At 69.9% G+C, this 115,343-nt stretch carries 96 protein-coding genes, 2 tRNA genes and 2 pseudogenes (1 of these 100 running past the window's edge); 64 read left to right on the top strand and 36 right to left on the bottom strand.

Annotated elements, in window-relative coordinates:
- From rodA to Mth01_RS12230, 10 genes are all read left to right on the top strand, one after another.
- A protein-coding gene (rodA, locus tag Mth01_RS12275) for a rod shape-determining protein RodA (RefSeq protein WP_204015929.1) crosses the window boundary here: on the top strand, positions 1-729 show its 3' portion. The gene continues 441 nt to the left of window position 1, outside the view; only the last 729 of its 1,170 coding nucleotides appear in the window; its start codon lies off the left edge, out of view; it ends in the stop codon at positions 727-729.
- Positions 730-766: 37 nt separating this feature from the next.
- Positions 767-2,689 (top strand): TIGR03960 family B12-binding radical SAM protein, encoded by a 1,923-nt coding sequence (locus Mth01_RS12270; RefSeq protein WP_204015928.1) that lies wholly within the window; start codon positions 767-769, stop codon positions 2,687-2,689.
- Positions 2,690-2,831: 142 nt separating this feature from the next.
- The gene (locus tag Mth01_RS12265) at positions 2,832-3,548 is read left to right on the top strand and encodes a TIGR03936 family radical SAM-associated protein (RefSeq protein ID WP_204015927.1); all 717 of its coding nucleotides are present in this window, start codon (positions 2,832-2,834) and stop codon (positions 3,546-3,548) included.
- 314 nt (positions 3,549-3,862) lie between these two features.
- A complete protein-coding gene (locus tag Mth01_RS12260) occupies positions 3,863-6,631 on the top strand; it encodes an Rne/Rng family ribonuclease (RefSeq protein ID WP_456154371.1) in 2,769 nt (922 codons plus the stop codon).
- Positions 6,632-6,827: 196 nt separating this feature from the next.
- Positions 6,828-7,142: a 50S ribosomal protein L21 gene (rplU, locus tag Mth01_RS12255; protein ID WP_204015925.1), complete on the top strand. Its 315-nt coding sequence runs from the start codon at positions 6,828-6,830 to the stop codon at positions 7,140-7,142.
- 90 nt (positions 7,143-7,232) lie between these two features.
- Positions 7,233-7,490 (top strand): 50S ribosomal protein L27, encoded by a 258-nt coding sequence (gene rpmA / locus Mth01_RS12250; protein ID WP_055481469.1) that lies wholly within the window; start codon positions 7,233-7,235, stop codon positions 7,488-7,490.
- A 97-nt stretch (positions 7,491-7,587) separates the two neighbouring features.
- Complete coding sequence (obgE, locus tag Mth01_RS12245; RefSeq protein WP_204015924.1) at positions 7,588-8,937, top strand: GTPase ObgE; 1,350 nt, start codon at positions 7,588-7,590, stop codon at positions 8,935-8,937.
- A 49-nt stretch (positions 8,938-8,986) separates the two neighbouring features.
- Positions 8,987-10,123: a glutamate 5-kinase gene (gene proB / locus Mth01_RS12240; protein WP_204015944.1), complete on the top strand. Its 1,137-nt coding sequence runs from the start codon at positions 8,987-8,989 to the stop codon at positions 10,121-10,123.
- A 41-nt stretch (positions 10,124-10,164) separates the two neighbouring features.
- Entirely contained in the window at positions 10,165-11,454 is a 1,290-nt protein-coding gene (locus tag Mth01_RS12235; protein WP_204015923.1) for a glutamate-5-semialdehyde dehydrogenase, read from the top strand.
- A 63-nt stretch (positions 11,455-11,517) separates the two neighbouring features.
- Complete coding sequence (locus Mth01_RS12230; RefSeq protein ID WP_204015922.1) at positions 11,518-13,263, top strand: serine/threonine-protein kinase; 1,746 nt, start codon at positions 11,518-11,520, stop codon at positions 13,261-13,263.
- Positions 13,264-13,494: 231 nt separating this feature from the next.
- On the opposite strand, the gene Mth01_RS12225 is transcribed toward Mth01_RS12230, so the two are convergent.
- Entirely contained in the window at positions 13,495-14,505 is a 1,011-nt protein-coding gene (locus Mth01_RS12225) for a M48 family metallopeptidase (protein WP_407695934.1), read from the bottom strand.
- Between the two features lie 164 nt (positions 14,506-14,669).
- On the opposite strand from Mth01_RS12225, the gene nadD reads away from it, so the two are divergent.
- Positions 14,670-15,245, top strand: a complete 576-nt coding sequence (nadD, locus tag Mth01_RS12220) for a nicotinate-nucleotide adenylyltransferase (protein WP_407695937.1) — start codon at positions 14,670-14,672, stop codon at positions 15,243-15,245.
- Between the two features lie 223 nt (positions 15,246-15,468).
- Here nadD and Mth01_RS12215 read toward each other — a convergent pair whose 3' ends face one another.
- On the bottom strand, positions 15,469-16,002 hold the full coding sequence (locus tag Mth01_RS12215; RefSeq protein ID WP_204015919.1) for a hypothetical protein: 534 nt from the start codon (positions 16,000-16,002) through the stop codon (positions 15,469-15,471).
- Positions 16,003-16,633: 631 nt separating this feature from the next.
- Between Mth01_RS12215 and Mth01_RS12210 the strand changes: the two genes are divergently transcribed.
- The 19 genes and pseudogenes from Mth01_RS12210 to Mth01_RS12125 all read left to right on the top strand — a co-directional run bounded on the left by Mth01_RS12210 (position 16,634) and on the right by Mth01_RS12125 (position 35,093).
- Entirely contained in the window at positions 16,634-17,494 is an 861-nt protein-coding gene (locus Mth01_RS12210; RefSeq protein ID WP_308440792.1) for a CDP-diacylglycerol diphosphatase, read from the top strand.
- A 92-nt stretch (positions 17,495-17,586) separates the two neighbouring features.
- Entirely contained in the window at positions 17,587-18,609 is a 1,023-nt protein-coding gene (locus tag Mth01_RS12205) for a hypothetical protein (RefSeq protein ID WP_204015917.1), read from the top strand.
- A 221-nt stretch (positions 18,610-18,830) separates the two neighbouring features.
- Positions 18,831-19,343: an ArsR/SmtB family transcription factor gene (locus tag Mth01_RS12200; RefSeq protein WP_204015916.1), complete on the top strand. Its 513-nt coding sequence runs from the start codon at positions 18,831-18,833 to the stop codon at positions 19,341-19,343.
- Between the two features lie 131 nt (positions 19,344-19,474).
- Positions 19,475-19,873, top strand: coding sequence for a ribosome silencing factor (gene rsfS, locus Mth01_RS12195; protein WP_204015915.1), 399 nt, complete (start codon positions 19,475-19,477; stop codon positions 19,871-19,873).
- Between the two features lie 40 nt (positions 19,874-19,913).
- Positions 19,914-20,552 carry a histidine phosphatase family protein gene (locus tag Mth01_RS12190; protein WP_204015914.1) on the top strand — a complete coding sequence of 213 codons (639 nt, stop codon included), beginning with the start codon at positions 19,914-19,916 and terminating at the stop codon, positions 20,550-20,552.
- A 257-nt stretch (positions 20,553-20,809) separates the two neighbouring features.
- A complete protein-coding gene (locus Mth01_RS12185) occupies positions 20,810-21,163 on the top strand; it encodes a hypothetical protein (RefSeq protein WP_204015913.1) in 354 nt (117 codons plus the stop codon).
- Complete coding sequence (locus tag Mth01_RS12180; RefSeq protein WP_204015912.1) at positions 21,160-21,567, top strand: hypothetical protein; 408 nt, start codon at positions 21,160-21,162, stop codon at positions 21,565-21,567. The genes Mth01_RS12185 and Mth01_RS12180 overlap by 4 nt, the downstream gene beginning before the upstream one ends.
- 181 nt (positions 21,568-21,748) lie before the next feature.
- Positions 21,749-22,825: pseudogene (locus tag Mth01_RS12175) on the top strand (MFS transporter); the annotation flags it as partial.
- A gap of 223 nt (positions 22,826-23,048) precedes the next feature.
- Positions 23,049-23,384: pseudogene (locus Mth01_RS29675) on the top strand (SRPBCC family protein); the annotation flags it as partial.
- 63 nt (positions 23,385-23,447) lie between these two features.
- Positions 23,448-23,711: a hypothetical protein gene (locus Mth01_RS29670; protein WP_239089605.1), complete on the top strand. Its 264-nt coding sequence runs from the start codon at positions 23,448-23,450 to the stop codon at positions 23,709-23,711.
- Between the two features lie 443 nt (positions 23,712-24,154).
- Positions 24,155-25,363, top strand: a complete 1,209-nt coding sequence (locus Mth01_RS12165; RefSeq protein WP_204015910.1) for an MFS transporter — start codon at positions 24,155-24,157, stop codon at positions 25,361-25,363.
- Positions 25,364-25,423: 60 nt separating this feature from the next.
- Positions 25,424-29,089, top strand: a complete 3,666-nt coding sequence (locus Mth01_RS12160) for a nitrate reductase subunit alpha (RefSeq protein ID WP_204015909.1) — start codon at positions 25,424-25,426, stop codon at positions 29,087-29,089.
- On the top strand, positions 29,089-30,744 hold the full coding sequence (narH, locus tag Mth01_RS12155; protein WP_204015908.1) for a nitrate reductase subunit beta: 1,656 nt from the start codon (positions 29,089-29,091) through the stop codon (positions 30,742-30,744). The genes Mth01_RS12160 and narH overlap by 1 nt, the downstream gene beginning before the upstream one ends.
- Complete coding sequence (narJ, locus tag Mth01_RS12150; RefSeq protein ID WP_239089601.1) at positions 30,741-31,406, top strand: nitrate reductase molybdenum cofactor assembly chaperone; 666 nt, start codon at positions 30,741-30,743, stop codon at positions 31,404-31,406. The genes narH and narJ overlap by 4 nt, the downstream gene beginning before the upstream one ends.
- Complete coding sequence (narI, locus tag Mth01_RS12145) at positions 31,403-32,137, top strand: respiratory nitrate reductase subunit gamma (protein ID WP_204015907.1); 735 nt, start codon at positions 31,403-31,405, stop codon at positions 32,135-32,137. Before narJ ends, narI begins: the two co-directional genes overlap by 4 nt.
- Before the next feature lie 182 nt (positions 32,138-32,319).
- Positions 32,320-32,392: transfer RNA gene (locus Mth01_RS12140), tRNA-Ala, on the top strand.
- Between the two features lie 369 nt (positions 32,393-32,761).
- A complete protein-coding gene (locus Mth01_RS12135; protein WP_204015906.1) occupies positions 32,762-33,427 on the top strand; it encodes a class I SAM-dependent methyltransferase in 666 nt (221 codons plus the stop codon).
- A 15-nt stretch (positions 33,428-33,442) separates the two neighbouring features.
- Positions 33,443-34,933: an ATP-binding SpoIIE family protein phosphatase gene (locus Mth01_RS12130; protein ID WP_204015905.1), complete on the top strand. Its 1,491-nt coding sequence runs from the start codon at positions 33,443-33,445 to the stop codon at positions 34,931-34,933.
- An 84-nt stretch (positions 34,934-35,017) separates the two neighbouring features.
- Positions 35,018-35,093 (top strand) — tRNA-Ala (locus tag Mth01_RS12125).
- A gap of 3 nt (positions 35,094-35,096) precedes the next feature.
- Here Mth01_RS12125 and Mth01_RS12120 read toward each other — a convergent pair.
- Positions 35,097-36,113, bottom strand: a complete 1,017-nt coding sequence (locus Mth01_RS12120) for a GlxA family transcriptional regulator (RefSeq protein ID WP_204015904.1) — start codon at positions 36,111-36,113, stop codon at positions 35,097-35,099.
- A 72-nt stretch (positions 36,114-36,185) separates the two neighbouring features.
- Between Mth01_RS12120 and Mth01_RS12115 the strand changes: the two genes are divergently transcribed.
- The 8 genes from Mth01_RS12115 (at position 36,186) to Mth01_RS12080 (ending at position 42,368) form a co-directional block, all read left to right on the top strand.
- The gene (locus Mth01_RS12115; RefSeq protein WP_204015903.1) at positions 36,186-37,478 is read left to right on the top strand and encodes an MFS transporter; all 1,293 of its coding nucleotides are present in this window, start codon (positions 36,186-36,188) and stop codon (positions 37,476-37,478) included.
- Between the two features lie 85 nt (positions 37,479-37,563).
- Positions 37,564-38,613, top strand: a complete 1,050-nt coding sequence (locus Mth01_RS12110) for a hypothetical protein (protein WP_204015902.1) — start codon at positions 37,564-37,566, stop codon at positions 38,611-38,613.
- A gap of 30 nt (positions 38,614-38,643) precedes the next feature.
- The gene (locus Mth01_RS12105; protein ID WP_204015901.1) at positions 38,644-39,231 is read left to right on the top strand and encodes a Maf family protein; all 588 of its coding nucleotides are present in this window, start codon (positions 38,644-38,646) and stop codon (positions 39,229-39,231) included.
- A 10-nt stretch (positions 39,232-39,241) separates the two neighbouring features.
- A complete protein-coding gene (locus tag Mth01_RS12100) occupies positions 39,242-40,069 on the top strand; it encodes an EI24 domain-containing protein (protein WP_239089599.1) in 828 nt (275 codons plus the stop codon).
- A gap of 258 nt (positions 40,070-40,327) precedes the next feature.
- Positions 40,328-40,708 (top strand): hypothetical protein, encoded by a 381-nt coding sequence (locus Mth01_RS12095; protein ID WP_204015900.1) that lies wholly within the window; start codon positions 40,328-40,330, stop codon positions 40,706-40,708.
- Positions 40,705-41,067, top strand: a complete 363-nt coding sequence (locus tag Mth01_RS12090) for a hypothetical protein (RefSeq protein WP_204015899.1) — start codon at positions 40,705-40,707, stop codon at positions 41,065-41,067. The genes Mth01_RS12095 and Mth01_RS12090 overlap by 4 nt, the downstream gene beginning before the upstream one ends.
- Entirely contained in the window at positions 41,064-41,231 is a 168-nt protein-coding gene (locus Mth01_RS12085) for a hypothetical protein (protein WP_204015898.1), read from the top strand. Before Mth01_RS12090 ends, Mth01_RS12085 begins: the two co-directional genes overlap by 4 nt.
- 72 nt (positions 41,232-41,303) lie before the next feature.
- Complete coding sequence (locus tag Mth01_RS12080) at positions 41,304-42,368, top strand: DUF4192 domain-containing protein (RefSeq protein WP_204015897.1); 1,065 nt, start codon at positions 41,304-41,306, stop codon at positions 42,366-42,368.
- A 26-nt stretch (positions 42,369-42,394) separates the two neighbouring features.
- On the opposite strand, the gene Mth01_RS12075 is transcribed toward Mth01_RS12080, so the two are convergent.
- Complete coding sequence (locus Mth01_RS12075) at positions 42,395-42,745, bottom strand: hypothetical protein (RefSeq protein WP_204015896.1); 351 nt, start codon at positions 42,743-42,745, stop codon at positions 42,395-42,397.
- 169 nt (positions 42,746-42,914) lie between these two features.
- Here Mth01_RS12075 and Mth01_RS12070 point away from each other — a divergent pair, with 169 nt between their 5' ends.
- Positions 42,915-43,496 (top strand): DUF1707 and DUF4870 domain-containing protein, encoded by a 582-nt coding sequence (locus tag Mth01_RS12070; protein ID WP_204015895.1) that lies wholly within the window; start codon positions 42,915-42,917, stop codon positions 43,494-43,496.
- Between the two features lie 20 nt (positions 43,497-43,516).
- Here the strand turns inward: Mth01_RS12070 and Mth01_RS12065 are convergent, their stop codons facing one another.
- The 6 genes from Mth01_RS12065 to Mth01_RS12040 all read right to left on the bottom strand — a co-directional run bounded on the left by Mth01_RS12065 (position 43,517) and on the right by Mth01_RS12040 (position 49,423).
- Entirely contained in the window at positions 43,517-45,043 is a 1,527-nt protein-coding gene (locus tag Mth01_RS12065; protein WP_204015894.1) for an ATP-dependent DNA ligase, read from the bottom strand.
- Positions 45,044-45,092: 49 nt separating this feature from the next.
- On the bottom strand, positions 45,093-46,559 hold the full coding sequence (locus Mth01_RS12060) for a glycosyltransferase family 39 protein (protein ID WP_204015893.1): 1,467 nt from the start codon (positions 46,557-46,559) through the stop codon (positions 45,093-45,095).
- Between the two features lie 156 nt (positions 46,560-46,715).
- Positions 46,716-47,090 (bottom strand): FKBP-type peptidyl-prolyl cis-trans isomerase, encoded by a 375-nt coding sequence (locus tag Mth01_RS12055; RefSeq protein ID WP_204015892.1) that lies wholly within the window; start codon positions 47,088-47,090, stop codon positions 46,716-46,718.
- 89 nt (positions 47,091-47,179) lie between these two features.
- Positions 47,180-47,599, bottom strand: coding sequence for a type II toxin-antitoxin system VapC family toxin (locus Mth01_RS12050; RefSeq protein ID WP_204015891.1), 420 nt, complete (start codon positions 47,597-47,599; stop codon positions 47,180-47,182).
- Entirely contained in the window at positions 47,596-47,841 is a 246-nt protein-coding gene (locus tag Mth01_RS12045; protein ID WP_204015890.1) for a FitA-like ribbon-helix-helix domain-containing protein, read from the bottom strand. The genes Mth01_RS12050 and Mth01_RS12045 overlap by 4 nt, the downstream gene beginning before the upstream one ends.
- Before the next feature lie 142 nt (positions 47,842-47,983).
- The gene (locus Mth01_RS12040; protein ID WP_204015889.1) at positions 47,984-49,423 is read right to left on the bottom strand and encodes a GuaB1 family IMP dehydrogenase-related protein; all 1,440 of its coding nucleotides are present in this window, start codon (positions 49,421-49,423) and stop codon (positions 47,984-47,986) included.
- 105 nt (positions 49,424-49,528) lie between these two features.
- Between Mth01_RS12040 and Mth01_RS12035 the strand changes: the two genes are divergently transcribed.
- Complete coding sequence (locus tag Mth01_RS12035; RefSeq protein ID WP_204015888.1) at positions 49,529-49,993, top strand: GyrI-like domain-containing protein; 465 nt, start codon at positions 49,529-49,531, stop codon at positions 49,991-49,993.
- Between the two features lie 48 nt (positions 49,994-50,041).
- Here Mth01_RS12035 and Mth01_RS12030 read toward each other — a convergent pair whose 3' ends face one another.
- Positions 50,042-51,190 (bottom strand): CaiB/BaiF CoA transferase family protein, encoded by a 1,149-nt coding sequence (locus Mth01_RS12030; RefSeq protein ID WP_204015887.1) that lies wholly within the window; start codon positions 51,188-51,190, stop codon positions 50,042-50,044.
- A 273-nt stretch (positions 51,191-51,463) separates the two neighbouring features.
- Between Mth01_RS12030 and Mth01_RS12025 the strand changes: the two genes are divergently transcribed.
- Positions 51,464-52,834, top strand: a complete 1,371-nt coding sequence (locus Mth01_RS12025) for an FAD-binding oxidoreductase (RefSeq protein WP_239089596.1) — start codon at positions 51,464-51,466, stop codon at positions 52,832-52,834.
- Positions 52,835-52,880: 46 nt separating this feature from the next.
- Positions 52,881-54,140, top strand: a complete 1,260-nt coding sequence (locus Mth01_RS12020; protein ID WP_204015886.1) for a class I SAM-dependent methyltransferase — start codon at positions 52,881-52,883, stop codon at positions 54,138-54,140.
- 8 nt (positions 54,141-54,148) lie between these two features.
- On the opposite strand, the gene Mth01_RS12015 is transcribed toward Mth01_RS12020, so the two are convergent.
- The 3 genes from Mth01_RS12015 to Mth01_RS12005 all read right to left on the bottom strand — a co-directional run bounded on the left by Mth01_RS12015 (position 54,149) and on the right by Mth01_RS12005 (position 57,695).
- On the bottom strand, positions 54,149-55,675 hold the full coding sequence (locus tag Mth01_RS12015; protein ID WP_204015885.1) for a long-chain-fatty-acid--CoA ligase: 1,527 nt from the start codon (positions 55,673-55,675) through the stop codon (positions 54,149-54,151).
- Positions 55,676-55,786: 111 nt separating this feature from the next.
- Positions 55,787-56,725, bottom strand: a complete 939-nt coding sequence (locus tag Mth01_RS12010) for a hypothetical protein (RefSeq protein ID WP_204015884.1) — start codon at positions 56,723-56,725, stop codon at positions 55,787-55,789.
- A gap of 85 nt (positions 56,726-56,810) precedes the next feature.
- A complete protein-coding gene (locus Mth01_RS12005; protein ID WP_204015883.1) occupies positions 56,811-57,695 on the bottom strand; it encodes a hypothetical protein in 885 nt (294 codons plus the stop codon).
- 153 nt (positions 57,696-57,848) lie between these two features.
- Between Mth01_RS12005 and Mth01_RS12000 the strand changes: the two genes are divergently transcribed.
- The 3 genes from Mth01_RS12000 (at position 57,849) to Mth01_RS11990 (ending at position 64,419) form a co-directional block, all read left to right on the top strand.
- Positions 57,849-58,007 (top strand): hypothetical protein, encoded by a 159-nt coding sequence (locus Mth01_RS12000; protein ID WP_204015882.1) that lies wholly within the window; start codon positions 57,849-57,851, stop codon positions 58,005-58,007.
- Positions 58,008-58,559: 552 nt separating this feature from the next.
- Positions 58,560-61,022 (top strand): leucine--tRNA ligase, encoded by a 2,463-nt coding sequence (gene leuS / locus Mth01_RS11995; RefSeq protein ID WP_204015881.1) that lies wholly within the window; start codon positions 58,560-58,562, stop codon positions 61,020-61,022.
- A gap of 235 nt (positions 61,023-61,257) precedes the next feature.
- Positions 61,258-64,419 (top strand): S41 family peptidase, encoded by a 3,162-nt coding sequence (locus Mth01_RS11990; protein WP_239089595.1) that lies wholly within the window; start codon positions 61,258-61,260, stop codon positions 64,417-64,419.
- Between the two features lie 4 nt (positions 64,420-64,423).
- On the opposite strand, the gene Mth01_RS11985 is transcribed toward Mth01_RS11990, so the two are convergent.
- Together Mth01_RS11985 and lexA are read right to left on the bottom strand one after the other, a co-directional pair.
- Positions 64,424-65,593 (bottom strand): MalY/PatB family protein, encoded by a 1,170-nt coding sequence (locus tag Mth01_RS11985; RefSeq protein WP_239089594.1) that lies wholly within the window; start codon positions 65,591-65,593, stop codon positions 64,424-64,426.
- Between the two features lie 72 nt (positions 65,594-65,665).
- Complete coding sequence (gene lexA, locus Mth01_RS11980) at positions 65,666-66,379, bottom strand: transcriptional repressor LexA (RefSeq protein WP_239089604.1); 714 nt, start codon at positions 66,377-66,379, stop codon at positions 65,666-65,668.
- Between the two features lie 591 nt (positions 66,380-66,970).
- Here lexA and nrdR point away from each other — a divergent pair.
- Both nrdR and Mth01_RS11970 read left to right on the top strand, forming a co-directional pair.
- Positions 66,971-67,435: a transcriptional regulator NrdR gene (nrdR, locus tag Mth01_RS11975; protein ID WP_204015878.1), complete on the top strand. Its 465-nt coding sequence runs from the start codon at positions 66,971-66,973 to the stop codon at positions 67,433-67,435.
- Between the two features lie 150 nt (positions 67,436-67,585).
- Positions 67,586-71,716: a vitamin B12-dependent ribonucleotide reductase gene (locus Mth01_RS11970; protein WP_204015877.1), complete on the top strand. Its 4,131-nt coding sequence runs from the start codon at positions 67,586-67,588 to the stop codon at positions 71,714-71,716.
- A 70-nt stretch (positions 71,717-71,786) separates the two neighbouring features.
- On the opposite strand, the gene Mth01_RS11965 is transcribed toward Mth01_RS11970, so the two are convergent.
- The 6 genes from Mth01_RS11965 to Mth01_RS11940 form a co-directional block, all read right to left on the bottom strand.
- Positions 71,787-72,602, bottom strand: coding sequence for an Fpg/Nei family DNA glycosylase (locus Mth01_RS11965; protein ID WP_204015876.1), 816 nt, complete (start codon positions 72,600-72,602; stop codon positions 71,787-71,789).
- Positions 72,603-72,712: 110 nt separating this feature from the next.
- Entirely contained in the window at positions 72,713-73,147 is a 435-nt protein-coding gene (locus Mth01_RS11960) for a YbjN domain-containing protein (RefSeq protein ID WP_204015875.1), read from the bottom strand.
- Positions 73,148-73,334: 187 nt separating this feature from the next.
- A complete protein-coding gene (locus tag Mth01_RS11955) occupies positions 73,335-74,012 on the bottom strand; it encodes a pyridoxamine 5'-phosphate oxidase family protein (protein WP_239089593.1) in 678 nt (225 codons plus the stop codon).
- A 661-nt stretch (positions 74,013-74,673) separates the two neighbouring features.
- Complete coding sequence (locus Mth01_RS11950) at positions 74,674-75,123, bottom strand: carboxymuconolactone decarboxylase family protein (RefSeq protein ID WP_275408931.1); 450 nt, start codon at positions 75,121-75,123, stop codon at positions 74,674-74,676.
- 97 nt (positions 75,124-75,220) lie between these two features.
- Positions 75,221-75,388, bottom strand: coding sequence for a hypothetical protein (locus Mth01_RS11945; protein ID WP_204015874.1), 168 nt, complete (start codon positions 75,386-75,388; stop codon positions 75,221-75,223).
- Positions 75,389-75,422: 34 nt separating this feature from the next.
- Positions 75,423-75,641 carry a hypothetical protein gene (locus Mth01_RS11940; protein ID WP_204015873.1) on the bottom strand — a complete coding sequence of 73 codons (219 nt, stop codon included), beginning with the start codon at positions 75,639-75,641 and terminating at the stop codon, positions 75,423-75,425.
- Between the two features lie 150 nt (positions 75,642-75,791).
- On the opposite strand from Mth01_RS11940, the gene Mth01_RS11935 reads away from it, so the two are divergent.
- The 5 genes from Mth01_RS11935 to Mth01_RS11915 all read left to right on the top strand — a co-directional run bounded on the left by Mth01_RS11935 (position 75,792) and on the right by Mth01_RS11915 (position 81,166).
- The gene (locus Mth01_RS11935; RefSeq protein ID WP_204015872.1) at positions 75,792-75,953 is read left to right on the top strand and encodes a hypothetical protein; all 162 of its coding nucleotides are present in this window, start codon (positions 75,792-75,794) and stop codon (positions 75,951-75,953) included.
- Between the two features lie 102 nt (positions 75,954-76,055).
- Complete coding sequence (locus tag Mth01_RS11930) at positions 76,056-77,609, top strand: serine/threonine-protein kinase (protein ID WP_204015871.1); 1,554 nt, start codon at positions 76,056-76,058, stop codon at positions 77,607-77,609.
- Positions 77,610-79,037: a serine/threonine-protein kinase gene (locus Mth01_RS11925; protein ID WP_204015870.1), complete on the top strand. Its 1,428-nt coding sequence runs from the start codon at positions 77,610-77,612 to the stop codon at positions 79,035-79,037.
- A 23-nt stretch (positions 79,038-79,060) separates the two neighbouring features.
- Positions 79,061-80,848 carry a hypothetical protein gene (locus tag Mth01_RS11920; protein WP_204015869.1) on the top strand — a complete coding sequence of 596 codons (1,788 nt, stop codon included), beginning with the start codon at positions 79,061-79,063 and terminating at the stop codon, positions 80,846-80,848.
- Positions 80,849-80,911: 63 nt separating this feature from the next.
- Positions 80,912-81,166: a hypothetical protein gene (locus Mth01_RS11915; RefSeq protein WP_204015868.1), complete on the top strand. Its 255-nt coding sequence runs from the start codon at positions 80,912-80,914 to the stop codon at positions 81,164-81,166.
- 165 nt (positions 81,167-81,331) lie between these two features.
- Here the strand turns inward: Mth01_RS11915 and Mth01_RS11910 are convergent, their stop codons facing one another.
- Positions 81,332-82,060 carry a DoxX family protein gene (locus Mth01_RS11910; RefSeq protein WP_204015867.1) on the bottom strand — a complete coding sequence of 243 codons (729 nt, stop codon included), beginning with the start codon at positions 82,058-82,060 and terminating at the stop codon, positions 81,332-81,334.
- 33 nt (positions 82,061-82,093) lie between these two features.
- Positions 82,094-83,680: an MFS transporter gene (locus tag Mth01_RS11905; RefSeq protein ID WP_204015866.1), complete on the bottom strand. Its 1,587-nt coding sequence runs from the start codon at positions 83,678-83,680 to the stop codon at positions 82,094-82,096.
- A gap of 231 nt (positions 83,681-83,911) precedes the next feature.
- Between Mth01_RS11905 and Mth01_RS11900 the strand changes: the two genes are divergently transcribed.
- Positions 83,912-86,287: an AAA family ATPase gene (locus tag Mth01_RS11900; protein WP_204015865.1), complete on the top strand. Its 2,376-nt coding sequence runs from the start codon at positions 83,912-83,914 to the stop codon at positions 86,285-86,287.
- Positions 86,288-86,405: 118 nt separating this feature from the next.
- Positions 86,406-88,124 carry an ABC transporter family substrate-binding protein gene (locus tag Mth01_RS11895; RefSeq protein ID WP_204015864.1) on the top strand — a complete coding sequence of 573 codons (1,719 nt, stop codon included), beginning with the start codon at positions 86,406-86,408 and terminating at the stop codon, positions 88,122-88,124.
- Positions 88,125-88,158: 34 nt separating this feature from the next.
- On the opposite strand, the gene Mth01_RS11890 is transcribed toward Mth01_RS11895, so the two are convergent.
- Positions 88,159-89,658 (bottom strand): hypothetical protein, encoded by a 1,500-nt coding sequence (locus Mth01_RS11890; protein WP_239089603.1) that lies wholly within the window; start codon positions 89,656-89,658, stop codon positions 88,159-88,161.
- 168 nt (positions 89,659-89,826) lie between these two features.
- Positions 89,827-90,078, bottom strand: coding sequence for a hypothetical protein (locus Mth01_RS11885; RefSeq protein WP_204015863.1), 252 nt, complete (start codon positions 90,076-90,078; stop codon positions 89,827-89,829).
- 439 nt (positions 90,079-90,517) lie between these two features.
- Here Mth01_RS11885 and Mth01_RS11880 point away from each other — a divergent pair, with 439 nt between their 5' ends.
- Positions 90,518-92,602, top strand: coding sequence for a SpoIIE family protein phosphatase (locus Mth01_RS11880; protein ID WP_204015862.1), 2,085 nt, complete (start codon positions 90,518-90,520; stop codon positions 92,600-92,602).
- Between the two features lie 219 nt (positions 92,603-92,821).
- Entirely contained in the window at positions 92,822-94,555 is a 1,734-nt protein-coding gene (locus Mth01_RS11875) for an RNA polymerase sigma factor (RefSeq protein ID WP_239089592.1), read from the top strand.
- Between the two features lie 98 nt (positions 94,556-94,653).
- Here Mth01_RS11875 and Mth01_RS11870 read toward each other — a convergent pair whose 3' ends face one another.
- Complete coding sequence (locus Mth01_RS11870; protein ID WP_204015860.1) at positions 94,654-95,400, bottom strand: YaaA family protein; 747 nt, start codon at positions 95,398-95,400, stop codon at positions 94,654-94,656.
- Between the two features lie 81 nt (positions 95,401-95,481).
- On the opposite strand from Mth01_RS11870, the gene Mth01_RS11865 reads away from it, so the two are divergent.
- Positions 95,482-96,291, top strand: coding sequence for a GNAT family N-acetyltransferase (locus Mth01_RS11865; protein ID WP_204015859.1), 810 nt, complete (start codon positions 95,482-95,484; stop codon positions 96,289-96,291).
- A gap of 73 nt (positions 96,292-96,364) precedes the next feature.
- Here Mth01_RS11865 and Mth01_RS11860 read toward each other — a convergent pair whose 3' ends face one another.
- Complete coding sequence (locus Mth01_RS11860) at positions 96,365-96,592, bottom strand: DUF7455 domain-containing protein (RefSeq protein ID WP_204015936.1); 228 nt, start codon at positions 96,590-96,592, stop codon at positions 96,365-96,367.
- Between the two features lie 282 nt (positions 96,593-96,874).
- Here Mth01_RS11860 and Mth01_RS11855 point away from each other — a divergent pair, with 282 nt between their 5' ends.
- Entirely contained in the window at positions 96,875-98,947 is a 2,073-nt protein-coding gene (locus Mth01_RS11855; protein ID WP_204015858.1) for a DNA gyrase/topoisomerase IV subunit B, read from the top strand.
- A 21-nt stretch (positions 98,948-98,968) separates the two neighbouring features.
- On the opposite strand, the gene Mth01_RS11850 is transcribed toward Mth01_RS11855, so the two are convergent.
- The 4 genes from Mth01_RS11850 to Mth01_RS11835 form a co-directional block, all read right to left on the bottom strand.
- Positions 98,969-99,298, bottom strand: a complete 330-nt coding sequence (locus Mth01_RS11850) for a hypothetical protein (RefSeq protein ID WP_204015857.1) — start codon at positions 99,296-99,298, stop codon at positions 98,969-98,971.
- 14 nt (positions 99,299-99,312) lie between these two features.
- Positions 99,313-100,302: an SPFH domain-containing protein gene (locus tag Mth01_RS11845; protein WP_204015856.1), complete on the bottom strand. Its 990-nt coding sequence runs from the start codon at positions 100,300-100,302 to the stop codon at positions 99,313-99,315.
- 133 nt (positions 100,303-100,435) lie between these two features.
- Positions 100,436-100,936: a beta-class carbonic anhydrase gene (locus Mth01_RS11840; protein WP_204015855.1), complete on the bottom strand. Its 501-nt coding sequence runs from the start codon at positions 100,934-100,936 to the stop codon at positions 100,436-100,438.
- 68 nt (positions 100,937-101,004) lie between these two features.
- Positions 101,005-103,506: a DNA gyrase/topoisomerase IV subunit A gene (locus Mth01_RS11835; RefSeq protein WP_204015854.1), complete on the bottom strand. Its 2,502-nt coding sequence runs from the start codon at positions 103,504-103,506 to the stop codon at positions 101,005-101,007.
- A gap of 184 nt (positions 103,507-103,690) precedes the next feature.
- Between Mth01_RS11835 and Mth01_RS11830 the strand changes: the two genes are divergently transcribed.
- Both Mth01_RS11830 and Mth01_RS11825 read left to right on the top strand, forming a co-directional pair.
- Positions 103,691-104,122 carry an ester cyclase gene (locus Mth01_RS11830; RefSeq protein ID WP_204015853.1) on the top strand — a complete coding sequence of 144 codons (432 nt, stop codon included), beginning with the start codon at positions 103,691-103,693 and terminating at the stop codon, positions 104,120-104,122.
- A 133-nt stretch (positions 104,123-104,255) separates the two neighbouring features.
- Positions 104,256-106,625, top strand: coding sequence for an Hsp70 family protein (locus Mth01_RS11825; RefSeq protein WP_204015851.1), 2,370 nt, complete (start codon positions 104,256-104,258; stop codon positions 106,623-106,625).
- Here the strand turns inward: Mth01_RS11825 and Mth01_RS11820 are convergent.
- Entirely contained in the window at positions 106,609-108,477 is a 1,869-nt protein-coding gene (locus Mth01_RS11820) for a dynamin family protein (RefSeq protein WP_204015849.1), read from the bottom strand. The two genes, Mth01_RS11825 and Mth01_RS11820, sit on opposite strands and share 17 nt — an antisense overlap.
- On the bottom strand, positions 108,461-110,335 hold the full coding sequence (locus Mth01_RS11815; protein WP_204015847.1) for a dynamin family protein: 1,875 nt from the start codon (positions 110,333-110,335) through the stop codon (positions 108,461-108,463). The genes Mth01_RS11820 and Mth01_RS11815 overlap by 17 nt, the downstream gene beginning before the upstream one ends.
- A 131-nt stretch (positions 110,336-110,466) precedes the next feature.
- On the opposite strand from Mth01_RS11815, the gene Mth01_RS11810 reads away from it, so the two are divergent.
- Entirely contained in the window at positions 110,467-111,081 is a 615-nt protein-coding gene (locus tag Mth01_RS11810) for an RNA polymerase sigma factor (RefSeq protein ID WP_204015845.1), read from the top strand.
- On the opposite strand, the gene grpE is transcribed toward Mth01_RS11810, so the two are convergent.
- Positions 111,009-111,824, bottom strand: coding sequence for a nucleotide exchange factor GrpE (gene grpE, locus Mth01_RS11805; RefSeq protein ID WP_204015843.1), 816 nt, complete (start codon positions 111,822-111,824; stop codon positions 111,009-111,011). The two genes, Mth01_RS11810 and grpE, sit on opposite strands and share 73 nt — an antisense overlap.
- Before the next feature lie 158 nt (positions 111,825-111,982).
- Positions 111,983-112,300 (bottom strand): hypothetical protein, encoded by a 318-nt coding sequence (locus Mth01_RS11800; protein WP_204015841.1) that lies wholly within the window; start codon positions 112,298-112,300, stop codon positions 111,983-111,985.
- A gap of 115 nt (positions 112,301-112,415) precedes the next feature.
- Between Mth01_RS11800 and Mth01_RS11795 the strand changes: the two genes are divergently transcribed.
- From Mth01_RS11795 to Mth01_RS11785, 3 genes are all read left to right on the top strand, one after another.
- Positions 112,416-114,551 (top strand): RecQ family ATP-dependent DNA helicase, encoded by a 2,136-nt coding sequence (locus Mth01_RS11795; protein ID WP_204015839.1) that lies wholly within the window; start codon positions 112,416-112,418, stop codon positions 114,549-114,551.
- A gap of 238 nt (positions 114,552-114,789) precedes the next feature.
- Positions 114,790-115,086, top strand: coding sequence for a hypothetical protein (locus Mth01_RS11790; RefSeq protein ID WP_204015837.1), 297 nt, complete (start codon positions 114,790-114,792; stop codon positions 115,084-115,086).
- The gene (locus Mth01_RS11785) at positions 115,083-115,328 is read left to right on the top strand and encodes an RNA polymerase sigma factor (RefSeq protein WP_204015835.1); all 246 of its coding nucleotides are present in this window, start codon (positions 115,083-115,085) and stop codon (positions 115,326-115,328) included. Before Mth01_RS11790 ends, Mth01_RS11785 begins: the two co-directional genes overlap by 4 nt.
- Positions 115,329-115,343 lie beyond the last annotated feature (15 nt).

Here is a 115,343-nt window from a genome sequence, read left to right as displayed (position 1 = left end):
GCCGGAGACAAGAAGAAGGACCGGCCGCGCTATCTGTATGTGGCGCTGTGCCTCGCCGTCTGGGGGGGAACGGCGGTCCTGGTCATGATGGAGCCCGACCTCGGCACCACGACGGTGTTGACGGCGATCACGGGCGGCATGATCGTGTACGCGGGTGTTCACAAGCGCCTGATCGCGGCCGGGGTGGTGCTGGCGGCCGCGGGCGCGGCGGCCGTGTGGTTCCTCGGGCTGCTCAAGCCGTACCAGGTGGCGCGGTTCACCGCGCTGATGGATCCGTCGACCGATCCGCGCGGGATCGGCTACAACAGCAGACAGGCGCTGATCGCGATCGGCTCGGGGGAGCTGTTCGGCAAGGGCCTGTTCCACGGGGGGCAGACGACCGGCCGTTTCGTGCCGGAACAGCACACCGACTTCATCTTCACCGTGGCCGGCGAGGAACTGGGCTTCGTCGGGGCGGCAGTGGTGGTGCTGCTGCTCGGGGTGGTGCTGCTGCGATGCCTGCGGATCGCACGGCTGTGCGAGGACCGGTTCGCCGCGCTCGTGGCCGGAGGCATCGTCACCTGGATGGGGTTCCAGACGCTGGTCAACGTCGGCATGACCATCGGGATCATGCCGATCACCGGGGTGCCGCTGCCGTTCGTCTCGTACGGCGGCACCGCGACGTTCTCCAACATGATGGCGGTGGGCGTTCTGCAGGCGATCCACATCAAGGACCGGGTGTTCGGATGACGGCTGGGACCCCCGCTGGAGCCGATACCCTGAACGTATGTCTGTCGAGTCGTTGTTTCCTCGCCTGGAACCGCTGTTGCACAAGGTGCAGAAGCCGATCCAGTACGTCGGGGGTGAGTTGAACTCGACGGTCAAGGACTGGGACGAGGCGACGGTCCGGTGGGCGCTGATGTACCCGGACGCCTACGAGGTCGGCCTGCCCAACCAGGGGGTGCAGATCCTCTACGAGATCCTCAACGAGTTGCCCGGGACGCTGGCCGAGCGGACGTACGCGGTCTGGCCGGACCTCGAGGCGCTCATGCGGGCCGAGGGGGTCCCCCAGTTCACCGTCGACGGCCACCGGCCGGTGCGGGCGTTCGACGTCCTCGGGGTGTCGTTCGCCACGGAGCTCGGATACACCAACATGCTCACCGCGCTGGACCTGGCGGGCATCCCGCTCCGCGCGGCGGAGCGCACCGACGAGGATCCGATCGTGCTGGCCGGAGGCCACGCCGCGTTCAACCCCGAGCCCATCGCGGACTTCCTCGACGCCGCCGTGCTCGGTGACGGAGAGCAGATCGTCATCGCGATCAGCGAGGTGCTGCGCGAGTGGAAGGAAGAGGGCTCACCCGGGGGCCGTGACGAGGTGCTCATGCGCCTCGCCTCCAGCGGAGGGGTGTACGTCCCGAAGTTCTACGACGTCGAGTATCACCCGGACGGCCGCGTCAAGCGGGTCGTGCCGAACCGTCCCGGCGTTCCTTCACGGGTGTTCAAGCACACGGTCATGGACCTGGACGAGTGGCCGTACCCGAAGAAACCGCTGGTTCCGCTCGCCGAGACCGTCCATGAGCGATTCAGCGTGGAGATCTTCCGCGGTTGCACCCGCGGCTGCCGGTTCTGCCAGGCCGGGATGATCACCCGCCCGGTGCGGGAGCGTTCGATCACCACGATCGGCGACATGGTCGAGGTGGGCATCAAGGAGTCCGGCTTCAGTGAGGTCGGACTGCTCTCGCTGTCCAGCGCCGACCACTCGGAGATCACCGACGTCACCAAGGGCCTCGCCGACCGCTACGAGGGCAGCCAGATCGGCCTGTCCCTGCCGTCCACGCGGGTGGACGCCTTCAACATCGACCTCGCCAACGAACTGTCCAGGAACGGGCGTCGTTCGGGGCTCACCTTCGCCCCGGAGGGCGGCTCCGAGCGGATGCGCAAGGTGATCAACAAGATGGTCACCGAGGAGGATCTGATCCGGACCGTCACCACGGCCTACAGCCAGGGCTGGCGGCAGGTGAAGCTCTACTTCATGTGCGGGCTGCCCACCGAGGAGGATGTCGACGTCCTCGCCATCGCCGACCTGGCCAAGAGGGTCATCAAGGCGGGGCGGGAGGCGACCGGGTCCAAGGACATCCGCTGCACGGTTTCCATCGGCGGGTTCGTGCCCAAGCCGCACACGCCGTTCCAGTGGGCCGCCCAGTGCGACCACGAGACGGTCGACCGACGCCTGCGCGAGCTCCGCGACGCCATGCGCGCCGACAAGGAGTACGGCAGGGCGATCGGCTACCGCTACCACGACGGGAAACCGTCGATCGTGGAAGGCCTGCTGTCGCGCGGCGACCGCCGGGTCGGCGCGGTCATCCGCACCGTGTGGGAGGACGGCGGCCGGTTCGACGGCTGGAGCGAGCACTTCTCCTACGACCGTTGGATGGCGGCGGCCGAGCGGGCGCTGGCCGGCGAGCCGGTGGACGTCGCCTGGTACACCACCCGGGAGCGGGACGAGCATGAGGTTCTCCCATGGGACCATCTCGACGCCGGACTCGACCGCGAGTGGCTCTGGCAGGACTGGCAGGACGCCCTGGGCGACGTCGAGGTCGAGGACTGCCGCTGGACGCCCTGCTACGACTGCGGCGTCTGCCCCACGATGGGGACGGAGATCCAGATCGGCCCGACCGGGAAGAAGTTGCTGCCCCTCACCGTCCTGTGATCCTGGGGCGTGATCGTGATGGGCGGGCACTGCTGGGGCGCGGCTATTCTGGAAGACGATTGACCGAAACCGGAAGGATGGCGGAACCCTGAAACCCGTACCCGATGGGCCACCGCCCGAGCCCGTGGTGCAGCGCCTCAGGGTGCGTTACGCCAAACGGGGGCGACTGCGCTTCACCAGCCATCGTGACATCTCCCGCGCCGTCGAAAGGGCGGTGCGGCGGGCCGGTGTGCCGGTGGCCTACAGCGCGGGATTCAGCCCCCATCCGAAGATCTCCTATGCCGGCGCCGCTCCGACGGGGGTGGCGAGTGAGGCCGAGTACCTTGAGATCGGCGTGAGCCGGCCGTGCGACCCGCGGCGGCTCCGCGCCGAACTCGACGCGTCGCTGCCTCCGGGCCTCGATGTCCTGGACGTGGTCGAGGCGCAGACCGGGAACCTCGCGGACCGACTGGAGGGTTCGGTGTGGGAGCTGCGGCTTCCCGGTGCCGATCCCGCCGCTGTGGAGCATGCGGTACGGGAGTTCTCGGCGGCCGACCGGGTGGAGGTCGAGCGCCTGACCAAGAAGGGGATGCGGCGGTTCGACACCCGCCAGGCGGTGTGCGCGCTGGCCGTCGTGAACGGAACGGGAACAATTGCAGGTCAGGAGACCGTTCAGCCGTGTGTCATACTTCGTATGGTTGTTCGGCACGAAACACCTGCCGTCCGGCCCGACGACGTGCTCATGGGTTTGCGCCTCGTGGCAGGCTTCGCGCCGCCGTCACCTCCTGAGGTGACCAGGCTGGCGCAGGGGCCGCTCGACGCCGCGACCGGTGAGCCCGCCGACCCGTTCGACCTCGACCGGGCAGGCGGAGACCGATAAGACTTGCCGCTGCGGCACCCCTGCGGGAGCGCGGCGGACCACGAGAGACGAGAGCCTCCGTGCGGCGCGGCGACGTGCCCGGAGGCTGACGGGAGAGCGCCCGCATGCTCGACAACGAGCCCACTGACGGGGCTGTGAGCCTTGACGGTGATACAACGACAGGTGATACGACAACTGAAGAAAGGGAGCACGGTCCCGGCGTGAGCGATGCTCCGCCGACGGATGCTGCCGAGCAACCGCGGCGCCGTGCGGCGAGCCGCCCGGCCGGGCCCCCGCCGGAGCCGGAAGACCTGCCAACGGTGGCTCCCGCCGTGATGACGGTGGCCGCCGGTGCCGCCCACGTGGTGGCGGATCCGGTCGAAACACACCGTCCGCGGCGGGTTGTCCGCCGCCGTGTCACCCCGGAATCGGAACCGGCCGAAGCGTCCGGCGAGGCCCCGCAGCCCCCGGCCGAGGGCGTGACGGCGGAGCCGGACGACGTGGAAGCCGCACCGGAAGTCACAGCGGGAGCGACAGCGGAACCCGCACGGCCCGTACGGCGCAGCCGTACCCGCAAGCGGACCGATGTCCCCGAGGTCGCCGACGCCGCCCAGACCGACGATTCCGAGGCCACCACGGAGGCCACCGAGGAGGTCGCGGAGAAGGCGACCGCAAGGAGCAGACGTCGTACCGGCCGGAAGAAGCCCGACGAGGAGACGGCGGGGCGAACCGCCACGGAACGAGCCAGGGCGATGAGCGCCGCCGAGGCCGAGGTCGCGGCCGTGCTGAGGCTCGGTATGCCGTCGGCCGAAATCCCGCCGGAGCAGACTGACTCCGGCGAGGAGCCGCTCGCCGAGACGGTGTCCGGCCAGGAAGCGCCCGATCAGGCGGTGCTCGATGAGGAGTCGCTCGACGAGACGGCTGCCGAGGGGGAGCCCGCCGAGAGCGGGCCGTCGGCTGTGCTGACCGACCCGTTCGGGCTGCATGTGCAGCGGCCGGTCGTCCCGTCGGTGTCGTTCCAGGCGACGTCGTCGCTGTTCCAGCCGCTCTTCCAGGCACCGGATCCGTTCGCTGTGCCGGCCCAGCGCCCCGCCGTGTCCGAGGAGCAGGCCGAGGAGCAGGCCGAGGCGGATGAGACCGACGAGGCGACCGGGACCGCCGAGGAGGAGACCGAGGACGAGGGCACGCCGCGCCGGCGCCGCCGACGCCGCGGCGGTCGCGGACGCGGCGTGCGCGGCCGAGACGGCGAGGAAAGCGAGGACGCCGAGGAGGAGTCCGAGTCCGTCGCCGATTCGGATGCCGAGGCCGAGGACACGCAGGAGGAGCCGGCCGAGGACGGCACGGAAGCGGAGGCCGAGGATGCCCAGGGCACCTCGCGCCGCCGTCGGCGCCGCCGGCGGCGGGGAAGCGAGGAGGCCGAGCCCACCGCCGACGACCCGCCGAACACGGTGGTCCGCATCCGAGCGCCCCGCGCCACCCGCTCCACGTCCCTCGACGAGGTCCAGGGCGTGCGCGGCTCCACCCGCCTGGAGGCGAAGAAGCAGCGTCGCCGCGAGGGTCGCGAGCTGGGTCGCCGCCGACCGCCGATCATCACGGAGTCGGAGTTCCTGGCCCGCCGCGAGTCGGTCGAGCGTGTCATGATCGTACGTCGTCACGGCGGCCGCACCCAGATCGCGGTTCTGGAGGACGGCGTGCTCGTCGAGCACTACGTCGACCGCGAGTCGAGCCAGTCCTACGTCGGCAACGTGTACCTGGGCAAGGTGCAGAACGTGCTGCCCTCGATGGAGGCGGCGTTCGTCGACATCGGCAAGGGCCGCAACGCGGTGCTGTACGCCGGCGAGGTGAATTTCGACACCGTCGGGCTGGAGGGCCAGCCGAAGCGGATCGAGGCGGCGCTGAAGTCGGGCCAGTCCGTGCTCGTGCAGGTCACCAAGGATCCGATCGGGCACAAGGGCGCCCGGCTGACCTCCCAGATCAGCCTGCCCGGCCGCTACCTGGTCTACGTGCCGGACGGCTCCATGACCGGGATCTCGCGCAAGCTGCCCGACAAGGAGCGGGCCCGGCTCAAGCAGATCCTCAAGAAGGTGATGCCGGAGAACGCCGGTGTGATCGTCCGCACCGCGGCGGAGGGCGCCTCGGAGGAGGAGCTCAGCCGCGATGTGGCCCGGCTGTCGGCACAGTGGGAGAGCATCCAGCGTAAGGCCAAGTCGGCCAGTCCGCCCGAGTTGCTGTCCGGCGAACCCGACCTGACGATCCGGGTGGTCCGCGACATCTTCAACGAGGACTTCAGCTCGCTGGTGGTCGATGGCGACGACGCGTGGGTGACGGTGGATGAGTATGTCCGCTACGTTGCGCCGCATCTCGCCGATCGCCTGTCGAGATGGGAGGAGACGACCGACGTTTTCGCCGTCTACCGGGTGGACGAGCAGATCGCCAAGGCGATGGAGCGCAAGGTGTGGCTGCCCTCCGGCGGCTCGCTCGTGATCGACCGCACGGAGGCGATGACGGTCGTCGACGTCAACACGGGCAAGTTCACTGGTCAGGGCGGCAACCTTGAGGAGACGGTCACCCGCAACAACCTGGAGGCGGCCGAGGAGATCGTTCGCCAGCTCCGGCTGCGGGACATCGGCGGCATCATCGTGATCGATTTCATCGACATGGTGCTGGAGAGCAACCGCGACCTCGTGCTCCGCCGGCTGCTGGAGTGCCTGGCGCGGGACCGGACCAAGCACCAGGTGGCGGAGGTCACCTCGCTCGGCCTGGTCCAGATGACCCGCAAGCGGGTCGGTCAGGGGCTGCTGGAGGCGTTCTCGACGCCGTGCGAGTGCTGCCACGGACGTGGCATCATCGTCTCGACCGAGCCGGTCGAGGGGAAGCCCGAACCACGTGGCACACAGGGCAAGATGGCGATCGAGAAGGCGGTGGCGGAGAAGCTCAACGGCTCCGCCGGCGAGGGCACGGCGGTGGCCGCGTCCGCCACGGTGCGGGACGGCGTCACCGACTCCCTTCCCGAGGTCTCCTCGGCCGCTGTCTCCTCGGATGGGGGCGACGCCTCGGCGCAGCCGCGCACGCGGCGCCGTTCCCGCAGGAAGACCGCAGACTGACGCCCGAGCAGTGCTCGGGCTCCCGGCTCTCCACCCGGTTCGACCTCGGTGCCGATAATCCGGTACTCTAGTCAACCGGCGCGTCTGGTGAGCGCGCCTGGCTTCGCGCGCCTGCCCGGATAGCCGGTCGTGTAATCGACAGCAGCTGGATGCGGGGCGCGGCATCTCAGCACTTAGCCAGAAGAAGGGTTCCGCGGTGTACGCGATCGTTCGTTGCGGCGGCAGGCAGCAGAAGGTCTCCGTCGGGGACGTCCTCGAGGTGGACAGGCTCGCCGGCGAGGTCGGTTCCTCGGTGTCGCTGCCGGCGGTGCTCGTCGTCAACGACGGCGATGTCACCACCGACGCTGCCACGCTTGCTCGGTTCCAGGTGACCGCCGAGATCCTCGGCGAGACCAAGGGCCCCAAGATCCGCATTCTGAAGTACAAGAACAAGACCGGTTACAAGAAGCGCCAGGGGCACCGCCAGCGGTACACCCAGGTCAAGGTCACCGGTATCAACCCCGGACAGTGATTTCCGGGGGGAGGGGACGTCCCCCGCTACCCCCGAAAGACAGTGATTTCCCGGGGGACGACCCCCGATACCCCCGAAAGGGAGGGAACCATGGCACACAAGAAGGGCGCCTCGTCCACCCGGAACGGCCGTGACTCGAACGCGCAGCGCCTCGGCGTCAAGCGCTTCGGCGGGCAACTGGTGAACGCAGGCGAGATCATCGTCCGCCAGCGCGGCACCCACTTCCACCCCGGCGACAACGTCGGCCGTGGCGGTGACGACACGCTGTTCGCGCTGGCCGCCGGTCACGTTCAGTTCGGCATGAAGCGTGGTCGTCGCGCCGTGAGCATCGTCCCGGTCGCGGAGTAGATCCGCCAGGACAGCAGCACGACCTAGTGAGGCGGATCGATGATTCGGTCCGCCTCATTTGTTTGTTCACTGAGTGTTTCGAAGGGGGGTGCGGCTGATGGCCGAGTTCGTGGACACCGTCATCCTGCACATCAAGGCGGGTGACGGCGGCAACGGCTGCGCCTCCATCCACCGAGAGAAGTTCAAGCCGCTCGGCGGGCCGGACGGTGGCAACGGCGGCCGCGGCGGAGAGGTGATCCTGGAAGTGGATCCCAACACGGCCACCCTGTTGGAGTACCACCACCGTCCGCACCGCCGGGCAGGCAACGGCAAGCAGGGCATGGGCTCGAACCGGGACGGCGCCAACGGTGAGGACATCGTCCTGGCCGTCCCCAACGGCACCGTGGTGAAGGACGCCAGGACGGGTGAGGTGCTGGTCGACCTGATCGGCGTGGGCACCCGCTACGTCGCGGCCAAGGGCGGCTTCGGCGGCCTCGGCAACGCGGCGCTCGCCAGTACCAAGCGCAAGGCCCCGGGTTTCGCGCTGCTCGGGGAGCCGGGCGACGATGCCGAGATCATGCTGGAGTTGAAGACCGTCGCGGACGTCGCGCTGGTCGGGTTCCCCAACGCCGGAAAGTCGTCCCTGATCGCCGCGCTGTCCGCGGCCCGCCCCAAGATCGCGGACTATCCGTTCACCACACTGATCCCCAACCTCGGCGTGGTCACGGCGGGGGAGACCGTGTTCACGGTCGCCGACGTGCCGGGCCTCATCCCCGGCGCGTCCCAGGGCAGGGGTCTCGGCCACGAGTTCCTGCGCCATGTCGAACGCTGCTCGACGATCGTGCACGTCCTGGACTGCGCCACGCTCGAGCCGGGCCGCGACCCGGTCACCGACTTCGACGTGATCGAGGCGGAGCTCGCGGCGTACGGCTCGCTGACCGACCGGCCCCGGCTGGTCGTGCTGAACAAGGTCGACGTCCCCGACGGCCGCGATCTCGCCGACATCGTCCGGCCCATCCTCGAGGAGCGCGGCCTGCGGGTCTTCGAGATCTCCGCCGCCACCCACGAAGGACTGCGACCCCTGTCGTACGCCATGGGCGAGATGGTGGCGCAGGCCCGCGCACAGGCCCCGGTCGAGGAGCCGACGCGCCTGGTCATCCGGCCGAAGCAGCTCGGCGAGACCGGGTTCTCGGTGCGGCGCGTCGACGGCAACACCTTCCAGGTGACCGGGGAGAAGCCCGAGCGGTGGATCCGGCAGACCGACTTCGCCAACGACGAGGCCGTGGGCTATCTGGCCGACCGGCTGAACCGGCTCGGCGTCGAGGACGCACTGATCGGGGCGGGGGCCGAGCCGGGAGCCGAGGTGATCATCGGGCCGATGGAGGGCGGCTACCTCTTCGACTGGCAGCCGTCCCAGGGCGCGGAGGCCCACATGGGGCCGCGCGGCACCGACAGTAGGCTCGGCTGAGATACCGAGCCGGTCAACCTGTCGACATGGGGACGAGTGAGATGGCGTGATGGGCGGAAATCAGGAGGGTCGCAGCCGGATCGGCTCCGGTCGGAGGTTGGTCGTCAAGGTGGGCTCGTCCTCCCTGACGACGCCGAACGGCATGATCGACGTGGACCGTGTGGACGCGCTCGTCGACGTGCTCGCCGCGCGAACGCGGGCCGGCACTCAGCTCGTGCTCGTCTCGTCGGGCGCGATCGCGGCCGGGCTCGGCCCGCTCGGGCTCAGGGCGCGACCCAAGGACCTGGCCACCCAGCAGGCGGCGGCCTCGGTCGGCCAGGGCGTGCTCGTCGCCCGCTACACCTCCTCGTTCGCCAGGTACGGCCTGCGCGTCGGCCAGGTGCTGCTCACCGCCGACGACATGATGCGCAGGTCGCATCACCGCAACGCCCAGCGCACGCTGACCAAGCTGCTCGAGCTCGGCATCGTCCCGGTGGTCAACGAGAACGACACGGTGGCAACCGACGAGATCCGCTTCGGTGACAACGACCGGCTCGCCGCGCTGGTGGCCCACCTGACCCACGCCGACGGGATGGTGCTGCTGTCGGATGTGGACGCCCTCTACGACGGCGATCCGCGCCGGGCAGGCGCCACCCGGATCGCCGAGGTACGCGGGCCGGAGGACCTGGAGGGCGTCGAGCTGGGCACCTCCGGCCGGGTCGGCACCGGCGGAATGATCACCAAGGTGCAGGCGGCCCGCATCGCCACGGGCGCCGGCGTGCCGGTCGTGCTGACCGCGGCCGCGCATGCGGCGCAGGCCCTCGCCGGCGCCGACGTCGGCACCTACTTCCACCCCGGCGGCCGCCACCCCGGCACCCGGCTGCTCTGGCTCGCCCACGCCACCACCGGGCGGGGCCGGCTGCACCTGGACGAGGGCGCCGTCGAGGCCGTCGTGGCGCGGCGCATGTCGCTGCTGCCGGCCGGTGTGGTGAAGGTCGAGGGCGACTTCGCCGAGGGCGACCCGGTCGACCTGTGCGGTCCGGAGGGGGTCCCCGTCGCGCGGGGTCTCGTCAACTACGATGCCGCCGAGATCCCGGAACTGCTCGGCAGGTCGACGCGGGAGCTGGCCAGCACGCTCGGTCCAGAATATGAGCGTGAGCTGATCCACCGAGACGACATCGTCATACTGGAACCGGCCCGCGCCTGACGGGCGGGCGGCCGATCACGATCACATGGAGCGCGAGGCGAATGTCTGAGGCAGAGGACTTCCTGAAGGTGGCGCACGCGGCCCGGGAGGCCGCGACGGTGCTGGCGCCGATGCCCCGCGCACCGAAGGACACGGCGCTGCGCGTCGTCGCCGACGCCCTCGTCGCGGCTACGGACGAGATCGTCGCAGCCAACGCCGTCGACGTGGACAGGGCCAGGGAGGGCGGCACCGCCGAGGCCATGATCGACCGCCTCCGCCTCGACGCCGACCGGATCGCGAAGATCGCCGAGGCCGTACGACAGGTGGCCGACCTGCCCGATCCCGTCGGCGAGGTCGTACGGGGGAGCACGCTGCCGAACGGCCTGGAGTTGCGTCAGGTCCGGGTGCCGCTGGGCGTCATCGGGATCATCTACGAGGGCCGCCCGAACGTGACCGTCGACGCCGCCGCCCTGTGCCTCAAGAGCGGCAACGCCGTACTGCTGCGCGGGTCGTCCAGCGCGTACTCGTCCAATATCGCGCTCGTGAAGATCATGCAGGAGGCGCTGGCCCGGACCGATGTGCCGGCCGGAGCCGTACAGCTCGTGCCGGGCCTGACCCGCGAGTCGGTCAAGCACCTCATGCGCGCCCGCGGGCTGGTCGACGTGCTGATCCCGCGCGGCGGCGCCTCACTGATCAACAGCGTGGTGGAGGAGTCGACGGTCCCGGTGATCGAGACCGGGACCGGCAACTGCCATGTGTACGTCGACGCCGACGCCGACATCGAGACCGCGCTGGAGATCCTGGTGAACGCCAAGGCGCAGCGGCCCTCGGTATGCAACGCGGCGGAGACGTTCCTCGTGCACGCCGCCATCGCCGGTGAGTTCCTCCCGAGGGCGCTCGCCGCGCTCAAGGACGCGGGTGTGACCGTGCACGGCGACGAACGGGTGTGCGGCCACGGCGCCGACGTGGTGCCCGCCACCGAGGAGGACTTCGCCACGGAGTATCTCTCGCTCGACATCGCGGCGGCCGTCGTCGACTCGCTGGACGACGCGGTCGCGCACATCAGGCGGTACGGCTCGGCCCACACCGACGCGATCGTGACCCGTTCGCAGGGGGCGGCCAGGAGGTTCACGGCGACCGTGGACTCGGCGGCCGTCGCCGTGAACGCCTCGACGCGGTTCACCGACGGCGGGGAGTTCGGGTTCGGCGCGGAGATCGGCATCTCCACGCAGAAGTTGCACGCACGTGGTCCCATGGGCCTGCCCGAACTCACCTCCACCAAGTGGATCTACACCGGTGAGGGGCACGTCCGTGACAGTCCCCGCACGGTGACGGACTGCGCGGGCAGATAGCGAACAGGTTCTCGGCGCGCCTCCGGGAATTCGCCGCCGGAGGCCGCTATGGTTGGCGCTCCTATGGCTGGACGTCTTGGGCGGGTCGGCCCGTACGCGCTCCTGGAGCGCCTGGGCCGGGGCGGTATGGGTGAGGTGTATCTCGCCGCCAACCGCCGGGGGGAACACGTCGCCCTGAAGATGCTCCGCGACCCCATCGAGAACGATCCCGACGCCCGATTACGCCTCGAACGCGAGGTCCGGGCGCTGCGGCGGGTGGAGAGCCCCTACGTCGCCCGGGTGCTCGACGCCGACCTGTCCGGCGACCGGCCGTACCTGGTGATGGAGTACATCGAGGGAGACACTCTGCTCGATGCCGTACGGCGCGGGCCGCTGCCCGAGGCCGAGCTCATCCCGGTGGCCCAGGGGCTCGCCACGGCCCTGGCGATCATTCATGCGGGCGGCGTGGTGCACCGCGACGTCAAACCGGCCAACGTGCTGATCGGCGAGGACGGGCCGGTGCTGATCGACTTCGGCATCGCCCAGGTGCTCGACGCGACCAGGGTGACCATGACCGGGACCTTCCTGGGCACCCCCGGCTACAGCGCGCCCGAGCTCTTCGCTGACGAGACGGTGGGTGAGCCCGCCGACATCCACGCCTGGGCGGCCACCGTCGCCTTCGCCGCCACCGGACGCCCCACGTTCGGGCGGGGCACGGTCGAGTCCCAGATGTACGCCATCCTCAACGGCAAGGCCGACCTCGCGGGGGTGCCGGCCGCCCTGCTGCCGCTCGTCCGCGCGGCGCTCCACCGTGATCCCGCCCGCCGTCCCACGGCCGCGCTGCTCGCCGACCGGCTCACCCGCCTCGCCCGGGCCACCACAGAAGCGCCGAGCCGTACGGCGACGCCGACATCGGCTCGGCGTTCCAGGCCGGAGACGAGCGGCAAGCCCGTGCCGAAGGCCGACAAGCCCATGCCGAAGGCCGCGGCCAAGTCGGGGGCGAGCACGGTGAAGGGCACCGTCACCGAGGATGGGCAGCGGCCTGCGGAGGCGCCGGCGGCTGAGCGGCCAGAAAAGCCCGGGAAGGCGGACAAGCCCGGGAAGCCGGAGAAGGCCGACCAGCAGGCGGTGAAGGCCGGCAAAGCCGACGGGGGCCCGGCGACGGCGCCCGTCACCAAGCCGGTCCGGAGGAGAGGCGGACCGGCGGCCGGTCGGGGCCGCCGGGCCGACCGCCGGTCGGGCGAGGGGCGTACTCGATCGGCCCTGGCGGTCGAGACACCGCCGGAACCGGCCGATCCGGAGCCGTCGCTCGGCATCCCCACCGGCAACGTCGCGCTGGCCGCGCTGGCGGTGCTCGCCGTGCCATGCGTGGTGGCCGCGGTGATCTACCCGCTCGCCACGTTCGCGATCACGGCGACGTTCGTCGTCGTGACGAGAGCGGGCTGGATGAGCCACTGGGTCGTACGCAACCGTAAGTCGCCGCGGACGCGGAGGATGCTGCGCGTGCTGAGTTTCCCGCTGACGCTGCTCTGCGCACTCATCACGGCGGCGGCCTGGCCGGGGCTGCCGGCCGCCACCGCCGGCTTCGTCGCCCTGTGGCTCACGACCGGGACGCACCTCGAGCCCCAGTGGTGGACCCAGACGATGCCCGTCACGATCGCCGGCGTGGTCTTCGGCGTGATCAGTGGCGGGATCATCGGGCGTGAGATCGAGCGCGCCACTGCCAAGATGCCGGGCCTGCGCAGCCAGGGCCTGCGGGCGCTGGCCGTGCTGGGCGGCTTCGTCGCCCTGTGCGCGGCCGCCGTCCACGCGGTCGCCCTGTTCTTCTGACGGGTTCTTCTGACGGCGGCCGACATGAGGGCCCGGGGGATCCCCTCCGGACCCCCAGCGCTGGGTTGTGTTTCACAAGTCATGTCCTGCTGCGCGTGGCCCAGATGGCGCCTCGCTGCACTCCACCCCGGGATGGAGTCGTCTCGCCCGTAGCCTCCGGCTACGAACTCCTCCTCCACCTTGCGGTGAATCCATCTGGATCCACGCTCGCGACGGACAGCACTTTTCTCCCTAGTTTTCCCTGCGGGCGAACCTGTTGAAGATGCGCTCGCCGGCGTTGACGGCGCCCTCGGCGACGTCGCGCAGGACGCCGATGAAGGGGTCCTGCGACTGGGCCCACGACTCGCGGTATGAGTTGGCCGCCGCCTTGACCTCCTCGGAGATCTTGGCGTTGGCGTCGTCCTCCCTGCGGGGGTAGTCGCCTCCGACGATGCGGTCGTAGTCGCCGCCGCGGCGCCAGCGGTCCAGCTCGGCGACCCGGGTCACCGCGAAGGGGTGGGTGGTGCCGAGCATGTTGAGGACCTTCAGCAGGCCGTCGCGGACGTCGCCCGCCGTGTCGTACTCCCTGGCCTGGTCGAGGAAGGCCTCGATGTTCATCTCGTGGAGGCGCGAGCCGCCCGCCAGCTTCATGAGCGCGCGCAGCGCGGCGTCGGGGTCCTGACCGGCCAGCAGGCCGCCCCGGTCGGCCGACATCTCCGCCTTGCGCTGCCACTCCTCGAGGGCGGCGACGATGACCCGCAGGCCGATGTAGCCCAGCGGGATCCACGCCACGCGGGTGGCGAGCCGGGTGAGGATGGCCAGCATCGTGCCGTACACGGCGTGGCCGGACAGGATGTGGGCGGTCTCGTGGCCGACCACGAAGCGCAGTTCCTCCTCGTCCATCAGGTCGAGCAGACCTGTCGAGACGACGATGAACGGCTCGTCGAAGCCGATCGCCATGGCGTACGCCTGCGGATCCTGCTGGACGTACACCTCGGGGATGCGGGGCATGTCCAGGATGTAGGCGCTGTCGCGGCCCATGTCGTGCAGCGCGCGGAACTGGGTGTCGGTGCAACGCACGGCCGACGCCAGGAACATCAGACGCAGGCGGCGCTCGCTGAACAGCCCCGACATCCGCTTCAGGACCGAGTCGAAGCCAGTGAGGGAACGCATCGCCACCAGCGCGGAGCGATCAGCGGGGTGTTCGTAGGCTCGGGAGCTGATGCCCGGGAGTTGCACGCGGTTGCGGTCGGGAGTGGTCATGTTCCGCATGCTATGTCTCCCGGGAGGGGCGCGCGCAGGCGAAGACGGCGAGGTCGAGACGAGGCGAAACGTTGACCGATAAGACCCGGTTTTCACCGGAACCTGGCATGCGGGTTATGGTCCGTTCCATGAAAAACGGGGTCCCGACCAGGCGACTGGGCATCATGGGCGGCACCTTCGACCCGATCCACCACGGTCACCTGGTGGCGGCGAGCGAGGTCGCCCACCACTTCGACCTGGATGAGGTGGTGTTCGTCCCGACCGGGCAGCCCTGGCAGAAGGCCGACAAGACGGTGTCCTCGAGCGAGGACCGTTACCTGATGACGGTGATCGCGACGGCGTCGAATCCCCGCTTCTCGGTCAGCCGGGTGGACATCGATCGTCCGGGTCCCACCTACACGATCGACACGCTGCGCGACATCTCCGCTGTCTACGGCCCCGAGGCCGACCTGTACTTCATCACCGGAGCCGACGCGCTGGCGCAGATCCTGAGCTGGCGCGATGTGGACGAGTTGTTCGCCATCGCCCATTTCGTCGGCTGCACCCGGCCCGGCCACACCCTGCAGGACCCCGGTTTACCGCCGGGCAAGGTCAGTCTGATCGAGATCCCGGCACTCGCCATCTCCTCGTCCGAATGCCGCCACCGCGTCGCCGCCGGCGAGCCGATCTGGTACCTGGTTCCCGACGGCATTGTCCAGTACATCAACAAGCGCGGCCTCTATCACGATCTCTCGGACTGACCTGGGCCTGCGTCATTCCTCGATCACAGCAGGGCACACCGAGGGCACACCCGTAGTGATCCATCAACTTCGCCTCAGAGGGTAGCTTGTCACCCGGACCCAGACGGTCCCGCTCGATGGCACCCGGCGGAGTCCTCGAACTCGGAGAGACCATCAGCGACGGCCCGGTGAGTGGGACGACGGCAGATGGGCAGGCCAGATGTGTGGATGGGCCGGCGCATGCTCACAAGCCTCGGGCGCGCTTGAAATTCTCTCGATCTAGAAAGTACTCAGACATGTCACTCGTGGCCTTGACGACAACGGGGTCCTCAAGAGGGGCGGGCCATATCTGAAGGTAGTGGTTGTCGACGCCGCCATCCCTCGCGCCTTCCCAGTCCATGTCCTTGACGTGATACCGAATGCGGTAGGTTCCAGGCCCGGCCGGAAGAGGAGGAAGGGGATGCATCACAGCCTCGTCGAAGGTGAACCCGCTCATCTCCACTTCGCCTGACATGGACACGTAGCCAATTTCCACGATGTCCTCATAGGTAGCGAGATCTGCCCCGGGATCCCGGTCGGCGATCGTCACAGCGAAGTCGGCCGGCCCCCACTGATGGGTGATGTGAAGGGTGACACAGCCCTTCTCGACCTCGATGAACCCAACGGACTGGGCTGGTGTATCGGCATACCCGTCGAGTTCCTTGTCCTGCAGACCGGCGATGCCACAGTCAGCGACTTCGACTGTCAGTCGTACAGTACGGGTCTCATCGTTGCTCATGAACGGGAAGCGTAAACGCCGCCACCGACAAGAACGCTCGGATTCACTGCGAGTCAGCCCTGCGCCAAGGCGATCATCGACGGCTCCGCGGCTCTGACGACCAGAGCAGCTTCACGCGGTTGGGAAGAGCCCGGCCGAGGTGTAGGGCGATTCCGGGGCAGTCCCAGTCAGCAGGGTCCACGGCAAGGGCGCCTCTATCACGATCTGGAGCAGTGTCCTTCCTGCCAGACGACGACATATCTGCTTTTTTCGGACCTCGCTGCCGGATAATCGGTCATATTGGCGGAACGGCCTTGATGTCGCATGCCATCGAAGTGGCGGCAAATAAATTATTGACCTCCTGCCGGCGAAGGCGGTGTAAGTCGCAGGGGTGGAACGCCGCTGTTCTTCCAACGTGCCACGAGAAGTGTTTCCGTCCTACCCGCGGAAATTCAAATCAGGTGCCGGAATGGTTCAATGACCGATCGGATGGGGGCATCCTGATTCGAGCGCGCCGGCTTCTGGTCGACGGGGAGCGGCGTCGTGAAAGCGTTATTCTCGATCCGCGAACGCTTCCGACGGTTTCTGTGCACGGAAGTGTGGTCCCTGCAAAGGGCGCGACATCTTCGCGCGGAAATCATCGGGGGTATCAATGTTTGAGAACGACGAGATGAGCAGGCTGACGCGACGCCGATTTGTCCGGTTCTCCGGTCTCGCCGGCGTCGGCGCCGTCCTCGCGGGCGCCCGGTCGGCCGCGGCTCACCCACTGCCCCCCGTCTGCGGGCCCGACCCCGCGCAATGTGGTAGCCCCACGAGCACGGACGCTCTCTGGGTCGCGAGCCAGCGGTGCCACATGAACAACACGTGCCTGCAGAACGCCAACGACTATGTCGTGATGCCCGGCAACAAGAACGCATCGGGTTTCACAAATTATATTCTGGTCCCGACCCTGCGGATCAATGGGATCGAGTGCCCCTGGATCTGCGAGAGCGTCGCACCGAACTATTGGAGTGCCGCGGAGTTCTTCGCCGGCAGGAAGCCCACGGTGGTGCCTACCCCGGTGGGGCTGGGGATCAATTCAGTTCATGCTCGGATGTTCAATCAGCTGCATATTCATATGGCTACGGCGCGGCCGGTGTCGCTGAGGGACCTCGCTGCCAATGAAAGCGATGCGGCCAGGACTGTGGCAGGCTGGGTCGACTCGCGTGTGTCGATCCGGGGCTTCAGTGAAACGTTGGGGATTATTCCGCACACCTATCGAGTGCTCATCTGGCCGGGAATCAATCACGATAATCTATTCGAAATGCTCCGGACCATGCTGCGCATTTCTCTGGGGCCCGGAGCGACGACCGCCGATGCGCAGGCGCTGATGCGGCTCCAAACACTGATCGTGATACCTCGTCCGGCCGGCGATTATTACATCGTGAACAGCGAGAACGGCCTGAGGGATCCGAAGAACCCACGGCTGACGGGTTCCAACACCTGCGACCCGTTGCTGCTCCTGCATCCCTGACCGCTTCATGAGCTGCTTTCGGCAGCGTTCCAGCCCCGGACGTCGGTCGCGGCAGGCGTGATCTGCCGCGACCGGAGCCTCAAGGAGCACCTGTGGACCTCAAGCATCGAAGGCCGTCCCTCGCCCTCGCCGGGGGTGCCCTCACGGCGTGCGCCCTCGCGCTCGCCGCGCCCTGCGTGGCGCTCCCGGATCCCGGCCGCGCGGCGACCGGGACCGATACCCATACCCGCTGCATCTCCACTCCGGCGGAATACCTGATGGCCTGGGAGAAGCGCCAGGTCCGTTGCGTCTCGCCCGCGCTGTTCGGCACCACGCACACTCGCGGCAGCACGTCGTTGTATCCAAGCGGCTTCTGGTACGCGTGGGCGGGCTCCAACACCAACCTCGAACGCTACCTGGCGCTGCGCAGGGCCTACGGCCATCAGCCCGCGAAGGTCGGCATCGGCATCCTGTCGTACGTCGGATTTCCGGGCCTCGACACCTTCGACACTCCCACGGACCTGGCCGTCTACACCCTCCCGGAGGGCGTACAGGCCCGGGTGCCGAGCTTCGAGACGTGGTTCCGCCTGCTCGACGAGGAGTTCGGTGACACGGGGGCGTACCCTTTGCGGGCCCAGACCGACCTCGTGGTCGCGTACTCCCGGCTCGGCCCGCACCGGGATGTCGTCGACGCGTTCCAGTCCGTGACCGGCTGCAAACGGACCGCGCTGCTCCAAGGGCGGGAGCCGTCGGCGGCCATCGGCTGCAACGCCTCCTTCCTCGGCGCGCTGCGGGCCGCCGGCCCCTCCCCGTACACCACGGGCGAGTCGAAGAAGTGTTTCGCGAACTTCGCCTCCCGCTACCGGGGGCCGAGGAACGCCGCCGCCCTGCGCGCTGTGCTGTTCCAGTGCCAGGACGCGGGATTCCTCAACACCGGCGTCGGCCTCGGCTACAACACGTATGCCAACCCGTTCGTGTGCGAGCCCGCCTATCGGCAGTCGGTACGGCAGAAGTACACGGGCAGGGAGTTCATCGTGCCGAACTCGACCCTCGACCGGCTGCCCAGCCATGTCGACATCGGGTTGGACCTCGGCAGACCGTCCGAACGCCGCTTCCTGCGGACCGGCTACTGCTGAATCGCAACTGGAGCTGATCGGCAGGTCCCGTGCCGAAGTAGAAACGGTACGGCGGAGGCCGCCACCGCGAGGCGATCAGGAGGGACGACGCCGCGTCGCTGTGCTCCGGCGACGTGCGCGCTTTCTGCGGGTGACGACGCCAATCGCCGTTTTCCAACCCCCAAGTCAATGCTTGGGGGTTGGGCGTGGCCGGATGGTGTTTACTTGCCGCCATGGGGGAGGTGGATCCGAAACTCAGGGCGCTGGCGCACCCGGTACGGCTGCGCATGCTGTCGCTCATCTGGGGTGCGCCCATGTCCGCCGCCGAACTCGCCCGCGAACTGGGCGTCTCCCACGCCCTGGCCAGCCACCACCTTCGCTGTCTCGATGACGCGGGCCTGGTCGAGTTGGTCGACGTGCGTGCCCGCCGTGGTGGCAGGGAACGCCGATACCGGGCGGTGCGAGGAACGCCGCTCACCGAGCAGCGGGCCGACTTCCCCCTGATCGCCGAGACCCTGGCCCAGACCCTGCGGGAGCGCGCCGGACGGTGGAAGGCCGAGGGGGACGGGGCGATCGCCGACGCCGAGCTGTGGGTCGACCCCGGGCTCTGGGAGGACGCCCGTCGCCGGATCCTCGCCGCGCTGGTGGACCTGCACCAGGGTGCGCTCGCTCCGCACACGCCGGGGGCGGTCCGCATCGGGACGACCGTCGCCGCCTTTCCCCTGATGGAATCTCCCGCTGGAAATGAACGTTGAAATCCTGGTCCAGGTGATAACTCCGGATTGCCGACGCGTCCCGGTAGGGTCAACTCCGGGAAAGTCGGTTGTCCGGCTCACCCGGACTGGGCACTGTTGAAAGAGCAGTCAAGGGAGGACAGAACCGCATCGTGACAGCAACCGAGAGATCAGTCCAGCTCGTACGGATAGCGGCCGAAGCCGCCGCCGAGAAGCTGGCTGACGACATCATCGCGTACGACGTAAGCGACCAGCTCGTGATCACCGACGCGTTCCTGCTCTGCTCGGCGTCGAACGACCGCCAGGTGCGTGCCGTGGTCGACGAGATCGAGGAGCGACTGCGTGTCGAGGCCGACGCGAAGCCGGTCCGCCGCGAGGGTGAGCGGGAGGGCCGCTGGGTGCTCCTCGACTACCTCGACATCGTCATTCACGTACAGCACGAAGAGGACCGGAACTTCTACGCGCTGGAGCGCCTCTGGAAGGACTGCCCCGCCATCGGACTGCCCGAGAGCGTGAAGCGGGTGGCGGCGCAGCGCGGGGCGGCCCGATGAGGCGATCTCACGAGGCGGCGCGGCGGTCCGGGGAGGCCCGGTGAGCCGCCGGGTCGTCTGCCTGCGACACGGCCAGACGCTGTGGAACGTCGAGAAGCGCTTCCAGGGACACACCGACATTCCGCTCGACGAGACCGGAGTGGCGCAGGCCGCGCGGGCGGCGTCCCTGCTCGCGGCACTGCGGCCCACGATGATCGTCTCGTCCGATCTGCGCCGTGCGTTCGACACGGCATCCGCCGTCGCCCGGCTCACCGGCCTCGGCGTCACCGTCGACAAGGACCTCAGGGAGCGCGGCGGCGGCGAGTGGGAGGGCCTCACCCGTGACGAGATCAAGACGGGGTGGCCGGTCGAGTTCGAGGCATGGGAGGCGCCCGGCGGCGAGGACGTCGCCGACGTCGCGGCGCGGGTCTGCGACGCGATCCTGCGCTGGTCCGCACGGGTCGACGACGACGGACTGCTGGTCGTGGTCTCGCACGGCGCGGCCATCCGGCTGGGCATCGCCCGGCTGATGGGCCTGCCACAGGAACTGTGGTCGGCGCTCGGCAGCATCGGCAACTGCTCCTGGTCGGTGCTGGAGGAAGGCCGCACGGGTTGGCGCCTGCTGGAGCACAACGCCGGCACCCTGCCGGAACCGGTCAGCAGCGACGACAGTCCCGAGGCCGCCACAGGCGGGCACTAGGTTCTCAACACTCCCAGCCTCGCCGGCGCGGAGCCTATGCGATCAACTGCCGCGCCGAGGACGCCGTCGACCTGCCCCTCGCCGAGACTCGTACGGCTTGACGCCTGAGGGGCGGGCGGACCGGGCGGACTGGATCAGGGGGTGGACCGTCGGGCCGATAACCTACTGGCCATGTCCCCGGCGTTCCCGACGGCTCCCGCCTTCCCCGTGTTCCCTACCTTCGTCGCCATCATGTCCCCGGCCTCGGGCGAGGTCCGATGATCGGCGCGTTCTCCGGCGGGCTGATCGGCGCCGCGCTGCTGCTCGCCCTGCTCGCCCTGATCACGGCGATCCGCGACCGGCCGATGGGCGTGGCGCTGCTGGCCGGGCTGGCCGTGGTCGAACTGGCGCTGCTCGTCCAGGCGGGCCTGGCCGTCGCCGAGGTCGGCCAGGTGCGGGAGAGGGCCACCTTCATCGGTTATCTCGCGGGGACGGTCGTCATTCCGCCGGCGGCGGTGTGGTGGGGGCGGGCGGAGCGCACGCGCTGGGGTCCCGGCGTCATCGCGGTCGCCGCGTTCACCGTGGCCGTCATGACCGGGCGGCTCCTGCAGCTTTGGAACGCGACGGCATGAACCCGGGTGAGTCCGCGGATCGAGCGGTCAGGTCGGGGCCGGGCCGTATGCTGGTGGCCGTGTACGGCGTGTTCGCCCTCGCCGCCTCCGCTCGTGCCGCAGTGCAGATCGCGACGAAGTTCGACGAGGCGCCCCTGGCGTACCTGCTGTCGGCCTTCGCCGCCGCCGTCTACATCGTGCTCACCGTGGCGCTGGCCCGCGGGGCGCGTCGGCCGGCGGTGGCCGCCTGCGTGGTCGAGCTCGCCGGGGTGCTGATCGTCGGCACGCTGAGCCTGGTCGACGCCCGGGCGTTCCCGCACGCGACGGTGTGGTCCGGTTACGGCGGTGGGTACGGCTTCGTGCCGCTCGTGCTCCCGGTGATCGGCCTGGTCTGGCTGCTCCGGCGACGTCGGCCCGGGAGCTGATCAGGAGTCGATCCGCACGAATCAGTACGTCGTCGCGTACTGCTGGACGGCCGCCGATCGGTGCATTGAGATACATTTGAGACCTATGTGAAACCCGATCGCGAATGTTCTGACGCGCCTGCTATGATTGCCCGGTCATAGGATGATTACATGATCGGCTAAACAGGGGAGTGTCGCCGGCATGAGTGCCGTTGCTGAATTACCGGGGGAGCGTCGCCGGAGCCTGGTGCCCTGGCTCATCGCCGGAGGGATCGCCCTGGCGGCGCTGAACCTGCGGACCGCCGTGACCAGCCTGGGACCGGTCCTCGACCAGGTCGCCGCCGGTCTCCGGATGTCCGCGGCGATGGCCGGGCTGCTCACGACGTTGCCGGTGCTCTGCTTCGCCGTGTTCGGCGCCATGACGCCCGCACTGGCCCGTCGCATGGGCGAGCAGCGGCTGATCCTGGTCGCGCTCGTCCTCCTCGGCGCTGGCATGGCGGCGCGTTCGCTGGTCGACAGCGCGGGGGTGTTCCTGGCGGCCAGCGTGGTGGCGCTGGCCGGTGGCGCGATCGGCAATGTGGTGATCCCGGCGCTGATCAAGCGGCACTTCCCCCGGCGCGGCAGCGCCATGACGACCGTCTACACGACGGGCCTGGCCGCCGGAACGATGATCGCGGCCGCCGCGACGGTGCCCATCCAGCAGGCCGCCGGCGGTAGCTGGCACGTGGCCCTCGGTGCATGGGCGGTCCTGGCCGTCGTCGCCGCCATTCCGTGGCTTGCGCTGTGGCGTGGTGAGCCGCAGCGGCGAAACACCGCCGCGGTGCGCACCGCCCCCGCCGAACTCGGCGGTCGGGGCAGGATGCTGCGTAGCAGGCTCGCCTGGGCCGTCGCCGGATATTTCGGCTCCCAGTCGATGATCGCTTACATCATGTTCGGCTGGCTCCCCCTGCTGCTGCGGGCCGGCGGATACAGCTCCGGACAGGCGGGGCTGGTCCTGGCGGTGTTCACCGGTCTCGGGATCCCCGTCTCGATCGTGGTGCCGGTGCTGGCGACCCGTTTCCGCGACCAGCGGCCGGTGATGGCCGGTTTCGTGGTGTGCTACCTGGTCGGGTTCGCCGGACTGCTCACCGGTCACGCGATGTGGCTCTGGTCGATCTTCGTGGCCGTCGGCATGGGCTCCTTCCCGCTGGCGTTGTCCATGCTGGCTCTGCGCACCAGGACGGCGGCGGCCACCGCGGGCCTGTCCGCGTTCGGGCAGAGCGCCGGATACCTGATCGCGGGTGTCGGCCCGATCGCCTTCGGCGTACTCCACGAGGTGGGCGGCGGCTGGGCGCTGCCGTTCGGCCTGCTGTTCGCCGCGGTGGGCGTTCAGGCGGTCACCGGCTGGTACGCGGGGGCGAACCGGGTGCTCGAAGACGAGCAGCGCGTTTCCCGTCGGCGTGGACGGTTGCGCGGCCGATTCCGGGGCAGTGGCGTCCGAGGCGACCACGGAAGGGGGAGGAATGAGCTCGATCGAGCACTCCGTCGAGGTGAACGTCCCGGTCAGGACCGTGTACGACCAGTGGACGCGGTTCGAGAGCTTCCCGGCGTTCATGGAAGGCGTGGAGTCGGTCAAACAGATCGACGACACGCGAACGCACTGGATTGTCGAGATCGCCGGCGTCCGCCGGGAGTTCGAGGCGGAGATCACCGAACAGCACCCGGACGAGAGGGTGGCCTGGCGGTCTCTCGACCGGCCGAGGCATGCGGGGGTGGTGACGTTCCACCGCCTGAGCGGCGAAACCGCCCGGGTGACGCTGCAGATGGAGCACGATCCCGAGGGCCTGGCCGAGAAGGCGGGCGATCTGCTGCAGATCGTTCGCTTGCGCGTAAGGGGTGACCTGGAGCGTTTCAAGGAATTCATGGAGAAGCACGGCGGCGAGGCCGGACGCCGGCGGGGTGAGGTCCCCGGTCCGCATCAGCGGGGCGGGGACGAGGGGGACAGACGGCCCACGGGCTCGGGCACCGGATACGACATCGACGAGCCGATGCCGCCGCAGCCGGTGCAGCCTGAATATCCGCCGACGCCCCCGCTGCCCCCGCCCGGTGCCGGTCCGGTCCCGCCGATTCCGCCGCGTGACAGGGGCTCCGTCCCGCCGCCCGGCGCGCCGGGACCCGTCATTTAGAGGGAACGTCAGTGGATCTGCCCGGCTCCGCGGTGGTACGGCGGAGCCGACGCGCTTGGCCGCGCTTGGTAAGGCAGCCCGAGGCGACCTGACCTCGCCTCGGGCTGCCGTGAGGCAAGCCTAAGCCCTCCTCCTTCGTTCCCACGCCCGGGGGGTATCCCCCGGCGGGCCGCCGCTCAGATTCACTGGGAAAGAAGACGCAGTTCGCGCCGCTGGGCCAGGCCGAACGCGAGCAGCTCATCGAGTCGCTCATCCGTCTCCTCGACCACCAGGCGAGGTCTCGCGTCCGGGGTTGAATATCGAAATCATGGAGATTCGCTGACGGTCGCGTGAACGGCGGCCCTTCGGGCAGGGAGCAAGGGACCAAGGACCCTGATGTCCCTTTCGCGTTGTCCGGCAGGCTGGAAAGCGTGAAAGCCATGCTTGCCTCCCCGGAGGGTGGAATGACAGCCGTTGCGGCCGTGCCGGAGACGAGGAAGGGCGGCCGGGCGGCCGCCCTCGCGCTCGCCACCGCGGGTTTCGCGGTGAACTTCTGGGCCTGGGCCCTGATCAGCCCGCTCGGGCCGACGTACAAGGAACTGCTCGGCCTGACCCCCTTCGAGGTGTCGGTCCTGGTCGCGATCCCGGTCATCGTCGGGTCGCTGGGCCGGATCGTGCTGGGTGCGCTGACCGACCGGTACGGCGGCCGCCTGATGTTCGGCCTGGCAAGCCTGGTCGGCGTGATCCCAGTGATCTTCCTGGCCTTCGCCGGCAGCTATTCGGCACTGCTGACCGGCGGGCTCGTGCTCGGTCTCACCGGGGCGACCTTCGCCATCGGCGTGCCGTACGTCAACGCGTGGTTCCCGCCGGAGCGCCGGGGCCTGGCCCTGGGGATCTTCGGAATGGGCAACATCGGCACCGCGATCTCCGGTTTCGCCACCCCGTGGCTGGCCGACGAGTTCGGCCGCCAGGTCCCGTTCTTCGTGGTCGCCGCCGCCCTGGTGGTCGTCGGGCTCGCCTTCCTGGCGGTCGGCCGTGACGCGCCGGGAATGCAGCGGGCGTCCGAGCCGTTCCTCACCCGGTTCATGGCGGCCGCTGGGCTGCGGATCACCCGCGAGCTCGCCGCGATGTACGCGCTGACCTTCGGCGGCTTCGTGGCGTTCGGCGTCTACCTCCCGCTCTACCTCAAGGAGGTCTACGGCCTGAGCACGGCGGACGCAGCCGCCCGCGCCGCCGGTTTCGTGGTGCTGGCCACGCTGACCCGCCCGGTCGGCGGCTGGCTGGCCGACCGTGTGGGAGGCGCCCCGGTGCTCGCCTACTCGCTCGCCGTCGCGTTCACCTGCGCGATCATCGTCTCCTTCGCCCCGGCCATGCCGCTGGCGACGGTAGGCTTCCTGGTTCTGGCCGCGGCGCTCGGCCTGGGCAACGGGGCGGTGTTCGCGCTGCTCGGGCGGAAGGTGCCCGCCGCGATGGTGGGCAGCGCCACGGGTGTGGTCGGCGCGGCGGGCGGCCTGGGCGGGTTCCTGCCCCCGATCGTGATGGGGCTGATCTACCAGGCCACCGGGTCGTACTCCATCGGGCTGATGCTGCTCGCCGCAGTCACGTCCGCCGCGTTCGTCTACTGCTGGTTCATTCTCAGGCAGCGCATCGGACACGCCGGTACGGCGGCATGATCCGGCAAAATCCAGCCTTATTGGGCATAGTGAATGATCCGGCAGAGAAAGAGGACATAGATGTCGAGGATTGACGGGCCGGTCGACGACGCCCTGTTGAAGCTGGGCCGGCACCTGCGGCGCGGCCAGGTGGGCGAGGACCTGCGGACTCTGCACCAGATCGGGGGACGCCGGGGTGACGTGTTCTACCGTGACCGGTGGAGCCACGACAAGGTCGTGCGCTCCACCCACGGGGTGAACTGCACCGGCTCGTGCTCCTGGAAGGTGTACGTCAAGGACGGGATCATCACCTGGGAGGCCCAGCAGACCGACTATCCCAGCGTGGGCGGCGACCGGCCGGAGTACGAGCCGCGCGGCTGCCCGCGCGGTGCGGCGTTCTCCTGGTACACCTACTCCCCGACCAGGGTGCGCTTCCCGTACGCCAGGGGCGTGCTGGTGGAGATGTACCGCGAGGCCAAGGCCCGGCTGGGCGACCCCGTGGCGGCCTGGGCGGAGATCACCTCAGATCCGGACAAGCGCCGCCGCTACCAGTCCATCCGCGGTAAGGGCGGGCTGGTCCGGGTCACCTGGGAGGAGGCCGCGGAGATCGTCGCCGCGGCGCACGTGCACACGATCAAGACCTACGGTCCCGACCGGGTCGCCGGGTTCTCCCCGATCCCGGCCATGTCGATGGCCTCACACGCCGTCGGCGCCCGGTTCATCTCGATGATCGGCGGCACGATGCTGTCGTTCTACGACTGGTACGCCGACCTGCCGGTGGCCTCTCCGCAGGTGTTCGGCGACCAGACCGACGTGCCGGAGTCGGCCGACTGGTGGGACGCGGCCTACCTGATGCTGTGGGGTTCCAACGTCCCGGTCACCCGTACCCCGGACGCGCACTACATGGCCGAGGCGCGCTACCGCGGCCAGAAGGTCGTCGTGATGGCCCCCGACTACAACGACGCGGCCAAGTTCGCCGACGAGTGGCTCGCCCCGCATCCGGGCACCGACGGCGCCCTGGCCATGGCCATGGGACACGTGATCCTCAAGGAGTTCTTCGTCGAGCGGGAGACGCCGCACTTCGTCGACTACGTCAAGCGGTTCACCGATCTCCCCTTCCTCGTACGGCTCCGCGAGCATGACGGGGGCGGCTACGTCCCCGGCAAGTTCCTCACCGCGGCCGACCTCGGCGAGGAGGGCGAGGAGGCGGCGTTCAAGACCGTGCTGCTCGACCGGCGGACCGGCGAGCCCGTCGTCCCGGGCGGCTCGCTCGGCTTCCGCTATTCGGAGGAGGGGCAGGGCCGGTGGAACCTCGACCTCGGCGACGTCGACCCCACACTCACCCTGATCGATGAAGAGGAGGCCGTACCGGTCTCGCTGCCCCGCTTCGACCCCGCTGCGGAGGCGGAGGACGGCGGGGGAGTGCTGCACCGCGGCGTGCCGGTCCGGCGCGTGGGCGGCCACCTCGTCACCACGGTCTTCGACCTGCTGCTCGCGCAGTACGGCGTGGGCCGCGACGGGATGCCGGGCCAGTGGCCGGCCGGATACGACGACCCGGCCGTGCCGTACACGCCGGCCTGGCAGGAGAAGATCACCTCGGTGCCGGCCGCGGCCGCCGCCCGGATCGCCCGGGAGTTCGCGCGCAACGCCGAGGAGTCCAAGGGCCGCTCGATGATCATCTTGGGGGCCGGCACCAACCACTGGTTCCACTCCGACACGATGTACCGCGCGTTCCTCGCACTGGTGACGCTCACCGGCTGCCAGGGCGTCAACGGCGGCGGGTGGGCGCACTACGTGGGGCAGGAGAAGTGCCGCCCGATCACCGGCTGGGCACAGCTGGCGTTCGGCCTCGACTGGAAGCGCCCGCCCCGGCAGATGATCGGCACGGCGTACTTCTACCTGCACACCGACCAGTGGCGCTACGACGCCCACACCGCCGATGTGGTCGCCTCGCCGCTCGGCTCCGGCGTCTTCAACGGGAAGACGAGCGTCGACCTGCTGTCGCAGTCGGCCCGGATGGGCTGGATGCCGTCCTACCCCACGTTCAACCGCAACTCGCTGGATCTCGCCGACGAGGCCGAGGCCTCCGGCCGGGAGGCCGGGCCGTACATCGCGGAGCAGGTGCAGGCGGGCGAGCTCGGCTTCGCCTGCGAGGACCCGGACGCGCCGGAGAACTGGCCGCGCGTGCTCACGGTCTGGCGGGCCAACCTGCTCGGATCGTCGGCCAAGGGCAACGAGTACTTCCTGCGTCACCTGCTCGGCACCGACTCCTCCGTACGAGCCGAGGAGCTCGGGCCCGACCAGCGGCCCAAGGACGTCACCTGGCGGGAGGAGGGGCCGCGCGGCAAGCTCGACCTGCTGCTGTCGCTGGACTTCCGCATGACGTCGACGACGCTGTTCTCCGACATCGTGCTCCCGGCGGCCACCTGGTACGAGAAGCACGACCTGTCGTCGACCGACATGCACCCGTTCGTCCACGCGTTCACCCCGGCGATCGACCCGCCGTGGCAGACCCGGACCGACTTCGCCGCGTTCCACGCGATCGCCAAGGCGTTCAGCACGCTCGCCCGCACCCACCTGGGCGTGCGCAAGGACCTCGTGGCCGCCCCGCTGCTGCACGACACGCCCGACGAGCTGGCCAACCCGCACGGGCTGGTACGCGACTGGCGGGAGACCGGCCAGACGCCGGTGCCGGGCCGCACGTTCCCCAAGGTCGTGGTGGTGGAGCGGGACTACGGCGCGATCGCCGAGCAGATGGCCGCGCTCGGGCCGCTGGCCGACCGGCTGGGCGCCACGACCAAGGGCATCACGTTCGACGTCGAGGCCGAGGTCGAACGGCTGCGCCGGATCAACGGCACCGTGCACGGGGGCGTCGCCGAGGGGCGGCCGTCCCTGGCGACCGACGTCCAGATGTGCGAGACGATCCTCGCCCTGTCCGGCACCACCAACGGTCACCTGGCCGCCCAGGGCTTCGCCACGCTCGCCCGGCGCACCGGGACCGACATGTCCGGCCTGGCCGACGAGCACCGGCAGATCACCTTCGCCGACACCCAGGCCCGCCCGGTGCCGGTGATCACCTCGCCGGAGTGGTCGGGCAGCGAGACCGACGGGCGGCGCTACTCCGCCTTCACGATCAACCTGGAGCACCGCAAGCCCTGGCACACGCTGACCGGACGGCAGCACTTCTACCTCGACCACGACTGGATGCAGGAGGCCGGCGAGACGATGCCCGTCTACCGGCCGCCGCTGAACACGGCCGCGCTGGTCGACGCCGCGGCGGGCGCCGGCGACGGCGTCGCCGTGCGGTATCTGACCCCGCACTCCAAGTGGTCGATCCACTCCGAATATCAGGACAACCTGCTGATGCTGACGCTGTCGCGCGGCGGCCCGACCATCTGGATGAGCCCGGCCGACGCGGCGCGGGCCGGGATCTCCGACAACGACTGGGTCGAGGCGGTCAACCGCAACGGCGTCGTCGTCGCCCGGGCCGTGGTCTCCCACCGGATGCCCGACGGCACGGTGTACATGTACCACGCCCAGGAGCGCGTCGTGGACGTGCCGAAGAGCGAGACCTCGGGCCGTCGCGGGGGCATCCACAACAGCCTCACCCGGCTGTTGCTCAAGCCCACCCACCTCATCGGCGGTTACGCCCAGCTCTCCTTCGCCTTCAACTACCTCGGCCCGACGGGCCACCAGCGCGACGAGATCACGGTGATCCGCCGCCGTTCCCAGGAGGTCGACTACTGATGACCAGGGTTATGGCGCAGCTCGCCATGGTGATGAACCTGGACAAGTGCATCGGCTGCCACACCTGCTCGGTCACCTGCAAGCAGGCCTGGACCAACCGGGCCGGCATGGAGTACGTCTGGTTCAACAACGTCGAGACCCGGCCGGGCCAGGGCTACCCCCGCACCTACCAGGACCAGGAGAAGTGGAAGGGCGGCTGGGAGCTCGGCAGGAACGGCCGGCTGCGGCTGAAGGCCGGCGGGCGGCTGCGCAAGCTGCTGACGATCTTCGCCAACCCGCTCATGCCGTCCATAAACGACTACTACGAGCCCTGGACCTACGACTACGACCGGCTGTTCTCGGCTCCGGTGAGCGAGGACACCCCGGTGGCCCGGCCCAGGTCGCTCATCACGGGCGAGCCGACGAAGATCAGGTGGAGTGCCAACTGGGACGACAACCTGGCCGGGGCTCCCGAGCTGGCTCCGGCCGACCCCGTGCTGCGCAAGGTGTCCGGCGAGGTCAAGCTGGAGTTCGAGCGGGCCTTCATGTTCTACCTGCCGCGCATCTGCGAGCACTGCCTCAACCCCTCGTGCGTGGCCTCCTGCCCGTCGGGGGCGATGTACAAGCGCTCGGAGGACGGCATCGTCCTGGTGGACCAGGACCGCTGCCGCGGCTGGCGGATGTGCGTCACGGGCTGCCCGTACAAGAAGGTGTACTTCAACCATCGGACCGGCAAGGCCGAGAAGTGCACGTTCTGCTACCCGAGGGTGGAGGTCGGCATTCCGACCGTGTGCGCGGAGACCTGCGTCGGCCGGCTGCGCTACATCGGGCTGATCCTCTACGACGCCGACCGCGTCGCCGAGGCCGCCTCGGTCAAGGACGAGAAGGCGCTGCTGGAGGCGCAGAAGAGCGTCATGCTCGACCCGCACGACCCCGAGGTGATCGCCGCGGCCCGGGAGTCCGGCATCCCGGAGGACTGGCTGGAGGCGGCGAAACGCTCGCCGATCCACAAGCTGATCTTCGAGTACGGCGTGGCCCTGCCGCTGCACCCCGAGTACCGCACGATGCCGATGGTCTGGTACATCCCGCCGCTGTCGCCGGTGGTCGACGTGCTGACCAACACCGGACATGACGGAGAGAAGGCGGGCAACCTGTTCGGCGCGATCGACGCGCTGCGCATCCCCATCGGCTACCTGGCCGAGATCTTCAGCGCGGGCGACCCCGAACCGGTCCGCGCCGTGCTGCGCCGCCTGGCCGCGATGCGGTCCTACATGCGGGACGTGAACCTCGGCCGGGACCGCGACGAGTCGATCGCGGCCGAGGTCGGCATGACCGGCGAGACGATCGAGGAGATGTATCGCCTGCTGGCCATCGCCGCCTACAACGAGCGGTACGTCATCCCCAAGGCGCACGCCGAGCAGGGCGCCAAGCTGGAGGAGCTCGCCACCGGATGCAGCCTCGACTACGAGGGCGGCCCCGGCATGGGCGGCCCGTTCGGCGAGGCGTCCGGCGAGCCCGCCCCGGTGGCCGTGGAGAACTTCCACGCGCTGAAGGAACGCCAGGACACCGATGTGCTGGGCCGGGCCGACGAACTGCGCGGCCGGGTCAACCTGCTCAACTGGGACGGCAAGGGCATGCCCGACGGGCTGTTCCCGAACCGGAAGGAGGAGTCGTGACCGACCAGCGTGCCGTGCGGAACGTGCACATGGCGGCGTCGGTGCTGCTGGGCTACCCCGACGAGCGGCTCGTCGAGGCACTGCCGGTGCTCTCCCAGACCGTGGCCGGGCTGCCGTCCGGCGGCAGGCTGGGGGAGGCCGCGGCGCACCTGGCGGCCTTCGCCGACCACGTGGCCGCCACCCCGCTGCCCGAACTGACCGCGCACTACGTCGCGGTCTTCGATCTCAAGCGCCGCTGCTGCCCGTACCTCACGTATTACACCTACGGCGACACGCGAAAGCGCGGCATGGCGCTGCTGCGGTTCAAGCACGCCTACCGCGAGGCGGGCTTCGAGGTGACCGACGAACTGCCCGACCACCTCGCCGTGGTGTGCGAGCTGTCCGGTCGGGGCGCCACCGAGGCGGCCGGACGGCTGCTGCGGGAGCACCGCGCCGGGGTCGAGACCCTGCTGCACGCGCTGCGGTCCGAGGCCTCGCCGTACGCCGGAGTGGTCGCGGCGGTGCTGGCCACCCTGCCCGAGCCCACCGCGCGTGAGCGCGCCGCCGCCCTGCGGCTGGCCGCAGAGGGACCGCCGGCCGAGGAGGTCGGCCTGGAACCCTTCAGCCTGGACGCAAGCCTGGAATCCGCTGGTATGGCCCCGACGCGGGGAGGATCTCGATGAACGCGCTCGATGTGACGCTGTGGGTCATCGTCCCGTACGTGTCCCTCACGGTGTTCGTGCTCGGCCACGTCTGGCGCTACCGGTACGACAAGTTCGGCTGGACCACCCGCTCATCCCAGATGTACGAGTCGCGGCTGCTGCGGATCGGCAGCCCGCTGTTCCACTTCGGCATCCTCGTGGTGGCGCTCGGTCACATCGGCGGCCTGGTGATCCCCAAGAGCTGGACCGAGGCACTGGGGGTGAGCGAGGAGGCCTATCATCTGTCGGCCATCGTGCTCGGCACGATCGCGGGCGTCTGCACGGTCGCGGGCATGGCGATCCTGATCTACCGCCGCCGCACCGTCGGCCCGGTGTTCACCGCCACCACCCGCAACGACAAGCTGATGTACGCCCTGCTCGCGCTGACGATCCTGCTCGGGCTGGCCGCGACCGTCATGGCCAACATCGTCGGCGGCGGTTACGACTACAGAACCACGATCTCCCCGTGGTTCCGGTCGATCTTCTACCTCCAGCCGGAGGGGAGCCTGATGGCGGGCGCGCCGCTGCTGTTCAAGCTGCACGCGCTCAGCGCGCTGGTGCTGTTCGCCGTGTGGCCGTTCACCCGGCTGGTGCACATGCTGACCGCTCCGGTCGGCTATCTGACCCGTCCGTACATCGTGTACCGCAGCCGGGAGGACCGGGCGGGCTCCCAGCCGCCGCGCCGAGGCTGGGAGCCGATCGGCCGCCCCTGACTCCCGCCGTGGACTCCCGCCGTGCCGTACCGGCATCCTGTCGCCACTGAAGCGCGGTACGGCACGGCGGACGAGACCGGGCCCCTCCCCGAGCCGCACGGGGAGGGGCCCGCATCGGGGCGGCGACTCGCGCCGATTACCGTCCATGCGCGGACTCCTATACACTGGGCTCGCGATCGCAAGGGGCTATAGCGCAGCTGGTAGCGCACCTCCATGGCATGGAGGGGGTCTGGGGTTCGAGTCCCCATAGCTCCACCGAAGTCGAAGGGCCGTCTCCTGTCAGGAGGCGGCCTTTTTCCACGAGTGGACCGGCGGCGACGTCCCGCCGAGCCCCGCGCCCGACGTCTCGATCCCGGGCCAGGCCAAGGCCAGTCGGAGACCATCCAGATCCCCGAGTTGTCGGGCCGGGTGTACTTCTCGTTCGGCCAGGAGATCGCACAGGTCAAGGAGACGCCCGGGGAGGGATGTGGCGGAGGGTGACATCTTGATCACGAGATTTGACAGTGATCTCTGACATATCGAACTGGTTAAATATCAAACTAGCTGTGGAATGGCTTGACTTTGCCGGGTCATGGCCCTTATTTAAGAGAAGGTAAAGACAGCTGATCACGGTTGGCGGCGAGGATGACAATCGAATCAGGGCCGGGCGGTCTCGGTGACGAGTACCGTGCGCGCCAGGCCGAGGCGTTCAATCGCATCGGTTCGCGGTATGACGAGGCCTTCCCCCACAAGGAAGGTCAGGTCGCCGCAGGCGAGTGGATGATCAGGCAGCTCCAACCGGGTGCCCGTGTCCTCGACGTCGGCTGCGGCACCGGCTCGCCCACGGCACGGCAGTTCGCCGAGGCCGGCTGCGAAGTGGTCGGCATCGACATCTCACCCGTGATGCTGGACCTGGCCAGGCAGCACGTCCCCGTGGGCACGTTCCTGGAGATGGACGTGCTCGACCTCAACGGCTCGCTCGGCACCTTCGACGCCGTGACGGCCTTCTTCAGCCTGCTCATGCTGCCCCGCGCCGAGATCGGCAAGGCGCTCGCTAACCTGCGCGCGGTGCTCGCGCCCGGCGGCCTGCTCTCGCTGAGCATGGTGGAATTCGACCTCGACGACGTGTCTTTCCAGTTTCTCGGGGCGCCGATCCGGGTGACCGGATATCTGCGCGACGAGTTGCGTGCGGTCGTCGAGGGCGCCGGTTTCACTGTGCTTTCGGAGAACCAGGTTTCGTACGCCCCGGCGACCACGCAGTCCCCGCCGGAAATGCAGCTGTTCCTCAATTGCCGTAGCGACGGGTTCTGAGCGGCGGGATGACCCGTGTCGTGGGACGGGGAGACCCTCACCGAGTTGGCCTATCTCGGCCGGGCCGTACAGGCCATCGGCGACAGCCCGAATCCGCAGGAGGCGGCCCGGCTGCTGTGCGAGGCGGCGGTGCCCAGGCTGGCGGACGCCGCGGCGGTCTACGTCGAGGGCGAGGCGCGGCACCGCGTCGACCCCGCGCGGCGGCTGCCGCACCGGTGGTCCGGCGAGTTGCCGCATGGTCCGGAACTGCTCGATGAGCATCTGGTCGCGGTGCCGCTCCGCGCGTACGGCAAGCCGGTCGGCTCCGCCCTGCTCGCCAGGGACCGGACGCGCCGGCCGTTCGGCGAGGGCGATGTGCTCGCGGCCGGACAGCTCGGCGTGCCCGCAGCGCTCACGATCTTTCATGAGCGGCTGCACCGGCAGCAGCTCGAGACCGTGGAGATCCTCCAGCGGGGGATCCGCCCCGACAGCCCGCCCGACCTGCCGGGAGTCGACATCTCCTTCCGCTACCGTCCCGCGGCCGAGCGGGTGGGCGGCGACTGGTTCGACGTGATCCCGCTGCCGGGCAGCAGGGTCGCCCTCGTCGTGGGCGACGTCATGGGCCACGGCCCGGCGGCCGCCGCTGTGATGGGCCGCCTCCGCACGGCCGTGCAGACCTTGGCCGCGCTCGATCTGCCCGCCGAGCAGGTGCTCCACTCGCTCGACGAGGTCGCGCAGCGGCTGGCCGACCAGACGCTCACGACCTGCGTCTACTGCGTGTACGACCCGGTGCTGCGCCGGTGCACGATCGCCAGCGCCGGGCACCCGCCGCCCGTCCTCGTGGGGCCGGACGGCGGGGCGGAGGTGCTGTTCCCGCCCCGTTGCCCGCCGATCGGGCTCGGCCGTACGCCCTACGAGACGATGGAGATCCCGGTGGCGGACGGCAGCATGCTCGTCCTCTATACCGACGGCCTCGTGGAGGAGCGCGGCCGGGACATCGGCCAGAGCGTCGAGGAACTACGCGGCAAGCTCACGCAGCCCGGTCCGCTCGAGGAAATGTGCGACCGGGTGCTGCCAACGGTCAATTCGGATGACGTCACGCTGCTGGCCATCCGGTTCCGGGGGATCCCCGGCGAGCACGTCGCGCAGTGGCTGGTGGAACCCCAGGCGATGGCCCCGGCGAGGGTTCGCGGCCTGGTCCGCCGGACGCTGGTCTCCTGGGGGCTCGAATCGATGGTCCCGATGGCTCAGCTCCTCGCGTCCGAGCTCGTGACGAACGCGGTGCGACGGACCTCCCGCCCGATCACGATCAGGCTGCTGCGCACCGACGTACTGCTGTGCGAGGTGAGCGACGACGACTACCGGATGCCGGCGCTGCACGAGCCCGGCCTGCTGGACGAGGACGGCCGGGGGCTGTACGTGGTCAGCCAGCTCGCCGAACGCTGGGGGACCAGCCGGGTCGCCGGAGGCAAGACCGTCTGGTTCGCGATGCCGCTGCCCGCCGAGATCGCCTCCGCGGGGACGTGATCCCGCAGACGTCGGGATGCGCGCGTTGGGTTGCGGTCCCGAAGTCCTATACACTGGCGTGGCACCGCGATCGCGGCGGTGCGCGGGGCTATAGCGCAGCTGGTAGCGCACCTCCATGGCATGGAGGGGGTCTGGGGTTCGAGTCCCCATAGCTCCACCAGTTTCAAGCAGGCGTACGGAAGGTCTGGCGGTAGGCCAGGGGGGAGACCCCGACCGCGGTGTGCAGGTGCTGGCGCAGCGACACCGCCGTGCCGAACCCGGACCTTCTCGCGATCTCGTCCACCGGCAGGTCCGTGGTCTCCAGCAGGTGACGGGCGTGCTCCACCCGCTGCCGGGTGAGCCATCTGGCCGGGCTGAGCCCGGTCTCCTCCCGGAACCGGCGGGTGAAGGTCCGCACGCTCATACGGGCGTGCTCGGCCAGGGCCGCCAGGTCCATCGGCTCAGCCAGGTTCTCCAGCATCCAGGCGCGGGTCGGCGCAGTGGAGGCACCGGACGCGGCCGGCAACGGGCGCTCGATGAACTGGGCCTGGCCGCCCTCCCGGAACGGGGGTGTGACGCAGCGCCGGGCCACGCGGTTGGCCACGTCGCTGCCGTGGTCGCGCCGGACGACGTGGAGGCACAGGTCGATGCCCGCGGCCACCCCGGCGGAGGTCAGCACGTCACCGTCGTCGACGAACAGCACATTCGGGTCGAGCCGTACGCGCGGGAACAGCGACCGGAACCTCTCGGCGTGCCACCAGTGCGTCGTCGCCGGCCGGTCGTCCAGCAGTCCGGCGGAGGCCAGCACGAACGCGCCGGTGCAGATCGAGATCATCCGGGCGTGGCCGGCGGCCGCGCGCAGGGCGGCCCGCAGCGGCGCGGGGATCCTGCCCTCCTCCAGCGCGGAACCGCCGTGGACGCCCGGGACGATCACGGTGTCGGCGGTGGCGAGCACGCCGAGGTCGTGGTCGGGGACGAGCCGGTAACCCGCCCGGCAGGTCACCGGGCCGCCGTCCGGCGTGCAGGTGACGATGTCGTAGAGCCGGACGGGGGCGGCGTCCGGATCGGTGTCCGGAGTGGCATCAGGATTGGCGGCGACCCGGAACACCTGCCCGGGGATGCCCACGTCCAGCGTGGCGAAGTCGTCCAGGACCAGTACAGCGACGCGGTGCCTGGGCTGCTGTGGTGGCACGGACTTCATGGCCCGATCCTTTCACATATTGGCTTTACGGCCACTCGTCGGCGAGCGTCACAGCCGCCAGGATTGACCGTCATGAGAGCGTTTCATCGGGTTAGAGCGTTGCATCGCGCCTGGATCGTGGCCGCCGTCGCCTTCGTCGCCATCATCGGGGCGGCGGGTTTCCGCGCCACCCCGGGCGTGCTGATCAACCCGTTGCAGGACGAGTTCGGCTGGAGCCGGGGCACGATCTCGCTCGCGGTCTCGGTGAACCTCATGCTGTACGGGCTGTGCGCTCCGTTCGCCGCGGCGCTCATGGACCGGTTCGGCATGCGGCGGGTGGTCTCGGCTGCGCTGCTGCTGGTCGCGGCGGGCAGCGGCCTGACCGTGCTGATGACCGCGAGCTGGCAACTCGTCGCGCTCTGGGGCGTGCTCGTGGGGCTCGGCACCGGCTCGATGGCGCTGGTCTTCGCCGCGACCCTCACCGACCGATGGTTCGTACGGCACCGCGGCCTCGTCACGGGCATCCTGACGGCCGGCGGGGCCACCGGACAGCTGATCTTCCTCCCGGTGCTCGCGCACCTGGCCGAGGGGCAGGGCTGGCGGGTCGCCTCGCTGACCGTCGCGTTCGCGGCGCTCGCCGTGGTCCCCCTCGTGTGGTTCCTGCTCCGCGACAGCCCCGAGGAGATCGGCCTGACGGCGCTCGGCGCCGCCGAGCAGGTCGACCGTACGCCCACCGTCCGCATGGCGGGTGGCGGCGCGGCGGCGCGGGCTGTCCGGGTGCTGCGGGAGGCGGCGCGGACCAGGTCGTTCTGGTTTCTCGCCGGAGGCTTCGCGATCTGCGGCGCGAGCACGAACGGCCTGGTCGGCACCCACTTCATCCCGGCCGCGCACGACCACGGCATGCCCGAGACGACGGCGGCCTCGCTGCTCGCGGTCATCGGGATCTTCGACATCGCCGGGACCGTCTTGTCCGGCTGGCTCAGCGACCGGGTCGACTCGCGGGTGCTGCTCGCCGTCTACTACGTGCTGCGCGGGCTGTCGCTGCTGGTCCTGCCGCAACTGTTCGCGGCGACCACCCAGCCGAGCATGCTCGTGTTCATCATTTTCTACGGCCTCGACTGGGTCGCGACCGTGCCGCCGACGGTGGCGCTCTGCCGCAAGATCTTCGGGGCCGACGGTTCGATCGTCTTCGGCTGGGTCTTCGCCTCACACCAGGTCGGCGCGGCGATCGTCGCCACGGTCGCCGGCGTCACCAGGGACCGCCTCGGCTCCTACGACGCCGCCTGGTACGGCGCGGGCGCGCTGTGCCTGCTCGCGGCCCTCATGTCGGCCCGGATCGTCACGAACGTACGGCAGAGCCGTCGATCGGCCGTCCTGGCCCGGTGATCCGTACCGCAGCGGAGGCGGGCGTTCCCGAAGTGTGACAGGGATCGTGCCCGGAAATACCGGCATATGCCGTACGCTCCCGAACGTGGCACCTGGGGACTATGGGAATAAGGCTGTTCCCACATACATCGCGGCCGAGGCGGAGACGACACCTCTACCGAAGATCACGGTCCCAGAGGCGCCGCCGCCGCCGAATTCCGGCAGAGGACTCGGCGACCTGCCGATGCGCGTGGTCTACCGGGTGATCGCGGGTGCCGTCGCCGTCGTCGTGGTGGGCACGGTCGCCACCGTCGTGCTGCTCAACCGGGACGACGCCGCTTCCCGCGTCCAGGCCGCGGACATTCCGGCGGGCGTCCAGCCCACCGCGATGCCGACCACCGGGGAGAGCACAGGCGAGAGCACTGGGCCGACCTCTGGGCCGACCTCTGGGCCGACCGCCGAAGCCCTCGCCGCCACGGCAGGTCCGGACGGCTCGACGCCGAGCCCCCAGTCGAGTGCCCAGTCGAGTGCGCAGTCGAGTCCTGCGGCGTCCGGCTCGCCGTCGGGCGCGCGCAGCGCGATGGACGCCGCGCTGTCCGACCCGAGGGTGCCGACGTTGACGACGAGCACCCGTAAGCTGCGTGCGCTGCCGGGCCGAACCACCACCACCCGGGGACTGGTCAAGGACCAGCGCTCCGGTGTGGCCTTCCCGCGGTTCGCCAAGGTCTGGAAGGCCGCCAGGGGCAACCCGTTCGCCTCGCGCCAGATGCTGCCCGCGGCCAAGGGCTCGCGGTTCCGCGGGATGCTGGTCTCCTGCCCCGTTCCCATCCCGGTGCAGGAGAGCCTGCGCGACACCGCCTTCCTCGCGGCGCGCTGGACGCTCAACCACCAACCCTCCGGAGCGACGATCACCTGGTCGGCCTCCCAGCCGCTCAAGGTCAGCAAGCGGGACGGCTGGCTGCTGGGATACCGGGTGAACTACACGATCAAGGGCAAGAAACGGACGTCGTCGGCGGCGCTCGCGCTCCTCGACGTCCCCGACAAGAAGCCCGGCCTCGTGTTCATCTCGATCCCTGACAGCCAGAAGAAGTACTGGAAGGACATCTACAAGGTGATGTCCTCCCTCCACGTGCTGCCGCAGGAGAACGAGGACTGAGGCGGGACTCCGGGCCGGTAGGCTTCCGGTGTGACCGAGCTCGTGCTTGCCTCCGCATCACCCGCCCGACTCGGCGTACTGCGCGCGGCGGGGCTCGACCCCAAGGTGATCGTCAGCGGGGTGGACGAGGAGGCCGTCACCGCCGGCTCTCCCGAAGAACTCTGCCTCGCCCTTGCCGAAGCCAAAGCCGTCGCCGTGTCCCGGACCCTCAACGAGGGTCTCGTCATCGGCTGCGACTCCGTGCTCGAGCTCGACGGCGTCGCGTACGGCAAGCCCGGCTCGCCGGAGGAGGCGGTACGCCGCTGGCGGATGATGCGGGGGAGGACCGGCAGGCTGCTGACCGGACACTGCGTCAAGGACGTGGCGGGAGGCGGCACGGTCAAGGCGGTGGGATCGACCGTCGTGCGGTTCGGCACCCCGGCCGACGACGAGATCGCCGCGTACGTCGCCAGCGGGGAGCCGCTGCGCGTCGCGGGGGCGTTCACCCTCGACGGCCTCGGCGGCTGGTTCATCGACGGCATCGACGGCGATCACGGCAACGTGCTCGGGATCTCGCTGCCCCTGCTCCGCCGCCTGTTCGCCGAACTCGGAGTGTCCGTCACGAGCCTTTGGCGGTAGCCTGCCCGGCGTGAACGGGAATGATCGGCACAGCGCCGGTGAGACCGGCCGGCCTGCTATTGGGCGGTCTTCTACTGGGCGGCCTGCCACTGGACGGGGCGGTCCGGGTGGTTTCGCCGACGGCGTCGGCTACTGCTTCAAGGGGCTCGGCTGGGTCGCCAGGCACCCGGGATGGTGGCTGTTCGGGCTGATCCCGGCCTTGATCGCGCTCGTCCTCTACGTCGTCGCACTGGTATGGCTCGGCACGCACGCCGGTGACATCGCCGCCTGGGCCACGCCGTTCGCCGACGGCTGGGGCCGGCGCGACGTGTTCCGGGTCCTCGTCGGCGTCGTCGTCTTCGTGGCCGGACTCGGCCTCGCCGTACTGACCTTCACCGCGGTCGCGCTGGCCATCGGGGAGCCCTTCTACGAGAATCTGTCGGAGAAGGTGGAGGAGGATCTCGGCGGGCTGCCCGACGGGCCGGATCAGCCGTTCTGGCGGTCGTTCCTCCGGTCCATCCGCGACAGCCTCATCACGCTCGGGTACGTCCTGATGTTCACGATCCCGCTGTTCGTGCTCGGGTTCGTGCCGGTGATCGGTCAGACCGTCGTGCCGGTGCTCGGAGCCATCGTCTCGGGCTTCTTCCTCACCGTGGAGCTCACCGCGCTGGCGATGGAACGCCGGGGTCTCGCACGCCGGGAGCGGTTCGCCCTGCTCCGCTCGAACAAGGCGGTGTCGCTCGGCTTCGGCGTCCCCATCTTCCTGGCTTTCCTCGTGCCGCTCGTCAGCGTGATCATCATGCCGGCCGCCGTGGCCGGCGCCGCCATGCTCGTCCGCCTGCACCTGGCACGCCGCTAGGCTCCATTGACGATCGTATCGATGGCCGCGATCTTGCCTGACTCCGTGAGGTACTCTCTCAGAACCCCGGGATCCTCCAAATCTCGCTGCAGGTCCTCCCAGAACAGACTGCGCATCGACTCACCCTCGGAGAAATAAACGTAACGTTCGTGTTACGACCAAGGCCTGGTGCGCTGATTGCCCGTTCGTCCAACGCGAACAGAGTGAGTAACGGGGCGCTAGCATCGAAGCCGACCAGAGCGGGGCGAGGAGGATGACATGGCGTACAGCCCGATGACCCTGGCTGACCTGGCAACACGTCTGGTTGCGAGCGCGGATGTCAAGATCCGCTGGAAGCTCGTGTGGGAGTTCCTGGAGGAATACCGCTGGGAGACTCCAGATGTCCAACCTTCGCTGCTTCACGCCGAGCCGGAAACCGTGGGCGACGAACGATGGGACGCCTTGTTGGCCGCGATCGCCGAGCATCTCGCCGCAAAGCATGACCTCGCCCCGCCGTCGTGGACCGTGCTACGGGTCCTGCGTCATCCCTGGTTCCCTGCGGAGTTGGTCAGCCAGCGCATGGACGCGCTCGTGAGGGCCCCGGCCGCGTTTCGCAAGCATGGGGTCTACCTGTCCAGCAGAGATCTTGAGGCGGCATGACCGAGACAAACGATGCTCTGCTCGGCAGAGCAGAACTCGAGCGGGCTTTCACCGCGCTGGGAGAGCGGTTGATGCGCCGGGGCGTCATAGCGGATCTCTTCGTGGTGGGTGGGGCTGCCATGGCGCTTGCCTATGACGCAGTCCGGGTCACTCGCGACGTCGATGCTCTGTTTGTGCCGCATGGAGTGGTTTTGGAGGAAGCTCGCCACGTTGCTGAGGACCTTGGATTGCCCCCGTGGTGGTTGAACGAGCAGGCCAGTGTCTACATTTCGGGGAAGGACGATCCGGGAAAAAGAAGGGTCTTTGACCACCCGGGTCTCCGGGTTATGGCGGCGTCGCCGGAACAATCTTCGCGATGAAGGCGATGGCCGCCCGGACCCGTGATGTGGATGATCTTCGGCATCTCGCAGAACTTGCCGACGTCACGTCTGCCGAGGATGCGATCCGGCTATGCGAGCGGTTCTTTCCTGGAGAAGAAATCTCCCCCAGGGCGCGGGCGATTCTGACCGATTTGTTTGGTTGAGGTAACACGGTTTTCCACAGAGCGGCGTTCGGTGGGGAGGCGGGGGGAGCGGGTGGGGCACGCTTTGGCCCCATGACCGCTATGCCGAAGCTCGTGCTCTCCACCCCGGCGGACATCCTCGCCGCCGTGCCGTACCTCATCGGGTTCCATCCCGCCGACAGCCTCGTCGTCACCGGCTTCGCCGGGAAGGCGCTGCGGCTGAGCACGCGGTGGGACCTGCCGCCACGGCCGGGGGACCTCGACCGGATCGTCCCGCTGCTGCGGCGGGAGCAGGTCACGGTGGCCCTCCTGGTCGGGTACGGCCCGGGCCACCTCGTGACCCCCGCCGTCGACCAGGTCATGCGGCTGCTCGCCGCGGCAGGCATCGGCCTGGCCGAGGCTCTGCGGGCCGACGAGGGCCGCTACTGGTCGTACGCGTGTGCCGACACCGCCTGCTGCCCAGCCGAGGGCACGCCGTACGACCCCGCGTTCAGCCGGGTGGCCGCCGAGGCCGTCATGCACGGGCTGGTCGCGCTGCCAGACCGCGGCAGCCTGCGGCGCTCGCTCGAGCCGTCCGGTGGACCGGCGATGCGGGAGCTCACCGGGCGCGTCGCGACCGAGCTGCGAGCCAGGCTGGCCGGGACAGGCGTGTCCACCGACGGATTCGCCGCCCGGTTCGTCGCCGACGGCCTGGCCCGGGTCCGCGCCGCGATCGAACGGTACGCCTCCGGCGGCCGGCTGGACGACGACGAGGCGGCCCGCCTGGGCTTCGATCTCACGGTCATCCGCATACGCGACGAGGCGTGGGCGCTGCTCGACGACCGCGACTCCCACCTCACCCTGTGGCGGGACCTCACCCGGAGGCTGGAGCCGCGATACGTCGCGCCCGCCGCCTCACTGCTGGCCGCCGCGGCCTGGCGCGAGGGAGACTGCGCGCTGGCGAGCATGGCCGTGGACCGGGCGCTGGCCGCCGACCCCGGCTACTCCATGGCGATCCTGCTGCGGCAGGCCCTGGCGCATCTGCTGCCACCCGCCGCGCTGCGCGACCGCATGCCCACTCCAGAGGAGATCGACATCGAGATGGGTCCGCCGAACTCGCGATGGCTGATGCCGTTACGCGCCCTGCTGGGAGAGGAGCCGACCGCGCTGGCGGGCTGAGCCGCCGCTCTGCAGGCCGGCGCGTGCTACGCGAGCTCGTCGCTCTCGGCCTGTCGGCGCCGTTCGTTGTAGGCGCGCATCCGCGCGGGATAGCCGGTGAGCTGCACGTCGTAGACCGGCAGCGCGAGATCCCGGGCGACCTTGCCGATCACCGCGGGTGACCCGACGCGGCGGCGGGTCCATTCCCCGTCGTGGGCCACGGCGACTGCCGTGGTCTCGGTCGCGAAGGTCTCCGGCTCGACGTAGAACTCGACGCCGCGCCGCGTCTTGGCGAACTCGATGAGCGCCTCGATGTCCTCATCGGTCGCCGCGCGGTCGAACTTGGCCACGCGTGGCCCGCGCCGTCGCCTGAGGCCATAGCGATCTCGCCATCCCATAGCGCTTTTATACCGCTTCGCGATCACGAACGCGTTAAGTTCGTCTCCCATGGACTTCTCGGGGCCAGGTCCGGGATTTCCCTGATGCCTGCTCCGCCCCGCCGGCCCGAAGATGGATGCAGACTTGATGTAGGGCCATTGACGGCCACTGACGGAAGGCGATGCTTTGATGCCGGCGGCAGCGACACCACGTTGGCAGGGGCGCGGGCCCGTGCCGCACCCCCAGCTACGCGTGACCGACGCGGACCGCGATCAGGTGGTCGAGCACGTGAAGGCGGCCTTCGCCGCGGGCAGACTCGACAAGATCGAGATGGATGAACGGCTGGATCGTGCCATGACCGCGCGCACGCATGCGGACCTCACGCCGATAATGGCCGATCTTTACGGCACGCGTCCCGCCTATGTGCCGCCCCCGTCGGCGTACACGGGGCCGAGTGATGAATCCCGCGACCGTCTCCTCGGCGCCGGGGCGCATCTGCTGTCGCTGGCCGGCCTGTTCGTGATCGGTCCGCTGATCATCATGCTGGCGGCGGGCAGCAGTTCGCCCTATGTCAGGAGACACGCGGTGGAGGCGCTGAACTTCCACCTCACCCTGTTCGGCGCGACGATCCTGCTGCCGTTCACCATCATCGGCATCCCCCTGATACCGGTCTATTGGATCCTGTGGTTCGTGCTGTCCATCGTCGCCGGGGTGTCGGCTCTGTCAGGAGGTGAGTTCCGCTACCCCCTGACGATCCGACTCGTGAAATGAACCTGTGAAATGAGCACCGCTCAGGGCAGGAGCGCGCGGACCGTCTCGACCGTGTCGGCCTCATCGGGCCGCTTGTCCGGCCGGTAGCGCAGCACGCGGGCGAACCGCAGTGCCATCCCGCCCGGATAGCGGCTCGAGCGCTGGACGCCGTCGAAGGCGATCTCCACGACGAGCTCGGGTTTGACCGTGACCACCCAGTCGTCGGCGGGGCCCTCGGCCAGTCGCAGGAACTGCTCGGTCTGCCAGCTCAGCAGTTCGTCGGTCAGGCCCTTGAAGGTCTTGCCGAGCATCACGAAGCCGCCGGTCTCGGGATCGAGGGCACCCAGATGGAGATTGGACAGCAGTCCCTGGCGCCGGCCGCTGCCCCATTCGGCGGCCAGCACCACGAGGTCCAGGGCGTGCCGCGGCTTCACCTTGACCCAACCGGCTCCGCGTCGGCCTGCGGCGTACGGCGTGCGCGGTGACTTCACCACGACGCCCTCGTGGCCGCGCCGCAGCGCGTCGGCGAAGAACTCCTCGCCCTCGTCGGCGTCGGCGGTGACGAGGCGCGGGGTGATCAGCTCGGCCGGCACGGCGGCCTCCAGGGCGCGGTGCCGCTCCTCGTCCGGCAGGTCGAGCAGGTCGGTCCCCCGGACCCGCAGCGCGTCGAAGAAGAAGACGCTGAGCGGCACGGTCTTTCGGAGCGCGTCGACCCCGATCTTGCCGGCGACCCGGCCTGAGGTGACCTGGAACGGCTCCGGGCGGCCGTCGGGCCGTAGCGCGATCACCTCGCCGTCGAGCACCAGGTCGGTGTCGGGCAGCGCGGCGACCGCCTCGACCAGTTCGGGGACCTGAGAGGTGATGTCGTCGAGGCCGCGGGTGAACACGGTCACCTGGTCGCCTCGCCGGTGGGTCTGCACCCGCACGCCGTCGAGCTTCCACTCGATCGCGGCCGGGCCGCCGATCTTCTCCAGCGCGGCGGTGACGCTCGGCGCGCTCTGCGCGAGCATCGGCGCGACCGGGCGGCCGACCTCGAGGCGGAACGCGCGCAGCGCCGTCACGCCGCCGCCCAGCGCGGCCGCTCCCACCGCCGGCAGCCAGCCTCGCAGGGTCAGCGCGCGGCGGACCTCGGCCGCGAGCACGTCCGCTGCCTTGGCGATCGCCTCGACCATCACACCGCCCTGCGCCCCCTGGCGGAGCTCACCCATCAGCAGCCGTTTCAGGAACGCCTGCTCCTGCCGGGTCACCGCGGCGAAGAGCTCATTGAGCAGGTCCCGGCGCGCGGCCTGCGAGCCGGGGCCGGACCGGGACCCGATCCGTTCGAGCAGCGCGTCTACCTGGGTGAGGGTCGCCGTCGCGACCTGACGAGGCTCGGGCAGATCACGCAGGCTGCGCCAGCCGACGCCGATCTGGCGCTGCCGCAGCTCGCCGGACAGATAGGCGATCGCGATCTCGGCCTCGTCCGGCCCGACCCGGCCCAGCAGCTCGGCCAGGTGCCCGATCTTGGCCGTGCGCGCTCGGTCCGCGGCGACGGCCGCCGACGTGCGGGCGAGGTCGATCAGCAACACAAAGTAATCCTGCCTCACGACCGCCCGATCCGGCCATGGCGGGTGGGGGTCAGCTGTAGTGGCGCATGGCCGGCCACAGCTCATGCCATGGCCGGAGGGGATCACGGCAGATGGTGATCGGCCTGCCCTGTTCCTCGCCCGGCATCCCGTTCAGGTTTGCCGCGACCGAGCAGCGGGCGAACCCATCGGTCGGATTGAAGCCGACGACGATCACGGTCCGGGCGCTCTCCGGCGGCGGACCCCACCACCACAGCTCGTTGTGCGGGCTGTGGACGGGCGGCAGCCCGAACTCGCCCGCCCACCGGTCGAGCGCCCCCGCCTGTCCGTAGTTCGAGGCCAGCAGCACCGCATCCGCCCGCTCCGACGCGGGAAGTTCGCTCACCACCCGGCCGACCTGCCGGGCGAGGTCGCGCATCCCGACGGACTCGCGGGCCACCTCGTTCATCGCGGCGACCGGGGTGCCGCCGAGTGAGGCGGCCGGGATGACGGGCAGCGCCGTCACGACCGCGATCACCGCGCTGACGGCCAACGCGGTCACCAGCGTCCGCCGCCAACGCCAGTCGGCGGCGACGACGCAGCCGGCCGCGAACAGATAGAGCAGGAACCCCGCCGTGTAGTCGGGGCGGCCGCCGGAGTACAGCGTCAGCGCGCAGCCCAGCGGGTACGCGATCGCGAACGCCCGTGTCGTGCGGCCGCGCCATAACCTGAGCCAGCCCGCGACGCAGATCACCGCCTGGGGCGGGCCGAGCAGCACGAGCTGCAGCGGCACGAAGGCGATCCGGTTGTCCGTGCCCTCGACGCCGCGCAGGGCGTCGGCCATCTGGAGCTGCGGCCAGTCGTGCGTCGCCTGGTAGACGAGATTGGGCGCGGCGATCACGATCGCCAGCAGCGCGCCGATCCACAGCCGCCGGTCCCGCAGGACCTCGCGCGGGCCGGCCGCCAGGACGCCCACGCCGACACCGCCCAGCAGCAGCACGATCAGGTCGCGGTTGTACGTGGCCGCACCCGCGATCACGCCCACCGCGAGCCAGTACCGCCCGTCGCCCCGCACGAGCACCCGCGCCAGGCACAGCGCGGCCGCGGCCCACACCAGCATGTCCGGGGTGAGCGTCAGCAGCGCGTGCCCGGCGATCAGGGGAAAGACCCCGGTGGCGGTGCCGGCGGCGGCCAGGAGCTGTGCCGTACGGCTCCCGCCGAACTCGCGGGCGATGAGAGCGACGAGCACGACGATGACCCCGGCCGCCAGGGCCGGGAAGATCCGCAGGGCGACGACGGTGTCGCCGAAGACCGCCGTGGACACCCGCGCGATCATCGGAGTGAGCGGCGGCGTGTCGAAGTACCCCAGCTGAGGGTGCTCGCCCAGCAGCCGGAAGTACAGCTCGTCGCGGTGGTAGCCGTACCAGGGACTGACGGCGAGCAGCACCGCGACGACCGTCAGCGCGATCACCGCGATCGGACGCCTGGCGAACGGGGGGAGCTGACGGATGGCGGGGGCGAGGTCGGCGGCCGTGGTCATCGGAACATCATCGACGCCAGGAGCCCGCCCGCGCCAGACCGGGTCCCGCCAAACCAAGGTCCAGCCAAACCAAGGTCCCGCCATGCCGGAGCCCGTCTGCTTGGCTTCGATCGGGCGGGTTCGATCGGGCCTGGATCCGGCCGGGCCTGCGGACTGTCAGCCGACGCCGAGCAGATCGACGACGAAGATGAGCGTCTCGCCCGGCTTGATGACGTTGCCCGCGCCGCGGTTGCCGTACCCGAGGTGCGGGGGGATCGTGAGGCGGCGCCGCCCGCCGACCTTCATGCCGACCACGCCGCGGTCCCACCCGGCGATGACGCGGCCGCCGCCCAGCGGGAACTGGAACGGCTGGCCCCGGTTCCATGACGCGTCGAACTCCTCGCCGGTGGAGAAGGCGACTCCGACGTAGTGCACGGTGACGTTCTGCCCCGCCTGGGCCTCGGGTCCGTCTCCCTCGACGAGGTCGACGATCTCCAGGTCGGCGGGCGGTGCGCCCTCGGGGAAGTCGATCTCGGGCTTCTCCGCTGTCACGTGCGTCTCCTGTCCTCTCGCGCCGGGGGCTTCCGGCGGAGATCGACTCTACCGGTCGGACCCGCCCCGCCGCGCCCATCCCGGCCGGGTCAGCTCTGGCCCCAGGGGTCGATGGTTTCGATCCCGGTGTCGTAGAAGTCCTTGAGGTTGCGGGTGGCCAAGGTGGCCCGGTGGGCGCGGCAGATGGCGGCGATCTGGGCGTCGAACCCGTCGATCGGCGTGCCTGCCCGTTCCCGGGCGCTGACGACTGCCGCGTACAGCGGGGCCGCCGGTGCGTTGAAGGGCAGTACCTTGTCGGCGAAGGCGTCGAACACCTCCTCCGCGGTGACCGCCAGCAGTTTCTTGCGGCGCCCGTCGGGCAGTCGCTCGATGCCGTAGCGGATCTCCGCCAGAGTGATCGAGGTGGTGTACAAATCACGTCCGGTTTGTGATCGGATCCACTGCACCACCGTCGGCGCCGGTGCCGGCCTCATAAGTTCCGACACCACGGTGGTATCGATGACGATCATGACGCGAAGTCGGCTGCGCGTGGCGGCGTCGCCCGGGCCGGCAGTTCTAGCTCGATGCCCCCGAGGGCGGCGAAGCGGTCCAGCAGCGTGGTGAACAGGTTCTCCGGGGTCTCCGGCTCGGCCACCGCTTCTTCGAGGATGGCGCGGGCTTCAGCCTCCATCGATCGACCGTGGCGAGCCGCTCGCATGCGCAGACGACGTTTCACCTCGTCGTCGAGATTACGGATGCTGAGTGCAGCCATCCAGGTCACCTCCTGATAGCAATGCTAGCATCAGGTAGTCGTCCGATGGCGGGTTCGTCAACGTCCACGGGTAGTGCGGTCGTTGCCTGACCGCACTACCCGTCAGGGGATGGTCACGCCTGTCCCGGCCGCGAGGGCGGGGTCACCAACTCTGGTGGAGCGGCATGCCCTCGCTGTATCCGGAGGCGCTCTGCACGCCCACGACGGCCCGCCCGTGGAACTCCTCCAGGTCGGCCGCGCCGGCATAGGTGCAGGACGACCGCAGGCCCGCGACGATGGCGTCGATCTGGTCCTCGACGCTCGGCCGCATCGGATCCAGGTACATCCGCGACGTCGAGATGCCCTCCTCGAACAGCGCCTTGCGCGCCCGCTCGAACGGCGAGTCCTCGGCGGTGCGCAGCCGTACGGCACGGGCCGAGGCCATGCCGTAGTTCTCCTTGTAGGCGCGGCCGTCGGGCGCGATCCGGGTGTCTCCCGGCGACTCGTACGTCCCGGCGAACCACGAGCCGATCATCACGTTGGACGCGCCGGCCGCGAGCGCGAGCGCGACGTCGCGCGGATGGCGCACGCCGCCGTCGGCCCACACGTGGCGGCCCAGCGCGCGGGCCTGCGCGGCGCACTCCAGCACGGCGGAGAACTGCGGCCGGCCCACGCCGGTCATCATCCGGGTGGTGCACATCGCGCCCGGCCCGACGCCGACCTTGATGATGTCGGCCCCCGCCTCGACCAGGTCGCGCACGCCCTCGGCGGTGACGACGTTGCCCGCCGCGACCGGTACGTCCGGGCCGAGCGCGCGGACCGCCCGGAGGGCGGAGATCATCTTCTCCTGGTGGCCGTGGGCCGTGTCGACCACGAGCACGTCCACGCCCGCCTCCAGCAGTTCCTTGGCCCTGGCGGCGACGTCGCCGTTCACGCCGACGGCGGCGCCGATGCGCAGCCGGCCCTCCGCGTCGACCGCCGGCCGGTACAGCGTGGAGCGCAGCGCTCCCGTACGGGTGAGGATGCCGACCACGCTGCCGTCTTCGTCGACGACCGGGGCGAGGCGGTGGCGGCCCTCGTGCAGCGCGTCGAACGCGGCCTGCGGGTCGATCCCGCGCGGCAGCGTCTGCGGCGAGGCCGACATGACCTGGGAGAGCTGGGTGAACATGTCCACCCCCTGACAGTCGGCCTCGGTGACGACGCCGACGGGGCGGTTCTGCCAGTCCACGACGATCACCGCGCCGTGCGCCCGCTTGGGCAGCAGGCTCAGCGCCTCGCCGACCGTGCGGTGGGCCGTCAGCGTGATCGGGGTGTCATGGACCAGGTCTCGGGCCTTCACCCATTGGACGACCTCGGCCACCACGTCGATCGGGATGTCCTGTGGGATGATCGTGATGCCGCCGCGGCGGGCCACGGTCTCCGCCATGCGGCGTCCGGCCACGGCGGTCATGTTGGCCACCACGACAGGGATCGTGGTGGCGGTGCCGTCGTTCGTCGAGAGATCCACGGCAAGGCGTGACCCGATCGCCGATCGGGACGGCACCATGAAGACATCGCTGTACGTGAGATCGTAGGGCGGCGTCACATCATTTAGGAATCGCACGTTTGTCCAGCCTATGTGGTGAGCGGTCGTAATCCGGCATTCCCGGCCCGGAACGAGGGGAGCCCCGGGTACCGGATACATTGACCTCGCTTGAGAGGAGAAACCGTGATCATCGTTGACCGGGCGGAGGTGCTCGTCGTCGGCTACGCCGTACGGACGACCAACGTCGCTGAGGCCGACCCGGCCCGCGCCCAGTTGCCGGGACTGTGGGCGCGCGCGGGGGCCGCGGGAGCGTTCGCACATGTGCCGGGCCGGGTCGACGAGCACCTCTACGCGGTGCTGACCGACTACGAGAGCGACCACCACGGGGCGTACACCCAGATCGTCGGCATCGCCGTGCGCACGGCGGCGCGGCTGCCCGAGGGCATGGTCGCCGTGCGGGTCCCCGGCGTTCCGGCCATGCTGTTCGAGGCGCGCGGCCCGATGCCGGGTGCGCTGCTCGAGACGTGGCAGCAGGTGTGGAAGCACACGGAGTCGGGCGGCGCCCCCGCCCGCGCCCACACCACCGACCTCGAGGTGCATCATCCCGGGGGTGTCGACCTCTACGTCGCGGTCCTGCCGTCTTTCTGAGAATCCTGACCCGAAACCCTGACCCGGCGTCCTGACCGAGAATCCTGATCAGGCCAGCACTCCGGCCGCGCGCAGTGCCTCGGCCTCGTCGTCCGGCAGGCCCCACTCGGTCAGGTCGTGGAGCCGGATGGCCGGGGCCAGATGGTCTCCGTGTCCCCCCTGTCGTTCACTGCCGAGCAGGCGCGGCGCCGGGGCCGGTTGCAGGACGCCGCCGATCTCCAGGAACGTCTCCCGTGCCCGGTTGTGCGGATGCGCCGCGGCCTCGTTCATGTCCAGGACGGGGAAGACGCAGGCGTCCGAGCCCTCGAAGGCCTGCTCCCACTCGGCCCGGGTTCTGGACCGGAAGGCTGAGGTGAGCCGTTCGCGCAGCTTCGGCCAGTTCGCCGGGTCGTCCCGGTTCGGCAGCTCCGTCATGTCCACCAGCCGACCCATCCGGTCGAGCATCTCCGCCCAGAACTGCGGTTCCAGTGGCCCGACCGCGAGGAACCCCCCGTCGGCCGTCTCGTACGTGTCGTACATCGGCGCACCGGTGTCCAGCAGGTTGGTCCCGCGCGGCCCCCAGTGGCCGCCGGCCACGCCGGCGTAGAACATCGCGAACAGGAGCGCGGCGCCGTCCACCATCGCGGCGTCGATCACCTGGCCTCGCCCGGTGCGCTCGCGTTCGAACAGGGCGAGCAGCACGCCGTAGGCCAGCATGAGGCCCCCGCCGGCGAAGTCGCCGAGGATGTTGATGGGCGGAGTGGGCTTGCCGCCCGCCCGGCCCAGCAGCGACAGGACCCCGGAGATCGCGATGTAGTCGATGTCGTGCCCGGCGGCCGGCGCGAGGGGCCCCCGCTGACCCCAGCCGGTCATCCGGCCGTAGACCAGCCGCTCGTTCACCGTGTGCAGGTCGGCCGGGCCGATCCCCAGCCGTTCGGCGACGCCCGGCCGGAACACCTCGATCACCACGTCGGCCCCGGCGGCCAGCTTCTTGAAGGCCGCGACGCCCGCGGGTGACTTCAGATCGAGCCCGATCGTGCGCTTGCCGCGGTCCATGACGTCCCGGCGGGGTCTGTCGTCGACCGCCCCGACCCGGTCGATCCGCAGCACCCGCGCGCCGTGGTCGGCCAGCATCATGCCGGCGAACGGCCCGGGCGCCAGGCCGGCCAGTTCCAGCACGCGCACCCCGGCCAGCGGGCCCCTCCGGGGCTCTTCCATGATGTCCTCCGCGCTCGGTTGCTCCGGGTCGTGTTCCAACGCGCCCAGTAGAACATGCTTCGGTCGGCCCGGGTCATACGGATCCCGGTGATCGGGTCTGTAGATCCGGGCCCGGTACCGGCCGGCGAGTCGAAAAGAGATACGATCACCCGGATCCCCCTGGTTCGCAGGCGATCCGGAGAGTTTTCACGGGCGTAACGTGTCAGCTCTGGTCTGCGAAGTTCTCGGGGGATAGCGTTCAAGAGGCGATCTCGCGATCCAGGGGGTGGTTCCATGCCAGACCGCACGGCCAGTATGACCGCCCATACGAAGGCAGTCGAGCAGATCAGGGAGTCCTACGCGGCCATCCCGCAGGATGCCGCGCCCCGCCTCGCCAAGGCCACCACGAACCTGTTCCGCTTCCGTACGCCCACGAAGACGGCCGCACTGTCCGCCCGTGACCTCGACCAGGTGATCCAGGTCGATCCCGCGAGCATGACGGCCGAGGTCCAGGGGATGACCACGTACGAGAACCTGGTCGACGCGACCCTGCCGTACGGGCTCATGCCGTACGTGGTGCCCCAGCTCAAGACGATCACGCTGGGCGGCGCGGTCACCGGCCTCGGCATCGAGTCGACCAGCTTCGCCCGCGGCCTGCCGCACGAGTCCGTCGAGGAACTGGAGATCCTCACCGGCGACGGCCGTGTCGTCGTGGCGCGGGCCGAGGGCGAGCACGCCGACCTTTTCCGCGCCTTCCCCAACTCCTACGGCACGCTCGGCTACGCCCTGCGGATCCGCATCAAGCTGCTCCCGGTCAAGCCGTTCGTACGGTTGACCCACATCCGGTTCGCCGACGCGGACAAGTGCATGCTGACCATGCACGAGATCTGCGAGAGCCGGGTGCACGACGGCGAGCCGGTCGACTTCGTCGACGGCACGTACTTCGGGCCGAACGAGATGTACGTCACCGTTGGCACGTTCTCGGACCGCGCGCCCTACACCTCCGACTACACCGGCATGCGGATCTACTACCAGTCGATCCGCAACCGCTCCCGCGACTGGCTGACCATCCGCGACTACCTGTGGCGATGGGACACCGACTGGTTCTGGTGCTCGCGGGCGTTCGGCGTCCAGCAGCCGCTGGTCCGCTCGCTGGTGCCGCGCCGATTGCTCCGCTCGGACGTCTACCGCAAACTCGTGGGGCTCGACCAGCGGTATGGCCTCACCGCCCGCGTCGACCGCTGGCGCGGCAACCCCGTGCAGGAGTCGGTCATCCAGGATGTGGAGGTGCCGGTCGAGCGGGGCGCGGAGTTCCTCGACTTCTTCCAGCGTCAGGTCGGCATGACGCCGGTGTGGATGTGCCCGCTCAAGGCCGCGACCGAATGGTCGCTGTATCCGCTGGAGCCGGGCCGCCTCTACGTCAACTTCGGCTTCTGGGGCATGGTCCCGTTGCCGCGCGGCCAGTTCGACGGCTACTACAACAGGCTGATCGAGCATGCCGTACACCGGCTCGACGGCCACAAGTCGCTGTACTCGACCTCGTTCTACGAACGGGAGGAGTTCTGGCGGCTGTACAACGGGGACGCCTACTGGCCCGTCAAGCGCGCGTACGACCCGGGCGAGCGGCTGCTCGACCTGTATGACAAGTGCGTCCGGGGTAGATAGGCGGTAACGCGACAGCCGGGACCCCAACAGCCGGGAGAGGTGCAGATTGTCTCTTGCGAAGATCTTCGAGAAGATCGTCGGTGCCGACACGGGCATTCGCCTGACCGCCTACGACGGCAGTGCGACGGGCCCGGCGGACGCCGACGTCACGATCGAGGTGAAGACCCCCGTCGCGGTGGCCTACCTGGCGCAGGCGCCGGGAGAGCTCGGCCTGGCCCGGGCCTACATCGCCGGGCACATCGATATCCACGGCGACACGTACACCCTGCTCGACCGCATGTGGTCGCTGACGTTGAACGACCTGCCGCTGCGCGCGAAGATCGACGCGGTCCGGTCGCTCGGCGTCAAGCCGCTGATGATGCGCGTCCAGCCGCCGCCGCAGGAGATGCGGCAGAGCACACTGGCGAAACTGGGCAGCCGCCATGCGAAGCAGCGCGACGCCGAGGTGATCCAGCACCACTACGACGTCTCCAACCGGTTCTACGAGTGGGTCCTCGGTCCCTCCATGGCGTACACCTGCGCGGTCTTCCCCAGCCACGACTCCACGCTGGAGGAGGCGCAGTACACGAAGTTCGATCTGGTGGCCAAGAAGCTGGACCTCCAGCCGGGGATGCGGCTGCTCGACGTCGGCTGCGGCTGGGGCGGCATGGTCATGCACGCGGCCAAGGAGTACGGCGTGAAGGCCCTGGGCGTCACGCTCTCCCGGCAACAGGCCGAGTGGGCGCAGAAGGCGATCGCCGAGGCCGGGCTGACCGACCTCGCCGAGGTCCGCCACATGGACTACCGCGACGTGCCCGAGACGGACTTCGACCGGGTGAGCTCGATCGGCCTCACCGAGCACATCGGCAAGGACAACCTGCCGTCCTACTTCTCCTTCCTGTACGGCATGCTCAGGCCGGGCGGGCGGCTGCTCAACCACTGCATCACCCGCCCGACCGGGACCGAGAAGACGTTCAACAAGGGCGGCTTCATCAACAAGTACGTCTTCCCGGACGGCGAACTGGAGTCCGTCGGCCACCTGATCCGCCAGATGGAGGACATCGGCTTCGAGATCCGCCACCAGGAGGACCTGCGCGAGCACTACGCGCTGACCCTGCGCGAGTGGTGCGAGAACCTCGACGAGCACTGGGACGAGGCGGTCGAGGAGGTCGGCCAGGGCACCGCCCGGGTCTGGCGGCTCTACATGGCCGGCTGCGTGGTCGGGTTCGAGCGCAACAAGGTGCAGCTCCACCAGGTGCTCGGGGTCAGGCTCGACGACGAGGGACGGTCACAGGTTCCGCTGCGCCCGTCCCTCGGCTGGCCCTGACCGCTGCCCTACCGCAGCTCGCGTTTGAGGATCTTTCCGGTGGCGGTCATCGGCAGGGCGTCGCGGAACTCGACGATCCGCGGGTACTTGTAGGCCGCCATGTTCTCCCGGCACCAGGCCACCAGCTCCTCCTCGGAGACGGAGGCCTGCGGGCCGCGGATGACGTACGCTTTGATCTCCTCGCCGTGGGAGTCGTGGGGGACCCCGACGACCGCGGCGAGTGAGACCGCCGGGTGGGTCATCAGGACCTCCTCGATCTCTCGGGGGTAGACGTTGAAACCCCCTCGGATGATCATGTCCTTGGCCCGGTCGACGATGTAGTAGTAGCCGTCCTCGTCGCGGCGGGCGATGTCGCCCGTGCGGAACCAGCCGTCCCGCATGACCTCGGCCGTCGCCTCCGGACGGTTGTAGTAGCCCTTCATGATGTTGTGCCCGCGGATGGCGATCTCTCCGATGTCGTCGACCGTGTTCCAGTCGGCGTCGACGAGCCGCATCTCCACGCCCCAGATCGGAGTGCCGATCGAGCCGGCCTTGGCGGGCCTGCCCGGCTGGTTGAACGAGGCCACCGGCGCGGTCTCCGACAGCCCGTAGCCCTCCAGGATGCCGACGCCGAACGTCGCGGAGAAGTCCTTGAGCACCTCCACCGGCAGCGCGGAACCACCGGATACCGCGGTGACCAGGGACTTCGGCACGTCGGCCTGCCCGGTGCGTACCGCGGTGAGCATGGCCCAGTACATGGTGGGCACCCCCGCGAACGACGTGACGCTCTCCCCGGTCATGAGTTCGAGGGCCGCGGCCGGCTCGAACCGCGGCATCAGAACCACGGTCGCGTGCCGCCGGAACCCGGTGTTCATGACCACGGTCTGCCCGAACGAGTGGAACAGCGGCAGCGTGGCGAGGTAGACGTTCCGCTCGTGACTGGGGAACATCTCGTCGCTGACCATCGCGTTGAGCAGCATGTTCTGGTGGCTGAGCTCGGCTCCCTTGGGCTGCCCGGTGGTTCCGCTGGTGTAGAGGATCACCGCCGTGTCCTCCGCCGAGGTCGCCGCGGTCTCGAACGTCCCCGGCATGCCGTCGAGCGCCGCCCACACGCTCTCGCCGTACGGGGACTCGGTCGCGAGCGGCGTCGCGGGCAGCACGAAGAAGTGCTCGGCGCCCGCCGCTCCCTCGAAGCCCTCCAGGCCGCGTTCGCCGAGAGGCAACTCCGGCGTGCCCTCGAAGCAGAAGAACGCCTTCGCCTCGGAGTCGTCCAGGTGGTAGGTGATCTCCCTGGCCTGGAGCAGCACGTTGAGCGGAACGACGATCGCCCCCGCCTTGAGGATCCCGAAGTAGACGAACGGGAAGTACGGCAGGTTGGGGCAGGCCAGCGCGACCTTGTCGCCGCGGCCGATCCCGCGTGAGACCAGTAGGTTCGCGACCTGGTTGGCCATGGAATCGACGAGGGAGTAGGGCAGACGCAGGTCTCCGTAGACGACGGCCGTGTGGTCAGGGTGCTCCCTGGCGCTGTCCTCCAGCACGACGGACAGGTTCAGCATCTGCCCCTCCTCGTTTTCGATTTTCGGGTTCGCTTTCGGCAGGCCCGTATTCCGGCGCTATGTGCCGTATGGCCCATACCTACCGGTAGGTATCACACTCTGTGATGCAAGTCACCTAACGATCTGGAGTAGGCCGAGTCTCCGTGCCTGGGCGGGCTCGGCGAGCCGCTGCAGTTCCCGGCCGGCCGAGTCGAGCACGACCCACGTGTTGTGCGCGCGGCCCGCGACGCGGACCACCAGGCGGCCGTCCTCCAGGTAGAACGCGCCCAGCTTGGTCCCCTTCACCGGGATGGGCACGCGCTTGCCGGTGACGGTGTCGACGATCGTCGGGTTGAAGGCCGTCGGCCAGACCCCGTCGCCCCCGGGCGCGGCCGGCGACAGCGCGTGCACCACGACCTTCCTGCCGTCGGGCGACAGGCTCTGCACGTGGTTGGCCAGCTTGACGCCCTTGGCTCGCACGGATCTCCCGGACTTCAGGTCGAGCGTGTAGACGCCCTCGGTCGTCCCGGCGTACCCCGCGAGACGCCACCCGTCACCCGACCAGGCGAGATGGCAGACGCCGCGCGTCTTGCCCGCCTTGCGGGCGCCCGTCCCGTCCGCCCTCGCGATCATGAGTGGCGAGGCGTCGGCGTTGCTCCTGCCCAGGTACGCCACATGCGCGGAGTCGGGCGACCAGACCGGCGTGGCGCAGGGGGCGCCGGCGCCGGCGCCCTTGGCCACGACCTTGGCCGAGCGCCCGGCCTTGACGTGAACCCTGCCGTCCATCGTGATCCAGGCGAGCTTCTCGCCGTCCGGGGAGGCGGCGAACTGGAACGTGTCCGGCGCACCGCCCAGCTTGGTGAAGCCCCTGCCCGGCTCGTAGCGGCTGATCGGATAGCCCTTGCCGTAGCTCAGGTAGACGGCGACCCCCGCGAGCGGCTTCGGCGCCGCCGCACCGGCAGCGGAGGTGTGAGCGGAGGTAGTGCCGGCGAGGGCGGCCCCCGGGGTGACCACCGCAGGGATCGTGAGCGCGGCGGCCAGCGCGAGGCCGGGCAGGATGCGCGAGTTCATCAATTCTTCCTTTCGGCGTCAACACAGGGTTGGACGGCTCAACTCGCCGAAAGGTTCGCCCTGCCCCCGCCCTACTCCGCCCTGCTCACTGCCCGGTCGGGCGAATCGACCGGAAGATCGTGTTGATGTCGGGCAGCAGGTCGCCCTGAGTCTCGGGGACCGCCATGTAGACGACGGCGGGCAACTCGCCGCCGGTGTCCAGCACCGCCACCACGATGGTCGTCTCATCGACTCCCGAAGTGATCTTGTAGGCGGACAGCAGGCCGGTCCTGCCCTTGCGTGTCAGCTTCTGCTGGGCGATCTTGGTGGCCCGGTTGCCCCTGGGGAGCAGCGCCTGCCGCGCGTACTTGGCCACCGCGTTGACGACCGGGCCGAGCTTGTCCGGCGTCGTGTACTTCGCGGCCAGCGACTGCGACAGCGGGCCCCACATCACCTGGGCCTCCTGGTCTCCCGGGACCCCCGGGACGTACTGCCTGGCGGTGAATCCGTACTTGGTCTGAACGGTCTGGTTGTCCGGATCGAGCCGCCACTTTCCGCCGAGCTTGGGCACCATGATCCGGCCCGTCTGGTCGGCGATGACGCCGCTGACGGGCGAGGCCGTGCCCTTGAACCTCGGCAGGGTGGGGAAGCGCGACTGCGGCTTCGCGACCACCGAGGGGGACGGCTTGGCGGACGGCTTGGCCGGTTCGGCGTCGGCCTCGCTGGACGAGCTGAGCGGGCCGGCGACGAACGCCCATACCAGCACTCCGACCAGCGCGACGAGCACCGAGCCGCCCAGCGCGAACAGCCAGACCGGACGGCCGCCCTCGTCGTCCTCGTACTCGTCGATGGCGTCGTAGTTCTCCCCGAAGACCGTGTTCCACAGCTCCTGCTGCCGGTGCGCGGGCGGGGTCTTCGGCCCGCTGATCTGACCCGCCGTCACGAACGGCTTGTACGGATCATCCGGCGGCGGGGGAGGCGGTGGCGCCATCGGCGGTCCGGCAGGTGCCTGTGGCCGGGCGGCCTGCGGTTGGCCGGTTTGGGGGTGGCCAGTCTGGGGGTGGCCAGTCTGGGGGTGGCCGGATTGTGGTTGGCCGGATTGCGGTTGGCCGGTTTGGGGGCGTGGCCGAGGGCGGGTGGCTTGGTGATCGTTGTGCCGCCGGTGGTCGTCGTGTCCCTGGTAGCCGTTGTGTCCCTGGTAGTCGATATGCGCGGTGCGGTCGGGGTCCCCGGCCCGTCCTGGCCCGTGCTGACCTGGCCCGTGCTGACCTGGCCCGGACTGATCCGGGCCGGAGTGGGGTGAGGCCGCCATGAATGACCGGACCGTGGGCGTGAAGGGCGAGCCGCCGGGGTCCGAGCGGGGAATCTCGGGCCACGCGGGTGCTCGCTGCGGCTCGCTGTGGTCCGGCGGCATGCTACCTCCCGCGATCATGCCCGGATTAGGGGTGCCTGGCATGGTCTCATGTGACGAGGGGGGTGTCGCGGGGAAACCGGAGAATGCCCCGCGAAACTGCTCGCCCGAGGGGTCGGTGGGCGGGTCCTGCATCGGCAGGCCCGACGGCGGGTAGGTATCGGCCACAGCGAAGACAGTAAACTAATGGGACATAAGAGGTCACAACGGATCTGTCACCATCGGGTATCGTAGCTTGACTTGCGACGTCAGCCCGGGTTGGTCGTCGGCGATCCGGTTGCCGCCTGCGCTAGTCTTTGTTGACGCTCCGCCACCCTGTTCGGGCAGCCCGCGATCTCGGGCCGCCGACGTGTCCCCGTGCCGGAGCGGGGATCTCGCGGAGCGGGGATCCGAACATCTGATGCTGTGACAGCTGATGTACCAGCCGCCGGGCGAGGAGTGGAAGTGGACGAACCGGTGTATGACCCCCAGGCGCTGCAGGCCAAGTGGCTGCCGCGGTGGGAGGAGTTGGACACCTTCGCCGCCGTCGAGGGCCCCGTGGACCCCAGGCCGCGCCGGTACATGCTCGACATGTTCCCCTACCCCTCCGGTGACCTTCACATGGGTCACGGCGAGGTGTTCGCCATCGGTGACGTCCTGGCCCGCTACTGGTTCCAGAAGGGCTACAACGTCCTGCACCCGATCGGGTGGGACTCCTTCGGCCTGCCCGCGGAGAACGCCGCCATCCGGCGCAACGCCCACCCCGCCGAGTGGACGTACGCGAACATCGACACCCAGGCGAACTCGTTCAAGCGGTACGCCGTGTCCTTCGACTGGTCGCGTCGGCTGCACACCAGCGACCCGGAGTACTACCGCTGGAACCAGTGGCTGTTCATCCGCTTCTTCGAGCGCGGGCTGGCCTACCGCAAGGGCGGCCTGGTCAACTGGTGCCCGGTCGACCAGACCGTGCTGGCCAACGAGCAGGTCGTCGCCGGGCGGTGTGAGCGCTGCGACGCCGAGGTGGTCCGCCGCGAGCTGACCCAGTGGTACTTCAAGATCACTGACTATGCCGACCGGCTGGTCGACGACATGGCGCAGCTTGAGGGCGGCTGGCCCGAGCGCGTGCTGACCATGCAGCGCAACTGGATCGGCCGCTCCACCGGTGCGGACGTCCAGTTCGAGATCGAGGGCCGCGACGAGCCGGTCACCGTCTACACCACCCGGCCCGACACGTTGTACGGCGCCACCTTCTTCGTGGTCGCCCCGGACGCCGCGCTGGCCGAGGAGATCGTCGCGCCGGAGCAGCGGGAGGCGTTGGCCGCCTACAAGGCGCAGGTCGCCAAGCTGTCGGACATCGAGCGGCTGTCCACGGAGAAGGAGAAGACCGGCGTCTTCCTGGGCACCTACGCGATCAACCCGGTCAACGGCGAGCGCATCCCGGTCTGGGCGGCCGACTACGTGCTGTCCGACTACGGCCACGGCGCGATCATGGCCGTGCCCGCGCACGACCAGCGCGACCTCGACTTCGCGCGGAAGTTCGGCCTGCCGGTCAAGGTCGTCGTGCACACCGGCCTGGCCGACCCGGGAGAGACCGGCGTCGCCACGCCCGGCGAGGGCACGCTGGTGAACTCCGGGCCGTTGGACGGTCTGCCCAAGGTCGAGGCGATCCAGAAGATCATCGAGATCCTGGGTGAGCGGGGCACCGGCAGGGCCACGGTCAACTTCCGGCTGCGTGACTGGCTGCTGTCGCGGCAGCGGTTCTGGGGCACCCCGATCCCGATCGTCCACTGCCCCGACTGCGGCGAGGTCCCGGTCCCCGACGACCAACTGCCGGTGACGCTGCCCGACATGCGCGGCGAGGCGCTGGCGCCCAAGGGGGTCTCCCCGCTGGCGAGCGCCGAGGAGTGGGTCAACGTCGCCTGCCCCAAGTGCTCCGGCCCCGCCAGGCGGGACACCGACACGATGGACACCTTCGTCGACTCCTCGTGGTACTACCTGCGTTACTGCGACCCGGACTACACCGACGGCCCGTTCGACGTCGAGCGCGTACGCGAGTGGGGCCCGATCGACCAGTACGTCGGCGGCGTCGAGCACGCGGTGCTGCACCTGCTGTACTCGCGGTTCTTCACCAAGGTCCTGTACGACATGGGCATGGTGGACTTCACCGAGCCGTTCCTGCGCCTGCTCAACCAGGGTCAGGTGATCAACCGGGGCAAGGCGATGTCCAAGTCGCTGGGCAACGGTGTCGACCTGGGCGAGCAGATCGACGCGTACGGCGTGGACGCGGTCAGGTTCACGATGCTGTTCGCCGGGCCGCCGGAGGACGACATCGACTGGGCCGACGTCTCCCCGGCCGCCTCGCAGAAGTTCCTGGCCCGCGCCTACCGCGTGATGGCCGAGGCCGGCGCGGCCTCCGCTCCGGGAGCCGGCTTCGCGGCGGGCGACCAGGAGCTGCGCAAGGTCACCCACCGCACCATCGACGAGGTCACCCGGCTGATCGAGTCGCAGCGCTACAACGTCGCGATGGCCCGCATGATGGAGTTGACCACGGCCGCCCGCCGGGCGATCGACTCCGGGCCGGGCGCCGCCGACCCCGCGGTGCGCGAGGCCGCCGAGACCCTGGCCGTCATGCTCTCGCTGGCCGCGCCGTACACGACGGAGGAAGGCTGGGAGCGGCTCGGCCACGCGCCGTCGGTCGCCACGGCGGGCTGGCCGGTCGCCGACCCCGCGCTGCTGGTCCAGGAGTCCGTCACCTGCGTCGTCCAGGTGGCGGGCAAGGTGCGCGACCGGCTGGACGTCGCACCGGACATCGCCGAGGCCGAGCTGGAGTCGCTGGCCCTCGCCTCCGACAAGGTCCGGCCGTACCTGGACGGGGCGCCGCGCAAGGTCATCGTCCGCGCGCCGAAGCTCGTCAACATCGTCCCGTGACCCGCTGAGCGCTGTGACCCGCTGAGCGCTGCGACCTGCCAACCCCTGCGACCTGCTGAAAAGGGCGGCCGCGCCGTACCCGGGAAGATCCGGTACGGCGCGGCCGCGCGCTCCGCGGACATCACAGCTCGCCGGAAGTGGTCGCCGCCGGACCTCCCACGCCGCGTAAAGTGCGGATGTGGGAAATGGCGCATACTTGAGATACCCCCACCTGAATGGTGACCTTCTCACCTTCGTGGCGGATGACGACGTCTGGCTGGCGCCCGTGGACGGTGGCAGGGCCTGGCGGTTCACGGCCGACCGGGTCGCGGTCGCTCACCCGCGGTTCTCTTCCGACGGCACGCGCATCGCGTGGACGAGCACTCGCGAGGGCGAGCCCGAGGTGTTCTCCGCCGATCTGGAAGGCGCCGAGAGCGAGCGGCTCACACATTGGGGCAACGCCACGACGGGTGTGCGCGGCTGGACCGAGGACGGGAACGTGCTGGCGGTCACCGCCGCGGGCCACGGCTCACGCTCCCGGCTGTGGGCCCACGCGGTTCCGCTGGACGGCGGCCCGGCGACGGCGCTGCCGTACGGCAGGGTCAGCGAGGCCGCGGTCAGCGGCCCCAGGGTGGCGACCGTCTCAGCGGTGTGGCGCGAGCCGTCGCAGTGGAAGCGTTACCGCGGCGGCACCGCGGCCAAGATCTGGGTGGACGCCACGGGCGACGGCGAGTTCACCCGCCTGTTCGCCGACAACCCCGCCCAGCACTGGTCGGTCATGTGGGTGGGGGAGCGGATGGCCTTCCTCGCCGACACCGACGGCGACGGCAACCTCTACTCCTGCCTGCCCGACGGCTCGGACCTGCGGCGGCACACCACGCACCGCGGCTTCTACGCGCGCCATGCCGCATCAGACGGCTCACGCGTCGTCTACGGCTTCGGCGGCGACCTCTGGCTGCTGGAAAGCCTGGAAGCCGAGCCGTACAAGCTGGACATCACCCTGGGCGGGCCGCGCCCGGCCAGGGCCAGGCGGCCGGCGCCGAGCAGGGTCGGCGGCTTCGCGCCGGACCGCACCGGGCGGGCCAGCGCGGTCGAGATCCGCGGCACCGCCCACTGGCTGACTCACCGCGACGGCCCCGCGGGGGTGCTGCGCGCCGAGCCCGGAGTCCGGGTACGGCTGCCGCGGCCGCTCGGCAACGCCGGCCGGGCCGTCTGGGTGTCGGACGCCTCCGGAGAGGACGCGTTGGAGATCGGCACCCTGGAAACCGGAACACTGGAACTCGGAACACCGGGCGGTGAGATCCGCACGCTGGGCGCCGGTCAGATCGGCCGGGTGCTCGACCTGGCAGCCGCCCCGGACGGCGAGCACGTCGCGGTCGCCACCCACGACGGGCGGCTCCTGGTGGTGGACCTCGACTCCGGGAACGTCCGCGAGTTGGACCGCACCACCCACGGCGACGTGCAGGGCCTGACGTTCTCGCCGGACTCGGCCTGGCTCGCCTGGGCGCACGCCTACCAGGCCGAGCGCTGCCACCTCAAGCTGGCCCGCGTGGACGGCGGCACCTCGATCGCGGTGCCGCCGATCGAGGTGACGCCGCCGCGCTTCAACGACTACAGCCCGTCCTTCACCATGGACGGCAGATACCTGGCCTTCCTGTCGGACCGCACGTTCGACCCGGTCTACGACGCCCATGTCTTCGATCTGTCCTTCCCCGCCGGCTGCCGGCCGTACCTGGTGCCGCTCAAGGCCACCACACCCTCGCCGTTCGCCCCCTCCCTCGCGGGCCGTGGCTGGGGCGGGGAGGACGACGCCGTTTCGGACGCCGAGAACGACGGCAGGAAGGCCGCCAAGAACGACGGCAAGTCCGAGGCGCCGCCGATGACCGAGGTGGATGCCGACGGGCTGGCGGCGCGGATCGTGCCCGTGCCGGTACCCGCCGGCACCTACTCCAACCTGCGTGCCGCCAAGGACGGCCTGCTGTGGCTGTGCCACCCACTGGGCGGGCAGCTCGGCGACGGCACCGAGCCCGGAGCGCCGGTCCTGGAACGCTACGACCTGGCCAAGCGCAAGGTCACCGAGCTGGACGGCGAGTTCGGCGCCTTCGAGGTGAGCGGCGACGGCACGCGCCTGGTGGCCACCGGCGGCGGCGGCCTGCAGACCCGCGCCACCGGAGAGGACGACGAGGTCGTGACCATCGACCTGGACCGGGTGGCCGTGACCATCGACCCGGTCGCGGAGTGGCGGCAGGCCTACCACGAGGCCGGGCGGCTCATGCGTGACCACTTCTGGCGCGCGGACATGAACGGCGTCGACTGGCCGGGCACGCTCGACCGCTACGCCCCCCTCGTGGAGCGGATCGGCGCCTACTCCGAGCTGATCGACCTGCTCTGGGAGGTCCAGGGCGAGCTGGCCACCTCCCATGCCTATGCGCGGCCAAACGGCACCGCCCGCGATCCCAGGCGCCGTCAGGGCCTGCTCGGCGCCGACCTCGCCCGGGGCGAGAGCGGGATATGGCGGATCAGCCGCATCCTGCCCGGGGAGTCCTCCGATCACAAGGCCCGCTCGCCGCTGCTCGCGCCCGGCGTCGCCGTCCGGGAGGGCGACGCGATCGTCGCCGTGGGCGGGCGCCCGGTCGATCCGGTCCGCGGGCCGCTGGCACTGCTGTCCGGTACGGCGGGGCGGCCCGTGGCGCTGACCGTCCGGCCCGGCTCCGGCGGCGAGACCCGTCGGGTCGTCGTCACGCCCATCGCCGACGAGACGCAGCTGCGGTACCACGACTGGGTGGCCGGACGGCGGGTGTTCGTGCGTGAGGCGTCGGGCGGGCGGCTCGGCTACCTGCACGTGCCGGACATGGTGGCCACCGGGTGGGCGCAGTTCCACCGGGACCTGCGTGCCGAGATGGACTTCGACGGGCTCATCGTGGACGTCCGCGACAACGGCGGCGGTCATGTCTCCGAGCTGGTGCTGGAGAAGCTGCAGCGGCGGGTGACCGGGTGGTCGCTGGCCCGGGGGTACGAGCCGACGCGGTACCCGGAGGACGCACCTCGCGGGCCCGTCGTGGCCGTCACCGACGAGTTCGCCGGGTCGGACGGGGACATCGTCAGCGCCGGGATCAAGAACCGCCGCATCGGGCCGCTCGTGGGCACGCGGACCTGGGGCGGTGTGATCGGCATCGACTCGCGGTACTCGCTGGTGGACGGGACCGTCGTCACCCAGCCGCGGTACTCGTTCTGGCTGGAGGGCGAGGGGTGGGGCGTGGAGAACCACGGTGTCGACCCGGACGTCGAGGTCATCGTGACGCCGCAGGACCTGGTCGCCGGACGGGACCCGCAACTGGCCCGGGCGGTGGAGCTGGCCCTGGCGGCGCTGGAGGACAGGCAACCGGCGACCCCGCCCGAGTTGCCGCCGCTGCCGTGACCCGTCAGGCGAGAGCGGAGGAGATCCTGGCCAGGATCTCCTCCAGGATCGCCTCTGACGTCCCGAAGTTGAGGCGGACGAAGGCATCGCCGCCGCCGTAGAGGGGGCCCGGGCCGACCTTGACCCGGGCCTCCCGCTCCAGGAAACCCGCGGCGTCCGTCGCCACCGGGGACCCGTACGCGGACAGGTCCAGCCACGCGAGATAGGTCCCCTCGGGCATCCGGTAGCCGACTCGAGAGGGGAGCCGCTCAGCGATCAGCTGCCGGTTGCGGTCCAGGATCCGCAGGACCTCCTCCAGCCACCGATCGCCGTGCCGCCAGGCCGCGACCGTCGCCTCGACGTCCAGCGCGCCCGGCGCACCGTAGATGTGCGGAGGCCGGCCGTCCAGGGCCGTCCGTACGGCCTCCGCCCCGATGTGGGCGATCGCGCAGTGGACGCCGCCCATGTTGAAGGCCTTCGACGCCGAGGTCAGCGTGACCGTGCGCTCGGGCAGGATCGTGGCGAAGGGGATATGACGGGCGGGGGAGTAGACGAGGTCGGCGTGGATCTCATCGGAGATCACAAGTGCGTCGTGACGCTCGGCGTACTCGGCCAGCGCGGCCAACTCCGGCTGGGTGAAGACACGGCCCGAGGGGTTCTGGGGGTTGATCAGGAGCAGCACGGGCGCGGGCTCGTCCGGCACCTCGAATCGGCCGTCCGGCCCGATCGGGATCGGCAGCACCCGCCTGCCCATGTCTCGGAGCGTCTCGAGGAACGAGTTGTAGGCCGGCATGTGCAGCGCGATCGGGTCGCCGGGCCGGGTCGTCAGATGCAGCAGCACCTGAAGCGCCTGGTTGAGATCTGTGTAGGTCCTGACGTGGGCGGGGTCGGGGCGCCAGCCGTACCGGCTCTCCATGCGTTCGGCGAAGGCGTCCGCCAGCGGGCCACAGCCGGGCTGCTCCAGCCAGGTGGGATAGCCGAGGTCGGTGGCGGCGCGGCGTGCGATGGCCTCCCTGATCACATCGGCGATCGGAAAGTCCATGTCGGCCACCCATGATGGGATCACATCCGGGGGAACGACCCCCCACTTGATCCCGTCACGGGTACGGCAGGCGGTCACATTGAGCGAGTCCAGGCCATGTAAATCCCGGCCATGCCGATCCACGTCATCCGGCACATCGCACTCATAAGTCACGGGACCACCCTAATCCGTTGCTTCGCGGCGCGCTCGCACCGCGAAGTCCAAGGGAAAACGGCCGGGGAGTGCCTAGAGCTTGCGCAGGACCGCCGTGACCTTGCCGAGGACGGTGGCCTCGTCGCCGGGGATGGGCTCGTAGTTCGGATTGTGCGGTATCAGCCACACGTGCCCGTCCTTGCGCTTGAAGGTCTTCACCGTGGCCTCGCCGTCGATCATCGCGGCCACGATGTCGCCGTTGTCCGCCACCGGCTGCTGCCGCACGACGACCCAGTCGCCGTCGGCGATCGCCGCCTCGATCATGGAATCGCCGGACACCTGGAGCAGGAACAGCGTGCCCTCGCCGACGAGCTGCTTCGGCAGCGCGAACACGTCCTCGATGCTCTGTTCGGCGAGGATCGGCCCGCCCGCGGCGATCCGGCCGACCAGCGGTACGAAGGCGGCGGTGGGGCGGTTGAAGCCCCCCTCCTCCTGGGCGGCGTCCGGGTCGACCCACAGGACCGGCTCGCCGGGCAGCCGGACCTCCAGAGCCCTGGGGCGGTGCGGGTCACGGCGCAGATACCCCTTACGCTGGAGCGCCGTGAGCTGGTGTGACACGCTCGAGGTGCTGGTCAGATGGACCGCTTCCCCGATCTCCCGCATCGACGGCGGATAGCCGCGCTGTTGGACCGAATCCCGGATCACCTCAAGGATCTTGCGCTGCCTCGGGGTGAGGCCAAGCGAGTCACGCCTGCGAACCGCGAGGTCGCCTGCGTCATCCGCCTTGGCGCTTCGGTCACTCACGATGCCACCTCTCAATCCGTGTTCCCTGCGTTGCTCAGGGTTTCTGCACTGCTCAGGGCGACCGTACCGCGATTCAAGATCATCATCAAACAATTGTTCGATTTTTGGCTAAATCGCAGATCCTGGCGTTCCGTCACATCGTACGGGAGTTCGATCGACATCGTGTTCGACTTTCTAGATTTCCCTTCTTCTGAGCATTCGTTCGCGAAGGGGAGGGATGTCGGGAGGGATAAGGAAAGCGTCGCGGTGATTTCCGGACTCGCGTCTCGAGTGTTTCGCGGCCTCGACGACCGGGCCGCCTGGGAGTCCGCCCGTGGCGCCGGCCGGGAGTGCCGTCGGGGATGTCGCGGGGGCGCGGCCGGGGTATGGTCGGCCGGTCCGGGGGGTCTGCCGCGACACGCCGAGGTGAACAGGGACTTCGATTCCGATGTGCTCGCCAACTTGCGTTCAAGGTCGGGCACTCCTACGGTTGGACCACAACATCTAGTAGTCACATCGGTGTAAGTTCCCTAGACCTTGTGGTTGAACCCGTGGTTTCAGACCTGTGGTTTCACGCTATGTGGTGCCAAGGGACGCGTTGAGGGAGGCGATGGCGTGTACTGCCCGTTCTGTCGTCATCCGGACACGCGGGTCATCGACAGCCGATCGACAGAGGACGGAGCGGCCATCCGCCGCAGGCGCTCCTGCCCCCAGTGCGGGCGCAGGTTCACCACGCAGGAGACCGTGCTGCTGATGGTGAGCAAGCGCAGCGGGGTCACCGAGCCGTTCTCGCGCGACAAGGTCATCGCGGGGGTGCGGCGGGCCTGCCAGGGGCGGCCGGTCAGCGAGGACTCGCTGGCCCAACTCGGGCAGCGGGTGGAGGAGACCATCCGGGCCACGGGAGCGGCCGATATCCCCTCGCACGAGGTGGGACTGGCCATCCTCGGCCCACTACGGGATCTCGATGAGGTCGCCTACCTGCGCTTCGCCTCCGTCTACCGCGGATTCGAGACGCTGGCCGACTTCGAGGCGGAGATCGAGCAGCTCAGAGTCGCGCGAGCCGCCGCTGACGGGCGATAGCCCGATCCGAGGCCGCAGGGCAGCGCGACGATGTGGTCATGGCGTGGTTGGGCAGCGCGGGTGAGCAGTCTCAGTGGTTGAGCAGTCTGAACAGGGCAGGCACGTGGTCCGACACGAAGGGGCTCCACGGGCCCCTAGAAGGGGGAAGTCATGACGGAGATCGCGAACGGCACCGCGACCGGCGCGGGGGATCGCGGGAGCAGGCGTTCGCGCAAGGGGCTGAAGATCAAGCGAGTCTTCACCACTCCCGGAGTGCATCCGTACGACGAGGTCCGCTGGGAGCGCCGTGACGTCGTGATGACGAACTGGCGCGACGGCTCGGTCAACTTCGAGCAGCGCGGTGTGGAGTTCCCCGACTTCTGGTCGGTCAACGCGGCCAACATCGTGACCACCAAGTACTTCCGCGGCGCCGTCGGCACCCCGCAGCGCGAGTGGAGCCTCAAGCAGCTCGTCGACCGGGTGGTCGGCGTCTACACCAGGACCGGCGTCGAGCACGGCTACTTCGCCACCGACGAGGACGCGGAGATCTTCGATCACGAGCTCAAGCACGCCCTGATCCACCAGGTCTTCAGCTTCAACTCCCCCGTGTGGTTCAACGTCGGCACCGCCTCCCCTCAGCAGGTATCGGCGTGCTTCATTTTGTCCGTAAATGACACGATGGAGGCGATTCTCGACTGGTACAAGGAAGAAGGGGTGATCTTCAAGGGCGGCTCCGGCTCCGGGATCAACCTCTCCCGCATCCGGTCGTCGAAGGAGCTCCTGTCCAGCGGCGGCACGGCCAGCGGCCCGGTCTCCTTCATGCGCGGCGCCGACGCCTCGGCCGGCACGATCAAGTCGGGCGGCGCGACCCGCCGGGCCGCCAAGATGGTCGTCCTCGACGTCGACCACCCGGACATCGAGGAGTTCATCGAGACCAAGGCGCGGGAGGAGGACAAGATCCGCGCCCTGCGCGACGCCGGTTTCGACATGGACCTGGGCGGCAAGGACATCGTGTCCGTGCAGTACCAGAACGCCAACAACTCGGTCCGCGTCTCGGACGAGTTCATGCGGGCGGTCGAGGCCGGTGACGGGTTCGGCCTGCGGGCCAGGCTGACCGGCGAGGTCATCGAGGAGGTCGACGCCAAGGGCCTCTTCCGTAAGATGGCCCAGGCCGCGTGGGAGTGCGCCGACCCCGGCCTGCAGTACGACGACACGATCAACGACTGGCACACCTGTCCGGAGACCGGGCGCATCACCGCGAGCAACCCCTGCTCTGAGTACCTCCACCTGGACAACTCCTCGTGCAACCTCGCGTCGATCAACCTGCTGAAGTTCCTGCGTGACGACGGCGCCTTCGACATCGCGGACTTCGTCAAGCTGACCGAGCTGATCATCACCGCGATGGACATCTCGATCACCTTCGCCGACTTCCCGACCGAGAAGATCACCGAGACGAGCCGGGCGTACCGGCAGCTCGGCATCGGGTACGCCAACCTGGGCGCGCTGCTCATGGCCACCGGCCACGCGTACGACTCCGAAGGCGGCCGGGCGATCGCCGCGGCGATCACCTCGCTGATGACCGCCGTGTCCTACCGTCGCTCGGCCGAGCTCGCCGGGATCGTCGGGCCGTACGACGGCTACCAGCGCAACGCGGAGCCGCACAAGCGGGTCATGCGCAAGCACGCGGCGGCCAACGACGACCTGCGCACGCTCGACGACATGGACAAGGCCATCCATGGCGAGGCAACCCGCCAGTGGCAGGACTGCCTGCGCATCGGAGAGAAAAACGGATATAGGAACGCACAAGCCTCATTGTTGGCGCCCACCGGCTGCCTCACGGGCGACACTCTGGTCACTACAGACCGCGGTTTGGCGCGACTGTCGGAGATCGGCAACGTGTACGGTGACCGCTGGCAGGACCTCGACATGACGGTCTCCACCGACGAGGGGCCTCGTCGTGCGACGAAGTTCTTCGTCAACGGAGAGGAGCCCACACGGCTGATCCGGACGGAGGGCGGATACCGGATCCAGGGCACGCTCACCCACCGCGTCAAGGTGGTCGATCGGGCCAGCGGCGAATGGGTCTGGAAGCGGCTCGCCGACCTCGCCGAGGGGGACGTGCTGCCGATGCAGCTCCGGACGCTGGTCGGAGATCCTCGTGAGGTCCCACTGCCCGTGCTCGACCAGGCTTATTACGCGGGGGACCGCGACCTTACAGTGCCTGACGTGGTGACGGACGAGCTCGCCGAACTGGTGGGCTACTTCATGGGCGACGGCAGCCTGCATGCTAAGGGCATTCGCCTCTGCGTGGCTGACACCGACCTCGACGTGGTCGAGCGGTTGCGGATCCTCTCCAAGGGCTTGTTCAACCTGGAGCCCGTGGTCACCCAGAGGGAGGGGTACCGCGAGGTCGTCCTCCAGTCCGTAAGGCTGGCGCGCTGGTGGCAGGCGTCCGGCTTCGCCAAGGACCTTCCCGGGGTGGACCACTCGGGGAAGGGCTGGACTCCTCGTGTGCCGTCCGCCGTACTCGAGACGAATGACGCGGCCACCTACGCCGCGTTCCTCCGAGGGCTGTTCGAGGCCGACGGGACCGTCCTTGAGGGAGTGCCCAGCATTTCGACCGCGTCTCAGTCGTTCGCCGGCGAGATCCGGACGCTGCTGCTCGCGCTCGGGCTGATCACGACGACCCGTAAAACCGTCAGCGGGTTCGGGGGTGACATCTTCCAGGTACGGCTCCGCAACGTCGACCATGCCCTGAACTTCGACGAGATCATCGGCTTCATCGGGGAGCGGAAGGCGAGCCTTCTGGCCTTCCTGGAGCCGGACCGTTCGGCGAAGAAGGACTACGTGCATCTCCCCAGGGTGGTCTGGGAGGAACTGGTCCCCAAGGGGCACCGATCGCGGGACGCGGTGCTCCAGTCGATCCGCAGGACGGCCGGCGTTCCCCGGATGACCGCCAAGCTCCTCTTCAGTGAGACGCTCGACTCCAGGCTGGCCCATGCGCTCGGCTATGCGTTCGAGACCGTGGCCGTGAACGAGGACGGCGGCGTGCAGCCGACCTATGACCTCTCGGTTCCGGACAACGTCACGTATGTCGCGAACGGCATGGTGAGCCACAACACCATCGGGCTCATGATGGATTGTGACACTACGGGTATTGAGCCCGATTTGGCGCTGGTCAAGTTCAAGAAGCTCGTCGGCGGCGGTTCCATGCAGATCGTCAACCAGACGATCCCGCGGGCGCTGCGGAAGCTGGGCTACCAGAAGGAGCAGGTCGAGGCGATCGTCGAGTACATCGCCGAGCACGGCCACGTCGTGGACGCCCCCGGCCTCAAGCGGGAGCACTACGAGGTGTTCGACTGCGCGATGGGCGAGCGGGCCATCGCCCCGATGGGCCACGTCCGGATGATGGCGGCTACCCAGCCGTTCCTGTCCGGCGCGATCTCAAAAACGGTCAACCTTCCCGAATCGGCCAGTGTGGACGATATCGAGCAGGTCTACCTGGAGGGCTGGAAGCTCGGGCTGAAGGCGCTCGCCGTCTACCGGGACAACTGCAAGGTCGGACAGCCGCTCTCGGCCGCCAAGAAGACGTCCGATGAGGCGGAGGCCAAGGACGAGAAGCCGGCCGTCCAGGTCGTCGAGGTGCCGCGTCCGCGCCGCCGCCGGCTGCCGAACCAGCGGCCGAGCATCACCACCCGCTTCACCGTGGCCGGCGCCAAGGGGTACATGACCGCCTCGTCCTACCCCGACGACGGCCTCGGCGAGGTCTTCCTCAAGATGTCCAAGCAGGGCTCGACCCTCGCCGGCGTGATGGACGCGTTCTCCGTGGCCATCTCGATCGGCCTGCAGTACGGCGTGCCGCTGGAGAGCTACGTCCAGAAGTTCGTCAACATGCGGTTCGAGCCGGCCGGGATGACCGACGACCCGGACGTCCGGATGGCGCAGTCGGTCATGGACTACATCTTCCGCAGGCTGGCCCTCGACTACCTGTCGTACGAGGACCGCGCCGCGCTGGGCGTCCTGTCGGCGGCCGAGCGTATGGCCGAGCAGCGCGGTGAGGACCCGGCCGCCCTCAGCGAGGTCGTGGACACCGCGGCCCTGGCCCAGTCGGCGCCGATCGAGGAGAAGAAGCCCGCACGGACGGCCGAGTCACCATCCACGGAGGAGTCTCGCACGTCTCTGGAGAGCCACCAGGGCCGTACGGCCGACGCCCCGCTGTGCATGACCTGCGGGACCAAGATGCGTCCGGCGGGAAGCTGCTACGTCTGCGAGGGCTGCGGCAGCACCAGCGGCTGCAGCTGAGCGAGCCGACGGAGGGGGCGGAGAACCGGCGAGGGCCGGGGCTCCGCCCCATCCGCGTGTCACCGGTTCGTCAGCGGGGCTGGCAGGCGGGGCACCAGAAGAGGTTGCGCGACTCCAGGTCCGCGGTGCGGATCTCGCCGCCGCAGACGTGACACGACTGCCCGGCCCGGCGGTACACGTAGACCTCGCCGCCGTGGTCGTCGACCCGAGGCGGCCGGCCCATGGCCTCGGGCGTATGCTCCGGTCGTACCGTGTCGATCCGGCCGTGCCGTACGCCCTCGCGCATCAGGGCGACCAGGTCCGACCAGATGGCGTCCCATTCGGCGCGGTCGAGGTCGCGCCCGGGACGGTAGGGGTCGATGCCGCGCCGGAAGAGGACCTCGGCCCGGTAGACGTTGCCCACGCCCGCGATCGCCTTCTGGTCCATGAGCAGGGCCGCGACCGGGCCGCGGGATCGGGAGATCCGCCGCCATGCCCGCTCGGGATCGTCCTGATCGCGCAGCGGGTCCGGGCCGAGCCGGTCGTGCACCGTCTCCTTCTCCTCAGGAGTGATCAGCTCGCAGGCGGTGGGGCCGCGCAGGTCGGCGTAGCTCGCGCCGTTCGTCAGGCGGAGCCGTACGGCGCCGACCGGGAGAGGGACGGGAGCAGGGCCGAACGCGACCCTTCCATACAGGCCGAGATGGATCCGCACCCAGCCCATCGGGCCGAAACCCAGGAAGAGATGCTTGCCGTGGGCATCCGTCGCGTCCATGCGCTGCCCGTCGAGCAGCGCGGCGCCATCGGAGAACTTGCCCTGGGGGCTGCTCGCTCCGATCGGGGTTCCCGGTTCTGAGAAGTGCCTGCCGTACTCGGCGGCGAGCCGGTGGATGATGTGTCCTTCAGGCAACTGGTCCTACTCCGGCCAGGTCGTGCGCGGGGGCGGGGGATGCGGAGCATCACCTTATCGGCGCTGCCGACCGGTGCCTCAACCGACCGGGGCCTCAACCGACCGGGGCCTCAGTCGAGTTGGTAGGCGAGGCGATCGGTCAGCCAGCGGTGGAATTTGATCGCGAATCTCACCCAGTGCGCGATCACGGTGGTCAGGTGCTCCCCGGTCACTCCGGCGCCGATGTAGAGCTCCGAATCGCCGATGACCCGGGTCACCCCGTTGTCCCGGGTGAACGTGTAGACCTTCGGCCACATGTGGTCCGCGTTCCACTCGTTGAGGGCGGTCAGCAGGACCCGCTTCTCGTCCACTGAGTAACGCCTGGTGTAGAACGTGCGAACCGTGAATATGTCGCCCGCGGATCCGAACAGGAAGTAGATCGTGAGCTGGGGGGTGGATATCGCCAGATCGCCGTGCTCGTCGAAGGTGGGATCGAGCTCCAGCTCGTCAAGAATCTCCTTGACGAGCTCTCGATCCGGCTGCACGACCGCTGAGGAAGGCCTCACGAATACATCCTGCACCATCCATCCGGCATCCGGGTGGCGCTTGTGGAAAGCGTGGATGCCGGGGCGGTGAGGAAAGCGAAATCGAGGATCTCCCGGGTCCGCCCGGCCTGTTCGATCGCCCCGTCGATCACTCCGTCGACCGCTCGCCGCCAGCGGGTGATCAGGTGGTCGAGGGTCGCGGCGCCGCTCAGGGAAGGGGGCCGGAGTGGCGGCGGATGTGTTCGGGGACAGGACGGGTCGCCAGGGGATCGGTGATCGGGGCCTGCCATGTCGTCGCGAGTGGCAGCACCCCTGCCCATACGTCATGCGGATCGTCCGCGTCGTCCGGGTGGCCCTGCCGTACCTTGACGGAGGCCTCGTCCAGGGGGATCGCGAGGATTTTGGTGGCGGCCAGTTCCTTACGATTGGGCTGCCGCGCGTACTCCCACTGGCCGGGCGCCATGTGCTCGGTGAGGCAGCGGAGAGCGGCCAGCTTGTCGTCGCCCTCCAGGACGCGCGGCACGCCGTAGATCATGGCACTGCGGTAGTTCACGCCGTGTTCGAACACCGACCGGGCCAGGACGAGGCCGTCGACGTGGGTGATGGTCACGCACACAGCGGACCCGTGACCCTGGCCGTCGCCGCCGCTCTCGCCATCGCGGATGCCGTATTCGAGGCTGCGGCTGGCGACCGATCCGTGCACGTAGAGATGACCGGAGTCGAACCCGTACACGGTGGGCACGACCATCGGGTCGCCGTCCACCACCACGCCGAGGTGGCAGACGAAGCCCGCCCGCAGCACCTCGAACAGGGCTTCCCGGTCGGTACGGCCCTGCTCTCGCAGCCGCCGATGCCGCGTGCGCTCGGTTGTCGACAGATCGCTCACGAAGTGACATTCAACCAGTTTTCACACGGCCGACCGCCGACGCGGGCCTGTTTCGCGTCGGCGGCCTCGAGCGTGGTCCGGCCCAATGCGGCATGGGCGACCGGAGCCCTGCCGGGTCAGGCCGCCGAGGTCGGCCCTGAGGTCCGGGGAAACCGGATCACATTGGCACCGGTGTAGGCCCGCAAATCGACGATCTTCCTGTCGCGGATCCGGCCGGGCCTGCGGCGAAGCGCGGACCTGATGTCCCTTACCTGGCCGATCGGTGGCACCACCTTGAGCATTCTCGTCCCCCCGACGTGATGATTTTGTTACCTACACGGTAGATAACTACCGATGATCTGCTAAAGCCGCCGTAAAGAAACGATCAGTAGGGGAGCGGACGGCCGGAGGGGGAGCGCAGATCGAGACGTCTGGCAGTGCTCGGCGAAAGGTCTCGTCGGCTCCGGCGGTCTTCTTCCGATCAAGGACGGGGTCGACGAGGCCGGTGGTGTATTCGGTGCGGCGCGTGCTGGGGGTCCTGGGGGTCCTGGGGATCCTGGTGCGTCTCATGGCTCCTCCTTTCCGTGACATCAGCAGATTATGCGCCGCGCCGCCTGCCGTCTCCTGGTTTTCGCTTTACAGATACTTGACTTGCCCGGCTCCACCCCCGGTCATGCCGCGATCAGCGGCGGGAGCCCGGGACCAACCGGGTGGCCACGCCGATCCTGTTCCAGGCGTTGATCGTCGCGATCGCGACCACGAGCGCGGCGAGTGTTTCGTCGTCGTAGTGCTTGGCGGCCTCCGCCCACACATCGTCGGGCACCGCGTCGGGGCGGTCGCTCAGCCGCGTCGTCTCCTCCGCGAGCGCCAGCGCGGCCCGCTCCGCCTCCGTGTAGAAGGGGGCCTCGCGCCACGTGGCCACGGACCACAGCCGCTCGTCGGTCTCCCCGGCCTTCTTGGCGTCATGGCTGTGCATGTCCACGCAGAACGCGCAGCCGTTGATCTGACTGACCCGGAGCTTGATGAGTTCCAGGGTGCTGTGCGGCACCCCGCTCTCGCGCTGGAACCTCTCCAGTGCGTGCATCGCCCGGTACGCCTCCGGAGCGAGTCGGCTGACGTCGATTCTCTGCAATGTCCGATCCCCTCTCTGAGAGCCTCGTTCCCGCCTTGATCTCAGCTCGTTCACATATGGCGGACGAGAACTCCTCCAGTGTGTTACACGTCGTTCGTCACGGTTCCTGCCGGTCCTCTCGGCGGACGGCCAAGCCGCCGGGCGGCAGGTCGACGTCGTCCAGGCGGGTGCCGTGCTCGTCGGCGACACCGCTGAAGAGCGAGACGACGATCGTGCCGTCCCGCTCGACGAAGGCGCGCAGGTTCGCCGCGGCGGAGTCGGACACGGGGGAGAGGGTCAACGGGGTCGCGGCTGGAGGATCACGCCTCGGGGACGGCCTCCCACTGGCGGCAGGGAGTGAGCGAGTAGTGGCGGTAGATGACGCCGATGGTCGGGCTGGACCACCCGAGGCCCATGCTGTCGGAATCGTCGAGATCGGTGGCGGTCACCGGTTCGCCGCCCGGTCCGCAGACGCAGTGCGGCGTACCCTCGTGGCTGATCACGTCATCCAGTGGGATCACGTGCACGAAGCGGTCCATGTGACCTCCAGTCGCTGGGGGATATTGCCGCAACATTACCTTAATCGGGCACAAACGGGAATATATCGCCCCAAATGACCCAGATCCTTGGGGTCGGGCTTCCGCCGCGATTGCCGTACGGACCCACTGATCACGCTCGTCGTGTGCGGCGTGCCCGAGCGTGAGAGCCGTACGACGATCCGGGACCTCGACGGGGACACGACCGTCACCGCGGTCAGGGACGGCGACCGACTGCTCGTCAGCGCAGAGGGGCTCAAGCGGATCGCCGGCGTCGAGTTCACCGGCCCGGGCGTCCCGGTCCTCATCGGTTGACCTCCTTCGCGGGGTGAACGCCGATGGGTCCGCGTGCAAAGGGGAGATAACGGAAATCCCGTCAGAGAGCGGGTTGATCAAAGGTTCGCTATTCTCCCCGATATGGCCGAATCGCTGGGGGAGACGCCGGCCTCGCGATATCACCTGCTGCGGCCCCTCGGCTCCGGAGGCATGGGCACGGTCTGGCTGGCCAGGGACGACCTGCTGGATCGCGAGGTCGCGGTCAAGGAGCTGCGGGTGCCCGACGGGCTGCCCGAGCGGGAACGCGCGGAACGGGTGGCGCGGGTCATGCGGGAGGCCGAGGTCACCGCGCGCATCCGCCATCCCGGGATCGTCGCCGTGCACGACGTGCTCGTCCATGACGGCAGGCCGTGGATCGTCATGGAGCTGCTGCACGGCCGGGACCTGTCCAAGGAGATCGCGACCTACGGGCCGGTGCCGCCCCCGCTGGTGGCCGACATCGGCGCCCGCGTGCTCGAGGCGCTGTCGGAGGCGCACTCCCGGGGCGTGCAGCACCGGGACGTCAAGCCGGGCAACGTGTTCCTGACCGAGGGCGGCCGCGTCGTGCTCACCGACTTCGGCATCGCCCGCCCGGCCGACCAGACCGCGCTGACCGAGGCCGGGCTGCTCGTCGGCTCCCCGGGCTTCATCGCCCCCGAACGGCTGTCGGGTGATCCGGGCGGGCCGGCCGCCGACCTGTGGTCGCTCGCGGCCACGCTCTACACCGCCGTCGAGGGCGTTTCGCCGTACCGGTCGTCCCCGCAGGAGTCGAACGCGGAGGTGATCGCCGCGACGCTCACGCGGGATCCCCGGCCGCCGCACCTGGCGGGCCCGCTCGGGCCGCTGCTGACCTGGATGCTGGCCAGGGACCCGGCGGCCCGGCCGGACGCGGCCACGACGTTGGATCTCCTGCGGCGGATCGCGGCCGGCGGCGCCCCCGAGATCAGCCCGGAGATAAGGCCGAAGACCGCGCCGAAGATCAAAGAGGCGCCGGCGTGCAGGCCCGGCGCGAGGCGCACCCGGATCATGGTGATGGCGGCTGTGGCGGTGGTGGCCGTCGCGGCGACCGCCGTCGTCGTCCTCGACGACGGCGGGGAGGAGGCCGTGGCCCGGCCCCGCCCGGTGTCGCCGACGTTCGACCGGAAGGTCGACCTGTGCCGGGCGCTGACCCCGGACCAGGTGGGCCGGCTGCTCGGCGCCACCACGCCGCCCAAGGGCCGCGCGTCGGACGACGGATGCCAGTGGACGGTGACCGGCGCCGGGCTCACCCTGGCCGCGGAGACCGACTCCGACACTCCCGAGCCCTGGTCGCTCACCCTTGAGTCCGCTCGGACCCTCATGTCCGGCCTGCGGCGGCAGTACGGCTCGGCGCCCCGCGACGGCAACTGGATCTGGTACGAGATCGGCGTCGACAGGAAGGTTCCCGTCATCGTGTCCGGCGCCCGGCCCGCGGCCGACGTGGGCGACGAGGCGTTCACCGCCGACATCACGGAGCCGGGCGGCGGGGCCCAGGCGTCCGAGGTGTACTTCCGCCTCGGCGATCTCGTGGCCCGCCTCCAGTACGCCGATCTCGACGCCGGATCCATGGCGGACGTACGGCGGCGCGCGGTCGAGGCGGCCGAACTGGCCGCCGAGGGGCTGCGAGGGCTGGCGTAGGTGGACCTGCTGGCCGGCCGCTACCGCCTCGTCGAAGAGATCGGCGAGGGCGGCGGCGGCACCGTCTGGCGGGGCGTCGACGAACTGCTGCGCCGCGAGGTCGCGATGAAGCAGGTGCGAGTCCCGTCCGGGCTGGGCGGGGCGGAGCTGGCCGACTTCACCGAGCGGGCGATCCACGAGGCCCGGGCCGCGGGCCGGCTCAGCCATCCGTCGATCGTCATGATCCACGATGTGATCCGGCACGACGGGCGGCCGTGGATCGTGATGGACCTGGTGCCCGGCCGGTCGCTCGACAAGGTGATCCGGGAGGACGAGCCGCTCCCGGTGCGGCGGGTGGCCGAGATCGGACTCTCCGTGCTCGACGCGCTGGAGGCGGCGCACGCCCACGGGATCCTGCACCGCGACGTGAAGCCTGCCAATGTGCTGATCGCGCCGGACGGTCGTGCGCTGCTCACCGACTTCGGCATCGCCGCGCCCTTCGGCAGGGCCGGGGCCGCGCCGTCCAGCTCCGCCGGCTCACCCGCGTACATGGCGCCGGAGCGGTTTCGCGCTGAGCCGGACGGGCCGCCCTCGGACCTGTGGTCGCTGGGCGCGACGCTGTACACGGTGGTCGAAGGGCGACGGCCCTTCGACGGACCTCTGGCCGCGGCGCTCGTCGCCGCCGTGCTGCTGCAGGAGCCGAGGCCGATGGTCAGGGCCTCGCCCGAGCTGGCCTGGCTCGTGCACGGTCTGCTCGACAAGGATCCCGCCCGCCGCCTGCCGCCGCAGGCCGTGCGGCGGGTTCTGCACGCGCTGGCCGCCGCGCCCGAGCCCGTCGCCGTACGGCAGGGCCGTACGGCGCGCCTCGTGCTGGGCGCCGCGCTTGTGGCGGTGGTCGGGGTGGCGGCCGGGCTGCTGGCCTGGCGGCTGGCGGGCGAGTCGGGGGCCGGCGCCGGTTCGGGGCGCTTCACGGCGGCCCCGGACCCCTGCCGGAGCCTGACGACCACGGCGATCCGCGAGCTGCTCGGCGCCGAAGCCACCCCGGAAGAGTCCGCTGAACACTCCACGCAACAGCTCGTTTCGGGCTGCCGATGGCGCGAGCGCGCCAGCGGCCGGCAGCGGACGATAACCGTGACCTATCGGCTTCCGGAGCAGGGGAGCCGGGGGGCGGCGGGGACCGACGCGGCGGCCCTGGAACTGGCCGGGCAGCGCGCGGCTCAGGCCGCGACGGGCGGCGAGGTCCGCGACCAGCCGGGCATCGGGGATGAGGCGTTCTCGCGCGACGAGCCCGACCCGGATGGCGGGACGACCGGGGCCACGGTCTGGTTCCGCCGCAGCAATCTCATCGTCGAGGTCGCCTACCGCCGTTCGGGCGACGCGGCGGTCACCCGGGACGACCGGCGAACGGCCGTCCGCGCGGCGGAGCTCGTCGGCGTCGGGCTCGGATGACGTTCCCAACTCCAGGAGGCGATATGTCCAGCGGTGGCGACGGATACCCCGGGCCCGGCGACCCGGCACCCCCGCCTCGGCAGCCGATCGACCCGCCGGCCCTCCCGGTTCCTCCTGAGGCGTCGCAGCACAGCCGGTCGCCGTACGGCACCCCCCATGCCCAGCCGTATTCTCAGCCGTACGGCCAGTCGTACGGTCAGCAGCCCGCCCAGCCGTACCCTCAGCAGCCTCCACAGCCGTACGGGCAGTCGTATGGTCAGCAGCCCGCCCAGCCGTACCCTCAGCCGTACGGTCAGCAGCCCGCTCAGCCTTATGACCAGCCTTATGACCAGCCGTACGGCTGGCAGCAGGGTCCGCCGGACGGGACTTCGGCGGGAGGGGCGTGGCGGGGATCGGGCGGTGGCTGGCAGGGGCCGACTCCACCGGCCGCCCCGCTGTGGCAGGCGCCGACGCAGCCGTCCCAGCCCCGGCGTCGCGGCTGGGTGATCCCGGCCGTGGCGATCACCGCCGTGCTGGCGGTGGCGGGCGGGACGTTCGCCGTGATGAAGGTGCGCGATGACGGCGCGAGGCCCACGCCTGCCGCTACCGCGGCCGTGGCCTCTCCGGCGGCCACATCCGCCGTGGCCGACGCGTCCAAGACCGACGTGTGCGCGATGCTCGACCCGGCGGAGGCCGAGCGGCTGGTGCCCGCCGCGACGATCGACTCGTCGATGAGTGACAACCGCGACGACAGCATCGTCAGCTATGTCAGGTGGACCTGCAGCTGGGTCAACCGAAACATCTCCTACAAGGACAAACGGCGCATCCGTGAGATCACGGTGAACGTGTCCCGGTATGAGGCGGTCGGCAACACCACGGCGAACAAGTCCGCGCGCATCCAGTTCGACGGCGAGTTGAGGCAGTACAAATACCAGGCGAGCGTGTCCACCAAGGAGCGCTACTACTCGAAGGCGAGGGAGTTTCCCGAGATCGCCGAGCAGGCCGCCGCCCAGTATCAGTGGACCCGGGAGAAGAACTACTGGTACTCCTTCGGGCAGGGGGCGGGCCGGATCGGCAACGTGGTGTTCCAGGTGAAGTACGAGGCGAACCAGCAGGACAAGGAAGCCGAGATCTTGTCGACGGACACCACGCAGTCGATCAACGAGGAGAACGCGCTGCGCGAGGTGGAGAGCCTGCTGGGCCAGCTCGCCAAGTCGATCACGGCGTGGCAGTCCGGGCAGCCGATGCCCTTCAAGCCGCGGCCGAAGCCGAGCCCGACCCCGTCGCCCACGCCCACCCTGATCGCGCTGCCTGCGCCCTGCGTGAGCGTTCAGCCGCTGGTCAAGACGCTGGTGCCGAAGACCGAGGGAGCGGCGGCCCGCAGCGTGGAGGGGGGTGCGACGGTCACCCAGTGCCAGTGGTGGAACGACAAGCTGCCGATCGGACAGGGCAAGGTGCGCTGGCGCAACCTCCGGATCAGCATCCACTCCTTCGCCGACGCGGAGTCCGCCCGTTATCACTTCATCGACGAGCGCGCCAAGGCCAAGACGACGGCCGGCAGCGGGATCGGCGGCATCCGGTGGGGCAGGCTGCGGAAGCTGCCGAGATTGGGGCAGGACTCGTTCGGCCAGGCCGTCCGGCAGCGCACCGACACCGCGCAGGCGAACCGCTACGAGATCTACGTCCTTGACGGGACGAAGGTGGTGTGGGTGCTGTTCTCGGGGAGCGACCGGCCGGAGAACGCGCCGATCAACGCACCCGACTCGCTGCTGATGGACCCGAAGGAGGCGGCCGCCGGGGCGACGTCCGTGATGAAGGCCGTGCTGGGCTAGGGAGTGTTCGCCCCGAATCGGGCGGGTATGCCACCACTCGACTATCAGCCGATGGAGGGGACCATGGCTACCTGCGAGGTCTGCGGCAACGAGTACGACATGGCCTTCGAGGTCCACAGCCAGGGGGCGGTGCACGTCTTCGACAGCTTCGAGTGCGCGATCACACGGATGGCGCCGGTCTGCGAACACTGCGGATGCCGCATCGTGGGCCACGGTGCCGAGGTGGACGGGCGGTGGTACTGCTGCGCCCACTGTGCCCGGGAGTCCGGAGCGACCGGCATCGTGGACAGGGAGGTCACGGCTGCCGGCAGCCGGTAGCCGTACGTCGGGGGCCGTCGGGGATCGGCCCGACGGCCCGTACCCTGGGGTACGGCGCGGCCGCCCTGGTGCTGGACTCGGTCGACTCCGGCCGCCTTCCCGCCCCGCAGTGAGCCCAGTGCTGGGCCCAGCACTGGGCCCATGGTCCGAGACAGCAGGGCCTGATCATGGCCCGGTCGCCTCGCCGTCGGCGCGCTTGTTCTTTCGGGTACGCGGCTTCTGCGGTGGTTCGCCCGCACCCGGCTCGTCGTTCACGGCTTCGGTCTTGGCGGGCCCTGCCTTCGCCGGTCCGACCTTCGCGGGTCCACTCTTCGGGGGTTCCTCGTCACCGGGGCGGCCTGTGCCGTCACGGGGCTCGCCCGTCCCGTCACGGGACTCACCTGGGTTGTCCCGGAGGCCGCGTAGTGCGGCGATGACCGCGTCAGCCTCGGTGTCAGCCTCGGTGTCAGCCGCGGTGTCGGCGGCGAGGCCGTCGGTCTCCCCGGACTCACGCCGCTTGATGACCACCATGTGGTCGACCGACGCGCGCCCGCCGCCGGTCACGGACAGCAGCACGGACGCTGCCCCGAGCGCCACGATCAGCCTGACGTCGCCACCGGTAAGCGGAAGGCCCGTGTCACCGGCCGTCAGCACGAACACGGCCAGCGCCTCGGCGAACAGCAGCAGCCCGACCGCCGGTACGGCCAGGCCCGCGATCAACAGCGTGCCGCCGACGAGCTCGATCAGCATGGTGGCGGCCGCCCACAGGCCGGGCATCGGGGCCTGCAGCTCGGCGAACTGCGCGCCGGTCGAGGTGAGGCCGGCTTCGAGCTTGTGCCAGCCGTTGACGAAGAAGATCCCGCCGACGCCCAGTCGGGCGGCCAGCGTGGCCAGGTCCTGCAGGCTTCTCTTCACGGTCGTTCATCCCTGGGGGTGGGGGGCGTGCCTTCAGCCGGGAACGTGCTGCGGCTCCTCGGCGGTGGGCGGGCGGGGGACGAGCACGGCCACGGCCAGCGAGGTGAGGGCGAGCATCGCCACGCTGACGAGGACCGTGGAGTGCAGGGCGGTGACGAACGCGGAGCGGGCCGCGTTCAGCAGCGCCTCGTTCGCCGAGCCGTCATGTGCCGTCTCGCTCGCCACGTGGGCGGCGGAGGCGAGCGACTCGCGTGCCTGGGCCATCAGGCGATCGGGCACACCGGCGACGGTGCCGAGGGCCGGCGCGTAGACGATGGCGGTGATCGTGCCGAGCACCGCGACGCCGAGCCCGGCGCCCAGCTCATAGGCCGTCTCCTCGATCGCGGCCGCGCCGCCGGCCCGCGACTCCGGCGCCGACGCCATGATCACGTCGGAGGCGCCGAGCAGCGCGACCTCGACTCCGAACCCGATGCCCACGAAGCACAGCGTGAGCAGGACGGGATGTGGCTCGGTACCCCAGGTGAGGACCGGGGTGAGGGACAGGGCGGTGAGCGCCAGCCCGCCGCTGATCGTGGCTCGCACACCGGCACGCTGCAGCACGTGTGCGGCGGCCAGGCCCCCGGCGATGGCTGCGATCATCAGAGGTAGCATGCGGACGGCGGCCGCCAGCGGTGACAGGCCCAGCACCAGCTGGAGGTACTGGGCGAGCATGAGCTCCAACCCGACGAGCGCGAAGATCGCCAGTGCCACGCAGGTCACGCCGGTGGAGAACCCCCGTTGCCGGAACAGCCCGATGTCGAGCAGCGGGAACGCCAGCCGGCGCTGGCGCCGTACGAACCAGACCAGCAGCCCCGCTCCGCCGAAGAGGATGGCGACCGAGGCGTCACGGCCGATGGTGTGCCCCGAGCCGGCCTCCTTGAGCCCGAACGCCACGGCCAGGATGCCCAGGGTCGACAGAGCCGCGCTGACCGCGTCCCATGGCCGGTCCGGGCGCTTCGGCGACGGGGGGAGGATCCGTACGGCCATGGGCAGGATGACGATGAGGAGCGGCACGTTGATGAGGAAGACGGCGCCCCACCACAGGTGCTCGACCAGGACGCCGCCGATCAACGGGCCGACGGCGGCCCCGGCCGCGGCGACGGCGCTCCAGACGCCGAGCGCAATGGCCCGCTCCCGCCGGTCGGTGAACACCTGCCTGATGATCGACAGCGTGGCCGGCATGATCATGGCGCCGCCGACGCCGAGGAACGCGCGGGAGACGATGAGTGCGAGCGGGGTGCCCGCGAACGCGGCCGACAGCGAGGCCAGGCCGAACACCACGTAGCCGGCGAGCACGAAGCGCCGTCTGCCGTACCGGTCGCCCAGCGTGCCGAACGTGATCAGCAACGGCGCGACGACCAGCGAGTAGATGTCGATGATCCACAGAAGCTGCACGGCGGACGGCTCCAGCGCGGCGGTCAGCGCGGGCACCGCGATGTGCAGCACGGTCGTGTCGACGGCGATCAGAAGCAGGCTGAAACAGAGCAGCCCAAGAACCGACCACCGGCTCACCCGGCGTTCGCGCACGGCGCCTCCAGCGCGGACAGCGCCGGACTCGGTCTCAACCCCGACTATGATCATAGGCCGTTCAGTGCTCCTCCTTCCGCATTTGAGGGGGCCCGCCGGAACATGCGTGGCAGCTTAGGCCATCGGAAGCGGATCTCTCAGCCCTTCGGGTGATGTCCGGTACATATCGCCGGATCTCTCGACGGGCCGGGTGCGGGAGCGCTCCGGGGCGCACACGAGCATGCCGGGTCCACCCATTCCGCCGTTGCTTGCGGTATAACCGGGGGGCGAAGCGGGGAGGCAGCGATGCGGGACTCCGACAGGGCACGGGCGGCGGGCCGCTTAAACCGGACCGCGGCCCATGAGCTGTTCGAACGGGTGCGCTTCCGCTATTTCCATCTGCCGCCGTTCGCGCGGCGCGCCGTCTTCGCGATGCTGCTCGTCGCGACCATGGGCCTGGCCGCCGCTCTGAACTGGTCGCTGGTCCCGACGTTCGTCGGGGCCGTCGTGGTGCTGGGCTTCCTCGCGCTCGCACTCAGCTTTCCGCGCGCCGCCGCCACCGTGCTGGTGGTCGGGGGCTGGGGGCTCGCGGTGCCGACGCTGCTTCCCATGGTGGACGCCCAGTCGGTGATGCCCTGGCTGATGACGCTGGCCATCCCGGTCGCGGTCGCCGCGCACCTGATCCGGTGGGTGCCGCCGTGGCTGACCACGCTGTCGGCACTGCTGCCGGCGGGAGTGGTGGCCATCGCGATCGCCTCGTGGTCGCCGTCGGGCGCGCTGTGGGGCGCGTACGGCGTGGCCGCCGCGGTGCTCGTCTACCGTCTCGTGCTGGCCCGCCGGGTCCGCGCCGATATCGAGCGCCGGCAGTCAGGTGAGGCCGTCCAGTCCCAGCAGTGGAGCGGGCAGCAGCGGACCGTCCAGCAGCGGGTCAGGTCGGGCGGCCATCAGGCCGCCGGAGGCGACCGGGGGGCGCCGCCGCCGATCACGGTGGAGCAGGCGCTGGGCGAGCTCGAGGCCATGATCGGGCTCGAGCCGGTCAAGGAGCAGGTCCGGGCGATCGCCGCGTCCATCGAGGCGGCGCGGCTGCGCAGGGAGGCGGGTTTCGCCAACGAGCGTCCGATGCGGCACTTCGTCTTCGTCGGCCCGCCGGGGACCGGCAAGACGAGCGTGGCCCGTACGGTGGCCAAGATCTTCTACGCCTTCGGCCTGCTGGAGACGCCGTTCGTGGTCGAGGCGCAGCGGGCCGACCTGGTGGGGGAGTATCTGGGGGCCACCGCCATCAAGACCAACGAGCTCATCGACCGGGCGCTCGGCGGCGTGCTGTTCATCGACGAGGCCTACGGGCTGATCAACTCCGGGGACGGCCAGCCCGACAGGTTCGGTGCCGAAGCGGTTCAGACACTGCTGAAGCGGGCGGAGGACGACCGCGACCAGTTCATCATCATCCTTGCCGGCTATGAGCGGGAGATGAACGAGTTCCTGTCGTCCAACCCCGGGCTGTCGAGCCGGTTCGCCGGCCGGGTGCGCTTTCCCGGCTATCCGCCGGAGGAACTGCTGGAGATCACCGAGGCGCTGCAGGCGCGACGGGGGGACCGGCTCGCCGCGGACGCCCGTCCCGTGCTGCGCGGGATGTACGAGGACGTCCACCGCCGCGGCCTCGTCGACGAACTGGGCAACGCCAGGTTCGCCCGGAGCCTCGCCGAGGCCGCGGCGCAGGCGCGCGACGTGCGGGTGGTGAGCGCGGGGGGCGCCCCCCGCGGCGAGGACCTGGTCACCGTCACGATGGGTGACGTCGCCAAGGCGTTCGACGAGATCACCGCGCGATATCGCGGCTATCAGGCGACCCCGACGCTGGAGGAGGCGCTCGCCGACCTCGACCGCATGGCCGGGCTCGAGCCGGTCAAGCGGCAGGTGCACGCGATCACGGCGCAGCTCAAGGTGGCGCGGATGCGCCAGGAGCAAGGCCTGCCGGTTCAGGCGCAGATGCGGCATTTCGTGTTCGTCGGCCCGCCGGGGACCGGCAAGACGACCGTGGCCCGCATCCTGGGCCGGATCTTCTCCGCGCTCGGCCTGCTGGCCCGTCCCGACGTGGTCGAGGCGTCCCGCGCCGACCTGGTCGGCCAGCATCTCGGGGCGACCGCCATCAAGACCAACGAGCTGGTCGACCGGGCGCTCGGCGGCGTGCTGTTCATCGACGAGGCGTACGGCCTGGTGAACGCGGGTTACTCCGGTGGTGACGCCTTTGGGGCCGAGGCGGTGCAGACGCTGCTGAAGCGGGCGGAGGACGACCGCGACCGCTTGGTGATCATCCTGGCGGGCTACGAACGGGAGATGGACGCTTTCCTGTCCACCAACCCCGGGCTCGCCTCCAGATTCAACCAGCGGGTCGCGTTCCCCTCCTACAGTCCGCCCGAACTGACCGACATCGCCAGGCTGCTGGCGTCCCGCGCGGGTGACCGGTTCGACGCGGCGGCGGCACGGGACCTCGCCGACGTCTTCGACTGGGTCTGCCGGGAAGGGCTGATCGACGGCCTCGGCAACGGCCGCTTCGCCCGGTCGCTCTACGAGCGGGCCGCCCTGCGGCGTGACGTACGGCTGGCCGACCAGGGATCGGCGAACGCGGCCGAACTCACGACGATAACCAGCGCGGACGTACGCAGCGCGGTCGACGAATTGTCGTGAGACCCGGATAGTTGTCCGGAACCTCCGGTTCTGCCGGTGGGCCGGGTCGATGGCCAGGGATGATTACACTCAGCTACTGATCTAATGCATAAAGTGGCTGAACGGATCGGAGACGCAGGTGAGAGCACGATGGCCGCTTGCCCTGGTCGCATTGATCGCCCTGATGGCCTCCGGCGCCTGCAGCGGCACGCCGGTCAAGGACGGGCGTGATGGCGCCCTGCCTCCGTCTCCCGTCAAGGCCCTGGACATCAACCCGCTGCCCCGGGTGAAGGTGAAGGACGGCGGCACGTTGCGATGGGGGATCATCGACTTCCCCGTCCAGTGGAACCAGAACCACATCGACGGCGACACCCACAGCGTGGACGTGGTGATGGACGCGCTGCTGCCGCGCGTGTTCAGGTCGGACGAGCGGGGGCGGGTCTCCCTCGACACCGACTACGTGACGAACGCGCGGGTCACCGCCAACTCGCCGCGACAGGTCATCACCTACACCCTGAACCCGAAGGCACGCTGGTCGAACGGCAAGCCCATCACCTGGGCGGACTTCGCCGCCCAGTGGAAGGCCATGGGCGGCCGGGATCGGGCCTATCGCGTCGACTCCCACATCGCCTACGAGAACATCCAGAGCGTTACCAGGGGAGCGAGCGACCGCGAGGTGGTGGTCACGCTCACCCAGCCGTACAACGAGTGGCAGTCGCTGTTCTCCCCTCTCTATCCCGCCTCCACCAACTCCTCTCCCGAGGCGTTCGGCGCGGACTGGATCAACAAGATCCCGGTGACCGCGGGGTCGTTCCGGGTCGAACGGCTCGACCCCAAGGGCGGCACCCTCACGCTCGCTCGCGACCCCGGCTGGTGGGGCGACCGGGCCAAGCTCGACAAGATCGTCTTTCGGAGGGTGCGGCCGGACGGCCTGGTCCGGGCGTTCACCAAGGGCGATGTCGACGTCTTCGACGTGGGCCCGTCCCCGGACAACTACGCCCAGGTGAGGGACGCGTGGGACGCGGTCGTCAGGCAGGCGGCCGGGCCCGAGTACCGCCAGTTCACCTTCAACGCCGAGAGCGGGAGCCTCGCGGATGTCAGGGTCCGCCAGGCCATCGCGACGGGTCTCGACCGCAGGGCCCTGATGGAGCTCGATCTGAAGGGGCTCGGCTGGCCGACCGTGACCCTGGACAACCACTTCCTCATGAACAGCCAGCGCGGCTACCGGGGCAACGCCGGAGAGCTGGGCGTCTACAACCCCAAGCGGGCCGGCGAACTGCTCGACCAGGCGGGCTGGAAACTCACCGGTAAGGACGGCAAGCCGGGGAAGGTCAGGATGAAGGACGGCAAGCCGCTCACCCTGCGCTTCGTCGTCCCGGCCGGGGTGAAGGCGACCGACTCCGAGGCACAGGTCACTCGCCTGATGCTCCAGCGGATCGGGGTGAACGTGGTCGTCCAGGCCGTGCCGTTCAACGCCTTCTTCGGCAAGTACCTCATCCCCGGGAACTTCGACATCACCGCGTTCTCGTATCCGGGCACCCCGTTCCCCATGTCGAACTCGTTCGACATCTTCGCCGACGGCGAGAACGTCAAGGGTGACGACGTGAAGTGGTACTCCAACCTGGGGCGCAGTGGGAGCCGGCAAATCGACCAGGCGATGTACCGCGCGGGCAGCTCGCTCGACGACACGCAGGTGACCGACCTGCTGAACGAGGCGGACAAGCTGGTCTGGCAGCAGGTCAATGTCCTTCCGCTCTACCAGGTGCCCCAGAACGTGGCCGTACGGTCCTCTCTCGCCAACATCGGCGCCAACGGCCTCTACGACCTCAAGTACGAGAACATCGGCTACGCCTCCTGATCCGTCCGGCGCGTCCGCGGGTGAGCTCCCGAGGTCAGAAGGGCGGCTCATCCGGGATGTCGGCGATGTCGTCCAGGGCGGCGGCGAGATCGCCGGGATGGTCGCCGATCCGCTCTGCGATCTCGATCAGCACGTGCAGCACGTCGTGCCGGTCGTGGCCGAGATCGATCAGGCGCTGGGCGGCCTCCCACAGTTGCGGGGGGTCGCCCACCCACAACCGGCCGGCGATCTCCTCGTGCCAGGCCAGATGCTCCTCCAGGTCAGGACGGTCCAGCTCGCCCGCATGGTCGATCTCCAGCAGAATCCGCCGGTCCGCGTCGTCCGCCGGGTTCAGCAGATCCAGCTTGGTCGAGCCCCGCATGCCCTCCAGCAGGGGGAACGCGAAGGCACGGCGAGCCAGGGCGGACAGGTCCCCGTCCGGCAGCAAGCGCTCGACGAGGGCACGGTCCAGGCCGAAGGTCGTCGGATCCCGGTAGGCCTCGCTGAATCGCGAGGTCGCCTCCCAGACGGCGTCGAGCGTGGCGCGGACGCCCTGCTCGGGCAGCCCGACGCGGGGTCCGGCGAACCGCACCCACGCCGCCAGCACATGCGGCATGGCGTCCTGCTCGGCCGGGGTCAGCAGCACCTTGCGCGGCAGCCAGTCCAGCAGGAAGGTCTCACACTTGACCGGGCTCACCCGCAGCGGCCGGCCGAGGTCCCGGTCACAGCCGTAGTCGATGATGTGGTCCGCGCACCGGGAGGCCGCGGAGGGGTCGGAGAGGTTCTCCGCCGCGTCGGAGGCGAGGAACTCCGCGGCCAGCATCGCCCGCCGGTCCCTGCTGTAGGGAGCTTCGGCGTGCGCGGGCGCCGGGCGCATGCGGCCCGGCGGCAGCGCCCTGATCCGCGCCCGGGCGAACGCGTGGTAGGCGCTGTAGCCGTCACTCACCAGTCGGGGGCCCTTGCGCCCGTGGGCCGCGGCGGCGGCCCTCATCGCGAACTCCAGCAATGCCCGTGCCTGCTGCGGCTCGATTTCCTCGAAGCGCAGCAGCGGGTTGCCCGCCGCCTCCGTCCCGGCCTGCTCCAGCAGCCTGTCGACCTGGGAGGAGACCCAGGCGTCCCGGGCCATGCCGCCCATGTTGTAGTCGACGACCATGACCAGCGCGTGCGTGTCCTCCCCGTTGTAGGCGAACGTGCACACCACCGTGTCCTGGTCGCCGTAGACGTCCCTGGACACATAGCAACCGGCCGGTTTCACCGCGCCGACCCGGTCGGCCCAGCGCGGCCGGGCCACGTCGGATTCCATCAGTGCCAGGGCCGCGCCCTCGGCCTTGGCCGCCTGCCGGGCCGTGCCCAGATAGGCGATGGAGATCAGCAGAGTCAGCGCGGCCGGAGTGCCCGCTTTGGCCGCGTAGTCCACCAGACCCTCGCCGAGGATCTGCTCGACGTCGCCGCCGCGCAGCCGCCTGCCCCACCAGGCGCCGAGCATGTCGGACACCATGAGCTCGGCGTCCAGCGGGCTGCGCATGGCGAGCAGTTCCCGGGCCGCCAGCAACATCTCCGCGAACACGTCATCCGGCGGCCGGGCCGCCCGGTGCTCCCGCCGATGGCCGCGCTCTCGCCGATGCCCGCGACTCACGGCGTCTCGTTCCGCTCGCTCACGGTCTCCACCTTCTCGCATTCCCAACGGGAACCGCATCAGGAACGCGGGCCGGTGACTTCCCCGTTATGCGCGCGATCGCCGCGGCGGCGTCGAGTTCACCAGGCCCAGCAGGCGTTCTCGGGCGACGCGTTCGACGATCTCGGGCGTGACGTCGAGCCCGAGGTGCTCGGCGCACACCCAGACGTCCGCGACGAGACGGGACAGGACTGCGGCGGGGACGGTCACGAACTCGGCGGCCAGCCGGGCGATCACGAGATCGCGGAGCCGCTGCTCCGGCTGCGGGCCGCCACCGATACGAACTGCGAGTGCGGGCATGGACGCCTCCTCGCTGTATGGGGACCTGCCGCCCCTTATTCCACAACTTTCCCGGCGACTGTCAACCTTCCGTCGCCGACCCGTTACGCGTGCCGATCCGTGACCGGGTCGTGTTCCAGCGGCTCGCGGCTCCGCTTCCAAGAGCACTACGATGGCCCGACCGGAAAGGTATGGGAAGATGACCGCGGCGATGCCGGGCCGTACGGTGAGGAGGGATGTCCGCACCACCGGGCGGGAAGCGAGGCGGCGACCGGAAAGTCGACCGAATATCTTCCTGCGGGAGGTGCCGGTCTTTGACAGGATGCGTTGACCGCATGGCTGACGGGGCTTCCGTCCGCCCATGCGGATCGCCCATGATGTAGGGCAGATCTGCGCTACCAATCACAGTTATGGAGATGTGCCTCGTGGGAGAGCCTGGCACGCGACGGAGGTGCCGACCATGAGCGCCGAAACCTCCGTGCCCCGGCCCCGGGAGTCCGGTGTGGACATCTCAGACTCCGACCTCTTCAGAGGTCTGATGTCGGAGGCGCCGTTCGCCTTTGCCTTCTTTGACGCGTCCGGTCGCTTCGTCCGGGTCAACGCCACCTTCACCGAGATGACCGGTCATCCTGTCGACCGGCATCTGGAGCGACTTCCGGCGGAGTTGCTGCCGGCCGATCTGACCGCCGCCATCGAGGCGGCGCTCCGCCGGGTCGGTGAGGACGGGCTGCCCGTCACCGACCAGCGGATCAGGACCCGCGCGGAGAACGACGACGCCCGCCATTGGGCGGTGTCGTTCTTTCCCATGCGAGGTGGCGAGAACGGTGACGTGGGCGTCGCCATGTTCGGTGTCGACCTGACCGAGCAGCAGATGTCCAGAGAGCTCCTGCAGCGCAGCGAGGAGCGCTACCGCTCGCTCGTGGAGTCCCAGCAGCAGCTTGTGTGGATCACGTCGCCCAGCGGAGCGGTCGCCGAGGACGCCCCGCAGTGGCGGGCCATCACCGGTCAGGGGCTGGAGGAGTATCTCACCCACGGCTGGCTGGAGGCCGTCCACCCCGACGATCGCCCCGGCGCGGAAGAGGCGTGGCGTGAGGCCCTGCGCGGCCGGACCATGTTCGAGTGGAGCTACCGGGTGCGCACCCGCGCGAGCGGTTACCGGCACTTCGAGGTCAGAGCCGTGCCGATCATGAGGCACGGCCGGGTGGTTGAGTGGGTCGGCGCCAACACCGACGTCACCCCGCAACGCGAGGCCGAGGAGATGCGGGGCCGCCTCACCGACCAACTCGGCGCCGCCGCGCTGCGCACCGCCAGGCTCCAGGGCGCCACGGCCATGCTGGCCGAGGCGCTCACGGTCGAGCAGGTGGTGCAGGTCATCATCGACGTCGGCCGTACGGCGCTGGCCGCCGACCACTCGGCGGTGGCCCTGCTCGACCCCGAGCGGGGCACGCTCAAGCTGAGCAACAGCGGCGGCCTCCCGGACGTGACCGGCGACGAGATCGAGCTCTCCCACTCCAACGTGATGACGATGGCGGTCAACAGCCGGCGTCCGGTCTTCGCCGAGTCGCCGGAGAGCCTGCGGGCCCAGCTCGTCGACGCGGGCGCCGACGAGGCCAGGATCGCCGACTTCCTCGCCCACACCGACGAACGGGCCTGGGTGGGCCTGCCGCTGCTGGCGGCCGGTCGCGCGCTCGGCGCGCTGCGGTTCTCGTTCCTGCGGTCGCAGAAGATCTCCCAGGAGGACGGGGTCTTCTACGAGGCGCTGGCCGGCCAGTGCGCGCTCGCGGTCGAGCGGGCCACGCTGTTCGAGCGGGAGCACCGCACCGCCGAGACGCTGCAGCGCAGCCTGCTGCCCGAACGCCTTCCTGACGTCGACGGGCTGAAACTGGCCAAGCTGTTCCTGTCCGGCTCGCGCCACGTCCAGGTCGGCGGCGACTGGTACGACGGGTTCGTCCTGCAGGACGGACGGGTGGCGGCCGTCGTGGGCGACGTGATGGGCAAGGGCGTCAAGGCCGCGGCGGGCATGGGCCGGATCCGCAACGCCATGCGGGCCCTCGCGCTGACCAACCCGCCTCCGGCGGCGGTCCTCACCGGCCTCGACCGGGTGTTCGAGGCGACCGAGGAGGAAGAGCAGGTCACGACCCTGGCGTACATGGTCGTCGAGCCGGGGACCGGGGAGGGCACGCTCGCCCTGGCGGGTCACCCGCCGCCACTGCTCGTCTCGCCCCAGGGTACGGCGATCCTGCATGAGACCGAGCCGGGCACCCCGCTCGGCTGGGCCACGAGCCGCAAGCAGTTCCGCTTCTGCGTGCCGCCCGGACACACGGCGGTGCTGTACTCCGACGGCCTGGTGGAGAACCGTAGACGCGGGCTGGACGCCGGCCTGCGGGAGCTCGCGTCCGTGGTGTCCGAAGCATCCCAAGAGGTGCTGAGCAATCCGAGTATGCTGCTGGATTTCCTGGTGGAGCGCATGCTGGGCGGGTATGAACAAGATGACGATGTAACGGTTCTCGCGGTACACGTGCCGCCGACCACGAAGAGTGACTGAATGAAACAGTCATAACGGTTGCTTTCGGGTATCAGTGACCGTCTTCCGTACGCACCAGTGTCTCAGGCGGCCTAGGGTGGAGAAGCAACCGGCGGGACGCGGCCGTATCACGAGCCGTGGCGTGCCACAATGGCATGTCGCGGTCCGCGCGACCTCACCACCGGAAAAAGAAGAAACACCTGGGTCCATTCTCGCCATGCGTTCGTTCGAGAGGTGTTCGTGTCGCCTGCAAGTTCGACTCGCTCGAAGCCGTCGGAGCTGAACGAGCCAGTGATCCAGCAGCTCCTCGAGCGTGGGCGCTCGCAGGGTTTCCTCGAGTCCGAGGATGTCCGCAAGGCCTTCGAGGAAGCGGACATCCCGCTGTCGCACGCCGCTGGATTCCTGCGCAGCCTCAGCAAGGAGGGCGTGACCGTCGTGGTGACGGCGGCGGACTCCGCGGCGCCCAAGCGGTCTCGAGGTCAAGCCAAGCGCCGTACAGCCGCGCCCGTCAAGAAGACCACCAAATCCGCGGCCGCGAAGGACTCGCAGCCGGAGACGGTGACCGCCGTGGTGACCGACGCGGCGCCGGCCGCCAAGCCGGCTGCGAAGCCCGCCGCAAAGCCGGCGGCCAAGCCCGCCGCGGCCAAGTCCGCTTCGAAGAAGACCACGGCCAAGCCCGCCGCGGCCAAGGGCGCGGCGGCGAAGGCGGCGCCGGCCAAGGCCGTGCCCGCCAAGAAAGGTGAGCCCGCTGCCCAGGACGGGTCCGAGGCGTCTGCGACCGGCCCCGCACTGAAGGCGCCGAAGGCGGATCCGAAGCCCAAGTCCGCCGACCTCGCCGAGGATGAGGAGGACATCGATCTCGAGGGCGACGTCGAGATCGAGGACTTCGAGATCGAGGCGGAGGACGACGAGCTCGAGGCCGAGGCCGACACCGAAACCGAGGGGGACGCCGAGGCCGAGGGCGAGTCCAAGGGTAAGGCCGCCGGCCAGTCCGAGGACGAGGTGCTGATCCTCAGCGACGACGATGACGACGCGCCCGTCGCCCAGGTGGCCGCGGCCGGCGCCACCGCAGACCCCGTCAAGGACTACCTCAAGCAGATCGGCAAGGTGCCCCTGCTCAATGCCGAGCAGGAGGTCGAGCTCGCCAAGCGGATCGAGGCGGGCCTGTTCGCGGAGGAGCAACTCGCGGGCGACGGCGACGGTCTCCCCGTCGACGTCCGCGCCGAGCTGGAGTGGATCGCCGAGGACGGTCGCCGCGCCAAGAACCACCTGCTGGAGGCCAACCTCCGGCTGGTCGTCTCGCTCGCCAAGCGGTACACCGGCCGCGGCATGCTGTTCCTGGACCTGATCCAGGAAGGCAACCTGGGCCTGATCCGCGCGGTCGAGAAGTTCGACTACACCAAGGGCTACAAGTTCTCGACCTACGCGACGTGGTGGATCCGGCAGGCGATCACCCGGGCCATGGCCGACCAGGCGCGGACCATCCGCATCCCGGTCCACATGGTCGAGGTGATCAACAAGCTGGCCCGGGTGCAGCGGCAGATGCTGCAGGACCTCGGCCGTGAGCCGACGCCGGAGGAACTGGCCCGAGAGCTGGACATGACCCCCGAGAAGGTCATCGAGGTCCAGAAGTACGGCCGTGAGCCGATCTCGCTGCACACGCCTCTCGGCGAGGAGGGCGACAGCGAGTTCGGTGACCTGATCGAGGACTCCGAGGCCATCGTCCCGGCCGACGCCGTCAGCTTCACGCTGCTGCAGGAGCAGCTGCACTCCGTGCTCGACACGCTGTCGGAGCGCGAGGCGGGCGTGGTGTCCATGCGGTTCGGCCTCACCGATGGGCAGCCGAAGACCCTCGACGAGATCGGCAAGGTCTACGGCGTGACCCGCGAGCGGATCCGCCAGATCGAGTCCAAGACCATGTCGAAGCTTCGCCACCCGTCCAGGTCCCAGGTGCTGCGCGACTACCTCGACTGAGCGGACGCCGGCCAAGTAGATGTCGTCGACACCGAGGTCCGATCATCTCGGGAGGGCGGCGCGGTCACGCGCCGCGATCGGCCTCGGGCCCCCGGCGGTCACGTGACGATCACGTCGAGCGTCCACGGCCTGCCCGATGCGGGCGGGCCCGACAGCTCGGTCCGGTACCCCAGACCGGCCAACGTCTTCGCGAGTTCCCGTGGGCTCCCCGGCCTGTCGGGGATCTCCACGAGCGAGCGGGACACCGCCCCTCGGGTCGTCTTCGCCATGTGGCTGACCACCGTCCGCTTCCCCCCGGCCTCCCTCAGGACCCGTACGGCGACCGCCCGCTCGCCCGGCTGCCACGCGGCCGCGTAAGCGGTCGACCGCATGTCCACGATGAGTCCCTTCGCCGACTCGAGCGCCGCCGTGATCGACGGCCGCCAGAACGCGGCAAGGTTGCCCATGGGCGGCAGCCGTACGCCCATGGACAGCCGGTACGGCGGGACGCGGTCGGACGGCCGCAGCAGCCCCCACAGCGCGGAGAACACCACGATCCGCCGGTCGGCTCTGCGGCGGGCCTCGGGGGAGAGCGTGGCCAGGCCCAGGTTGTCGTACAACACGCCCGTGTAGAGGTCGGCGACGCGCAGGGACGGCGCGGTGTGCAGACCGCGGTTGCGTTCGATGTCGCCGACCTGCCCGTCGGACAGGCCGAGCACCGCCTGGGCCTGCGGCGAGTGACACAGCGAGACCAGGGCATCGAGCACCTTGTCGCGCGGGGAGGCCAGCTCGGCGAAGCTCAGCCGCCTGAGCTTGGCGGTGCCCCGAGCGGCCTTCCCCTCCGAAGGCGGAAGCAGGATCAGCACGAATCCCGACCCTACAAGGCCCTGGTATCGGCCCCGGCGTCGGCTCCGTCGCAGGTCCTGGCCGTCGGTTAGGCTGTCGAAGTGGATCAAGACAGCGGACTCTTCGATCGGCTGGTGGACCAGGCATGGCCGGCGCCGGGGCGGGTGACGGCCGACGGCTGGATCTACCGGCACGCGGGCGGAGTGACCAAGCGGGCCAACTCCGTCCTGCCGCCGGCCGACAGCGTGGATTCGGCGCGGGCCGACCCGGCCGGGGACGTGGACAGTGCCGTGGAGCGGGCGGAGAAGTTCTACGCGGGGCTCGGCCTGCGCTGTGTTTTCTCGATCGGGGTGTCCTCGGTCGGGGTGCCCTCGGTCGGGGTGTCCTCGGTCGGGCCCGGCGCGGTCAACGGACTCGACGCCGAGCTCGACAGCCGGGGCTACCGGATGGTGGACCCCACTTTGATCATGACCGCGCCGCTGCCGCGGGACGCCGTACCGGCCGGAGAGGTCGCGCCGGAACCGTCCGAGCGGTGGCTGCGCACCTGGTGGCGGGTGGACGGCGGGCGGCACCGCGACGACGACGAGACCCCTGCCATGGAGTGGGCCCGGCGGATCATGACCGGGGTCCCGGCGGGCTACGCCCATCTGGAGGGAGACACGGGCGCGGGTGTGGGCAGAGGCGTGGTCCAAGGGCGATGGCTGGGCGTCTACTGCATGGCGGTGGAGCCCCGGGCCCGGCGCCGGGGGCTCGGCCGGTCGGTGCTGCGGACGCTGTTCGCCTGGGGGCGCGAACGCGGCGCGGAGCGGGCCTACCTGGCGGTGACGGAGCCCAACGTCGGAGCCCGCACGCTGTACGAGCGAGAGGGCTTCACCGTCGCCGGGCGCTATCACTATCGGGTCGCACCCTGACCGGTGTCTTCTCCGGGTACGGCGACGGCGCGCCGGAGAGCCTCGATGGGGGCTCCGGCACGCCGTCCTATGGTCAGCGCCCGCTCTGGTCGGACGTCGGTGATTGGCTGAGTCGGGCCGACTCGTCCTGGATGTCAGCGCCTCTGTCGCGTAGTACGGCTGCGTGCTGACGCCCGTGGTGGGCGCAGAACAGCAGCTCCCCACCCACTGGCAGGGTCGCGCGGATGTAGGCCTGAGCACCACACCGGTCACAGCGGTCCAGGGCGGTCAGCGGCTTGGCGGGGGCGAGAGCTCCAGTCACGTATCGCCTTTCGGGTCGCCCCACCGTGGCGGGGACGTTGGCGTCAGTCACTTGGGACAACATCTAACCGGATAACGGCGTTCCCAATCACCCCCTGGCTACGCCCAGAGCGGAATGCGCCCGAAAAGCTGGGATGTGCTGTGCTGCAGATCACAGTAAGAGTCCGCGGTATCCCGGTGCGCCTGGCAAGCTGTTACGCGTAGAAACATGAGTGGCGATAAGCTGCGTACGAGTGTTCGATTGGTGGGCAGTAGGAGCCTTGACCGGTAGTAGGAGTTGGGCGTGACGGCGGTTGGCGCGGAGGCGGGTTACACGGCTCGCCATCTCTCGGTGCTGGAAGGCCTCGAGGCCGTGCGCAAGCGCCCGGGGATGTACATCGGATCCACGGACACCCGCGGTCTCATGCACTGTCTGTGGGAGATCGTGGACAACGCCGTCGATGAGGCCCTCGCCGGGTTCTGCTCACGCATCGAGGTCGAACTGCACGCGGACGGCTCCATCGAGGTACGCGACAACGGTCGCGGCATCCCGGTGGACATCGAGCCCAAGACGGGGCTCGCCGGCGTCGAACTCGTCTACACGAAGCTGCACGCCGGCGGCAAGTTCGGCGGCGGGTCCTACGCCGCCTCCGGGGGCCTGCACGGTGTCGGCGCCTCGGTCGTCAACGCGCTGTCGTCCCGGCTGGACGTGGATGTCGACCGGGACGGCCGTGTCCACCAGATCAGCTTCCGCCGAGGCGTCCCCGGGCACTTCGACGGCGACGGGCCGACGGCGAAGTTCCGCAAGAAGTCCGGCGTGCGCGACGGCGGCCAGGTGGCCGGGCAGGCCACCGGCACCCGGGTCCGCTGGTGGGTCGACCGGCAGATATTCCTGCCCGAGGCGGAGGTCTCGGTCGACGAGATCCACGTTCGGCTGCGCCAGACGGCGTTCCTGGTCCCCGGGCTCGAGCTGGTGCTGCGCGACAGCCGGGGCGCGGAGCCGGCCGAGGAGACCTTCCGCTTCGACGGCGGCATCGGTGAGTTCACCGAGTTCCTCGCGCGTGACGAGGCCGTCTGCGACGTGCTCAGGCTGCGGGGCGACGGCCACTTCCACGAGACCGTGCCCGTGCTCGACGAACAGGGCCACATGACGTCGACGCGGATCGAGCGGCAGCTCAGCGTCGACGTCGCGGTCCGCTGGGGCAAGGGCTATGAGACGACCGTGCGCTCGTTCGTCAACGTGATCGCCACCCCCAAGGGCGGCACCCACGTGGCCGGGTTCGAGAAGGCGCTCATCCGCACGGTCAACGACCAGCTCCGTGAGACCCGCCTGCTCAAGAACGGCGACGAGCCGGTCACCAAGGAGGACGTCCTCGAAGGGCTGACCGCCGTGGTGACCGTACGGGTGCCCGAGCCCCAGTTCGAGGGCCAGACCAAGGAGGTCCTCGGCACCGCCGCGGCCGCCCGCATCGTCGGCCACGTGGTCACCCGTGAGCTGAAGGAACTGTTCGCGAGCCCCAGGCGTGGCCAGAAGCAGCAGTTGCGGGCGGTTCTGGAGAAGGTGGTGGCGGCGGCCAAGGCGCGCATCGCCGCTCGGGAGCACCGCGACAACCAGCGACGCAAGTCGGCGCTGGAGAGCTCGGCGCTCCCGGCGAAGCTGGTCGACTGCCGCAGCGACGACGTGGACCGCAGTGAGCTGTTCATCGTCGAGGGCGACTCCGCGCTTGGCACGGCCAAGCTGGCCCGGGACTCAGAGTTCCAGGCGCTGCTGCCGATCCGGGGAAAGATCCTCAACGTGCAGAAGGCGTCCGTGGCGGACATGCTCAAGAACGCCGAGTGCGCCGCGATCATCCAGGTCGTCGGGGCCGGGTCCGGCCGGTCGTTCGAGATCGACTCGGCCCGCTACGGCAAGATCATCCTGATGGCCGACGCCGACGTCGACGGCGCGCACATCCGCTGCCTGCTGCTGACCCTCTTCCACCGGTACATGAAGCCGATGGTCGAGGCGGGCCGGGTGTTCGCCGCGGTGCCGCCGCTGCACCGCATCGAGATCACCAACCCCGGGCGGGGCAAGGACAAGTACATCTACACCTATTCGGACGCCGAGCTGCACAGGGTCCTGAGCGATCTGGAGCGGCGGGGCAAGCGCTGGAAGGACCCTGTGCAGCGCTACAAGGGCCTGGGTGAGATGGACGCCGACCAGCTCGCCGAGACGACGATGGATCCGCGCCACCGCGTGCTGCGCCGGGTGCGGATCGAGGACGTGGAGAAGGCCGAGCGCATCTTCGACCTCCTCATGGGCAGCGAGGTCGCCCCCCGCCGTGAGTTCATCGTCAGCAGTGCGGCCGAGGTCGACCGCGAGCACATCGACGCCTGACAGCCCCTCACCCGGGCCCGATCAGAAGGACTCGATCTCCAGGGTGCTGACCCTGGAGCGAGCCTCCGTCATGGCCTCCCGGTAGAGCTCATCCCAGTTCGGATCATTGTCGGGGATCGCCCGGATAGTCTGCTTCGTCAGCTCGACCGGTCCGTTCCGCCCCGGTGCGACCTTCCGTACGACGACCAGCGTCCAGCCGTCCTCCATGACGGTGTCGACCTCCCACCGAGGCTTGGCGGCCGCGCCCGTGACACGCCGCCCGTCGCGCGGGGACGGGCGCAGCAGCACGACCAGCAGGTAGATGAGCGCGGCGACCACGATCAGGGTCACCGGGAGGGCGAGCAGTCGCATCGGTGCGGACCCTCTCACTTCGTGGGAATGGCGATCCCCCCGCCATTGCCCGGAGCGTACACGGTGATGCCCTGGGGCAGGGCCTTCAGCTTCTCGATCTCGGCGCAGGTCGTGCACTTGTCGTACCCGTCCTGGCGGGCCTTGTTGGCGTCCGCCTCGGCGCGGGCCTGCGCGACCTTGGCCTGAGCCTCGGTGACCTTGGCGAAGGCGGCCTGCGCCTGGTCGACGGCCTCCTGGACCTGCTTGGGCAGCGTGACCTTGGACAGGTTGAAGTGGATGTCGGTCAGGAAGTCGGCGCCGAGCGTCGACTTCAGGTCCTCGGCGAGGCTGGTGTTCACCGCTTCCTGGATCTTCGCGATGTTCGCGTTGTTGCCCTGCGGCTGCAGTGAGGCCTGCTGCGCCGTGTTGTTCTGCACGAGGGAGCAGGATGAGACCATCTCCGCGCAGCGGAAGCTGTTGATCTGGGCGCGGAGGTCGTTGTCGATCACGGGGCGGATGATCTGGTCGAGGAAGGCCGACCAGCCCTCGTCGCCCTCCCAGGGGTAGTAGGTGTTGCCGTCCATGCTGCGGAACTTGCGCGTGCCGAACTTGTCGTCGAACGCCTTGAGCGTGGCGTGATCGAGGTTGAGACCGAAGTAGAGGGTGCCCTCGATGCCCATGTTCACGCCGTCGCTGCTCGGTACGACGACCACGTCGACGCCCGAGCGCTCGCCGTGACCCGCATCGGAGGTGATGGTGTAGAAACGCTGCTGGGCGGGATAGCGGTGAATCTGGGACCACCAGCCGGTCCAGGTCACGCTGGAGCCGGGGTCGATGACCTGGCGGACCTGGTTGTCGTCGAGTGGGCCGCCGTTGCGGATGACGGCGACCTCGCCGCCGGTCGTGCGTTCGAATCCGCGGAACGCGCCGATCACGGTCGGCACCGCGGCGACGATGAGCGCGATCACCACCAGAACGAGGATCTTGCGGAACGAGCCGGAGCCGGTGGAGGTGCGGGTGGGCATCTGCGAACTCTCCTCGGGGGGCGGCACGGGGGCGGCCGCGGAGTGTGTGCGATGTGACGTTGTCAGCAGGGCAACGTACGGCCGGCCGCGCCGGGTTCCTGATCCCGCGCGGCCGGCCGTAACGCGTGATCTCTCAGAGTTCTACCGGCTGCAGCCGCCCCGTCCGCACGTCGTACACCGCGCCGCCGACGGCGAGGGTGTCCGGCAGGTAGGGACTGGCCTTGATCCTGACCATGTCGTGCCGCAGGGCCTCGGCCTGGTCGGGCACGGTCTTGAAGTCGAGGCTGCGGGTGTCCACGCCGTGCTCCGCCGCGATCACCTCGTGCACGTCCGCGTCGGTGGACTTGGACATCCGGCAGTCGGTGTGCGGCATGACCAGGACCCGGTGGACGCCGAGGAGATAGACGGCGAGCACGAGCGTCCGCAGCACGTCATCGGTCACCCGGGCGCCCGCGTTACGGAGGATCTTGGCGTCGCCCGCCTGCAGGCCCAGCAGCCCCAGCGGGTCGACGCGCGAGTCCATGCAGGTCACCACGGCGAGGCCGCGACCGGCCTGGCCGGACAGCCCCGAGTGTGAGAACGTCGCGGCGTACTTCTCGTTCGCCGCCAGTAGATCATCGAAGGCATCGCTCATGCGATAAATGTTGCCGTACGGCCTCACCCGCGAGCACGAGGGGGTTGTCAAGACACTTCCCAGAGCCGCTACTCTCCATGGTCGTTGTCCGGCTCCTGACCGGTCTCGCGGGCGTCGGCACTCCCGTCGAGGCCGCCGCCGATGGCGGCGACGGCGTGCACGAGCCGCTCGCCCGAGCCGTCACGCCGGCCGAGCTCCTCGGGAAGCGGCACCGGCTTACCCGTGGGCGAGGCCGCCTTGGCGGGGACCGGTCCGGCCCACGCGTGCAGCAGCACGTCCTCGCCCTTGAGGAAGCGCTGGGCGCGTACCCCGCCGGTGGCTCGGCCCTTGGGCGGGAAGTCGGCGTAGTCGGAGACCTTGCCCGCGCCCATCTGGGTGCCGGGCAGGGCCGTCGAAGAGCCCGCCACCGTCACGACGCGCGATTCGCGGGCGGGATCAACGGCGCCGAACCAGATCGCCTTCGCGTCGTCGTTCAGGCGCACCCCCGCCATGCCGCCCGCCGGGCGGCCCTGTGGCCGTACGGCGGAGGCGGAGAAGCGCAGGAGCTGGGCGTCGGAGGTGATGAAGACCAGGTCGTGGTCGGGGGAGGAGAGCTCGACGGCGCCGATCACGGCGTCGCCCTCGCGCAGGCCGATGACCTCGAAATCGTCGCGGTTGGCGGGATACTCGGGGACGACCCGCTTGACCACCCCGCCGGTCGTGCCGAGCGCGAGCCCCGGGCCGTCGGGGTCGAGCGAGCCCAGGCCGACCACCTTCTCCTCCGGCTCCAGGGCGACGTGCTCGGACACCGGATGCCCGCCCGCGAGCGACGGCGGGTTGGCCGTCGGCGGCAACGTGGGCAGGTCGACCACCGACACCCGGATCAACCGCCCCTTGGAGGTGACGACCCCGACCTCGCCCCGGACGCTGGAGCGGACCACCGACACCAGCACGTCGTGGACCGCGCGCTCGCCCTCAGCCGAGATCGGCGTGGCGTCGGCCGTCCGGGCGAGCAGGCCGGTGGAGGAGAGCAGCACCAGGCAGGGGTCGTCGGCCACCTCCAGCGGCACCGTGACCGCCCTGGCCGCCTCCGACGACTCCAGCAGCACGGTGCGGCGCGGCGTGCCGTACGTCTTGGCGATCTCTCCGAGCTCGGCCGACACGACCTTGCGCAGGCGGTCCTCCGAGCCGAGGATCGCGGACAGCTCGGCGATCTCGCTCTGCAGCGTCTCCTTCTCCCGGTCGAGTTCGAGCTTGTCGTAGCGGGTCAACCGGCGCAGCGGCGTGTCGAGGATGTACGCCGCCTGGACCTCGCTCAGCTCGAAGGTCTCCATCAGACGGGTCCGCGCGTGCGCCGAGTCGTCGGAGCCGCGGATCACCTGGATGACCTGGTCGATGTTGAGCAGCGCGATGATGAGGCCGTCCACCAAGTGGAGGCGCTCCTCGCGCTTGCGCAGCCGGAACGCCGACCGCCTGCGCACCACGTCGATCCGGTGTTCGACGTAGACCTGCAGCAGGTCGCGCAGGCCGAGCGTGCGGGGCCGACCGTCGACGAGCGCGACGTTGTTGATGCCGAAGGACTCCTCCATCGGCGTCAGCCGGTAGAGCTCCTCCAGGACGGCCTCCGGGTTGAAGCCGTTCTTGACCTCGATGACCAGGCGCAGGCCCTTGTGCCGGTCGGTCAGGTCCTTCAGGTCGGCGATGCCGGTGAGCTTCTTGGCGTTCACCAATTCCTTGATCTTAGTGACCACCCGCTCGGGGCCGACGTTGAACGGCAACTCGGTGACGACGATGCCCTTGCGCCGGGGCGTCACGGACTCGATCGTGGCCTTCGCGCGCGTGCGGAACGTGCCGCGGCCGGTCTCGTAGGCGTCCCGGATGCCCGACAGCCCGATGATGATGCCGCCGGTCGGCAGGTCGGGGCCGGGGACGAAGCGCATCAACTCCTCGAGCGTGGCGTCCGGCTTCTTGATCAGATGCCGGGCCGCCGCGACGACCTCGACGAGGTTGTGGGGCGCCATGTTGGTGGCCATCCCGACGGCGATGCCGCTGGCGCCGTTGACCAGCAGGTTGGGGAACGCCGACGGCATGACCGACGGCTCGGTCTCCTGGCCGTCGTAGTTGGGCTTGAAGTCGACCGTCTCCTCGTCGATCGACTGCACCATGAGCATGGCGGCAGGGGCGAGACGGGCCTCGGTGTACCGCATCGCCGCCGGCGAGTCGTCCGGCGAGCCGAAGTTGCCGTGCCCGTCGACCAGCGGCAGCCGCATGGAGAACGGCTGCGCCAGGCGCACCAGGGCGTCGTAGATGGCGCCGTCACCGTGCGGGTGCAGCTTGCCCATCACGTCGCCCACGACACGGGAGGACTTGACGTGGCCCCGCTCCGGGCGCAGGCCCATCTCGCTCATCGAGTAGAGGATGCGGCGTTGGACCGGCTTGAGTCCGTCGCGGGCGTCCGGGAGCGCACGCTGGTAGATCACCGAGTACGCGTACTCCAGATAGCTGGCGCGCATCTCGGTGGCGACGTCGATGTCGACGATCCGCTCCTCGAAGTCCTCATCGGGCGTGCGGGTGGTTGTGCGTCGGGCCATATCGAACATTGTGCCGATGACTGAGAGCAGTCGCGACCGGACGTGGTTTCCCGCCCGAATACAGCCCGCCTCGGATGGAAATGGATCATTTCTGACGATCCGCGAATTTCGGGATCGGTTGATCCGTCTCTTGCCGTGATCCGGGTAGTGTGGCTCTCATCTGCGAGAAGGGGGGATTCTCGCGATGCCTGACGTCGTGGACCGGCTGATCGGCGCGCTCAACGCCCATGATCTCGATGCGGTGATGCGCTGTTACGTCGCGGACGCGGTCGTCGTGGGGCCGGAGATGGGGGCGGAGAACCTCGATGAGATCGCCTCGTACCACCTGCATATCTGGCAGGGCTTCCCGGACCATCACCTGACGGTGTGGGAGAAGATCGCCCGCCGGGACATGATCGCGGCGGAGGTGCTGGCGACGGGCACGCACACCGGCCCCTACCTGGTGGCGGGTGGCGACGTCCTGGAGGCGACCGGCAGAAGCATCAGCGTGCGCGGTTCCTGGCTCGTCACAGTGGAAAGCGACTACATCCTCAGCCAGCGCGTCTACTTCGACCAGTTGGAGTTGTACACCCGGCTCGGCGCCCAGCTTCCGCTCAAGTTCGCACCGATTGTCTAGGGAGTGTGCTCCAGGTTCTCGCCAAGTGGCCCGAGCCTGCTCGACGCTCGACGTCCGCCACTGCTTCACTTCCGCAACATTTGTTGTCCAACCAGCCGATATACGCCAATATCGGAGCGGAAGGAGCGGTCGGATGGTGCAGTGGTCCCTTGGCGTGGATCTTGGTACGAGTTTCTCCGCCGGGTCCATCGCGACCGGCGGCCGGGTGGACGTCCTCGAGGTCGAGGGCGAGCGACGAGTCCCCTCGACCGTGCTGCTCAACGAGCAGGGGGTCCTGGTCGCGGGCAGGGTGGCCCACCGGGGGATGATGCGATACCCGGAGCGCGTGGAGCGCAACCCGAAGCGCTACGTCGGCCGGCCGAGCATGTTGCTGGGCGGGAACGCAGTCGATGTGAAGGACGCGCTCATCGCCCTGTTGAAGCTGTTCGTGGCGGAGGGGCGCATCCGCTTCGACGGCGTCCCTCCCTCCGTGCTGGTGCTGACCTGCCCCGTGGCCTGGGGGGAGGACCGCCGTTCGGTCCTGACCGAGGTAGGCCGATCGGTGGTGCCGGAGGCACACGTCCTCGTCGTCGAGGAGCCGGTGGCGTCCGCCCTGCACTACGCCTCGATGCATGACGTGAGCGGCGGCGGCAATGTCGCGGTTTACGACCTCGGCGGAGGCACGTTCGACACGGCGGTGCTGGTCGCCGCGGGCGGCGATTTCAACGTCGTCGGAGAGCCCGACGGCGACGACATGATCGGCGGAGAGGTGTTCGACGAGCGCGTCTACGCGTTCCTCGGCGCACAGCTGGAACGCTCCGCCGCAGGCTGGTGGTCCGACGTCAGCACCAACCCGGACCGGAAGTATCGGGCCGCCGCCGCGGACCTGCTCGATGAGGCGCGGCTGGCCAAGGAGACGCTGTCGGCATACGAGACCGCGAGCCAGTATGTGGGCGGCGCCGACATCGATGTGCAGATCTCCCGTACCGATCTGTACACCCTCATAGGGACGGACATCGTGCGTACGGCCGACATCCTCGACAGGACCATCGAACAAGCCAGGATCGACAAGAAGCGGCTTGCCGGCATTTTCCTGACCGGTGGCGCGAGCCGCACACCCCTCGTGCATGAGACGCTGCGAGCCCGGCACGGGAGCCTCGTGCGCACCTATGACGACCCGAAGATCGTGGTAGCACTGGGCGCGGCCCGGCTGGCCTGGAGCATCCAGGAACGGCAGCGCGAGCCGCGCGTGCCGACGCGGCCGGTTCCCAGCCCCGCACCCCCGCCGGTCCCCGCACCCCCGCCGGTCCTCGCGTCCCCCCTGCGGGCCGTCCTCGACGACGTGCTCTCCGTCCAGGTGACGGCCAACGGCGTCTACGCGCTGTGCGAGGGGAACGTCCTTCGCCGGCTTGACCCGTCGGCGTTGCGGGTCACCCGTGAGCTGGCCCTGGGCGCGATCGTCGACTGGGCGGCAGCTGATGAGGGATTGCTGATCGCCGAGATCGCCTCGCCTCAGCCCGCGCTGCGCACCCTCACGCCCGAGCTGGTCGTCCAGTCGGTCTTCGCGCTGCCGGCGACGACCCAGATCCGCACACTCGCCAAAGGGGCCGTCGGCTGGGCCTTCCACCGCGTCGCGGTCCCGGTCGACAACTCGAAGGGCCTGCCGTGGGGCGAGACGGGGGGCCTGGCCGTGCTGGAGGTCGGGCTGAAGGGGTTCGTCGGCGAGACGGCAAGGCTGCCTCTCGGCTCCTCGGCGGAGTGGTTCGTGAACGAGGGGAACGGCAGCCGTCGCCTGCGCGATCAGGGCAGCCCGACCGGCGGGGAGCCGGCTCTCGCCGTCGGATCGCCCGGATGCGTGGTCGTGCTCGGCCAGTTCCAGAAGAAGACCGGGATGTTCCAGAACACACAGCAGGGATTCGACCCCTGGCAGGTGTTGTGCACGATCGATCCGGGCGGCAGGGTGCGGCGGGTCGAACGCCGCCCGCCCAACTGGGTGCAGCAGATCGTGCTGCACGAGTCGGTGTGGTTCATGTCGACGACGACCGGCCTGGAGATCGACGCCGCTCCCAACCCGCCGCGTCTGATGATGCGCCGGTCGCCAGCCGGCGCTCTGCGCTGGTTCCCCGCGGGCCGGGAGATGTACGCGGTGGGCATGGACGCGGTCCTGCCCTCCCGAGGCTGGTCGGTTTCGCACTGCGACCGCACCACCGGGGAACTGCGCGTGCTGCTGCACGAGCCGTCGTCCGCGCTGCTGGGACATCTGACCTCCAGCCATCCCGCCGAGCGGCCGCGGATGATCGCCGATGGCGAGACGCTGTGGATGGGGGTGGCAGGCGACCAGGGGACCTCCCGGATTCTGCGCGTCACCGCTGACGGGGTGACCGAGGCGCTGCGCGAGCGTGGCTGGATCGAACCGGCGGCGGCGGTGCCCGGAGGACTGCTCGTGCTGCACCGTCCCGACGCCGCGCCGGGGCCGGGACGGGCAGGACCCGCCACGCTCTGCCTGTTCACGCCAGGCGGCTGACCTCCACCCCGATCTCCGTGCGCAGCGCGAGGGCGCGCTCGGTCAACGCTCTGGCCGCGGCCAGCCGGTCGGCGGCCTGCCGACGGGCCTGGTCGCGGTCGCCGCCGGCTCGCGCCGCCGGTGCCCGCAGTTCGGCGCGCCGGGCCTCCAGCTCGCGGCGCTGCCCCGCGAGCGCGGTGTCCGCGCTCTCCTCGACGGCCACCCGCCAGGTCGCGACCTCCCGCTCCAGGGCGAGCGTGATCTCGCTCGTCGCCTGGTTGAACTGGTCGTTCACCAGCCTGCGCAGCGCCGCCTGGTTGCGGTGCACCTGGTCCCACTCGCGCCGGCGGCTCATCACGGCGACCGCGAGCGCCGGGCCGACGAGGAAGCCGATCGGGTTGAGGTGCGCGAGCACCATCCCGATCGAGACCGCCATGGTGGCCGCTGGCACACCCTCGCGGAGCAGGTCGAGTTTCGCGTTGTCGGCGGGTTCGCTGGACAGTTCGTGCGACCACACCCTGGGCATCGACACCTTCGCGAGGTCCATCTCCATCGGCTCCAGGCCCAGGGCGGCGAGGAACTCGTTGAGCTCCGCTCCGACGAGCCTGGACACCTCGGCGAGGATGTCCTCCCAGGCCGCCTGGATGGACCGCTCGACGCTCTCCGGAAGCTGAGCGAGGTACTGCTCGAGCGCCGCCCGCGTGCCGAGCTGGGTGATGGCCTGCTCGTACGGCTGCCGCACCCGGGCGAGCCGGGCCCGTACGATCGAGCCCACCTCGCGGCCCAGGAACTGGTTGCCCACCCCGCGACGGCGCCGGTCGCGCATCGTGTGGGTCAGCTCCTCCAGTGCCTTCTCCACCTCCGCCAGCCGACGTCCGGCCTCGACGTCGTCGTCGGAGGCGCCGGCTACGTGGTCCTCGGCCACTGCGGTGAGCGCGGACAGGACCGACAGGCAGGCCGACACCACGGTGGCGCTGCGGGTGAGCTCCCGCCCGCTCGCGCAGGCCCGGACGTACTCCTCCAGGGGGGCCATGCCGCTGCGTTCGTGGAGGCGGTCGGCCCGGTCATCCCGGCCCAGGGACCGCTGGGCGGCGGCGGCCTCGGCCAGCTTGGCGCTGACCGGCAGCCAGGGCGCCTCCAGCAGTCCGGCGAGCGCGGCGGCCGAGTCGGGCGAGGACTGCCGGGCCTCGGTGACGAAGGTCGCCAGCCTGCGCTGGTTCTCCTCCAGCAGGGCCTGGGAGTTCGCCGAGTCCTCCACCTTCGTCAGGACGAAGGCGACCGCCTGCACCCGTTCCGCCGCCTCGGCCAGGAACTCCAGCTCGTGCCGCAGCACAGGCTGGTCCTGGGCGCTGAGCGCGAACAGCAGGGCGTCCGCCCGATGCAGGATCGACACCGTCGCCTGGCGGTGCCCGATGGTGAGGCTGTCCACCCCCGGGGTGTCGAGCAGCCGCACCCCGTCGAGCAACGGGTGGTCCATGGTCACGTCCACTCCGACGACCTCCCTGCGCTTGGCGGGATCGCCGGTCATCGACGCGTACTCGCCGATCTCCTCGGGGTCGATCGCGAGATCGCCGTCCGCCCGGTTGACCGTGGCCGCCAGCACAGGTCCGTGCCGCAGGGTGAGGTGGCAGTTCGTGGCCACGTCGGCGTCCACGGGAAGCAGCCCGGGACGGCCCACCAGGGCATTGATCAGCCGGCTCTTGCCGCGTTTCTGCGCTCCGGCGATCACGAGCGTCGTCTCCGTCTCCTTCCACCTCGCCGCGACCTGCGCGAGGACCTCGGACAGGTCGGCGCGCCCGGCCTGCTTGGCGAACGCGTTCACCTCGTTGGCCAGGCGCAGCACGTTGCGAATGAGATCAGCGGTGGCCTGCATGCGGGGGGTCTCCTTGCGCTGCTTCTGTTTCCAGGGCGATGAGCACGTACGTGTCGCACACGCTCTGGGCCGCCCGGCGGTCCAGTACGGACGTCAGGAACTGGCCGAGGGAGCGGAACCGAGTGCTGAGCTCCGCCGCGAGCGTCGAGATGTCCCGAGGTGAGGCCGTGGGGAGGGCGCCGACCTGGGCCGCGGCGCCGGAACCCGAGAGCAGACGGCCGAGTGCCTCCTTGTCCGCAGCGGGGACCAGCGGGGATGCCAGGAGCCTGACGACGGCTTCCGCCGGGACCGCGGCGGGTCCTATCGCCGTCCCGGGTGGAATCGGCGCGGTCGGCGCGGTCGGCGCGGTCGGCGCCGATGGCGTGGGCGGTGCCGGTGGCATGACAGCACCGATCGCGACGTCCTCGAGCACCCGCAGAACGTCGCGTGCCCGCTGGCCACCGACGCGGCCCTGGTTGATCATCGCCTGCGCGCGCCAGCGCCCGGACGCGACTCGGGCGGCCTCCGCCACATCCTGCGCGGACGCCTCCGGGGGCAGGCCGAGCTGCTCGGCCGGGTCGTCGGTACGGGCCATGCGGAACAGCTCGGCCTGCATCTCCTGCGGCAGGATGAGCTGCCCCCGGCCCAGGGCCTCGACGGCGGCGAAGATCCGAAGCCCGCTCAGCCCGGCGGCGATGGGCCGGGTCTCGTCGAGTTCGGCCGTGAGGACGTCGAGCACGGCGCGGTCGGGGCCGCGGGCTTCCTCGCGGGCCAGCCGCCGGAGCTGGGTGATCGCCGCCAACGCCTTGAGCTGCTCGGCCCGCCGGGCGAAGTGGGCGAGGCCGGCCGCCACCGTGCCGGGCTGCGCCGCGGAGCCGAATCCCGATTTCTCCAGCAGCGTACGGCGGAGCGCCTGTTCGCCGTCCCGTGCCGCGGCGACCGCGACCCGCAGGCCGTACCGGTGCAATCGCCCGACGAGCCGCCGCATCATCTCCGCCGGGATCGGCGACTCGGGCGGCCCGGGGATGTCGTCGAGGTCCAGCAGGAGGAAGTCCAGATCGGCGTCGTCCAACTCGGCGAGCGCGGCGAGGGCGGCCAGTTCCTCCGGTCCGAGCACGGGTGCGCGGGCCGCCTCCGCGAGCAGCCCGGCCAAGGGAACCACGTCGAAGACCGACGTGCGCAGGTCCTCGTAGGCGCGGGAGGCCAGGCGCCGGGCGGTGGGCCAGGGATCCTCCTCGTCGCCGCGCCGGTCGATCTGGCTGAGTACGGCGAGCGTGTTCACACAGGTCATGCCGCAGGCATCGGTGAGCGAACGGAACTCGCCGAGGGTGGCGTCGTCGAACCGCTGGACGTAGCGGAGGACGTAGATCAGCGCTTGAGCGTGATCGTCGTCCTCATCGGTCCCGAACAGCATGCGCCGCGCGGCCCGCTCGTTCTCGACGGTGACCGTGTTCATGCCCGGGGTGTCCACGACCGTGATGGTCCGCAGCGTGTCCAGGGCGAGCCCGACCCGGACCCGCCGCACCTCTTCTGGCGGTACGCCGAGGTCGGGCGGCAGACGGTGGCCGGGCAGCAACCGGGTGACCACGACCCGGCCGTCCTCGCATTCGACGTCGATCCGGCCGTCGTCCCCGCTGTACTCGTACTGCGTGACCAGCCGGGTGCACTCGCCCGCGTCCACCGGGGCGACCGGGAGTCCGAGGAGGGCGTTGACCAGCGTGGATTTGCCGCTGCTCACAGCTCCGGCGACCGCGACCTTCAGCGGCGCGCGGAGCCGGTCGCCGACCAGTGCGACACGGTGCCGCAGCACGGGGTCTGCCAGCCCGGCGGCGGTCTCGCCGCACAGATCCCTGAGCCGCTCAGCGGGGCCGGGCCTCATCCGTGACCACCGGCGGTGCCGCTTCGGCCATTGTTACGGTCCAATATCATGCCGTCCCATTCCATACCGGAGAAACCGCTTGACATGATCTCATCTGCCCAGATCAGTACTACCTGAGAGGAAGCGCGCACATGGCTTCTCCTCTTGCCGATGTCGACGAAGGCGTGCTTCTCACGGCGGCCCGGGCCGGAGACACCCAGGCCTTCCGGGCCCTCTGGGCGGTGGTCGAGCGACGGGCCTATGGCCTCTGCCTCCACCTGACGGGAAACCGGGCGGACGCGCTCGACGCGCTGCAGGACACCCAGATCGCGGTGTGGCGAGGGCTGGACGGGTTCGAGGGCAGGGCGCAGTTCGGCGCGTGGGTGCTGGCGATCGCACGCAACGCCGCTCTCGCCCTGATCTGCCGCCGTCCCTCCTACCAGGACCTGCTGTTCCTCGAGACCGCACAGCCCCCGCCGGAGGCCGGTTTCGATGAGACGGTGGCCGATCTCGTGGACCTGCGCCGGGCGCTGGCGGTGCTGGTCCCCGCGCACAGGGAGGCGCTGCTGCTGTGGGCGGGCGGGCTGACGTACGAGCAGACCGCGGCGGTGCTCGGGGTCCCGGTCAACACCATCAAGGTCTGGATCTACCGGGCCAGGGGGAGCCTGCGCGAGCTGACGGGGTCGAGCAGAGATCACGAGCGCGGGTCCTCCAGCCGGTACACCACGACTCGGGGAACACGCAGGACGCGGTCCCCGTCGACGTAACCGCAGCGTGTCGTCCTGGCGACGATGTCGTGCAGGCCGGGATCGGCGGTGGGCGACAGGTCCACGGCCTCGTGGACGCGTGCGTCGAAACGTTGCCCGTCGACGCGGACCTCGAGCACACCCACGGACTCGAGGGCGGCGCACAGCTGTTCGTCCAGGTGGGGAAAGCGTTCGGAGAGCTGGTCCCGGTGGCGTACGCAGGCATGGACGAGGGCGTCCCGGTCCACAGAGCCCGCCGACAGAAGCCGATCGATCTGCTGGGTGACGGCCTGGCTCGCTCCGTCGGCGGCGACGCCCGCGAGGGCCCGGACCAACGGTGCACGCTCGTCGCGTGACGCCGGGGGCTCAGCCGGCGCCGGCACTCCGGCGGGCATCGTGTACGGCCCGGCCGGCATCGGGTACGGCCCGGCCTGGTGCCGCCGGCCCCTCTGGGACACCGTGAGCGCGAGCGCGACCGCTGCGGCCACGCCGAGCACGAGGGCGGCCGCCGCACCGATCGCCCACAACGGCAGGCCGCCTGCTTCGAATCTGGGCAGCAGATCCATAACAGAGCCGTCCTCTGGCGGGGCCGCCTCATGGTGCGGCCGCCTGTGAGTGCCGGAGGCCGGACCGGCGATCACCGGTGGCCGCGCGGTCTGCTCGGCGGTGCAGCCTGTGAGCGCGGTCAGTGCCGCCACGGTGACGAGCATGAGGAGCGGCACTGCGCCGTACCGGTGCCTGGCCGCCGGGCCGATCCGCTGCATGACCGCTTTCTCCTGTCGGGATCTGGTGTGAAGGACGTGGCCGCGGAGCAGGTCCGGGGAGTGGATCGATGTGGGCCGATGTGAGCTGATGTGAGCTGATGTGAGCTGATGGAGCCAGCAAGGACATCCCGCGGAAGACTGTCCTTGCTGACCCCTCATCACACGGCGTCGGGGAACAGCGGTCCGTCGCTACCCACCGTGTAGCTGGTCACCGACACCTCGTTGACGCCGTCGCCGTCTGTGTCGAAGAGTTCCTGGTCGGCCACCCCGTCGTGGTCGACGTCGATGTACTCGGTGTTGGCGATGCCGTCGCCGTCGGTGTCGTACCGTTCGACGTCCGCGACGCCGTCGAGGTTGGTGTCGGTGAACTGGGCGTCGGTGATGCCGTCGCCGTCGACGTCGACGAGCTCCGTCTCGTAGATGCCGTCCGCGTTGGTGTCGACCCACTCGCTTCCGGCGTCGCCGAAGGTGTCCATAGCCGTCTCCCTGTCGTACGGGGTTGATCCTGATGTTCGGGTTATCAGCACGGTAGATGGGCGCGGGGAGCGGATTGTTTCAGCAAGGCCCACGAAATTTGGTAGCAAGGAGCATGTGACGGAAGAAGAGACGCTGCGAGAAGAGGCGGAGGCCCGGCTGCGGGCGCTCGCGGGTGAGGACGCGCGCCTGCGTGACGACCAGTGGGCGGCCATCAAGGCGCTGGTCATGGACCGGCGCCGTGCGCTCGTCGTGCAGCGCACAGGCTGGGGCAAGTCGGCCGTCTACTTCATCGCCACCGCACTGCTGCGCGAGCTGGGCGAGGGGCCCACGGTCATCGTCTCGCCGCTGCTGGCGCTGATGCGCAACCAGATCGCGGCCGCGGAGCGGGCGGGCATCCACGCCGCGACCATCAACTCGGCCAACCCCGAGGAGTGGGAGAAGATCTACGGCCAGGTCGCCGAGGGCGTGATCGACGTCCTGCTGGTCAGCCCGGAACGGCTGAACAACCCAGACTTCCGCGACCAGGTGCTGCCCGAGCTGGCCGAGGCCGCCGGCCTGCTGGTGATCGACGAGGCGCACTGCATCTCCGACTGGGGCCACGACTTCCGCCCCGACTACCGCAGGCTGCGCACGCTGCTGGCCGATCTCCCGCCCGGAATCCCCGTGCTCGCCACGACGGCGACCGCGAACGCCCGCGTCACCCGCGACGTCGCCGAGCAACTCGCCGCCGGGTCAGAGCAGGACGGCTTCTCCGATGCTCCCGGCGCCCCCGGCGGACCCGATGATGGCGTGCTCGTCCTACGCGGCCCGCTCGAGCGGGACAGCCTCCATCTCGGAGTCGTACGGCTCGGCGGTTCCGAACGGCGACTCGCGTGGCTGGCGGGCGCGCTGCACGAGCTGCCGGGCTCCGGCATCGTATACACGCTGACCGTGTCGGCGGCCCAGGAGATCGCCGCCTACCTGCGGGAGCAGGGGCACCAGGTGGTCGCCTACACCGGTCAGAGCGAGCCGGCCGACCGGCTGGCCGCCGAGGAGGACCTGCTCGCCAACCGGGTGAAGGCCCTGGTCGCGACCTCCGCCCTGGGCATGGGCTTCGACAAGCCCGACCTCGGATTCGTCGTCCACGTAGGTGCGCCCGCCTCGCCAGTGGCGTACTACCAGCAGGTCGGCCGGGCCGGCCGCGGCGTGCGGCGGGCCGAGGTGATCCTGCTCCCCGGTGCCGAGGACCGGGAGATCTGGGCCTATTTCGCCTCGCTCGCCTTCCCGCCCGAGACGGTGGTGCGCGCGACGCTGGACGCGCTGACGGGCGCCGGCGTCCTGTCCACTGCCGCGCTGGAGAGCAGGGTCGACCTGAGCCGCGGCAGGCTGGAGATGATGCTGAAGGTCCTCGACGTGGACGGCGCCGTCCGCCGCGTCAAGGGCGGCTGGGAGGCGACCGGCGAGCCGTGGAGCTACGACGCCGACCGCTACGCCCGGGTGTCGGCCGAGCGCGCGGCCGAGCAGGAGGCCATGCTCGGCTACCTCACCACGACCGAGTGCCGGGAGCAGTACCTGCGGCGTCACCTGGACGACGAGGCGGCGCGACCGTGTGGACGCTGCGACAACTGCACCGGCGTCGACCGCTCCGCCGACGTCGACGCGGAGGCCGTACGTGCCGCCGGCGAACGGCTGGCCCGGCCCGGCGTCGAGGTGGAGCCGCGCCGCCAGTGGCCGACCGGACTGCCGGACCTGAAGGGGCGGATCAAGCCGGAGCTGTCGGCGGAGCCGGGACGCGCCCTAGGCCGCCTCACCGACATCGGCTGGGGTACGCGGCTGCGCGAGCTTCTCGCGGCGGGCGACGGCCCGGTCCCGGGGGATGTGCTCGACGCCGTGGTGGCGGTGCTCAAGGCGTGGGACTGGGCGGAGCGTCCCGTCGCCGTCGTCAGCGTGCCGTCCGCGACCCGGCCCACCCTGGTCCGCGGCCTCGCTGAGGGGATCGCGCGGATCGGCCGGCTAGCCTACCTGGGCGAGCTGGGATACCGGCAGGGGCCGCCGGGGCGGCAGTACAACAGCGCTCAGCGGGTCGCCGCTGTGCGCGGGACGCTGGCGATGCCGCGCGAGCTCGCCGCCAGGATCCCGGCGGCGGGCGGCCCGGTGCTGCTCGTCGACGACCGCGTCGACACGGGCTGGACGATGACGCTGGCCGCCGCCCACGTACGCAACGCGGGCGCCCCGGCCGTCCTCCCCCTGGTCCTCGCCACGACAAGCTGATCGCCCGGCATCGCCTCCTCGCCGTCGAAAGTCACGGCGACTTTGTCCCGGCATGGGATAATCGGACTCATTTCTGGGCCGGAGGGAGCCGCTTTCCTATTCAGAGAGTTCCACAGCTTCCGGTCATACTCTCGTGAACAACCAGCCGGTGCGCAGAGCGTGATGGCCGCTGGCCCGGCGTCGATCTGACCGCTCGGGCCGCAGGGCGTAACGACCACCTGGCACTACGCTCGCTGGAATGCATCACGATCTGTCCGTTCTTGCCGACCGAGACTGCCTGGTCGCGTTCGCCGCCATCGTGTTGTCCAGCGACAACGCCGTTCGTGACCACGAGATGGGCTATTCCATGGGGGGCGGAATCGGCTATATCACCGTCCACGGGGTGACACGACGCACCGGGCTGAGCCGGACTGCCGCTGAGCGCGCTCTGCACCGCCTGGAAGCGGCGGGCGTGGCTACGGCCAACTCGGAAAGAACCGGGTGGCGGACCGACGTCGGTGTCCTGACCGGCTCAAAGCCGGCACGCGGCGGATGACCGTCCACTGGCCGTCGAACGGCGGCAATGACCAGCCAACGCTGTTGCCGCGGTCATCGGGGGCGACGGCCGCGGTGGTTCAGCGGCGGTTCGCCTTGATCGTGGATCATCGGGACGCGTTGCTGCTGTGGGCAGGGGGGTTGACGTACGAGCAGACGGCGGCCGTGCTGCAGGTCCCGCTCAACACGGTCAAGGTCTGGATCTTCCGCGCGCGCGGCCGGCTCCGCGAGTTGCTGGGGTAGCCGACCTCGTGAATG

The organism is Sphaerimonospora thailandensis (assembly GCF_016863115.1).
Lineage (GTDB): Bacteria > Actinomycetota > Actinomycetes > Streptosporangiales > Streptosporangiaceae > Sphaerimonospora > Sphaerimonospora cavernae.
This window is presented reverse-complemented; position numbering and strand designations above follow the sequence as displayed.

Bases quoted from the DNA above. Each gene is read 5' to 3' on its own strand.
- Mth01_RS11900 (WP_204015865.1), top strand. From the start codon at position 83,912: ATGCGGGACTCCGACAGGGCACGGGCGGCGGGCCGCTTAAACCGGACC.
- obgE (WP_204015924.1), top strand. From the start codon at position 7,588: ATGGCCGAGTTCGTGGACACCGTCATCCTGCACATCAAGGCGGGTGAC.
- Mth01_RS11810 (WP_204015845.1), top strand. From the start codon at position 110,467: ATGGCTTCTCCTCTTGCCGATGTCGACGAAGGCGTGCTTCTCACGGCG.
- Mth01_RS11820 (WP_204015849.1), bottom strand. From the start codon at position 108,477: ATGCAGGCCACCGCTGATCTCATTCGCAACGTGCTGCGCCTGGCCAAC.
- Mth01_RS12080 (WP_204015897.1), top strand. From the start codon at position 41,304: ATGACCGCTATGCCGAAGCTCGTGCTCTCCACCCCGGCGGACATCCTC.
- Mth01_RS12215 (WP_204015919.1), bottom strand. From the start codon at position 16,002: ATGAGCAACGATGAGACCCGTACTGTACGACTGACAGTCGAAGTCGCT.
- Mth01_RS12165 (WP_204015910.1), top strand. From the start codon at position 24,155: ATGACAGCCGTTGCGGCCGTGCCGGAGACGAGGAAGGGCGGCCGGGCG.
- Mth01_RS12160 (WP_204015909.1), top strand. From the start codon at position 25,424: ATGTCGAGGATTGACGGGCCGGTCGACGACGCCCTGTTGAAGCTGGGC.
- Mth01_RS12185 (WP_204015913.1), top strand. From the start codon at position 20,810: ATGATCGGCGCGTTCTCCGGCGGGCTGATCGGCGCCGCGCTGCTGCTC.
- Mth01_RS12025 (WP_239089596.1), top strand. From the start codon at position 51,464: ATGCCAGACCGCACGGCCAGTATGACCGCCCATACGAAGGCAGTCGAG.
- Mth01_RS11920 (WP_204015869.1), top strand. From the start codon at position 79,061: ATGTCCAGCGGTGGCGACGGATACCCCGGGCCCGGCGACCCGGCACCC.
- Mth01_RS12135 (WP_204015906.1), top strand. From the start codon at position 32,762: ATGACAATCGAATCAGGGCCGGGCGGTCTCGGTGACGAGTACCGTGCG.
- Mth01_RS11825 (WP_204015851.1), top strand. From the start codon at position 104,256: ATGGTGCAGTGGTCCCTTGGCGTGGATCTTGGTACGAGTTTCTCCGCC.
- Mth01_RS12180 (WP_204015912.1), top strand. From the start codon at position 21,160: ATGAACCCGGGTGAGTCCGCGGATCGAGCGGTCAGGTCGGGGCCGGGC.
- Mth01_RS12270 (WP_204015928.1), top strand. From the start codon at position 767: ATGTCTGTCGAGTCGTTGTTTCCTCGCCTGGAACCGCTGTTGCACAAG.
- Mth01_RS12050 (WP_204015891.1), bottom strand. From the start codon at position 47,599: ATGATCGTCATCGATACCACCGTGGTGTCGGAACTTATGAGGCCGGCA.
- nadD (WP_407695937.1), top strand. From the start codon at position 14,670: ATGGGCGGCACCTTCGACCCGATCCACCACGGTCACCTGGTGGCGGCG.
- Mth01_RS11930 (WP_204015871.1), top strand. From the start codon at position 76,056: ATGGCCGAATCGCTGGGGGAGACGCCGGCCTCGCGATATCACCTGCTG.
- Mth01_RS12115 (WP_204015903.1), top strand. From the start codon at position 36,186: ATGAGAGCGTTTCATCGGGTTAGAGCGTTGCATCGCGCCTGGATCGTG.
- Mth01_RS12230 (WP_204015922.1), top strand. From the start codon at position 11,518: ATGGCTGGACGTCTTGGGCGGGTCGGCCCGTACGCGCTCCTGGAGCGC.
- narH (WP_204015908.1), top strand. From the start codon at position 29,089: ATGACCAGGGTTATGGCGCAGCTCGCCATGGTGATGAACCTGGACAAG.
- Mth01_RS11915 (WP_204015868.1), top strand. From the start codon at position 80,912: ATGGCTACCTGCGAGGTCTGCGGCAACGAGTACGACATGGCCTTCGAG.
- Mth01_RS11835 (WP_204015854.1), bottom strand. From the start codon at position 103,506: ATGGCCCGACGCACAACCACCCGCACGCCCGATGAGGACTTCGAGGAG.
- Mth01_RS12010 (WP_204015884.1), bottom strand. From the start codon at position 56,725: ATGAACTCGCGCATCCTGCCCGGCCTCGCGCTGGCCGCCGCGCTCACG.
- proB (WP_204015944.1), top strand. From the start codon at position 8,987: ATGGGCGGAAATCAGGAGGGTCGCAGCCGGATCGGCTCCGGTCGGAGG.
- Mth01_RS12225 (WP_407695934.1), bottom strand. From the start codon at position 14,505: ATGACCACTCCCGACCGCAACCGCGTGCAACTCCCGGGCATCAGCTCC.
- Mth01_RS11885 (WP_204015863.1), bottom strand. From the start codon at position 90,078: ATGCCCGCACTCGCAGTTCGTATCGGTGGCGGCCCGCAGCCGGAGCAG.
- Mth01_RS11800 (WP_204015841.1), bottom strand. From the start codon at position 112,300: ATGGACACCTTCGGCGACGCCGGAAGCGAGTGGGTCGACACCAACGCG.
- Mth01_RS11790 (WP_204015837.1), top strand. From the start codon at position 114,790: ATGCATCACGATCTGTCCGTTCTTGCCGACCGAGACTGCCTGGTCGCG.
- Mth01_RS12090 (WP_204015899.1), top strand. From the start codon at position 40,705: ATGACCGAGACAAACGATGCTCTGCTCGGCAGAGCAGAACTCGAGCGG.
- Mth01_RS11970 (WP_204015877.1), top strand. From the start codon at position 67,586: ATGACGGAGATCGCGAACGGCACCGCGACCGGCGCGGGGGATCGCGGG.
- Mth01_RS12015 (WP_204015885.1), bottom strand. From the start codon at position 55,675: ATGCTGAACCTGTCCGTCGTGCTGGAGGACAGCGCCAGGGAGCACCCT.
- Mth01_RS12210 (WP_308440792.1), top strand. From the start codon at position 16,634: ATGTTTGAGAACGACGAGATGAGCAGGCTGACGCGACGCCGATTTGTC.
- Mth01_RS12030 (WP_204015887.1), bottom strand. From the start codon at position 51,190: ATGGAAGAGCCCCGGAGGGGCCCGCTGGCCGGGGTGCGCGTGCTGGAA.
- Mth01_RS11840 (WP_204015855.1), bottom strand. From the start codon at position 100,936: ATGAGCGATGCCTTCGATGATCTACTGGCGGCGAACGAGAAGTACGCC.
- Mth01_RS12120 (WP_204015904.1), bottom strand. From the start codon at position 36,113: ATGAAGTCCGTGCCACCACAGCAGCCCAGGCACCGCGTCGCTGTACTG.
- Mth01_RS12085 (WP_204015898.1), top strand. From the start codon at position 41,064: ATGAAGGCGATGGCCGCCCGGACCCGTGATGTGGATGATCTTCGGCAT.
- Mth01_RS12070 (WP_204015895.1), top strand. From the start codon at position 42,915: ATGCCGGCGGCAGCGACACCACGTTGGCAGGGGCGCGGGCCCGTGCCG.
- Mth01_RS11890 (WP_239089603.1), bottom strand. From the start codon at position 89,658: ATGTTGCTGGCGGCCCGGGAACTGCTCGCCATGCGCAGCCCGCTGGAC.
- Mth01_RS11785 (WP_204015835.1), top strand. From the start codon at position 115,083: ATGACCGTCCACTGGCCGTCGAACGGCGGCAATGACCAGCCAACGCTG.
- Mth01_RS11830 (WP_204015853.1), top strand. From the start codon at position 103,691: ATGCCTGACGTCGTGGACCGGCTGATCGGCGCGCTCAACGCCCATGAT.
- Mth01_RS11845 (WP_204015856.1), bottom strand. From the start codon at position 100,302: ATGCCCACCCGCACCTCCACCGGCTCCGGCTCGTTCCGCAAGATCCTC.
- Mth01_RS12260 (WP_456154371.1), top strand. From the start codon at position 3,863: ATGACGGTGGCCGCCGGTGCCGCCCACGTGGTGGCGGATCCGGTCGAA.
- Mth01_RS11905 (WP_204015866.1), bottom strand. From the start codon at position 83,680: ATGATCATAGTCGGGGTTGAGACCGAGTCCGGCGCTGTCCGCGCTGGA.
- Mth01_RS29670 (WP_239089605.1), top strand. From the start codon at position 23,448: ATGGAGAAGCACGGCGGCGAGGCCGGACGCCGGCGGGGTGAGGTCCCC.
- Mth01_RS12235 (WP_204015923.1), top strand. From the start codon at position 10,165: ATGTCTGAGGCAGAGGACTTCCTGAAGGTGGCGCACGCGGCCCGGGAG.
- Mth01_RS12060 (WP_204015893.1), bottom strand. From the start codon at position 46,559: ATGACCACGGCCGCCGACCTCGCCCCCGCCATCCGTCAGCTCCCCCCG.
- Mth01_RS12005 (WP_204015883.1), bottom strand. From the start codon at position 57,695: ATGGCGCCACCGCCTCCCCCGCCGCCGGATGATCCGTACAAGCCGTTC.
- Mth01_RS12075 (WP_204015896.1), bottom strand. From the start codon at position 42,745: ATGGGATGGCGAGATCGCTATGGCCTCAGGCGACGGCGCGGGCCACGC.
- Mth01_RS11880 (WP_204015862.1), top strand. From the start codon at position 90,518: ATGAGCGCCGAAACCTCCGTGCCCCGGCCCCGGGAGTCCGGTGTGGAC.
- narI (WP_204015907.1), top strand. From the start codon at position 31,403: ATGAACGCGCTCGATGTGACGCTGTGGGTCATCGTCCCGTACGTGTCC.
- Mth01_RS12045 (WP_204015890.1), bottom strand. From the start codon at position 47,841: ATGGCTGCACTCAGCATCCGTAATCTCGACGACGAGGTGAAACGTCGT.
- Mth01_RS11850 (WP_204015857.1), bottom strand. From the start codon at position 99,298: ATGCGACTGCTCGCCCTCCCGGTGACCCTGATCGTGGTCGCCGCGCTC.
- Mth01_RS11815 (WP_204015847.1), bottom strand. From the start codon at position 110,335: ATGAGGCCCGGCCCCGCTGAGCGGCTCAGGGATCTGTGCGGCGAGACC.
- Mth01_RS11940 (WP_204015873.1), bottom strand. From the start codon at position 75,641: ATGGACCGCTTCGTGCACGTGATCCCACTGGATGACGTGATCAGCCAC.
- Mth01_RS12095 (WP_204015900.1), top strand. From the start codon at position 40,328: ATGGCGTACAGCCCGATGACCCTGGCTGACCTGGCAACACGTCTGGTT.
- rpmA (WP_055481469.1), top strand. From the start codon at position 7,233: ATGGCACACAAGAAGGGCGCCTCGTCCACCCGGAACGGCCGTGACTCG.
- grpE (WP_204015843.1), bottom strand. From the start codon at position 111,824: ATGCAGCGGATCGGCCCGGCGGCCAGGCACCGGTACGGCGCAGTGCCG.